We start from the raw sequence: 115343 nt of genomic DNA, 5'->3' as shown, positions 1-115343 counted from the left end.
GGACCCGGCGCTGGACGACGGCGCCGTGGCCGACCAGCTCGTCGTCGGCCCATGCCAGTGCGTGCACCCCGCCGAGCGTGTGGTCCCAGTCCGCGTCGTCGAAGTCGCCGTGGAACGCGTCGTCGAGCAGCGCCCGTGCCGTGACGAGGGTCCGCGACGGCACGTGGGCGGTGTGCAGCAGCTCGACGGTGACCATCCCGGGATCCTCCCAGCCCGACCCTCGACCTCAGGTGGAGGTGGAGCCCGGGGGCCGGCGCTGTGCGCTGGTCCTCACTCCCCCCGGCCGGAACCGCACATCCACGCACACCCGGGCCGCTGACCTCGGCTCAGTGGGCGGCCTCGTTCCAGGTCCGACCGAAGCCGACCGAGACCTCCAGCGGCACCGACAGCTGCGCGGCACCGGCCATCTCCCGGCGCACCAGCGTCTCCAGCGCCTCCCGCTCCCCCGGCGCGACCTCGAGCACGAGTTCGTCGTGGACCTGCAGCAGCATCCGGGAGCGGAGCCCCTCGTCGGCGATCGCCTTCTCCACGCGCAGCATGGCCACCTTGATGATGTCGGCCGCCGAACCCTGGATGGGGGCGTTGAGCGCCATCCGCTCGGCCATCTGCCGGCGCTGCCCGTTGTCGCTGGTCAGGTCGGGCAGGTAGCGCCGGCGACCCAGCGTGGTCTCGGTGTAGCCGGTCTGGCGGGCGTCCTCCACGACACCGTCCAGGTACTCGCGGATGCCGCCGAAGCGCTCGAAGTAGGCGTGCATCTGCTCGCGCGCCTCCTCGGTGGAGATGCGCAGCTGGGAGGCCAGCCCGTACGCCGACAGCCCGTAGGCCAGGCCGTAGCTCATGGCCTTGATCCGGCGGCGCATCTCCGGGTCGACGTCCTCGATCGGGATGTCGAACGCCCGCGACGCGACGAAGGAGTGCAGGTCCTCCCCCGACGTGAAGGCCTCGATGAGCCCCGCGTCGCCGGAGAGGTGCGCCATGATGCGCATCTCGATCTGGCTGTAGTCCGCGGTCATCAGCGACTCGTAGCCGGGGCCGACGATGAACGCCTGCCGGATCCGGCGGCCCTCCGCAGAGCGGATCGGGATGTTCTGCAGGTTCGGGTCGATCGAGGACAGCCGGCCGGTGGCGGCGATCGTCTGCTGGAACGTCGTGTGGATCCGCCCGGCGTCGTCGACCATGGGGATCAGGCCGTCGATGACGGTGCGCAGCCGGGTCACGTCGCGGTGCCGCAGCAGGTGTTCGAGGAAGGGGTGGCCGGTTGCGCCGAGCAGGTTGGTCAGCGCCTCGGCGTCGGTCGTGTAGCCCGACTTGATCTTCTTGGTCTTCGGCAGGCCCAGCTCGTCGAAGAGCACCGCCTGCAGCTGCTTGGGCGAGCCGAGGTTGACCTCGCGGCCGATCACCGCGTAGGCCTCGGCGGCCGCGGCGGCCACCTCGTCGGCGAACTCCCGCTGCAGCTCGCGCAGGAAGTCCAGGTCCGCGGCGATGCCGCGCTGCTCCATGCGGGCCAGCACGAAGGTCAGCGGCAGTTCGAGCTCGTCGAGCAGCGAGTCACCCCCGCGCTGACCGAGCAGGGAGTCCAGCGCGTCGGAGAGGTCGTTGACCGCGACGGCCTTGAGGACGTCGGCGTGCGCGGCCTCGCGGGCGAGGTCCTCCTCCGACGGGCCCATCCCGTCGAGGGTCAGCTGGGGCTCCTCGGCGGCAGAGTCCTTCAGCTCGCGGCGCAGGTACCGGACGGCGAGGTCGCCCAGGTCGAACGACCGCTGACCGGGCAGAGCCAGGTAGGCGGCCAGCGCGGTGTCGCTGACCACGCCGGCGAGGTCCCAGCCGCGTGCCCAGATCGCCAGCAGCGGGCCCTTGACCTCGTGCACGACCTTGTGCGCGTCCGGGTCGGCCAGCCAGTCGGCCAGCGCCTGCTCGTCGGTGGCGTCGAGGTCGGGGCCCAGGTCGACGAAGGTGGCGTGGTCGTCACCGCCGGCGAGGGCGATGCCGGTCAGCTCACCGGTGCCCCGGCCCCAGGTGCCCCGGAAGATGATGCCGGTGCGGCTGGTGCGTGCGTGCTGGTCGAGCCAGGCGCCCAGTCCGCCGGCGGGCACCTCGTCCTCGGTGACGTCGAAGCCGCCCTCGGCCTCCGGCTCCGCGCTGGTGAGCGTGGCGAACAGCCGGTCGCGCAGCACCCGGAACTGCAGGTTGTCGAAGAGGGTGTGCACCTCGTTGCGGTCCCAGGCGCGGACGGCGAGGTCGCCCGGGCCCACCTCCAGCGGGACGGCGCGGTCGAGCTCGGTCAGCCGCCGGTTCTGCAGCACCGAGGACAGGTGCTCGCGCAGCTTGTCGCCGACCTTGCCCTTCACCGTGTCGACCTGGTCGACCAGCGCGTCGAGCGAGCCGTACTCGCGGACCCACTTGGCCGCGGTCTTCTCCCCCACGCTCGGGATGCTCGGCAGGTTGTCGCTGGGGTCGCCCCGCAGCGCGGCGAAGTCGGGGTACTGCGCGGGCGACAGCCCGTACTTGGCCTCGACCTCCTCCGGGGTGAACCGGGTGAGGTCCGAGACGCCCTTGCGGGGGTACAGCACGGTGACGTGCTCGTTGACCAGCTGCAGGGCGTCGCGGTCGCCGGTGCAGATGAGCACGTCCATGCCCTGCTCGACGGCCTGCACGGTGAGGGTGGCGATCACGTCGTCGGCCTCGTAGCCCTCGGCGGTGATGACCGGGATGTGCAGCGCGGCCAGCACCTCCTGGATGAGGCTGACCTGGCCGCGGAAGTCGGTCGGGCTCTCGCTGCGGTTGGCCTTGTACTCCGCGTAGATTTCGCTGCGGAAGGTCTTGCGCCCCACGTCGAAGGCGACCGCCACGTGCGTCGGCTGCTCGTCGCGGAGCACGTTGATCAGCATCGAGGTGAAGCCGTACACCGCGTTGGTCGGCTGCCCCGTCGTCGTCGAGAAGTTCTCGACCGGCAGGGCGAAGAAGGCGCGGTAGGCCAGCGAGTGCCCGTCGAGCAGCAGCAGCCGCGGGCGCGCCTCCTCAGCGGAGGGGACGGCGGAGCTGGACGCGGGGGCGGAGACCGGAGCGGACATCGCCGCCGATCCTAGGTGCGCGCACCGACGACGCCCGGGCACACCGAGCCACCGCCGGCCGTCGCGCGAGCGATGGCTACGGTGCCGAGGTGACCGTGGACCGCCCCGCCTGGCTCGACGCCGGGCAGATGAGCCCGCTGGACGACAAGCTCGGCATCCGCATCACCGACTTCGACCCCGACCACGTGGTCGCGACCATGCCGGTCGAGGGCAACCAGCAGCCGTTCGGCCTGCTCCACGGCGGCGCCACCTGCTCGCTGGTGGAGACGGTCGGCTCCTGGGCCGCGGCGCTGGGCGCGGGCCCGGGCCGGCAGGCGGTCGGGGTGGAGCTCAACGTCAGCTACCTGCGCGCGGCCACCGAGGGGGTCGTCACCGCCGTCGCCACGCCGGTCCGCCGCGGCCGGACGCTGGCCACCTTCACCATCGAGGTCACCGACGAGCAGGGCCGCGTGACCGCCAGCGCCCGGCTCACCTGCATGCTGCTGGCGGCGTGAGCTCAGCCCTCGGCGACGTCCGGCAGCGGCACCAGCCGGGCCTGCGGACGACGGCGGACCGGGGACGGCGCGGTACCGCGACGGTGCCCCCGCCGCGCTGCCGGGCCGCCAGCGTCCGCGCGAGGGTCTCCCGCGGCACGATCCGCCGGGTGGTCAGCGGCGCGGACCCCATCCGCGCGGAGGAGCACTGCCGCTCGGCCTCGTGCCCGCCGACCGCACCGACGACGTGCGCAGCCCCGACCTCCGAGGCGTACGCCACGGCGGCCGCGCCGCGGCGGTGGCCGCGGTGGACGACGAGGTCGTCGACGGTCACCTGCGGGACGCCGAGCACCACCGACAGCGGGTCGACGCCGAGGACGGCCGGGCCCACGGCGGGCTCGCCGCCGTCGGGCGCGTTCGGGCCGGGCAGCACGGCCGGCCCGACCCGGTGCGCCGGGTCGGCGAGCACCCGGCGGAAGCCGGCGGCGGCCGCGGCCCCGGGGGTCTGACCGGTCAGCACCCCTCGGCGTGGACCTCGACGCGGTGCCGGCGCACCAGGGTCAGGGCGGCGGGACGCGGCGCGCGTCGTGACGCGGGACCGGGAACCGGCACGGGGCTCCCTGGACGGTGGCCAGAACCTGCCCCGTCGACCGGCGTGATCACGACGGCGAGCCGCCCGTGGCGGGTGCGGCGTGTCGCGGACAGGTAACAGCTTGCCGCGAGGGCAGCAGGCGGAAACACAGCTGGGTTACCGTCCCCCCTCATGCGCAGAGCCAGGGAGGCTGAGTGACCCACCCGGCAGGCCGTGCCGTACGGCACGGCCGACGACCACGACCCGACGGAGTCCGGTCCGGCAGCGGCCGGCGGGCCCGCACCGGCAGGAGGCGCGGACTCGTCGTCCGTCTCCTGCTCGTCGCCGCCTTCGCGCTCGGCCTGGCCGCCTTCGTGCCGGGCGTCGCCCAGGCCGAGGGTGAGCAGGTGCTGGGCACGCTGCAGACCAGCCGCAGCGGTCCGATCGAGGGCGTCGAGGTCGTCGTCACCACCGCCGACGGCGCCGAGGTCGGCACCACCGAGACCGACGAGGACGGCCGCTGGGCCGTCGACGTCCCCGGGCCCGGCCAGTACACGGTGACCCTCGATGCCGACGCCCTGCCCGACGACGTGGTGCTCACCGGCGAGGACAGCCGGACGGTCACCGTCGACGCCGGCCGGCGGCAGCCGGTCCAGTTCGGCCTGGACGACGGCAGCGGCGGCGGTGGGGGCGGCAGTGTGGAGGCCATCCAGCTGCTGGTCGACGGCCTGCGCTTCGGCCTGCTCATCGCCATGTGCGCCGTCGGCCTCTCGCTCATCTTCGGCACGACGGGGCTGACCAACTTCGCCCACGGCGAGCTGGTCACCATCGGGGCGATCATCGCCTGGTACATCAACGTCAGCCTCGGCGTCCCGATCATCGTGGCGGCGCTGCTGGCGATGATCGGCGGTGCGGCGGTGGGCGCGCTCAACGAGCTCGGGCTGTGGCGGCCGCTGCGCCGCCGCGGCACCGGCCTGATCGCCGCGCTCGTCGTCTCGATCGGTCTGTCGCTGCTGCTGCGCTACCTGATCCAGATCGTCTACGGCGGCTTCTCCAACCCCTACGCGGGCCTGGGGACGTCGCGGGCGGTCGACTACGGCCTGTTCCGGCTGACCAACCAGTCGCTGATCTCGATCGTCATCTCGGTCATCGTCCTGGTGCTGATCGCGCTGATGCTGCAGCGCACCAAGATCGGGAAGGCGATGCGGGCGGTCGCGGACAACCGCGACCTCGCGGCGTCCTCGGGCATCAACGTCAACCGGGTCATCCTCGTCGTCTGGATGATGGGCGGCGCGCTGGCCGCCCTGGGCGGTGTCCTGCTGGGCCTGTCCGACCAGGTGCGGTGGGACATGGGCTTCCAGCTGCTGCTGCTCATGTTCGCCGGCGTCACCCTCGGGGGGCTCGGCACCGCGTACGGGGCGCTGATCGGCAGTCTGATCGTCGGGGTCTTCGTGCAGATGTCGACCCTGGTGATCCCCAACGACGTCAAGTACGTCGGCGGCCTGCTGCTCCTCATCGTCATCCTCGTCATCCGGCCCCAGGGGATCCTGGGCAGCCGCGCACGGATCGGCTGAGCCATGGGCGAACTCCTCAACGCACTCGCCGTCGCCGGGAAGTCGGCGCTCGGCTTCCAGGCGGTGTTCTTCGCGCTGCTCGCCATCGGCCTGAACATCCACTTCGGCTACGCCGGCCTGCTGAACTTCGGCCAGATCGGCTTCGCGCTGCTCGGGGGCTTCGGCATCGCGATCTCCGTCAGCCAGTGGGGCCTGGACTTCTGGGTCGGCGTCGTCGTCGGCCTGGTCGCCGCCGTCGTCCTGGCCCTGCTGCTCGGCCTGCCGACCCTGCGGCTGCGGGCGGACTACCTGGCGATCGCGACGATCGCCGCAGCCGAGGGCCTGAGACTGCTCTTCCGGTCGGTCTCGGCCACGCCGGTGACCGGCGGGACCCGCGGCCTGTCGGCGTTCAACGGCGACTTCATCGGGCTCGCGCCGTGGGACACCGGCCGGCAGTACCCGATCCTCGGCACCCGCTGGAGCGGCGGCGAGCTGTGGGTCACCACCGTCGGGTGGGTCCTGGTGGCCCTGCTCAGCGTGCTGGTCTGGCTGCTGATGCGCAGCCCGTGGGGCCGGGTGCTCAAGGCCATCCGTGAGGACGAGGACGCCGTACGGGCGCTGGGCAAGAACGTGTACCTGTACAAGATGCAGGCCCTCGTCCTCGGTGGCGTGATCGGCGCCCTCGGGGGGATGGTGTACGTCGTGGCGACCGGGGCGGCGAACCCCGACCAGTTCCAGAACGCGAACACGTTCCTCGCCTACGCCGTACTGATCCTCGGCGGGGCGGCCCGCGTGCTGGGGCCGGTCGTGGGCGCGATCATCCTGCTGTTCGTGGTGCAGTTCGCCGACACCGGCCTGCGGGCGCTGATCGACAACGGCGTGATCCCGAGTGAACTGCTGTCGGCCACCGACGTCGCCCAGATCCGCTTCGTCCTGGTCGGTCTCGGCCTCATGCTGTTGTTGATCTTCCGGCCGCAGGGCATCTTCGGCGACCGGCGAGAGGTGATGCTCGATGCGCGCTGACGACGAACCCACCGGGGCCACGGCGGCCTCCCTCGGCGGCGGGCCCGCCGGCGCCGGCGCCCGGCGGCTGGCCGCCGCGGCGCTGCGCGACGTCCCCTGGGAGGTCGGGGTCGCCAAACCCGACCCGGCGATCGTCGTCGACGGGGTGACCCGCACCTTCGGCGGCCTGACCGCGGTGTCGGTCGACCACCTGGAGGTCCAGCGGGGCGGCATCACCGGTCTGATCGGGCCCAACGGTGCCGGCAAGACCACCCTGTTCAACCTGCTGACCGGCTTCGACCAGCCCAACAGCGGCACGTGGGCCTTCGACGGCCGGTCACTGAGCAAGCTCCCGCCGCACCAGGTGGCCCGGCTCGGCGTCGTCCGCACGTTCCAGCTGACCAAGGCGCTGTCCCGGCTCACCGTGCTGCAGAACATGCTGCTCGGCGCCCAGGGGCAGAAGGGCGAGAGCTTCCTGCGCGCGCTGGTCCCCGGGACCTGGCGCGCCCAGGAGCAGCAGAACACCGAGAAGGCGATGGAGCTGCTGCGGCGCTTCAAGCTCGACACCAAGAAGGACGACTTCGCCGGCACGCTGTCGGGCGGTCAGCGCAAGCTGCTGGAGATGGCGCGGGCGCTGATGAGCGACCCGAAGGTGGTCATGCTCGACGAGCCCATGGCCGGGGTGAACCCGGCCCTGACCCAGAGCCTGCTCGGCCACGTCAAGGACCTCCGCGAGGAGGGCATGACGGTGATCTTCGTCGAGCACGACATGGACGTCGTCCGGGACATCAGCGACTGGGTCGTCGTCATGGCGGCCGGCCGGGTGATCGCCGAGGGCCCGCCGGAGTCGATCAGCCAGAACCAGGCCGTCGTCGACGCCTACCTGGGCGCGCACCACGACGCGCCGCTCACCGTCGAGGAGGAGGACCGCGTGCTCGCCGAGGCGGGGGCGGCCATCGCCCGCGAGGAGAACGCCGACGGGGAGCTCCTGCAGTCGGACACCACCGGCCAGGAGAGGACCGAGCGATGAGCGACCCGCTGTTCGAGGTGGACGAGTCCGGAGAGGACCTCACCCGCGCCGAGCAGGCCGCGTCGTCAGCGGCGACGCTGTCCCCCGCCGAGGAGGCGGCCACCCGCGGGGAGCACCTGCGCCTCGCCGAGGGTGCGCTGGTGCGGGCCGACGACCTGGTCGCCGGTTACGTGCCGGGCGTCAACATCCTCCGCGGCTGCGACTTCTACCTGCAGGACGGCGAACTCGTCGGCATCATCGGCCCCAACGGGGCCGGCAAGTCGACGCTGCTCAAGACGATGTTCGGGCTCATCCCGGTGCGGTCGGGGAAGGTCACCCTCCGCGGCGAGGACATCACCTCGGCGCCGGCCCACCGGTTGGTGTCCCTGGGCGTCGGCTACGTCCCGCAGAACAACAACGTGTTCCCCTCGCTGACCATCGAGGAGAACATGCAGATGGGCGCCTACCTGCGGCCGAAGGTCTTCCGCGAGCGCTTCGACTACGTGGCCGACCTGTTCCCGCTGCTCGGGGAACGGCGCAAGATCAAGGCCGGGTCGCTGTCGGGCGGTGAGCGGCAGATGGTGGCCATGGGCCGGGCACTCATGATGGAGCCGTCCGTCCTGCTGCTCGACGAGCCGTCGGCCGGCCTGTCCCCCGCCTACCAGGACGAGGTGTTCATCCGCTGCCGGCGGATCAACGCGACCGGTGTCTCGATCATCATGGTCGAGCAGAACGCCCGCCGGTGCCTGCAGATCTGCGACCGCGGCTACGTCCTCGACCAGGGCCGCAACGCCTACACCGACACCGGCGAGTCGCTGATGAACGACCCCAAGGTCATCGAGCTCTACCTGGGGACGCTGGCCAAGGCGCACTGAGAGAGGACCCCTCTGCCCCCGACCGCTCGCGGGCTCGGGGCGGGCCCCTGCAGCGGGGCCGTTCCAGTGCCTCACCAGGCGCCGGTCCCCGATCAGGGGGCCGGCGCCGCCGTGCTGGGTAGGCAGCGGTCATGAACTGGACCTGGGAGCTGCGGTCCCGCGACGGCGGGATGAACGGCCTGGAGTTCGCCCGCTGCACGACGGCGAGCGGCTTCTCCCGCGTGCTGGTGCACGCCGCCCCCGCCCAGCTGCACCTGGAGGTGCGGGCGGACGACGGCACGCTGGTGCTGCGCGACGACGCCGACCGGGACGGCGACTACTCACCCGTCACCCTGCTCGAGCTCGACGGCGCGCAGGTCCGCCGTCGCGAGGTCTGGCCCGGGCCGGAGCTGTTCGGGTTGCCGGTCCTGCTGCCCGGCGGCGAGGTCGGCGTCCTCACCGCCTGGGAGCACGCGCCCGACCACAGCTGGTGGCGCTGGTCGGTGGAGTTCTCCAACCACCGGGGCCGGCCCGCCGACTGGGCGCCCGAGGGCCAGCACCTGCAGCGCTGACCCCGTGGACGACGACGGCCCGGCACCCCCTGAGGGGTACCGGGCCGCTGCCCGAGGGCTTTCGTCAGCGCTGTGTCGTCACAGCGCCCCGACGCTCACCGCTGCGGGCCGATGCCGTTCTCGTTGAGCCCCTGGATGATCCGCGAGGACTCCTCGAACCCGATGACGACGATGCCGTCGGGGTTCAGGTCCACCATCTGCTGGACCTCGGAGTCGAAGTTCGCGGCGTTGGGGTCGTAGGTGATGTTCACGACCTGGTCCTCGCTGAGGCCACCGGCGAGCAGGTTCTCCACGGTGTTCTGGGCGAGGCCGGTGCCGTACGGGTCGTTGCGGGCCAGGATGCCGACGGTGTTGTTGCCGTCGGCGGCGATCAGGTCGGCCAGTGCGCGGGCCTGCAGGACGTCCGGCGGAGCGGTCCGGAAGTACAGCCCGTTGTCGTTGTAGGTCGTGAACTGGTCCGACGTGTTGGCCGGGCTGATCTGCATGACGCCGGCACCGGTGATCCGGTCGATGACGTTCAGGCTCACGCCCGAGGACGCCGCCCCGACGATCGCGTTCACGCCGGCCTGCAGCAGGCGGTCGACGGTCTGGGTGGCGGTGTCGGTCGTCGCGTCACCGGAGTCACCCTCCTCCAGCCGCACGTCCTGGCCGAGGATGCCGCCGGCGGCGTTGATCTCCTGGACCGCCAGCCGGGCGGCGGCGACCTCGGGGGGGCCGAGGAACGCGAGGTCACCGGTCAGCGGCAGCAGCGTGCCGATGACCAGCTGCTCACCGGTGGTGCCGGGGGCGGCCGGAGCCGGCCCCTCGTCGGTGGTGGCGTTGGCCTCGTCCCCGGCGAGGACGAACTCGGTCTTCGAGTCGTCGATCTTGTTGTCCTCGCCGAAGGCCTGGATGCCGAAGCTGGCCGCGGCCGGCTCACCGGCGTCGACGAACGCCAGCGGGCCACTGATGCCGTCGTAGTCCGGGTTGCCCCCGCTGTTGACGATGTCGATGCAGGCCTGGAACGAGTCGCACTTCTCGCCGCCGGTGGTGACACCGTTGACGTAGGCCTTGAAGACGTTGGCGTCGTTGGTGCCCGCCATCTGCGCGGCCAGGGCCGTGAGGACGACGGCGTCGTAGGTCTCGGCGGCGTAGTTGAACGTGTTGCCGAGATCGGGGTCGATCTGCAGGAGCCTGTCCTTGAAGTCCCCGGACAGCTCGGTGAGCGGCAGGGTGCCCTTCATGCCGGCGAGGGCGCCCTGCTCCTCGAAGTCCTCCCCGAGGGTGGAGCCGATGTTGCCGTCGGTGCCGTAGATGTTGACCTGCTTCTCGCCACCACCACCGCCACCGCCCTCGCCGCTGGCGGTGCCCTCCTCTTCCCCCCCGCCGCACGCGGTCAGGACGAGCAGGGCCGCGGCCGAGACGGCGGCAGTGCGCGCGAGGATCCCTGTGCGCATCAAACAACTCCCACTGTGGTGTCAGTCGTGCACCCGGCCCGCCAGGTGGGCGACCGGTCAGTGGGGGGAAGGTAGCTGCCGGATCCGGGCGTGGAGCAGGGGTCGCCCGGACCGTGACCAGGTCGTGACCTGCCGGCTCCCGGCCCGTCACACAGGGTGTCGGGCGCGCGACCGGGGTCACACCGCAGGCGTCAGCTGCCCGTCGTCGGGTCTGCAGCGGCCTGCGGCTGCAGGATGCGCTGGGCGAGCGCCTTCATCGACGTGCGCTCGTTCATCGCCGTCCGCTGGATCCACCGGAACGCCTCGGCCTCGGTCATCCCCTGGTCGGCCATCAGCTTGCCCTTGGCCTGCTCGACCACCTTGCGGGTCTCCAGGCGCTCCTCGAGCGTGCGCACCTCGCCGTCCAGGGCGGTCATCTCGGCGAAGCGGCCGCGGGCCACCTCGATGGCCGGCACCAGGTCGTTCTTGGAGAACGGCTTGACCAGGTAGGCCATCGCGCCGGCGTCGCGGGCCCGCTCGACCAGCTCCCGCTGGCTGAAGGCGGTCAGCACGATGACCGGGGCGATGCGCGCCGAGGCGATCTGCTCGGCCGCCGACAGCCCGTCGAGCACCGGCATCTGGATGTCGAGGACCACGAGGTCCGGCCGCAGCTCCGTGGCCCGGTCGACGGCCTGCTGCCCGTCGCCGACCTCGGCGACGACGGTGTACCCCTCCTCCTCGAGCATCTCCTTGAGATCGAGGCGGATGAGCGCCTCGTCTTCCGCGATGAGGACCCGGATCGGCTCGCTGCTCACGCGCCGGAGCCTAGCGATGCGGGACGGAACACGACGGGCCGTTAGGCTGCTCCTCGGTCGCCGGCCGGTACGCCCCCGTACCCCAATCGGCAGAGGGAGCGGATTCAAAACCCGCACAGTGTGCGTTCGAGTCGCACCGGGGGCACGCACGACGTCGTCGTCCTCCGGACGACACCGCCACCACGTGCCGTTCCCCGGCTGTCCGGGACGCACTCACGGGGGCGTCCGCTCGCGTCCACGAGGCGGCCCTACGGTGGGTGCCGTGAGCGAGCCCGAGCCGACACCGTCCGCCCCGCACATGACCCCGGAGCAGTTCCGTCGGCACGGCCACGCGGTCGTCGACTGGATCGCCGACTACTGGGCGCGGGTCGGCTCGCTGCCCGTGCGCTCCCCCGCCACCCCCGGCGACGTGCGCGCCGCGCTGCCCGACGCCCCGCCCGAGCAGGGTGAGCCGTTCGACGCCGTCCTGGCCGACCTCGACCGCGTCGTCGTCCCCGGGCTCACCCACTGGCAGCACCCCGGCTTCTTCGGCTACTTCCCGGCCAACACGTCCGGGCCCTCGGTGCTCGGCGACCTGGTGTCGGCGGGCCTGGGCGTGCAGGGCATGTCGTGGGTCACCAGCCCGGCGGCCACCGAGCTCGAGCAGCACGTCCTCGACTGGTTCGCCGGCCTGCTGGGCCTGCCGGAGACCTTCCTGTCCACCGGTCCCGGCGGCGGTGTCGTCCAGGACTCCAGCTCCGGCGCCAACCTCGTCGCCCTGCTCGCGGCCCTGCACCGGGCCAGCGGCGGCGGGACGGTACGCGGGGGCGTCCGGCCCGACGAGTACACCGTCTACGTCTCCGCGGAGACGCACTCCTCGATGGAGAAGGCCGTGCGGATCGCCGGCCTCGGCAGCGACGCCGTCCGCATCGTCGAGGTGGACGGCGACCTGGCGATGCGCCCGCAGTCGCTGAGGACGCGCCTGGAACGGGACGTCGCCCGGGGCTACCGGCCGGTGCTGGTCTGCGCCACCGTGGGGACGACGTCGACGACGGCGGTCGACCCCCTCGCCGAGCTGGGCCCGATCTGCCGCGACGCCGGGGTGTGGCTGCACGTGGACGCCGCCTACGCGGGCGTGAGCGCCGTCGCCCCCGAGCTCCGGGCGCTGCAGACCGGCGTCGAGTGGGCCGACAGCTACACCACCGACGCGCACAAGTGGCTGCTCACCGGCTTCGACGCGACGCTGTTCTGGGTGGCCGACCAGGCCGCGCTCACCGGCGCGCTGGCGATCCTGCCGGAGTACCTGCGCAACGCCGCCACCGACGCCGGCGCGGTCGTCGACTACCGCGACTGGCAGGTCGAGCTCGGCCGCCGCTTCCGCGCGCTCAAGCTGTGGTTCGTGCTGCGCTGGTACGGCGCCGAGGGCCTGCGGGCGCACATCCGGTCCGGTGTCGCGCTGGCGCAGGAGCTGGCCGGCTGGGCGGAGGCCGACGACCGGTTCGACGTCGTCACCCCGCACCCGTTGTCGCTGGTGTGCCTGCGCCCGCGCTGGGCCGAGGGGGTGGACGCCGACGTCGCCACCATGACGCTGCTGGAGCGGCTCAACGACGGCGGCGAGGTCTTCCTGACCCACACGACCGTCGGCGGCCAGGTGGTGCTGCGGGTGGCGATCGGCGCGCCGGCGACGACGCGGGCGCACGTCGAGCGGGCCTGGGCGCTGCTGCGCGAGGGTCACGACTGGCTGGCCGCCGACTTCGCCGAGTCCGCGGCGGAGCGGGCCCGCGAGGAGGCCGAGCGCCGCGCCGCCGAGGAGCGGGCACGGGAGGAGCGGGCGCGGGAGGAGGCCGCCCGCGCCACGGCCCGCCAGCCGGTCGAGACGCCGGCCACCCAGGACGAGACGGCGGCCCAGGCGCACGCGCAGGAGGACCTGACGCCGCCGGAGACCGCACCGCCGGCCGAGGCCGACCACCCGGAGGCCGACGGCGTCGTGCCCGCCCACGGCGGGACCGACGCCGGCGCCCGGGGCACCGGCTCCTGAGTCAGCTGCGCAGCGACCGGATGAGGCCCTGCTGCGTGACCGTGGCCACGTGGGTGCCGTCGGCCGCCCAGATCTGGCCGAAGCACAGCGCTCGCCCGCCGGAGGCCGCCGGGCTGTCGGTCTCGTAGAGGAACCACTCGTCGGCGCGCACCGGCGCGTGGAACCACACCGCGTGGTCGAGGCTGGCGCCGACGTACTCCCCGCCCCAGCCGCCGCCGGTGCGGGCCAGCCCGGCCGAGAGCAGGGTCAGGTCGCTGACGAAGGTCAGCGCCGAGCGGTGCACGCTGCCGTCCTCGGGCAGCCGGCCGGCGACCCGCATCCACGCGCAGGTGCGGGTGTCCGGCGGCGACTTCGGCGTCCGGTCGAAGGGGTCCTCGAGCAGCCGCTGCTCCACGGCCTGGCTGATGGCGAGCGCGGCGGCGGCGCGCTCCCCGTGGGGCGCGACCACCTCGGGGAGGCTGGGCAGGGTCTCGGGGGCCGGCACCTCGGGCATCGGCAGCGCGTGCTCGACGACGGGGGTCTCCGGTACCGAGGCGTCGGCGGTCAGGGCGAAGATCGCGACGTCCTCGCCCCGGCGCCGCTGCCAGGCGATGACCCGCCGGGTGCTGAACGTGCGCCCGTCCCGGATCCGCTCGACGGCGTAGCGGATCTCCTCGTGCGGGTCACCGGGCCGCAGGAAGTACGAGTGCAGCGAGTGCACGGCGCGCTCCCCCGGCAGCGTCCGCGACGCGGCCATGAGGGCCTGCCCGGCCACCTGCCCGCCGAAGATGCGCTGCAGCGGCGTCCGCGGCGTCTGGCCGACGTACAGGTCGGTGTCGCGCTCCTCGAGGTCGAGGACGGCCATCAGCGAGGCGGCCTGGCTGCCGCCGTCCACCTGCGTCACGAGTCGGTGCCCACCTCGTGGACCCGGATGAGGTTGGTCGACCCGGGGGTGTTCGGCGGGCTGCCGGCCACGACGACGACCCGGTCGCCCTCCTTGAGCCGGCCGATGGACAGAAGCGAGAAGTCCACCTGGCGGACCATGTCGTCGGTGTGCTGCACCTCGGGGACCAGGAAGGTCTCCACGCCCCAGGACAGCGCCAGCTGGCTGCGCACCCGCCCGTCGACGGTGAACGCCAGCAGCGGCATCCGGGGGTGCAGCGCGGCCAGCCGCCGGGCGCTGCCACCGGTCTGGGTGAAGGTCGCCAGGGCCTTGACGTCGAGGGACTCCGCGATGTCCCGCGCGGCCCGGACGATGGCGCCGGACCGGGACCGCGACCGCCGCACCAGCTCGGGGACGCGCACGGCGTCGCTCTCGACGGCGTCGATGATCCGCTCCATCGTCCGCACCGCGGCGATCGGGTAGCGCCCCACCGAGGTCTCCCCCGACAGCATGACCGCGTCCGCGCCGTCCAGGACGGCGTTGGCCACGTCGGAGGCCTCCGCGCGCGTGGGCCGCGAGTTGGTGATCATCGACTCGAGCATCTGCGTGGCCACGATGACCGGCTTGTTGCGCTCGCGGGCGGCCTGGACGGCCCGCTTCTGCACCAGCGGCACCTGCTCCAGCGCCAGCTCCACGCCCAGGTCGCCGCGGGCGACCATGATGCCGTCGAACGCCTCGACGATCGCCTCGAGGTTCTCCACCGCCTCGGGCTTCTCCAGCTTGGCGATCACGGGGACGGAGACGTCCTCCTGCCGCATGACGTCGCGCACCAGCTCCACGTCGCGCGGCGAGCGCACGAAGGACAGCGCGACGAAGTCGACGCCCATGTGCAGGGCGAAGCGGAGGTCCTCCTCGTCCTTGTCCGACATCGCCGGCACGCTCACCGCGACGCCCGGCAGCGACAGGCCCTTGTTGTTGGACACCTCGCCGCCCTCGACGACCAGGCACCACACGTCGGACCCGTCGACCTCGACGACCGACAGCGCCAGCTTGCCGTCGTCGACCAGCAGCCGGTCGCCGACCCGGGCGTCGGCCGCGAGGCCCTTGTAGGTGGTGGAGACCCGCTCGGCGGTGCCCTCGACGTCGTCGACGGTGATGCAGACCCGGCTGCCGGTCTCCCAGTGGACCGGACCGTCGGCGAAGGTGCCGAGGCGGATCTTCGGCCCCTGCAGGTCGGCGAGGACGGCGACGGCGTGACCGGTGCGGTCGGAGGCCTCGCGGACCATCCGGTAGTTCTTCTCGTGGTCGGTGTGCGCTCCGTGGCTGAAGTTCAGCCGGGCGACGTCCATCCCCGACTCGACGAGGGCGGTGACCTGCTCCTGGGAACCGGTCGCCGGCCCGAGGGTGCAGACGATCTTGGCGCGACGCGACATGGGTCAGACGCTAGTGGGGTGGCCCGTCCCGCGCGGGGAGGGCTCCCTGTGAGGCTCGTCCACGCACGACGAGGGCCGGGTCCCGCGCGGTGCGGGACCCGGCCCCGTCGGCCCCGTCCGGAGGCTCACCCCGGGCGTGCGAGGGGACGGAGCCCCTACCGCAGCGCCACCGCGGTGGGGGTCACCGGACGCGGCAGCATCGTCGAACCGGTCAGCCAGGCGTCGACGCCGCCCGCGGCCGCCCGGCCCTCGGCGATCGCCCACACGATGAGCGACTGGCCGCGGCCCATGTCGCCGGCGACGAAGACGCCGGGGACGGTCGACATGAACTCACCGTCGCGGGCGACGTTGCCGCGCTGGTCGACCTCCACGCCCAGCGCCTCCACCAGGCCGGTGCGCTGGGCACCGGTGAAGCCCATGGCGAGGAACACCAGGTCGGCGGGCAGCTCGCGCTCGGTGCCCTCCACCTTCTGGAACCGGCCGTCGACCCGCTCCACGTCGTGGATGAGCAGCGCGCGCACGTTGCCCTCGTCGTCGCCGACGAAACGCTCGGTGTTGACGCTGTAGAGCCGCTCGCCGCCCTCCTCGTGGGCGCTGGAGACGCGCATGACCATCGGGTAGGTCGGCCACGGGTTGGTCTCGGCCCGGCGGTCCGGCGGCGCCGGCATGATCTCCAGCTGGGTGACCGAGAGCGCCCCCTGCCGGTGGGCGGTGCCCAGGCAGTCGGCGCCGGTGTCACCGCCGCCGATGATCACGACGTGCTTGCCGTGGGCGTTGATCGGCGGCTCGTCGAGCTCGCCGAGCGCCTGCCGGTTGCCGAAGGGCAGGTACTCCATCGCCAGGTGGATGCCACGCAGCTCCCGCCCCGGCGCGGGCAGGTCGCGGCCCATGGTGGCGCCACCGGCCAGGACGACGGCGTCGAAGTCCGCGCGCAGCTGCTCGACGGTCGGATCGCCGTCCCGGCCGCTGCCCACCTCGACCCCGGTGACGAACCGGGTGCCCTCGGCCCGCATCTGGTCCAGCCGCCGGTCGAGCACGGCCTTCTCCATCTTGAACTCGGGGATGCCGTAGCGCAGCAGCCCCCCGACGCGGTCGGCCCGCTCGAAGACGGTGACGTCGTGACCCGCGCGGGTCAGCTGCTGGGCGGCGGCCAGCCCGGCCGGCCCGGAGCCGATGACGGCGACCTTCTTGCCGGTGTGCTCCTGCGGGGGGACCGGCTTGACCAGGTCGCGCTGGAACGCCTGGTCGATGATCTCCCACTCGATCTGCTTGATCGTGACCGGCGACTCCTGCAGGTTCAGCACGCAGGAGCCCTCGCACGGCGCCGGGCACAGCTTCCCGGTGAACTCCGGGAAGTTGTTGGTGGCGTGCAGCCGCTCGATCGCCTCGGTCCAGTCGTCGCGGCGGGCGAGGTCGTTCCACTCCGGGATCAGGTTGCCCAGCGGGCAGCCGTGGTGGCAGAACGGGATGCCGCAGTCCATGCACCGGGCGGCCTGCTGGCGCACCGCGGCGACGGGGAAGACGGCGTCCTCCCCGTTCTGCCGGGAGAGGTAGACGTCCTTCCAGTCCAGGATCCGCACGTCGACCGGGCGCCGCGGTGGCAGCGCCCGCTCGTGCTTGAGGAAACCGGTCGAGTCAGCCACGTGCGGCCTCCATCACAGCTCGATCCACATCCGTTCCTGCGGCCTCGGCAGCCCGCCGGGCCTCCAGCGCCCGCCGGTAGTCGCGCGGCATGATCACGCTGAACCGCTCGGACCAGCGGCCCCAGTCGGCCAGCAGCGCGGCGGCCACCGGCGACGCGGTGTCCGCGGCATAGCGCACCAGCACGTCGCGCAGCCACTGCGCGGACTCCCCGTCCAGCGGGTCGACGTCCACCATCTCGGTGTTGACCCGGTGCCGGGCCAGGTCGAGCACGTAGCCGATGCCGCCGGACATGCCGGCCGCGATGTTGCGGCCGGTCGGGCCGAGGATCACCGCGGCTCCGCCGGTCATGTACTCCAGCGCGTGGTCGCCCACGCCCTCGACGACGGCCAGCGCGCCGGAGTTGCGCACGCAGAACCGCTCGCCGACCCGACCGCGGAGGAAGACCTCGCCCCCGGTGGCGCCGTAGGCGATGACGTTGCCGGCGAGGACGTTGTCCTCGGCGGCGAAGCCGGCCTCGCGCGCCGGGCGGACGACGATCCGCCCGCCGGACAGGCCCTTGCCGACGTAGTCGTTGGCGTCGCCGAACAGCCGCATCGTGACGCCCCGCGGCAGGAAGGCCCCGAAGGACTGGCCGGCCGACCCGGTGAAGGTCAGGTCGATCGTGCCGTCGGGCAGCCCCTCACCGCCGAAGCGCCGGGTGACCATCGAGCCCAGCATCGTGCCGACGGTGCGGTTGACGTTGCGCACCGGCAGCTCGAGGCTCACCGGTCGCGCGTCGAGCAGCGCGCCCTCGCACAGCTGGATCAGCGTCTGGTCCAGCGCGACGTCCAGGCCGTGGTCCTGCTCGCGGACCCGGTGCCGGGCAGCGCCCTCGGGCAGCTCCGGCACGGCGAGCATGCGGGACAGGTCCAGCCCGGCGGCCTTCCAGTGGTCGACCGCCTTGCGGGTGTCGAGCAGCTCGGCGTGGCCGATCGCCTCGTCCAGCGAGCGGAAGCCCAGCTCGGCGAGGTACTGGCGCACCTGCTCGGCGAGGAACTCGAAGAACGTGACGACGAACTCCGGCCGCCCGGTGAACCGCTTGCGCAGCTCGGGGTTCTGCGTGGCGACGCCGACCGGGCAGGTGTCCAGGTGGCAGACGCGCATCATCACGCAGCCGGAGACGACCAGCGGAGCGGTGGCGAAGCCGTACTCCTCGGCGCCCAGCAGCGCGGCGATGAGCACGTCGCGACCGGTCTTCATCTGCCCGTCGGCCTGGACGACGATGCGGTCGCGCAGGCCGTTGGCCAGCAGCGTCTGCTGCGTCTCGGCCAGGCCCAGCTCCCACGGCGAGCCGGCGTGCTTGAGCGAGGTCAGGGGTGCTGCGCCCGTCCCGCCGTCGTGCCCGGAGATGAGGACGACGTCGGCGTGCGCCTTGCTCACACCGGCCGCGACCGTCCCGACCCCGACCTCGCTGACCAGCTTGACGTGGACCCGCGCCTCGTTGTTGGCGTTCTTCAGGTCGTGGATCAGCTGCTTGAGGTCCTCGATCGAGTAGATGTCGTGGTGCGGCGGCGGGCTGATCAGGCCGACGCCCGGCGTCGAGTGCCGGGTGCGGGCCACCCACGGGTACACCTTCGCGCCGGGCAGCTGGCCGCCCTCGCCGGGCTTGGCGCCCTGCGCCATCTTGATCTGGATGTCGTCGGCGTTGACCAGGTACTCGCTGGTGACGCCGAACCGGCCGCTGGCCACCTGCTTGATCGCCGAGCGGCGCAGGTCACCGTTCGGGTCGGGCTGGAAGCGGTCGGGGTCCTCGCCGCCCTCACCGGTGTTCGACTTGCCGCCGATCCGGTTCATGGCGATCGCGAGGGTCTCGTGCGCCTCCTGCGAGATGGAGCCGTAGCTCATCGCGCCGGTCTGGAAGCGCTTGACGATCTCGCTGGCCGGCTCGACCTCCTCCAGCGGCACGGGCGGGCGCACGCCGGTCCTGATCGTGAACAGGCCGCGCAGGGTGGCGGCCTCCTCGGACAGCTTGTCGACGGTGTCGGTGTAGCGCTGGAACACCTCGTACTGCCGCGAGCGGGTGGCGTGCTGGAGCAGGAACACCGTCTCGGGGTTGAACAGGTGCACCTCGCCCTCGCGGCGCCACTGGTACTCGCCGCCGGTCTCCAGCCGCCGGTGCGCGCGCTCGGTGGGGTTCTCCGGGTAGGCGCGGCGGTGGCGCATGGCCACCTCCTCGGCGAGGACGTCGATGCCGACGCCGCCGAGCGGGCAGGAGGTGCCGGTGAAGTACTCGTCGACGACCTCGTCCGAGAGACCGACCGCCTCGAAGATCTGGGCCATCGTGTACGAGCCGACGGTGCTGATGCCCATCTTGCTCATGACCTTCAGGACGCCCTTGCCCAGCGCCTTGACCACGTTGCGGACCGCCTGCGCCGGCTGGATGCCGGTGAGGACGCCGTCGCGGATGAGGTCCTCGATGGACTCGAAGGCCAGGTACGGGTTGACCGCGGCGGCGCCGTAGCCGAGCAGCAGCGCGACGTGGTGCACCTCGCGGCAGTCGCCGGACTCGACGACCAGGCCGACCTCCATGCGGGTCTTCTGCCGCACGAGGTGGTGGTGGACCGCGGCCGTCATCAGCAGCGACGGGATGGGCGCGCGGTTCTCGTCGCAGTCCCGGTCGGAGAGCACGATGATCCGGGCGCCGGCGGAGATCGCCTTGCTGACCTTGGTGCGCAGCTGCTCGACCGCCTCGGCCAGCGCCGGCCCGCCGCCGTTGACGTCGAAGTGGCCGGTGATCCGGACGGCGGCGTAACCCGGCAGGTCACCGTCGTCGTCGATGTGCAGGATCTTGGCCAGCTCGTCGTTGTCGATGACCGGGTAGGGCAGGAAGAGCTGCCGGCAGGACGCCGGGGTGGCGTGCAGCAGGTTCTGCTCGGGGCCGAAGGTGCGCCCCAGGCTGGTCACCAGCTCCTCGCGGATGGCGTCCAGCGGCGGGTTGGTCACCTGGGCGAACAGCTGCCCGAAGTAGTCGTAGAGCAGCCGCGAGCGGTCCGACAGCGCCGCGACCGGGGTGTCGGTGCCCATCGAGCCGATCGGCTCGGCGCCGGAGGACGCCATCGGGGTGAGCAGGACGCGCAGGTCCTCCTCGGTATAGCCGAACAGCTGCTGCCGGCGGACGACGGACTCGTGGCTGGGCCGGGCGCGACGGCGCTCGGGCAGCTGCGGCAGGTGCACCAGGCCGGCGTGCAGCCAGTCCTCGTACGGGTGCTCGGCCGCCAGGGCGCCCTTGACCTCCTCGTCGGAGACGATCTTCCCGGCCGCGGTGTCGACGAGGAACATCCGGCCCGGCTGCAGCCGGCCCTTCGCGACCACCTCGGAGTCGGGGATGTCCAGGACGCCGACCTCGCTGGCCAGCACGACGAGGTCGTCCTTGGTGTGCCACCAGCGGCCCGGGCGCAGCCCGTTGCGGTCGAGGACGGCACCGATGAGCGTGCCGTCGGTGAAGGCGACCGCGGCGGGCCCGTCCCAGGGCTCCATGATCGAGGAGTGGAACCGGTAGAAGGCCCGGCGGGCCGGGTCCATCTCGTCGTGGTTCTCCCACGCCTCCGGGATCATCATGAGCACCGCGTGCGGCAGCGAGCGGCCGGACAGGTGCAGCAGCTCGAGCACCTCGTCGAAGGTGGCCGAGTCGCTGAAGTCGCTGGCGGTGACGGGGAAGATCCGCTCGAGGCCGAGCTCGGACGCGGGGCCGGCCGGGCCGTCGAACAGCTCGGTCTGGAGCTTCGCCTCGCGGGCGCGCATCCGGTTCCGGTTGCCCTTGATGGTGTTGATCTCGCCGTTGTGCGCGATCACCCGGAACGGGTGGGCCAGCGGCCAGCTCGGGAAGGTGTTGGTCGAGAACCGGCTGTGCACCAGCGCGATCGCCGACGCGTAGCGCTCGTCGCGGAGGTCGGGGAAGAACGCGGGCAGCTGGTCGGTGGTCAGCATGCCCTTGTAGGTGATGGTGCGCGAGGACAGCGAGGCGATGTAGAGGGAGCTGCCGGCCTCGGTCGCGGCCCGCTCGGCCCGCTTGCGCAGCACGAACGCGCGCCGCTCCAGCCGGGTCACGCCGTTGACGGCCTTGGCGCCGCCGAACGCGGCCGCGTCGGCGCGGGCACCGATGGTCTCGGCGACGAACACCTGGGCGAAGTGCGGCATGACCGCGCGGGCGGTCGGGCCGACGTCGGCGCCGTCCGGGTCGACCGGCAGCTCGCGCCAGCCGAGGACGGTCAGGCCCTCCTCGGCGGCCAGGCGGGCGACGTCCTCGACGCGCGCGGCGCGCTCGGCCTCGTCGACCGGCAGGAAGGCGATGCCGACGGCGTACTCGCCCAGCGGCGGGAGGTCGAAGTCGACCTCGGCGCGCAGCAGCGCGTCGGGGACCTGCGTGAGGATGCCGGCGCCGTCGCCGGAGTTCGGCTCGGAGCCGGCCGCACCGCGGTGGTCGAGGTTGTGCAGGGCGGTGAGCCCGGCGGCCACGATCCCCCGGGAGGCACGCCCCTGCACGTCGGCGACGAAGGCGACGCCACAGGCGTCCTTGTCGTTGGCCGGGTCGTACAGGCCGGACGCGGCCGGGACGGCCGAGAACGGCACGGCGGTACCGCCGGAGGCGGAAGGCGCGGCGGGGGCGGTGGACTCGAACATGTCACTCCCGTCGTCGGCACGCCGCCCGGTCGCCGTCGACGGTGACGGGAGCGGGGCGGGGGGCGGGGGGCCCGGCCGGTGGTCATCGGTCAGAGGAACGGGGCACTGCGGCTGATACCGGTGACGCGGGCGGTCCGTGGACCCCCCGGGACGGCCCGGCTGGCGAGCTCCGGGGGTGGTGCCCCGGTGCCGTCGTCCGCGGGGCGGCGCTGGCCCGGTTCCGACTCGTGCGACCCCGCCAGGATCACTGTGGGGTCTTGGCAGAAGGGTACACAGCCGTAACCCGGATCTCGTACGGATGAACCCCGGGGACGGCGCGTCGTCCTCAGGTACCGGTATGTCGCCGGTCGCCGTCGCCACCTGGGTCTTCGCCGTCGCGGGACTCCGTGGCCGCCGGAGCGGCGGCCGGGGTGGCGGCCGGAGCGGAGTCCGCGCGGGGGCGACGGGCCGGCGCGGTGTCACCAGCGTCACGTCCGCGGGTGATCACCTCGCGGGGCCGGCCGCGCTGCCAGACCAGGTGGGCCACCGCGAGCAGACCCACGACGACGGCGGTGAAGACGTTGAGCCGGATGCCGGCGAAGGTCTCCGCAGGGTCGACGCGCAGCAGCTCGATCCACAGCCGGCCGGCGCAGTAGAGGGCCACGTAGAGCGCGAACGCCCGCCCGTGGCTGAGCCGGAAGCGCCGGTCGGCCCACACCACGACCGCCGCCGCGGCCAGGTTCCACAGCAGCTCGTAGAGGAAGGTCGGGTGGAAGGTGCCGAGCACCACCGGCTGACCATCGGGGCCGACGACGGCCTGGGTGCCGGTCCAGTCGTGGACGGTCAGCGCCCAGGGCAGGTCGGTGGCGCGGCCGTAGAGCTCGTTGTTGAACCAGTTGCCCAGCCGGCCGATGGCCTGGGCGACGAGCAGCCCCGGGGCCAGGGCGTCGGCGAAGGCCGGCAGCGGGATGCCGCGGCGGCGGCAGGCGATCCAGGCGCCGACCCCGCCCAGGGCGATCGCGCCCCAGATGCCGAGGCCGCCCTCCCAGATGGCGAAGGCCCGCAGCGGGTCGCCGCCCTCGCCGAAGTAGGGCCGGGGGCTGCTGACGACGTGGTACAGCCGGCCGCCGACGATGCCGAACGGCACCGCCCAGACGGCGATGTCCAGGACGTCGCCCTTCGCCCCGCCCCGGGCGACCCAGCGTCGCTCGGTGATCACGACCGCCGCGACGATGCCGGCGATGATGCACAGCGCGTAGGCCCGGATGGGCAGCGGGCCCAGTTCCCAGACGCCCTGCGTGGGGCTGGGGATCGCGGCCAGGACGCTCACGGCACGGACACCGGACGGCGCACGCCCGCGGCGAGGTCCTCCGAGAGCCGGCGCACGCCCTCGGCGCCCCGGCCCTCGAGCAGCTCCCGCACGTAGGCCGACCCGACGATGACACCGTCGGCGAAGCCGGCGACCTCGGCGGCCTGGTCGCCGTTCGAGACGCCCAGGCCCACGCACACCGGCAGCTCGGTGACCTCCCGGGTGCGGGCGACCAGCCGTTCCGCGGCGTCGCCGACGGTGGCCCGGGTGCCGGTGACGCCCATGGTGGAGGCGGCGTAGACGAAGCCCCGGCAGGCCGCGACGGTGGCGGCCAGGCGCGCGTCGGTGGACGACGGCGCGACCAGGAACACGCGGTCGAGGTCGTGCGCCTCCGACGCGGCCAGCCACTCCCCGGCCTCGTCGGGGATGAGGTCGGGGGTGATGGCCCCCGCTCCCCCGGCGGCGGCCAGGTCGGCGGCGAACCGCTCGACCCCGTAGCGCTCGATCGGGTTCCAGTAGCTCATCACCACCGGCACCGCACCGGTCGCGGCGACCGCCTCGACGGCGCGCAGCACGTCGCGCATGCCGACGCCGGCGCGCACGGCCGGGTCGACGGCCTGCTGGATCACCGGGCCGTCCATGCCGGGGTCGCTGTAGGGGACGCCGACCTCGACGACGTCGGCCCCGCCCTCGACCGCCGCGACCATGGCGGCGATCGAGGTGTCGACGTCCGGGTACCCGACCGGCAGGTAGGCGACCAGCGCCGAGCGGCCCTCCGTCCTGGCCCCGGCGATGCTGTCCTGCAGGCGACTCACGCCGACTCCCCCGCGTCCTGCCCGGCGACCGCGTCGCCGGAGGTGACCGCGCCCTCGGTGGGCTGCTGGTCGGTGTCCATGCCGGCGCCGGGCTCGACGTGCTCGCGGTCGCCGAGGCCGAACCAGCGCGACGCCGTCTCGACGTCCTTGTCCCCGCGGCCGGAGAGGTTGACCAGCAGCAGCGGAGGCTCGTCGCCCCGCCCACCAGCGCCCCGCGACGCCAGCTCCTGGCCCAGCTTCACGGCGCCGGCGAGGGCGTGCGCCGACTCGATCGCCGGGATGATGCCCTCGGTGCGGCACAGCAGCGCGAAGGCCTCCATGGCCTCGGCGTCGGTGACCGCCCGGTACTCCGCCCGGCCGATGTCGTGCAGGTGGGAGTGCTCCGGGCCCACGCCCGGGTAGTCCAGGCCGGCGCTGATCGAGTGCGACTCGACGGTCTGACCGTTGTCGTCCTGCAGCAGGTAGGAGCGGGCGCCGTGCAGCACGCCCGGCGTCCCGCCGGTGATGGTGGCCGCGTGCCGGCCGGTGTCCACGCCGTCCCCGCCGGCCTCCAGGCCGACCAGCCGGACACCCTCGTCCGGGACGAAGGCGGTGAAGATCCCGATGGCGTTGGAGCCGCCGCCCACGCAGGCCAGGACGGCGTCGGGCAGCCGGCCGAGCCGCTCGAGCAGCTGCGCGCGCGCCTCGTCGCCGATGACCCGCTGGAAGTCGCGGACCATCTCCGGGAACGGGTGCGGGCCGGCCACGGTGCCGAACACGTAGTTCGTCGTCTCGACGTTGGTGACCCAGTCGCGGAACGCCTCGTTGATGGCGTCCTTGAGGGTGCGCGAGCCGGTGGTCACCGGGACGACCTCGGCGCCGAGCAGCCGCATCCGGGCGACGTTGAGCGCCTGGCGGCGGGTGTCCTCCTCGCCCATGTAGATCGTGCAGGACAGCCCCATGAGCGCCGCCGCGGTGGCGGTCGCGACGCCGTGCTGGCCGGCCCCGGTCTCGGCGATGACCCGCTGCTTGCCGATCCGCCTGGTCAGCAGTGCCTGGCCCAGCACGTTGTTGATCTTGTGCGAGCCGGTGTGGTTGAGGTCCTCGCGCTTGAGCCAGATGCGCGCCCCGCCGGCGTGCTCGGCGAACCGCGGCACCTCGGTGATGGGGCTCGGCCGGCCGGTGTAGTCGCGCTGCAGCGCGGCGAACTCCTCGATGAAGGCCGGGTCGACGCGCATCGCGCGGTAGGCCTCGGTCAGCTCGTCGAGCGCGGCGATCAGCGCCTCCGGCACGAACCGGCCACCGAAGACCCCGAAGTGGCCGGTGGCGTCGGGCCAGCTGGGGTGCGCCGGCTCGAGTCGCGCTTCCGGTGGGGAGACGGCGCTCGTGGTCATGACCCCAGTGTCCCGCGTCCGGGCGCCGGGGTGGTGGGGTGGGTCGGCAACACGCTGGTGGAGGGGTCAGCGCACCGGGCAGGCCGGGCTCCGGCCGCTGTCGCGCGGTTGCCCGCGTCCTCGCGCTGCTGCTGCAGCGCCGATGCGGAGGCGACCGCGCGGGAGTCGGCCCCCCTGCAGCGGCCCGCCGCGGGCCCAGTCCGGAGGCTCGTCCCGAGCTCGCGAGGGATGCGGAGGACGGGGTCCTCCCACGGTGGGGGCGGAAGGGTCCTTCAGCGGGGGGTGTGCGGAGTGGCGGGGTGCGCGCCGGCCGTGACCAGGTCGGCGACCGCCTGGCGGGCGTCGCCGGCGGTCACCAGGCCCTCGCCCACGAGGACGGCGTCGGCGCCGGCCGCCGCGTAGGAGATGAGGTCGTGCGGACCGCGGACGCCGGACTCGGCGACCTTCACGACCTCCGACGGCAGCCCCGGCGCGATCCGCTCGAAGGTGGAGCGGTCGACGTGCAGCGTGGTCAGGTCGCGGGCGTTGACGCCGATCACCGCGGCGCCGGCGGACAGCGCGCGGTCGGCCTCGGCCTCGGTGTGCACCTCGACCAGCGCGGTCATGCCGAGCGACTCGACCCGCTCCAGCAGGCCGACGAGCGCGTTCTGCTCCAGCGCGGCGACGATCAGCAGGACGACGTCGGCCCCGTGGGCGCGCGCCTCGTGCACCTGGTAGCTGGTGACCACGAAGTCCTTGCACAGCACCGGGACGTCGACGGCCGCTCGGACGGCGGCGAGGTCGGCCTGGCCACCCCCGAAGCGGCGCCGTTCGGTGAGCACGCTGATCACCCGGGCGCCGCCGTCGGCGTACTGCCGGGCCAGCACCGCGGGGTCGGGGATGTCGGCGAGCGCACCCTTCGAGGGGCTCTGCCGCTTCACCTCGGCGATGACGCCGACGCCCGGCGCGCGCAGCGCCGCGAGGGCGTCGAGGGGCGGGCGGGCGTCCCGCGCGGCGGCCTTGACCTCCGCCAGCGGAGTGGTCGCCTCGCGTGCCGCCAGGTCCTCACGGACGCCGGCGACGATCTCGTCGAGCACGGACACGAGTCCTCCCCGCTGCTGCTCGTCAACCGCCCACCGGGCCAGGAGACCACCCACCGGGCGCGGCCCGGGCCGGGCCTCGATCCGTGGACCCACTCTAGAGGCGGCGGATCGCCGAGCCGCCCGCGGGGGCGCACGCACTCCCCGCACGGGGGTGTGGACCAGGTGGCCCCGGGTACTCAGCGGTGTTCCGCCGTCCCCTCGGTGGGGTCCTCGCCGCGGTCGAGCGCCCGCCAGGCGTCGAGCGCGCGGTCCTCGTCGGTCTGCCGGCGGGCGCGGGCGGGGGCCGCGGGGGCTGTGGCGGCCGCACGCTCGTACCGGCGTCCCATGCCCGGCCAGGTGCGGCCGCGGAGCACGGTGAGCAGGCCCGCCGCCACGGCGAGCAGCCCCGCGACGAGGGCGAGCACCGGCCAGGCGGCGGACACCGCGGTCGTGACCGTGCTGCCCGGCGTCCCGCTGCCGAGCACGCCCGCCGCCGCGGCGTCCCCGCCGGTCGCCAGGGTCCGCAGACCCGACCAGCCGAGCGCTCCCCCGGCGACGGCGGCCAGCAGCCCCACCAGCACCCGCCCGGCACCGCGGACGGCGACCAGCGCGACCGCGGCCGCCAGCAGCACCAGCCCTCCGGCCGGGACCAGCGGCGCGAGCGCCGAGCCGGTCAGCTGCTCGGTGACCGGCGGCAGGGGCTCCGGGCGCGCCACGGTCGCGGTGAGCCAGGTCTGCCCGCCGGTGGACAGCGCCAGTCCCCCGGCCGCGGCCAGGCCGACGACGGCCGCGGCCATCTCGCGGCGGTCGCTCACGGGAGCTCCCGCATCCCCTCCGCCGTCGCGATCGCCGAGAGCACCGCGCGCGCCTTGTGCCGGGTCTCGGCCTCCTCGGTGGCCGGGTCGCTGTCGGCGACGACGCCCGCGCCGGCCTGCACGTAGGCGCGGCCCTGGTGCAGCACCGCCGTCCGGATGGCGATGGCCATGTCCAGGTCGCCGCTGGCGTCGACGTAGCCGACGGTGCCGGCGTAGAGCGCCCGCCGGGTGGGCTCCAGCGACTCGATGATCGCCATCGCGCTCGGCTTGGGCGCCCCGGAGACGGTGCCGGCCGGGAAGGTCGCGTCGAAGACGTCGAGGGCGTCCCACTGCGGGGCGACCTCGCCGGCCACGGTCGACACCAGGTGCATCACGTGGCTGTAGTGCTCGATGCGCATGAAGTCGGGCACCTCGACCGTGCCGGGCACGCAGACCCGGCCCAGGTCGTTGCGGGCCAGGTCGACCAGCATCACGTGCTCGGCGCGCTCCTTGGGGTCGGCCAGCAGGCCCTCGGCCAGCCGCGCGTCCTCCTCGGGGGTCGCGCCCCGCGGGCGGGTGCCGGCCGGCGGGTGGACGACGGCCGAGCTGCCGGTCACGGTGACCAGCGCCTCCGGCGAGGAGCCGACGACGTCGAACGGCGACTCCCGCCCGGCGAAGCGCAGCAGGTACATGTACGGCGAGGGGTTGGTCGCCCGCAGCACCCGGTAGAGGTCCAGGGCCTCCACCTCGGTGGGCACCTCGAAGCGCTGCGAGAGCACCACCTGGAAGGCGTCGCCGGCCCGGATGTGCTCCCGCACGCGCTCCACGCCGTCCTCGAAGACGCCGGGCGCCATGTTGCTCCGCACCGGCGGCGGCGCGGTCGTCGTGAAGGTGGCCACGCCAGGGGGTGCGGCCTTGGCCAGGTCGGCGGCCATCGCGTCGAGCCGGGTCACCGCGTCGTCGTAGCCCTCCGAGCCCTGCCCCTCTTCCCCGCCCCGAGCCGCCCCCGCGAACGCGTTGGCGATCAGCAGCACCGTGCCGTCGTGGTGGTCGAGCACCGCGAGGTCGGTGACCAGCATGAGCGCGAGCTCGGGCATGCCGAGGTCGTCGACGGCGGTGACCGGCAGCCGCTCCAGCCGCCGGACGACGTCGTAGCCGAGGTAGCCGACCAGGCCGCCGGTGAGCCGGGGCAGGTCGGCACGGCGCGGCGAGCGCAGCCGGCGGGCCAGCGTGCGCACGGCGGCCAGCGGGTCCGCGGGCAGGTCGTCGGTGAGGCCGGGCAGCTCCTCCCCCAGCCACAGCGCGGCGCCGTCCCGCTCCGTCAGCACCCCGGCGCTGCGCACGCCGACGAAGCTGTACCGGCTCCACTGCTTGCCCTGCTCGGCGGACTCCAGGAGCACCGTGCCCGGCCGGTTGCCGGCGAGCTTGCGGTAGATGCCGACCGCGGTCTCGCCGTCGGCGAGCAGCCGGCGGGTGACCGGGACCATCGGCTGGTCGAGGGCCGCGAACTCCTCCCGGGACGGGGAGGTCTCACCGAGCCGCACGGGTGACCTCCAGGTCGCGGTGGAAGCAGGAGCGCTCGCCGGTGTGGCAGGCCGGGCCCTCCTGGTCGACGAGCACCAGCAGCGCGTCGCCGTCGCAGTCCAGCCGGACGTCGCGGACCCACTGGCGGTGCCCGGAGGTCTCCCCCTTCACCCAGTACTCCCGCCGGCTGCGGGACCAGTAGGTGGCCCGGCCGGTGGTCAGGGTGCGGCGCAGCGCCTCGTCGTCCATCCAGGCGACCATGAGCACCTCACCGGTGTCGTGCTGCTGGACGACGGCGGCGACCAGCCCGGCGGGGTCGCGGCGCAGCGCTGCTGCGACCGCGGGGTCCAGTGCGGACTCGGCGGCGGGGACGGCGGACATGCACCCGATCGTCCCACCCGCCGCCGACCGGCCGGTTCACCGGTGCGGCGTCGTCCCCCCGTCGGGGCTGCTCCCGAACCAGGCGCGCGCGGGCCGGCCCACCGCGAGCCCCAGGGCGACCGCCGGCGCGGCGGCGAAGCCGAGGACGAGGGCGGCCAGCACGCCGGCGCCCTGGTCGAGCACGGGGAGCAGCCGCGCCGCCCAGTAGGCGGCCAGCGCCAACTGCAGGGCGAAGGCGGCGACCAGCGTCCAGCGGGCGACGGGGCGGCGGCTGGCGAGCCCCAGGACCCCCGCGGTCAGCAGCAGGACGACCGAGGCCAGCTGCACGAGGGAGAGCACGCCCGCCTCGGCGGCCAGGGCCGCGCCGTCGGCCGGGAACCCGGGCTCGCCGGCCGCCATCGAGAACACCGTGCCGAGCAGCTGGAGGTAGGCGGTCGCGAGGGCCACGGCCGCGGCCTGGACGAAGGCGAGCACCGCGGCCGCGACCACCTGTCCGGGCCGCTGCGGCCGGGCGGGGGCCGGCGGCCACGGCTGCGGCCAGGGCTGCGGCCACGGGACCGCCTGGGGAGCGGCCGGGGCCCAGTACGGCATCGTCGTCGGCGGGGGCCCGGCGTAGGGGGCACCGGGCTCGGTCTCCGTCGCCGGGTCCGACCACGGGCTCGGGTGCGACGAGGTCACAGCGCGGCCGCGAGCGCCCGGCCGGCGACCCGGCCGCTGAACAGGCAGCCGCCGAGGAAGGTGCCCTCCAGCGAGCGGTAGCCGTGCATGCCGCCCCCGCCGAAGCCCGCCACCTCGCCCGCGGCGTAGAGGCCCGGGAAGACCGCGCCGCCGGGCTGCAGCACGCGGCCGGAGAGGTCGGTCTCCAGCCCGCCGAGGGTCTTGCGGGTGATGAGGTTGAGCCGGACGGCGACCAGCGGGCCGGCCTCGGGGTCGAGCAGCCGGTGCGGTGGCGCCACGCGGATGAGCTTGTCGCCGAGGTAGCTGCGCGCGCCGCGGATCGCGGTCAGCTGCAGGTCCTTGGTGAAGGGGTGGGCGACCTCGCGGTCGCGGGCGACGACCTCGCGCTCGACGTCGGCCAGCCGCAGCTCGGGCGTGCCGCCGGTGACCCGGTTCATCCCGGCCACGAGCTCGGGCAGGGTGCGGGCGACGACGAAGTCCTCCCCCCTGTCGAGGAAGGCCTGGACCGGGGCGGCGACGCCGGCGCGGGCCCGGTTGAGCAGCAGCTTGACGTCCCTGCCCGTGAGGTCGGGGTTCTGCTCGGAGCCCGACAGGGCGAACTCCTTCTCCACGATCTTGTGCGTGGCGACGAACCAGGTGTGCTCGTGGCCGGTCTGCCCGATGTGGGCCAGCGTGCCGAGGGTGTCGAAGCCCGGGAACAGCGGCACCGGCAGCCGCTTGCCGGTCGCGTCCAGCCACAGCGACGAGGGCCCCGGCAGGATCCGGATGCCGTGTCGCTCCCAGACCGGCGAGTGGTTGGCGATGCCCTCGGTGTAGTGCCACATCCGGTCGCGGTTGATCAGGTTCGCGCCGGCGGCCTCGGTGGCCTGCAGCATCCGCCCGTCGACGTGCGCCGGGACGCCGGAGAGGAGTCGCCGCGGCGCGGGGCCGAGGCGGGCCGGCCAGCTCTGCCGGACCAGGTCGTGGTTGCCGCCGATACCGCCGGAGGTGACGACGACGGCCTGCGCCGAGACCTCGAACTCCCCGGCCGCGTTGCGGCTGCTCGCCTTCCCGCGGGCGACGTCGCTGGGCTCGAGCACGGTGCCGCGGACACCGGTGACCACGCCACCGCTGACGACGAGCTCGTCGACGCGGTGCCGGAAGAGCAGCTGCAGCACCCCGCGGTCGGCGGCGGCCCGGACCCGGCGGGCGAAGGGCTCGACGATCCCCGGGCCGGTGCCCCAGACGATGTGGAAGCGCGGCACGGAGTTGCCGTGGCCGGTCGCGGTGTACCCGCCGCGCTCGGCCCAGCCGACCACCGGGAAGAACCCGATGCCCTGCCGGCGCAGCCACGCGCGCTTCTCTCCCGCGGCGAACTGCAGGTAGGCCTCGGCCCACCGGCGCGGCCAGTGGTCCTCCTCGCGGTCGAAGGAGGCGGTGCCGAACCAGTCCTGCCGGGCCAGCTCGAGCGAGTCGCGCACCCGCAGCCGCCGCTGCTCGGGCGAGTCGACGAGGAACAGCCCGCCGAAGGACCACCAGGCCTGGCCGCCCAGGGACTGCTCGGGCTCCTGGTCGAGCAGCACCACCCGCGTGCCCGCATCGGCCAGCTCCGCGGCGGCGACCAGCCCGGCCAGCCCCGCACCCACCACGACGACGTCGGTGTCGATCACGCGTCTCCTCGCTGACGCTCGTCGCCGACGTGATCGGCGATGCCGTGTCCATCCGTGACCTCGCGAGCTCGGTCACGTGTCTCCTCGCTGACGCTCGTCGCCGACGTGATCGGCGATGCCGTGTCCATCCGTGACCTCGCGAGCTCGGTCACGTGTCTCCTCGCTGACGCTCCTCGCCGACGTGATCGGCGATGCCGTGTCCATCCGTGACCTCGCGAGCTCGGTCACGTGTCTCCTCGCTGACGCTCCTCGCCGACGTGATCGGCGATGCCGTGTCCATCCGTGACCTCGCGAGCTCGGTCACGTTCTGCACGCTAGCCGGTGCGCTGCGTCCGGCGGCCTCGCTCCGGGGCCCGCGTCGCCCCGGCGCGGCCCGTCCACTCCCGGACCGGGCGACGGACGGCGAGCACCAGGCAGCCCAGCGGCCCGACGAGCAGCAGCAGCGTCTGGACGACCACCGCCCCCAGGCCCAGGGCGCCGAACAGGACGGCGGTGCCCAGCAGGCAGAGCACCAGGACGACGCTGGCGGCGGCCAGCAGCACCCACGCCCGCGCCCGCCCGAGGACGACGAGCACCGCGCCGGCCAGGGCGAGCACGGCCAGCACCGCGGGGACGGCGACGAACCACGGCGTCCCGAGCTCCGGGTCGCGGAGCAGCCAGGCCAGCCCCAGGTACTCGGCGGCGACCAGGACGCCGAAGACGGCGGCGAACGGGGCGAGGACCGGCCGTCCGGCCGGCCTCGGCGGGGGGTGCTGCCGGCGGGGCGCCGCCCGCGGCGAGCGACGCGCCGCCGCCCGGCTGCGGGAGGACGACGACGCCATGGTCGGCAGCGTAGGTCGGCCGCCGGTGCGCCGGCCGGACGCCGGTCAGCGGGTGCGTCGCGGCCGTCCGGCCACCCAGCGGCGCACCCGCGGGGTGACCGCCAGGACCGCGGCGAGCACCGGGGCCACCAGGAGCAGCAGCGGCAGGCCCGGGTTCCCGGCGTCCTCGGTGCCGGTGGCCGCCCAGACGACCGCACCGGCCAGCACCGCGACCGGGACGACGGCCAGGACCAGGAGCAGCCAGCTGCGGCGGGCCAGCAGCCAGGCCGCGCCGAGGACCTGGACCAGTGGCGCGGCGAGCAGCAGGTAGGTCCAGGGGTCGGGTCCGGCGTCGGCGGAGAGCCCGCCGAGCGCCACGGCGACGACGGCGAGGAAGAGCGTGGGCAGCGCGCCGACGAGGCCGAGGACGCCGGCGGTCAGCGCGAGCGGCGGCATGCGCGCGTCCGGCGGCGGGAGGTCGGCTGCCGGACGGCCCCGGTCGCGAGGTGTGGCCACGCTGCGCAGGCTAGGCCCCCGCCCGCCCACCGTCCGCATCCCGACGCCTTCTCGCCGGTGCACCGCCGGCGGGACGACCGCACGATGCGACAGGCGGTGACCACACGCTGTCCCGACACACACCGGTGCTGTTCCGTAACCTCGTCAGGCGCAACGGGCCGTTGACAGATGCGGGGCGCGCCTTGAACGGTTGCCGCCTCCATTTACCAATCCGTGACCAATCCGCCGGACTCATCGCGGAGAGCGCGATGAGGACGCTGTCAGGCAGGGCCGGGCGGCCACGTCGACCACCCCCACGACGTCCGTCCGCCGGCATCGGCCCGCTCCTCACCCCGGAGCGCACGGCCTGCGGACAGCGGCCTCACGCGTGGGGCGACTCCCCTGCCGGACCCCCACGACCCACGCCTCGGACCCACGCCCGCTCCGCAGCCGTGGACCCACGGACACGCGAAGGGCGAATCGAGCAACGCCCGCATCCCGAGACAGAGGAACCAGGACGATGACCGACACCACGACGCCCCCGATCCGCTCCGACGCCCGCTCCGTGGGCTCCGCCCAGCCGACGGACCCACCCACCGCTCTCGCCACCGTCCCGCCTGGCCTCGCCGACGAGGGACCGCACGTCCGCGGTGAGCTGCCCGGACCCCGGTCGGCTGAGCTGCTCGCCCGCCAGGAGCAGCGCGAGTCCCGCGCTCGCACCTACCCCCGGCACCTCCCGATCGCGATCGCCGAGGCGGCCGGCAGCCACGTCCGCGATCTCGACGGCAACGTGTACATCGACTTCCTCGCGGGAGCAGGCGTGCTCTCCCTGGGCCACAACCACCCGGACCTGGTGCAGGCCGTCGTCGAGCAGCTCGGCCGGCACGTCCACGGACTGGACCTCCCCACGCCGGCGAAGGACGCCTTCACCGACGCCCAGCTGCAGATGCTCCCGGACTCCATGCGTGACCGGATGCGCGTCCACTTCTGCGGCCCCACCGGGGCCAACGCCGTGGACGCGGCCCTCAAGCTGTGCAAGACCGCGACCGGACGGGGCGACGTCATCTCCTTCCAGGGCGGGTTCCACGGCAGCAGCCACGCGGCCATGGCGGTCACCGGCCTGGTCGAGCAGAAGAGCCCGGTCCGCAACGGTGTCCCGGGGATCCACTTCTTCCCGTTCTCCTACTGCGGCCGCTGCCCCGTGCAGCTCACCCCCGACACGTGCACCACCAACTGCGTGGCGTACCTCGAGCGCGCGCTGACGGACAGCAACGGGGGGATCCCCCTCCCGGCCGCCGTCATCCTCGAGCTGGTCCAGGGCGAGGGCGGCGTCATCCCGGCGACGGTGGACTTCGCCCGGCGGGTCCGGGAACTCACCCGCGCCCTGGACATCCCCCTCGTCGTGGACGAGGTCCAGACCGGGTGTGGCCGGACAGGGACCTGGTACGCCTTCGAGCAGTACGGGATCGAGCCCGACGTCATCGTGACGTCCAAGGGACTCAGCGGCATCGGGCAGCCGGTCGCGCTCATCATCTACGACCGGCGGCTCGACACGTGGGCCCCGGGTGCCCACACCGGCACGTTCCGTGGCAACCAGCTGGCCTTCGCCGCAGGTGCCGAGATGGTCCGGGTCGTGCGCCGCGACGGCGTCCTGCAGAACGTGCGCGAGCGCGGTCTGCAGATCGACCGGCTGCTGGCCCCGCTCCAGGACCTCCCCCACGTCCGGGAGATCCGGGGCGTCGGCCTGATGTGGGGCGTCGAGCTCGCCGATCCCGTGACCGGCCACCCCGCGGGGCAGCTCGCCCGGGACGTCCAGCACCGCGCGCTGCGGCGTGGGCTGATCCTCGAGTGCGGCGGGCGGGACGACTGCGTGGTCCGCATGCTGCCCCCGCTGAACGTCACGGCGGAGACCGTCGACCTGGCGTGCGAGATCCTCGCGACCAGCCTGCGCGAGGCGATCGACGACCTGCCGACCGCGTCTCGCGAGGGCGGTCGTGCTCTCGGCGATGGCGCGCGGATCCCGTCGCCCCGCACCCAGCCGCCGCATCGGTGATGGGAGGGGCGTCGACCGGGGTCGGGCGTCACCGGGCCCCGGAGGTCGGGCGTCACCGGGCCGCGGGGGTCGGGCGTTCCCAGGCCCCAGGGGGCGGACGGCACCGGGCTCCCGAGCCGGGGGACTCCTCGCAGACCGCGGTGGCGCAGCAGGTCGGCGGGCAGGGGTCAGCACGGGACCAGGCGGTCCTGGTCGGCGAGCTCGGCCGGGCCGGGCACCGGTGGCGGCCCGGGGAACGGCTGGAGCAGGTCTTCGAGCGGCGGGTCGACGCGCTCGCTGCGGCGGGCCGGTCCGACCAGCTGGCCGTCGACGCCGGTGACCAGCGGCTCACCTACGCCGAGCTCGACGTCCGGGCCAACCGTCTGGCCCACCTCCTGCGCCGGCGGGGGGTGGCGCCGGGTTCCCGCGTCGCCCTCCTCTGCGACGAACCCGTGGCCACCTACACCGCCCTGCTCGCCGTCCTGAAGGCGGGCGCGGCGTACGTCCCCCTGGACCTGGCCTTCCCCGCTAACCGGATCTCCTACATCGTCGAGGACGCCGGTGTGGGGCTCGTCGTGACGACGGCCGGTGCCCGTGGCCGACTCGACGGCCTCCCCGTGCCGGTCCTGTGTCTCGACGAGGACGCCGCTGCTCTCGCCGCCGAGGACGACCGACGCCCCGCGCCGATCGGGACGGGGCCGGACGCCCCCCAGCAGGACGACGGGCTGTGCTACGTCGTGTACACGTCGGGGACGACCGGGCGGCCCAAGGGCGTGATGATCGACCACTCGGCGATCTGCCACTTCGTGGGCGTGGCCGCGGAGGTCTACGGGGTCCGTCCGGACGACCGGGTGTACCAGGGCCTGACGATCGCCTTCGACTTCTCCGTCGAGGAGATCTGGGTGGCCTGGGCGGTCGGCGCGACCCTGGTGCCCCGTCCGCCGGGGGGCAGCCTCCTGGGGGCCGACCTGCACGAGTTCCTCACCGATCGCCGGGTCACCGCCCTGTGCTGCGTGCCCACGTTGCTCGCGACCCTCGACGACGACCTCCCGGCGGTGCGCTTCCTGCTGGTCTCCGGTGAGGCCTGCCCGCGGGACCTGGTCGTGCGCTGGCACCGTCCCGGCCGCCGCTTCCTCAACACCTACGGGCCCACCGAGACGACGGTCACGGCCACCCTCTCGGTCGTCGACCCCGACCGGCCGGTCACCCTCGGCAGCCCTCTGCCCGGGTACTCCGTGACGGTCCTCGACCCCGACGGGGAGGCAGCGCTGCCGCCGGGTCGACTGGGCGAGATCGCCATCGCCGGCATCGGCCTGGCGACGGGTTACCTCAACCGGCCCGACCTCACCGAGCGGGCGTTCGTCCCCGACCGCGTGGGGCTGCCGGACAACCCGTCCGGTCGCCTGTACCGGACCGGCGACCTGGGCTGCATCGTCGACGGCGAGGTGGAGTACCACGGCCGGATCGACACCCAGGTCAAGATCCGCGGCTACCGCATCGAGCTGACCGAGATCGAGTCGGTCCTGCTGCAGCTGCCCGGCGTGGCGCAGGCCGTGGTGTCCACCCACGAGCCGGCGCCGGGAGCGGTCGAGCTCGTCGGCTACTACGCGCTGCGCAGCGGGGCGGCGGCGCTGGACGTCGGCGCTGCCTACACCCACCTGCGCGGGCGGTTGCCGATGTACATGGTCCCCGCGTACCTGGAGGAGCTCCCGGTCATCCCGATGACCACGAGCGACAAGGCCGACCGGAAGGCGCTGCCACCACCCCGCGGGCCCCGTCAGCTGGCCGACCAGGGGCCGTACACGGCACCGGAGACCCCGCTCGAGGAGGCCCTCGCGGACGCCGTGGGCTCGGTCCTCGGGCTGTCGGAGGTGTCGGTGACCAGCAACCTGTTCGACGACCTCGGTGCCGACTCGCTCCTCCTGGCGCGGATCTGCGCGAGGATCCGTGAAGGCGGCGACCTGCCGACGGTGTCCAACAGGGACCTGTACCAGAACCCGACCGTGCGGGAGCTCGCCGCTGTCCTGGCCGGGCGCGAGGTCGTCACGGCGCCGGTGGCGACCGACCCGTCGGCCCCGCCGCCCCGGGGCCATCAGCACCTCGTCTGTGGCGCGCTGCAGCTGCTGGCCGTTCTCATCTGGTCGTGGCTGGTCGGGCTGGTCCTGGCCGAAGGCACGCAGTGGATCTCCGCGGCCAGCGGGTTCCTACCGACCTACCGGCGGGCGGTGGTGTGGGGCGGCGCCACGTTCCTCGCCGCCTGTGCCCTGCCCATCGCCGCCAAGTGGCTGATCGTCGGGCGCTGGCGGGTCGAGCGGTTCCCGGTGTGGAGCCTGCGGTACTTCCGCTTCTGGGTCGTCAAGACACTCGTCCGGAGCTGTCCACTGGCCCTCTACCGCGGCTCTCCGCTGCTGGCGCTGTACCTGCGGGCCCTCGGCGCTCGTGTGGGCCCCGGCGCCCTGGTGCTGACCAGCCACCTGCCCGTCTGCACCGACCTGCTGACCGTCGGGCCGGGAGCGGTCGTGCGAAAGGACTCCTTCCTCAGCTGCTACCGAGTGGTGGGTGGCTACCTCGAGACCGGGCCGACGTCGATCGGCCGGGAGGCAGTCGTCAGCGAGGAGACCGTCGTCGACGTGGGCACCGTCATCGGAGACGGAGCAGAGCTGGGCCACGCCTCGTCGCTGCACGCCGGTCAGGTGATCCCCGCCGGGCAGCGCTGGATCGGGTCGCCTGCTGAGCCCACCAGCCGGCCGCCGGATCGTCCCCCGGCGATGCGGGTCGGCCGGGGTCGCCGGCTCTGCTACGGAGCCCTGCAGGTGCTGCTCGCCGTGCTGGTGTGGACCCCGGCGGTCTTCATGCTCGCCCAGGTGTTCCTGCCGCACTCCGACGACCCCACCCCGCTGTCCTTGACCGACCCACGCCACTACCTCTGGCAGATCTCGCTCACCAGCGCCTTCTTCTGGGGCGCCGTCGTGCTGGGGCTGGTCAGCACGATCGCCCTCACTCGGCTGCTGTCCTGGGCTCTGCCTGCGGGCGGCGTCTTCCCGCTGTACGGCTGGCGGTGGGCGGTCCAGCACTCCGTGGCCCGTCTGAGCAGCCGGCGCTTCTTCATGTACCTGTTCGGCGACAGTTCGGCCATCGTGCACTGGTTGCGCGCCATGGGCTGGGACCTCTCCCGGGTCGAGCAGACCGGCTCGAACTTCGGGATGGACGTCAAGCACGAGGTGCCGGGGCTCAGCGCCGTCGGTTCGGGAACGATGGTTTCCGACGGGCTGTCGATGATGAACGCCGACTTCTCGGCCACCTCGTTCCGGGTGCGGCGGGTGGCGGTGGGTGCCCACAACTTCGTGGGCAACCACGTCGTGTACCCGCCGGAGGGGCGGGCGGGCGATGACTGCCTGCTGGCGACCAAGGTGCACGTCCCGCTCGACGGACCGGTCCGAACGGGCGTCGGGCTGCTGGGTTCCCCGCCCTTCGAGATCCCGCGTTCGGTGGAGCGGGACCGTGCCGTCGAGTTCCACCGAGACCCCGCCCGGCGCCGGGCAGCCCTCCGCCTCAAGAACCGGCACAACGCGGTGACGGCGGCCCTGTTCCTGGTCGTCCGCTGGCTGCACGCGGTGGGCCTCGTCCTGATCCTCACCGCGACGGTCCGGGAACCGGGGCTGGTCGGCGCGACCGTCGCTGGAGCCGGCGTCGCCGGGATGCTCGTCTTCACGACCGTCTATCCGGCACTCGTCGACCGGTGCCTGCCGCGGCCCAGACCCATGCAGTGCTCGATCTACGATCCCCGGTTCTGGCGCCACGAGCGGTACTGGAAGGTGCCGGAGCAGATGTACACCCTGACTCTCAACGGCACCCCGTTCAAGGGCCTCCTGTGGCGGGCCCTCGGCGTCCGGATCGGCCGGCGTGTCTTCGACGACGGGTGCTGGGTGGTCGAGCGGAGTCTGGTCAGCATCGGCGACGACTGCTGCCTCGGCGAGCACAGTGTCATCCAGAGCCACTCACTGGAAGAGGGCGCGTTCAAGTCCGACCACATCCGGATCGCAGCGCGCAGCACCGTGGGCATCGGGGGTTTCGTCCACTACGGCGTGACGATGGACGAGGGGGCCGTGCTCCTGCCGGACTCCTTCCTGATGAAGGGCGAGAGCGTCGGGCGGGCCGAACGGTGGGGTGGCAACCCCGCACGTGACATGTCGAACGTCGGACGGTCGGCCGCCCCGGCCAGGCTCAGCGCTCCACCCGAGCGGCCGCCACCGCCTCGCTCCGAGCGTCCGGCGGGGCCGATCGAGACGGTCGAAGACGGGGCCGCCTCGAACCGACCCACCGGCTGGCCGGTCGTGACCGGAGGGCCGTCCGGCGAGCAGTGACCGGATCGTCGACCGGCCGGACCCGGGTCGGGAGGCGGTACGCGGCGCATCCCGGCTCCAGGCCGGCGCATGTCAGGGAGGACGGGCATGACGGCCGAGCGGACGGCCGGGAGGCTCCCTGCTCCCGACGGCCGAGGGCACCGGACGGGGCAGCCGTCCCCTGCCGGGACAGGAACCGGCACGGCCCCTCACGGTCGGGGCGACGCGGAGTCCGAGGGCGTCGCTCCGACATCGTCGGATCAGCAACCGGGGATCCTGCTGGACCCGCGGTGGGGCCTGTCCGATGTCGTCCTGGAACGGCGGCTCCGGGCCACGGCCACCGGCGCGGGCGCCGGCGAGCACCTCCTGGCACTGCAGCGGATCGCCGACGCCAACGGGGGCAACCGCGCCTGCCCCGGCCCCGGGTACGAGGCGAGCGTCCGCCACGTGACCGAGACCCTCTCCGCGGCGGGCTACGACGTCAGCACCCCCGCGTACCCGCTGCCGAAGCGGCGGCGTCGTCGGGACGGCGAGACCTGCTGCCGCAACGTCATCGCCCAGACCCGGACGGGGGACGGGCGACGGGTCGTCGTGCTCGGGGCGCACCTGGACTCGGTGAGGAGGGGGCCCGGGATCAACGACAACGGCTCCGGGGTCGCCGCGCTGCTGGAGATCGCCACCCGGCTGGGCGGGTCACCGCCGGTCCGCAACGCGGTCCGCTTCGCCTTCTGGGGTTCGGAGGAGGACGACCTGGTGGGGTCGACGCACTACGTCGACACGCTGTCCCGCGCGGAACGCGACGACATCCTGCTGTACGTCAACCTCGACATGCTGGCGTCACCGAACCCCGGGTACTTCGTGCTGGGAGGCGAGGGGAGATCCCGTGCCGAGCACGGCCCGCCCGGCTCGGCCCAGGTGGTGTGCCTCCTGGTGGAGCAGCTCGCCGCGACGGGGATCGTCGCCAGGACCGTCCCCCTGGACCGCGAGTCGGACTACGTCCCGTTCGTCGACGCCGGCATCCCGTCCGCCGGCGTCTGGACCGGGGACCGGGAGACCAAGACCCGCAAGCAGGCGCAGCGCTGGGGTGGGCGCGCCGGCCGTCCGTTCGACCCGCACTACCACACCGAGCGGGACCGGCTCGACACGCTCGACCGCGCCGCCCTGGACCACTTCACCCGCGCGGTGGCGGGGGCGGTCGGCCGCGCCGCCGTCTCGCTCCACACCCGTCCGGGCGCGTAGGCCCTGGTCCCGGACCGGTCCGGGGGGCCGGCGGATCCCCCGTTCCTCAGCCGGCCGGCTGGGGCTCACCCGCCGAGGAGCGGCGCCAGGAGGCGTGCAGCCGCGCGTAGGGACCCTCGGCGTCCACCAGCTCGGCGTGCGAGCCGCGCTGGACCACGCGGCCGGCGTCGACGACGAGCACCTCGTCGGCCCGCTCGGCGGTCGAGAGCCGGTGGGCGATGGTGAGCGTCGTCCGGCCGTCGGTGAGCCGGTCGAGCGCGTGCGTCAGCCGGCGCTCGGTGGCCGGGTCGACGGCGCTGGTGGCCTCGTCGAGCACCAGCAGGTCGGGGTCGGCGGCGTAGGCGCGGGCCACGGCGACCAGCTGCCGCTCCCCCGCCGACAACGACTCCCCGCGCTGGCCGACCCGCGTGGCCACGCCGTCGGCCAGCCCGGCCACCCAGTCGCCCAGCCCGAGCTCCTCGAAGGCGGCGCGCACGTCGTCGTCGGAGAGCCCCGGCCGGCCGTAGCGCACGTTGTCGGCGACGGTCGCGTCGAACAGGAAGCCGTCCTGCGGCACCATCACCACCCGCTGGCGCAGCGAGGCGAAGGCGACCCGGTCCAGCGGAACCCACCCGGCGTCGTCGTCGCCGAGCAGCACGCGGCCGCAGGAGGGGTCCATCAGCCGGGTGACCAGCTTGGCGAACGTCGTCTTGCCCGAGCCCGTCTCACCGACGATGGCGACGCGGCGGCGCGGCGCGATCTCCAGGTCGACGTCCCGGAGCGCCGGACGCGCGTCCGGCGCGTAGCGGAAGGTCACGTGCTCGAAGCGCACGCCCAGCGGCGTGTGCGGCAGCTGCCGCGCGGTGGCCGGGTCGGCGACCGCCGGGTCGCGGACGTCGGGCTCGGTCTCCAGCACGTCGAGCACCCGGCGGAACCCGGCGACGGCGTTCTGCGCCTCGTTGAGCACCTCGCTGGCGGTCTGCACCGGGGAGACGAAGAGCGTGACGAGGAAGAGGAACGCGACCAGGGTGCCGGGGGTGATGTCGCCGTCCAGGCCGAGCAGGACGCCGACGACGACCACCGCGACGTTGGCGACGGCGGCCACGAACTCGCCGCTGACGAAGACCGACGCGGTGACCCGCTGCGCCCGCACCTGGGCCCGGTAGTGCCGGTCGATGGCGCGGTCGAGGCGGGCGGCGGTGCGCTCGCGGATGCCGTAGGCCCGCACCGTCGAGGCACCGACGACCGACTCCGACACCGCGGCCAGCACGTCGCCGACCCGCTCGCGCACCACGCCGTGGACGACGGCCAGCCGCGCGGCGAAGAAGCGCACCGCGATCGCGAGCGGCACGAAGCACAGCAGCACGACGAGGGTCAGCTGCCACGAGTAGACGGCCATGACGACGGTGGCCACGAGCAGCTGGCCGAGGCTGACCACGCCGAGGACGCCGCCCCACTGCATGAACGTGGACAGCTGGTCGACGTCGCTGGTGACCCGGGAGACCAGGGAGCCGCGGCGCTGGGTCTGCTGGTGCAGCACCGAGAGGTCGTGCACGTGCCGGAACGCCCGAACGCGCAGCCCGGCCAGCGCGGTCTCCGTCGTCCGGAACAGCCGGACGTTCATCCGGTAGACCGCGACGACGGTCAGCACCACGACGGCGGCGCAGAGCAGCACGACGTTCCGGACCAGGTCGAGGTCCGGGCCGCCGGGGCCGGCCAGGCCGCGGTCGATGACCTGCTGGACGGCGATCGGCACGACCACCCGCCCGGCGGTGGCGACCAGGGCGAGGGCGAAGGTGGCCGGCAGGCCGCGGCGGAACTCCGGCATCATCCGCAGGCCGCGGCGCAGGGTGGCGAGGGCCCCCTCCTCGCGGTGCTCGGCGATGGCGCTCACGAGTCCTCCTCGCTGGCGCTCGTCGACCGGGTCCGCGTCGCTGCTCTGCCCATCGGTGAGCTCGCGAGCTCGTTCACGCGGCCACCTCCGTCTGCGCGTACGCCCGCACCAGCGCCGCGTAGCCGGGCACCTCGGCCAGCAGCTGCTCGTGGCTGCCTCGCGCGAGCACCCGGCCGCCCTCGAGCCAGACGACCTCGTCGGCCAGCGCGATGGTGGCCTGCCGGTAGGCGACCACGACGACGGTCGAGGGCCGCTCCGCGTCGCGCAGGGCGTCGAGGATGCGCGCCTCGACGGCGGGGTCGACGGCGCTGGTCGCGTCGTCGAGCACCAGCAGCCGCGGCCGGCGCACCACCGCGCGGGCCAGCGCGATCCGCTGCCGCTGGCCGCCCGACAGGGTCGCGCCGCGCTCGCCGACGCGGGTGTCCAGACCCTCGGGCAGCCGGCGGACGACGTCGTCGACGGCGGCGACCCGCAGCGCCGCCCACACCTCGTCGTCGGGGACGTCGGCGCCGAGGGTGACGTTGCCGCGCACCGTGTCGTCGAAGAGGAAGGTGCCCTGCGGGACGAACGCCGCCTGGGCGCTGACCTCGCCCTCGCGCAGCGCGCGCAGGTCGACCCCGTCGAGCAGCACCTCGCCGGAACCGGGGTCGACCAGGCGGACCAGCAGCCCGGCCAGGGTCGACTTGCCCGAGCCGGTCGGCCCGACGACGGCCACCGTGCTGCCCGGCGCCACGTCGAAGGTGACGCCCGACAGCGTGGGGCGGGTCGCCCCCTCGAAGCCGTAGTCGACCCCGCGCACGCCCAGCCCCGCGCCGCCGGTGCCGGCCACGGCGTCCTCGGTGCCGTGCGTCGTCTCGCCGGTCGCGTCGAGGACCGGCGTCACCCGGTCGAAGCCGGCCAGGGCGCGCGGCAGGTCGGCCAGCACCCAGCCGATGGCGCGGATCGGCAGCGCCAGCAACGTGAACAGGTAGGCGATGGAGACCAGGGCGCCGGGGTCGGTGACGCCGTCGGCGACGCGGCCGGCGCCGATGAGCAGCACGGCGAGGGTGCCGAGGTTGGGCAGCGCCTCCATCAGCGGGTCGAACAGCCCGCGCACCCGGCCGACGGCGACCAGCCCGTCGCGCAGCTCCTCGGCGCGCTCGGTGAACCGGCGGGTCTCGACGTCCTCCCGGCCGAGGGTCTTCACGACCAGGGCGGCGTCGAAGCTCTCGTGGGCGATCTCGCTGACCTCGGCGCGCAGCTGCTGGGCGCGCCGCATCCGCGGGCTCATCTCCTGCGAGTAGACGGCGTTGACCACGAACACCAGCGGGAAGACCACCAGGCCGACCAGCGCCAGCCAGGGGTCGGTGGCGACCAGCGCGGCCACGGTGATGCCGATCATCACGACCGCGCCGCACGCGAAGGGCAGCGGCGCGACGAAGAACCAGGACGCCTCGACGTCGGAGTTGGCGTTGGACAGCAGCTGCCCCGTCGGATGGCGCTGGTGCCAGGACAGCGGCAGCCGCAGGTACTGGCCGGTCACCCGGCGGCGGTACTCGGCCTGCAGCCGGTAGCCCATGACGCCGGCGAACAGCCGCCGTCCGAGGATGCCCAGGATCTTCAGGACGGCGACGCCGAGGATGGCGGCCGCGGCCAGGGTGAGCGCGCCGGCCGAGGTGACGCCGTCGTCCAGGGCCGGGAGGACGACGCGGTCGGTGACCTCGCCGAGCACGTAGGCGCTGGCGACGGTCATCCCGCCGTAGAGGCTGCTGGCGAGGAAGGCCAGCGTGAACATCCCCGGCTGCTCGACGATCGCGCGCCCGACGTGGCGCATCCCTCGCCGCACGACGGCGTCTCGGCGGCGGGGCACAGGTCTCCTCGGTGGTGGTGCGGGGCGGCGTCCCGACTGTACGGAGACGCGCTGAGTGACCGCGCGCCGTTTTCCGGGGCCGCTCCGTCGGTAACCCCGCCCGGTGACCTCCTCTTCCCGGCCGCTGGCCGCGCGCGAGCGGGCGGCGCTCGCCGACCTCCTCGAGGAGCTGGGACCCGACGCGCCCACCCGCTGCGAGGGCTGGACGACGGCCCATCTGGCCGCCCACCTCGTCACCCGGGACCGCCGTCCGGACACCGCACCCGGCTTCGCCCTGGAGACGACGCCGATCGGGGGGCCGTTCGCCGCCTGGTCCCACCGCGTGGAGGACCGCCTGCGCGCCGGCACCCGCTACGCCGACCTGGTGGCCCGCGTGCGCTCCGGGCCGCCGCGGTGGCTGCCGGCGTCCTGGCCACCGGTGGCCGCGGTGGTCGACACCGCGGAGTACGCCATCCACCACGAGGACGTCCGCCGGGCCCGGCCGGGCTGGTCCCCCCGCGAGCTCCCCCGGGGAGACCAGGACCGGCTCTGGGGCAACGTCGTCCTCTTCGGCCGGGTCGCCGCCGGCCAGGTGCCCGGGGCGCTGGTGCTGCGGCGCAGCGACGCGCCCGGAGTGGAGCGGCGCTACGGCAGCGGCCCGCCGGAGACGGTCGTGGAGGGCGAGCCGCTGGAGCTGCTGCTGTGGGCCAGCGGGCGCCGGGACGTCGCCCGCGTCGACGTCAATTGAGAGAGGCCCCTGCCCCGCCGCATCGCGGGCTTCCGCGGGACTCCACCGGAGGCCAGCCCGGAGCGTCGGGTGGCAGAGCCGGCCCGGTCACCGCAGCGGGTGGTCGGTCTCCCGGCGGACGGGGACGCCGGCGTCGCCGAGGACGGCCTTGACGTCGCCGATGCGCAGCTTGCCGAAGTGGAAGACGGTCGCGGCGAGCACCGCGTCGGCGCCGGCCTCGACCGCGGGCGGGAAGTGCGCGGTCTCGCCCGCGCCGCCGCTGGCGATGACCGGCACGGTGACCTCGCGGCGCACCGCGCGGATGAGCTCGAGGTCGAAGCCGGCCTCGGTGCCGTCGGCGTCCATCGAGTTGAGCAGCACCTCGCCGACGCCCAGTTCGGCGGCCTGCACGACCCACTCGACGGCGTCCCGGCCGGTGCCGCGCCGCCCGCCGTGCGTGGTGATCTCGAAGCCGGAGTCGGTGACCGCGCCGTCGCGGGTCCGGCGGGCGTCGAGGGAGAGCACGAGCACCTGGTTGCCGAAGCGGTCGCTGATCTCGCTGATCAGCTCCGGCCGGGCGACGGCGGCGGTGTTGACGGCGACCTTGTCCGCGCCGGCGCGCAGCAGCCGGTCGACGTCGGTCACCGAGCGCACCCCGCCGCCGACGGTGAGCGGGATGAACACGCTCTCCGCGGTCCGGCGGACGACGTCGTAGGTGGTCTCGCGGTCGCCGGAGCTGGCGGTGATGTCGAGGAAGGTGAGCTCGTCGGCGCCCTCGGCGTCGTAGACCCGGGCCATCTCCACCGGGTCGCCGGCGTCGCGCAGGTCGACGAAGTTGACCCCCTTGACCACCCGGCCGGCGTCGACGTCCAGGCACGGGATGACGCGGACCGCGAGGCTCACGACGACCTCACCGCGTCGGCCTCGACCTCGACGAGCATGTCCGGGTGCAGGAGGGAGGCGACGCCGATCATCGCCGTGGCCGGCCGGACGGCGCCGAACACCTCGCCGTGCACGCGGCCCACCTCCTCCCAGCGGGAGGTGTCGGTGACGTACATCCGGGTGCGCACGACGTCGGCGGGGCTGAAACCGGCGGAGGTGAGCGCGTCGACGAGCACGCCGAACGCGACGCGGGCCTGCGCGGCCACGTCGCCGGGGTGCACGACGGCGCCGTCGACGGTGGCGGTGCAGCCGCTCACCCAGGCCTGGTCCCCGACCGCGACCACGCGGCTGTAGCCGACGACGTCCTCCCACGGCCCACCGGAGCCGATCCGCTGCACTGTCATGACGATGCCTCCCGGGTGACGGCCAGCGCCTCGGGCAGCGTGAAGGCGCCGGCGTACAGCGCCTTGCCCACGATGGCGCCCTCGACGCCGACGGCGGTGAGGCCGGCCAGCGCCCGGATGTCGTGGAGCGAGCTCACGCCACCGGAGGCGACCACCGGGCGGTCGGTGGCCGCGCAGACCTCGCGGAGCAGGTCGAGGTTCGGGCCGCGCAGCGTGCCGTCCTTGGTGATGTCGGTGACCACGTAGCGCGCGCACCCCTCGGCGTCGAGGCGGGCGAGGGTCTCGTAGAGCTCGCCGCCCTCGCGGGTCCAGCCGCGGGCGGCCAGCCGGGTGCCGCGGACGTCGAGGCCCACGGCGATGCGGTCACCGTGCTCGGCGATGGCGCGGGCGCACCACTCGGGCGACTCCAGCGCGGCGGTGCCGAGGTTGACCCGGCGGCAGCCGGTGGCCAGGGCCGCGGTCAGCGACTCGTCGTCCCGGATGCCCCCGGAGAGCTCGACGTCGACGTCCAGCTCGCCGACCACGCGGGCCAGGAGCTCGCGGTTGCTCCCCCGACCGAAGGCGGCGTCGAGGTCGACCAGGTGCACCCACTCCGCGCCGTCCCGCTGCCACTGCAGCGCGGCCTCCAGCGGGTCGCCGTAGGAGGTCTCGCTGCCGGCCTCCCCCTGCACGAGGCGGACGGCCTGGCCGTCGGCGACGTCGACGGCGGGGAGCAGCTGGAGCTTCGGCACGCTCTCCAGCCTAGGGACCCCGTGCCGGTGGCCCGCATCACCGGCACCGGCGGCCCGGTGGCAGCCCGGCCGCCGTCGATCGCCGTACCGCGGCCGCGGCACCCGGGTCCCGGCGGGGTGACAGGGTGGCGCGGTGGAGTTCGCTGACGTCGTCCGCCGGCGGCGCATGGTGCGTGACTACGACCCCGACCGGCCGGTGCCACCCGCTGTGCGCGAGCGGCTGCTCGAGCACGCGCTGCGCGCGCCGTCGGCCGGCTTCACCCAGGGCTGGGCGTTCCTGGTGCTGGAGGACGCCGCGGACCGCGAGCTGTTCTGGTCGGTGACCACCACCGCCGGCGCCCCGGACGGGTGGCTGACCCGGATGCGGCGCGCGCCGCTGCTGGTGGTGCCCCTGTCGTCGAAGGCCGCCTACCTCGAGCGCTACGCCGAGCCGGACAAGGGCTGGACCGACCGTGACGAGGCCCGCTGGCCGGTCCCCTACTGGGACGTCGACGCCGGCATGGCCGCGCTGCTGGTGCTGCTGACCGCCGTCGACGAGGGGCTGGGCGCGTGCTTCTTCGGCGTCCCGGCCGAGCGCGTGGACGCGCTGCGGACGGCGTTCGGCGTCCCGGACACCCACCGGCCGGTCGGCGTGGTGTCGGTCGGCTACCCGGGCGCGGAGGACCGCCGGTCGCCGTCCCTGCGGCGCGGCCGGCGCGGCGTCGACGAGGTCGTGCACCGCGGGCGCTGGTGAGCGCCCTGGTTGACTGCCCGGCGTGAGCGACTCCCGCGCCGTCCTGGTCACCGGTGGTTCCCGCGGCATCGGCCGCGCGATCGCGCACGCCTTCGCCGCCGCGGGCGACCGCGTCGCGGTGCACTGGGGCGCCTCGCGGGAGCGCGCCGAGGCGGTGCTCGCCGAGCTGCCCGGGAACGGGCACGTGCTGGTGCAGGCCGACCTCGGCGACGCCGACGCGGTGGGCCGCATGGTCGACGAGGCCGCTGCGGCACTGGGCGGGCTGCACGTGCTGGTCAACAACGCCGGGGTCTTCACCGCCCACCCGCCGCTGTCGGTCTCCTACGAGGAGTGGCAGGCGGCCTGGTCCCGGACGCTGGCGGTCAACCTGCTCGGCGCGGCCAACGCCACCTTCCGCGCCGTGCCGCACCTGGTCGCCGCCGGTGGGGGTGCGGTCGTCAACGTCTCCAGCCGCGGCGCGTTCCGCGGTGAGCCGGACACCCCCGCCTACGGCGCGTCGAAGGCCGGGCTCAACGCCTTCGGCCAGTCGATGGCGATCGCGCTGGCCCCGCACGGCATCTCGGTGGGCACCGTGGCCCCGGGCTTCGTGCAGACCGAGATGGCCCGCGAGGTGCTCGACGGACCGGGCGGGGACGCCGTCCGCGCCCAGTCGCCCTACGGCCGGGTGGCCCGCCCGGAGGAGGTCGCCTCGGCGGTGCTGTGGCTGGCGTCCCCGGGGGCGCGGTTCAGCACCGGGACGATCATCGACGTCAACGGGGCCTCCTACCTGCGCAGCTGACGCACACTCGGCCCATGGCCCTGCTCCTGCCCCGCCGCGCGGGCCGGCGCACCAACGTGGGCCTGCTGGCGTTGCTCGTGCTCGCCGGCGGCACCGGCGTGCTGGCCTTCGCCGTCGGGGCGCCCGGCCCGGCGCGGCTGGTGGTCGCGGTGCACGGGGCGGCCGGGCTCGGGTTGCTGCTGCTCGTCCCGTGGAAGGCCCTCGTGGTGCGGCGGGCGTGGCAGCGCCGTCCCGCCGGCAGCGGTGGCGTCTCGCTCGGGGTGGCGACCCTGCTGACGCTGGTCACCGGCGTCCTCCACGCGGGAGGGGGAACCGGGCCGTGGTCCTGGTCGGCCGGCGTTCCGGTGCTGCACGTCCACGTCGTTCTCGGCGTGGCCACCGGCGCCCTGCTCGTCGTCCACGCCTGGGGACGACGGCAGCGACCGCGGGCCACCGATCTCGGCCGGCGCAGCCTGCTGCGGGCCGGTGCGCTGGGCGCCGGCGCGGGAGCGCTGTGGGGCGCCGGCGAGGGGCTGCTGCGACTGACCGGCGCACCGGGCGCCCAGCGCCGGGCCACGGGTTCCTTCCATCGTGGCACCGACGACCCGGCGGCCATGCCCGTCACCCAGTGGATCTCCGACGTGGTGCCGGACTCGCCCGCTGCCGTGCTCGTGCTGGCCGCTGCCGGTCGGCGGGTGCGGGTGCCGGTCGCCGACCTCGACCGGGGGGACGTCGTCCGTGCGGCGCTCGACTGCACCGGCGGCTGGTACGCCGTCCAGGACTGGCGCGGCGTCCGACTGGACCGGCTGCTCGCCTCGCTGGACCGGGAGCTCCCGGACGGCGGCAGCGTCGACGTCGTCTCGGTCACCGGGTTCCGGCGCCGGCTGCCGCTGTCCGAGGCGCGCGGGCTGCTGCTGGCCACCCACGCCGCGGGCCGGCCGCTGTCGCCGGGACACGGCGCACCGGTGCGGCTCGTCGCCCCGGGACGGCGGGGCTTCTGGTGGGTGAAGTGGGTGGCGCGGGTGGAGGTCGTCGACGCGCCGTGGTGGCTGCAGTCGCCGTTCCCGCTGCAGTGAGTCAGCTCAGGGTCTGCAGCCAGTTGGTGAGCAGCTGGGCGCCGGCGTCCCCGGACTTCTCCGGGTGGAACTGGGTGGCCGACAGCGCACCGTTCTCCACCCCGGCGACGAACCGGTCGCCGTGCTCGGCCCAGCTGACCAGCGGAGCGGCCAGCGGGGACGGCACCCCCTCGGTGCCCAGCGGGAAGGAGCGCACCCCGTACGAGTGCACGAAGTAGAAGCGCTGGTCCTCGAGCCCGTCGAACAGCACCGTCTTCTCCGGTGCCTGCACGGTGTTCCAGCCCATGTGCGGCAGCACCGGCGCCTGCAGCTGCTCGACCACGCCGGGCCACTCGCCGCAGCCCTGGGCGTCGTGGCCGTGCTCGACGCCCCGCTCGAAGAGCACCTGCATGCCCACGCACACGCCCAGCACCGGCCGGCCGCCGGCCAGGCGGCGGCCGATCACACGCGGCCCGTCGACGGCCTTGAGACCCGCCATGCACGCCGCGAAGGCGCCGACCCCGGGGACGACCAGGCCGTCGGCCTCGAGGGCGGCGTGCGGGTCGGCGGTCACCGTGACGTCGGCACCGACGCGGGTCAGTGCGCGTTCGGCCGAGCGGAGGTTGCCCGAGCCGTAGTCCAGGACGACGACCTTCTTCACGGTTGCCACGGTACGTGGGAGCAGCCGCGCGCCCGGCGGGATTCCCGCAGGTGGGGTGGCGGACGTCGCACGCGTGGGTCCGGGAGGGTGGCTCGATGGAGCGCTACGAGCACCACCCACTGTCTCCCGCGGGAGAGGTCGACCAGTGGGATGATCTCGCGGCCGGGCTCCGTCACAACCGGGCCGGTAAGCGCCGGGCCTTCCGCATGCTGCTCGCCCTCGCCGTCGTCCCACTCCTCGCCACTCCGGTCGTCCTGCGCGCGTGAGCAGGACGACGGGTGTGGGCGGGCCTTCCCCGGCCACCCCGTCACTGTCGACGCGGCGGCCCGACCGCCGCCACGTCGTCGATGGCACGTCCACACCGCGGACGCCGTGCGGGCGGCGTCAGCGCCTGCGTCAGGGGCTGCGGTCGATCCGTGGACGAGCCGCCGACCTGCGGATTCGTGTCGCTCACCCCTCCCCAGCTCGGGACAGACGCTGGTCCAGCGGGCCCGCCTTGGCCTCGTACACCTGCCGCGGCGCGGGGCTCCGCGGGTTGGGGAGCGGGACGAGCCCGAACAGGTCGTCGTAGCCGTACCCGCACCCCGGGCCGGCCCTCGTGCAGGGTCTCGGCCCACGCGTGTCAGGGACGGGGAGCACGGGGGTCCTTCGCCAGTCCCCCGCGCCCAGCGCCGGGGCGCGCTCGAGGACCGCGGCCACGGTCGGGTCGGCCGGGACGACGTCGAGGAACCGGCCCTCGGCGCTCACACCAGCCGCAGGACGCCCGACGCCGTGGCGAGCACCGCGGCGATCAGCAGCACGACGGCGAAGGCGACCTGCGGGCCCGTCCGCCCCTTCGTGTCGTGGTCGGCCTTCCAGATGCTCCACGCGCCGCCGAGCAGGAAGCCGCCGAGGACGATCAGCAGGACCGCGAAGGTCATCCCTGCTACAGAGCGCCCTTGGTGGAGGGGACGTCGTGAACCCGCGGGTCGATGGCGACCGCGGCCCGCAGCGCCCGAGCCAGCGCCTTGAACTGGCCCTCGACGATGTGGTGGGCGTCGCGGCCGGCGTAGAGAACTCGCACGTGCAGGCTGATCCGCGCGTTGAACGCGAAGGACTCGAGCACGTGCTTGGTGAGCGACGTCGGGTAGTCCGGCCCGATCATCGGCGTCATGTCGTCCGGCTCGGAGTGCACGAAGTACGGCCGGCCGGAGAGGTCGACGGCGGCCTGCGCCAGCACCTCGTCCATCGGGATCGTCGCGTCGCCGTAGCGGGTGATGCCCTTCTTGTCCCCCAGCGCCTGCGCGAAGGCCTGACCGAGGGCGATGGCGACGTCCTCCACGGTGTGGTGGGCGTCGATGTGCAGGTCGCCGTCGGCCTGCACGGTGAGGTCGATGCCGCTGTGCTTGGACAGCGAGGTCAGCATGTGGTCGTAGAAGCCGACGCCGGTGCTGATCGAGCTGGTGCCGGTGCCGTCGAGGTCCAGCTCGACGACGAGCTTGGTCTCGCTGGTCTCGCGCTCGACGCGCGCAGTGCGGCTCACTTCTCCTCCTCGCTGGCGCTCGTCGGCGGCGTTCGCCGGCTCGCGGTGTCCACGCGTGAGCTCGCAGGCTCGCTCACGGGGACGAGTCTCCCAGGTGCAGGTCGGCGACCACCTCACCCAGGGTGGTGCGCCACGTCTGCCGGCCGGCGCCCATCACGCGGCACCCTGCTCGCGGACGACCTCACCCAGCGCGGTGAGGAAGGCATCGGTCTCCTCGGTGGTCCCGGCCGTGACCCGCAGCCAGCCGGGCAGGCCGACGTCCCGGACGAGGACGTCGTGCTCGAGCAGCGCGCGCCACACGGCGGGGGCGTCGGCGAAGTGCCCGAACAGGACGAAGTTGGCGTCGCTCGGGACGCTCGTCAGCCCCAGGCCCGGCAGCGCGGCGACGATCCGGTCCCGTTCGGCCCGGACCGCGTCGACGGTCGCCAGCAGCGCGTCGGTGTGCGCCAGCGCCGTCCGCGCGGCCGCCTGCGTCAGCGACGACAGGTGGTACGGCAGCCGGACCAGCTGCAGCGCGTCGACGACGGCGGGGTCGGCGGCCAGGTAGCCCAGTCGCAGGCCCGCCATGCCGAACGCCTTGCTCATCGTGCGGCTGACCAGCAGCCGCGGCCGGCCGGGCAGCAGGGTGAGCGCCGACCGGGTGCCGGTGCGGGCGAACTCGGCGTAGGCCTCATCGACGACGACCACGCCGTCGGTGGCGTCGTAGATCGTCGCGATCGTCTCGAGCGCGACCGCGGTGCCGGTCGGGTTGTTCGGACTGGTCACGAAGACGACGTCGGGGCGGACCTCGCGCACCTGCGCCGCGGCCTGCGCGGCGTCGATGCTGAAGTCCTCCCGGCGGTGCCCGTCGACCCAGGTGGTGCCGGTGCCGGCCGAGATGATCGGGTGCATCGAGTAGGACGGCGTGAAGCCCAGCGCCGTCCGCCCTGCCCCACCGAAGGCCTGCAGGACCTGCTGCAGCACCTCGTTGGAGCCGTTGGCCGCCCAGACCTGGGCCGGCTCGACCGTCTCCCCGCTGGTGCGGCTGAGGTAGGCGGCCAGGTCGCGGCGCAGCTCGAGCGCGTCGCGGTCGGGGTAGCGGTTGAGCTCCAGCGCCGCGTGCCCCAGCGCCTCGCCCAGGTCGGCCAGCAGCTCCGGCGGCAGCGGGTGCGGGTTCTCGTTGGTGTTGAGCCGGTACTTCACCTGCAGCTGCGGGGCGCCGTAGGGCGTGCGGCCACGCAGCTCCGGCCGCAGCGGGAGCTCGTCGAGGGAGGTCACGCGCCCTCCTCGCCGGTGCTCGTCAGGCGCATGCCCGTGGGTGCCGTGCTGCTGCGTGACCTCGCGAGCTCGGTCACGGCTTCTGCCGGGCCCGGACGGCGGCGGCGTGCGCGGGCAGGTCCTCGGCGCCGGCCAGGGCGTCGATGTGGCCGGCGACGTCGGCGAGGGCCCGCTCGTCGTACTCGACCAGGTGGATGCCGCGCAGGAACGACTGCACCGACAGGCCGCTGGAGTGGCGCGCGCACCCGCCGGTGGGCAGCACGTGGTTGGAGCCGGCGATGTAGTCGCCCAGCGAGACCGGCGACCAGGCGCCGACGAACACCGCCCCGGCGTTGCGCACCCGCATCGCCACCTCGCGGGCGTCCCGGGTCTGGATCTCCAGGTGCTCGGCGGCGTAGGCGTCGACCACGCGCAGACCGGCGTCGACGTCGTCCACCAGCACGATGCCGGACTGGCTGCCCTGCAGCGCGGTGGTGATCCGGTCGGAGTGCTTGGTCGAGGCGACCTGCCCGGGCACCAGGTCGAGGACGGCGTCGGCGAGCGCCTCACTGTCGGTGACCAGCACCGCGCCGGCCAGCGGGTCGTGCTCGGCCTGGCTGATCAGGTCGGCCGCGACGTGCACCGGGTCGGCGGTCTCGTCGGCGAGGATCGCCACCTCGGTCGGGCCGGCCTCGGAGTCGATGCCGATGAGCCCGCGCAGCAGCCGCTTGGCCGCCGTCACGTAGACGTTGCCGGGCCCGGTGACCATGTCGACCGGCTCGCAGGAGCCGGCGCCGTAGCCGAAGACGGCGATCGCCTGCGCCCCGCCGACGGCGTAGACCTCGGTGACGCCGAGCAGCGCGCACGCGGCCAGCACGCCGGGGTCGGGCAGGCCGCCGTGGTCGCGCTGCGGCGGGGAGGCGACCGCGATCGACTCCACCCCGGCGATCTGCGCGGGGACGACGTTCATCACGACGCTGGACAGCAGCGGCGCCAGCCCGCCGGGCACGTAGAGGCCGACGCGGCGCACCGGCAGCCAGCGCTCGGTGACCGTGCCGCCGGGGACGACGTCGGTGGTCACGTCGGTGCGGCGCTGGTCGGCGTGCACCGTCCGGACGCGGGCGATGGCCTCCTCGAGGGCGGTCCGGACGGCCGGGTCGATGCCGGCGAGCGCGGCGTCGATCGCCTCCTGCGGAACGGCGAAGTCCTCGAGGTCGACGCCGTCGAGCCGGGCGGTGATCTCGCGGACGGCCTGGGCGCCGCGCACCCGCACGTCCTCGCACAGCGGCCGGACCGTGGCCAGCACCGAGTCGATGTCGGTGGCGGCGCGGGGCAGCAGGCCGGCGAGCTCACGCACCCCCGGCAGGGCGGATCCACGCAGGTCGATGCGGGCGAGCACGGGCGGACCTCCGGTGCGGGGACGGAACACCCCAGGGTAGCCGCCGGCGGTGGGCGCCCCGGCGTGCTGCCCCGTTCGGCGACCGGGCCCACCCGTAGGCTCGCCAGCCGTGGACGTCATCCCGCTCTTCCCGCTGGGGACGCCGCTGTTCCCCGGGGTGGTCCTGCCGCTGCAGGTCTTCGAGCCGCGCTACCGGCGGCTGGTGCACGACCTGATGGAGCGCCCGGAGGGCAGCACCCGCTGTTTCGGCGTGGTGGCCATCCGGCAGGGCTGGGAGGTCGAGGACGTCGCCCCGGCCGAGGCCCTCTACGACGTCGGCTGCACCGCGCGGCTGCAGACCGTGCGGCCACAGCCGGACGGCGGGTTCCGCATCATCACGATCGGCGGCGACCGCTTCCGGCTGCTCGACCTCGTCGTCGGCGAGGAGCCGCCCTACCTGCAGGCCGAGGTCGAGTGGCTGGCCGAGGAGGAGGCCGCCGAGGAGGCCGCCGGCGACCAGGAGGGCCTGGCCGCGCCCGGCGGGTGGCCGGCCGACCCGCAGCACGAGGACCTGGTGTCGGAGGTGGCGCGCGGCTCGATGGAGGTGCTGGTGCGCGGGGTGGGCGACCTGTTCGGCCGCTACGTCACCGCCGTGGCCACCCTGACCGGGGACGTCGACGGTGAGGAGGCCGACACCTCCGATCTCCTCGAGGCCGTCTCGGGCGAACCGCGGGCGCTGTCCTACCTGGTGGCCTCGGCGGCACTGCTGACCACCGAGGACCGGCAGGAGCTGCTGGCCGAGTCCGCCACCCGCCGGCGGCTGCAGACCGAGTCCCGGCTGCTGCGCCGCGAGCTGACCCTGCTGGAGACGATCGGCGCGGTGCCCGCGCCGCTGCAGAGCTTCACCGGTCCGCGCAGCGTCAACTGAGCGGACCCCGTCCCCCTCTCACCGTAGGAGGCCCCCGTCCTGCCCCCCTCGGCGCAGGACCCCCGGAGGGACCCCGTCCTCCCCGCCCTCCGCGAGCTCAGGACGGTGCCCTGGACGGGGCCGTCCGACCCGCTCGCAGGCTCGCGGCGAGCCTCGGGGCGGGGCCTACGCGGGACGGGGCCGGGAGGGGTGGCCGTCCGGGCGTCACCTAGGAGTGCAGGGCGTCCTCGGCGGCCGTGGTCTCGGGCGCCGGGCGGCCGGCGTGCGGGGCGGCCGGTACCGGATCGGGCCGGTCCAGGTCCTCGGAGGCGGTGACCAGCGCGGAGACCACGTAGCCCAGGACGGCGAGGAACGGCGCCACCGCCAGCGCCGCGGGCGAGCCGAGCCGCAACGGCGTGGTCACGCGGGTGCCCACGGCGGCGAGCTCGGCCGGCGAGGGACCGGCGCCGAGCAGCTCGCCGAGCCGCCAGGCGGCGAGCGACGCCAGCGCCGTGCCGAGGGCGAGGGCGAGCACGGTGGCGACCCCGCGCCGGCGTCGCAGGCGCCAGGCGGCCAGCCCGGCCACCAGCCCGAGGCCGGCCAGCACGAGGGTGAAGACGCCGTCGTCGGCGAAGGGCAGCTCGGCCGACGGGTGCCCGACGGGGACCGGGCCGTCCGCGGTGACCTCGAAGGTCGCCCGCGGCGCCAGCGCCCACCAGAGCAGCCCGGCAGCCACCCCCGCCAGGAGCAGCACACCGACCAGCACGAGTGCACCGCGCAGATCGGCGCGCAGCTCGGCCCGGCCGGGCCACCGGGCACCGGCTCCCCAGCGGGCAGGGGGGACGGGGGGCGGCCCGGCCGGAGCGGCTGCGGAGGTGCTGTCCACGACCCCAGTCAACCCCGCGGGGCCGGGCGTCTCATCCCCGGCGGCCGGGTGCCCGCCCCACGCGCCGCCCCGGCCCCGTCCCGGGCAGGCCCGTGCAGAGGCTCGCCGCGAGCCCGCGAGCGGGTCGGACGGCCCCGTCCAGGGCACCGTCCTGAGCTCGCGGAGGGCGAGGAGGACGGGGTCCCTCCGGGGTCCTGCTCCGGAGGGCGGGGAGGGCGGGGTCTTCCGAGGGCCCTCCTCCGAGGCGTGGGGAGAGGGTCGTCCCACTCACAGCAGGGCGACGCTGGTCGGGCCCAGCAGCGCCTTGATGTCACCCATCAGCGCCGTGCTGGGCCGCACCCGCAGGCCCTGGTCGAGCCGCAGCACGGTCTCCCGGCCGCCGTTGAGCAACTTGAGGTGGACCTCGGTCGTGCCCGGGTGGCTGCCCAGGACCTCACGCAGCCGCTCGACGACCGGCGGGGTGCAGCGGGCCGCCGCCATCGAGACCAGCACCGGGCCGCGAGCACCCTCGGTGAGCTCGGGGATGGTCACCTCGGAGCCGAACAGCGAGGGCTGGTCGTCGCGGCGGCTGATCCGGCCCTTGACCACGACGATCTGGTCGCGGACGACCTTCTCCGAGACCTCCGCCCACGTCTTCGGGAAGAACAGCACCTCGATTCCGGACTCGAGGTCCTCCAGGGTCGCGATGGCCCACGGCGCGCCCTGCTTGTTGGTGCGCGGGGCGACCGAGGTGAGGATGCCGGCGATGGTCACGTTCGCGCCGTCCTCGACGCCGCCGGCGTTGATCTCGGCGATCGGCGTGTCCGCGTTGGCCGCCAGCACGTGCTCCACGCCGTGCAGCGGGTGGTCGGAGACGTAGAGGCCGAGCATGTCGCGCTCGAAGACCAGTCGCTCGGACTTCGACCAGTCCGCCGTGGGGACCGCGATGTCCAGCGCCCCGCTGAACGGGTCGTCGCCGCCCTCGTCCCCGAAGCTGCCGAAGAGGTCGAACTGCCCCTCGGCCTCCTTGCGCTTGAGCGCCATCGCCGAGTCGACGGCCTGGGCGTGGACGGCGACGATGCCCTGCCGGGAGTGCCCCAGGGAGTCGAAGGCCCCGGCCTTGGCCAGGGACTCGATGACCTTCTTGTTGCAGGCGACCGTGTCGATCTTGCGCATGAAGTCCGCGAAGTCCTTGAAGGCGCCCTTCTCCTCGCGGGCCCGGCGGATCGAGTCGACGACGTTGTGCCCGACGTTGCGCACCGACGCGAGACCGAAGCGGATGTCGGTGCCGACGGCGGTGAAGTCCCAGGACGACTCGTTGACGTCCGGCGGGAGCACCTTGATGCCCATCCGCCGGCACTCCGCCAGGTAGATCGGCCGGCGGTCCTTGTCGTCGCCGACGCTGGTGAGCAACCCGGCCATGTACTCGGCCGGGTAGTTGGCCTTCAGGTAGGCGGTCCAGTAGGACACCAGGCCGTAGGCGGCCGAGTGGGCCTTGTTGAACGCGTAGTCGGCGAACGGGACGAGGATGTCCCACAGCGTCTTGATCGCGGCGTCGGAGTAGCCGCGCTCCTTCATGCCGGCCTCGAAGCCGACGAACTCCGCGTCGAGGACCGACTTCTTCTTCTTGCCCATCGCGCGGCGCAGCAGGTCGGCCTTGCCGAGGGAGTACCCGGCGACCTTCTGCGCGATCGCCATGACCTGCTCCTGGTAGACGATCAGGCCGTAGGTCGTGCCGAGGATGTCCTCCAGCGGCTCGGCCAGCTCCGGGTGGATCGGCGTGATCTCCTGCTGGCCGTTCTTGCGCAGCGCGTAGTTGGTGTGCGAGTTCGCACCCATCGGGCCGGGCCGGTAGAGCGCGCCGACGGCGGAGATGTCCTCGAAGTTGTCCGGCCGCATGAGGCGCAGCAGCGAGCGCATCGGCCCGCCGTCGAACTGGAAGACACCGAGGGTGTCACCGCGCGAGAGCAGCGCGTAGGTGGCCGGGTCGGTGAGGTCCTTGCTGATCTCGTCGAGGTCGATCGGCTCCTTGCCGTTGGCGACGATGTTGCGCAGCGCGTCGTCGATGACCGTGAGGTTGCGCAGGCCCAGGAAGTCCATCTTCAGCAGGCCGAGCGTCTCGCAGGTCGGGTAGTCGAACTGCGTGATGATCGCGCCGTCGGCCTCGCGCCGCATGATCGGGATCGAGTCGATCAGCGGGTACCGGCCGATGATGACCCCGGCGGCGTGCACGCCCCACTGGCGCTTCAGCCCCTCGAGCTTGCGCGCCTGGTCGACGACCTCGGCCGCGCCGGGGTCGGACTCGTAGCGGGCGCGGAACTCCGCGGCCTCCTTGTACCGCGGGTGCGCCGGGTCGAAGATCCCCGACAGCGGGATGTCCTTGCCCATGACGGCCGGGGGCATCAGCTTGGTCAGCTCGTCGCCGACCGAGAACGGCCGGTCGAGCACGCGGGCGGCGTCCTTGATCGCGGCCTTGGCCTTGATGGTGCCGTAGGTGACGATCTGGCTGACCCGCTCCTCGCCGTACTTCTGCGAGACGTACTGGATGACCTCGCCGCGGCGGCGGTCGTCGAAGTCGATGTCGACGTCGGGCATGGAGACGCGCTCGGGGTTGAGGAACCGCTCGAAGATCAGCCCGTGCGCCAGGGGGTCGAGGTCGGTGATGCCCATGGCGTAGGCGGCCAGCGAGCCCGCCGCCGAGCCACGGCCGGGGCCGACGCGGATGCCGTTGTCCTTGGCCCAGTTGATGAAGTCGGCGACCACGAGGAAGTACCCCGGGAAGCCCATCTGGGTGATGATCCCGACCTCGTAGTCGGCCTGCTTGCGCACGTGGTCGGGGATGCCGTTCGGCCAGCGCTTGTGCAGGCCGCGCTCGACCTCCTTGACGAACCAGGAGGTCTCGTCCTCCCCCGGTGGCAGCGGGAACCGGGGCATCAGGTCCGCGCCCTCGGTGAAGCCGACCTCGCACTGCTCGGCGACCAGCAGCGTGTTGTCGCAGGCCGAGGCGAGCTCGTCGGTGAACAGCGCACGCATCTCCGCGGCGCTCTTCAGGTAGTAGCCGTCACCGTTGAACTTGAAGCGGTTGGTCTCGTTGAGCCGCGACCCGGTCTGGATGCACAGCAGGGCGTCGTGGGCCTCGGCGTCCTCCTTGTGCGTGTAGTGCAGGTCGTTGGTCGCCAGCAGCGGGATGCCCAGCTCGCCGGCGATCTGCATCAGCTGCGGGCGGGTCTTCTTCTCGATGGCCAGCCCGTGGTCCATCAGCTCGGCGTAGAAGTTCTCCTTGCCGAAGATGTCCTGGAAGTCGGCGGCGGCCTGGCGGGCGCGGTCGTACTTGCCGGCGCGCAGCCACATGTTCACCTCGCCCGACGGGCAGCCGGTGGTGGCGATGAGGCCCTTGCCGTACTGCTCGAGCAGGTCGCGGTCGAAGCGCGGCTTGCGGTACTGCCCCTCGAGGCTGGCCATCGAGGAGATGCGGAAGAGGTTGTGCATCCCCTCGGTGGTGCGCGCCAGCAGCGTCATGTGCGTGTAGGCGGCCTTGCCGCGCGAGGAGCCGCCCTCGCCGTCCTCGTCGATGAGGTTGTCGCCGAAGTCGAACGGCGCGCGGTCGAAGCGCGAGCCGGGCGTGTAGTAGCCCTCCATGCCGATGATCGGCTTCACGCCGGCGGCCTTGGCCTGCTTGTAGAAGTCGTAGGCGCCGAAGACGTTGCCGTGGTCGGTCATCGCCAGCGCGGGCATCCCCTGCTCGGCGGCGGCCTTGGTGACCTCCGGGAGCTTGGCTGCGCCGTCGAGCATCGAGTACTCGGTGTGTACGTGGAGGTGCACGAACGAGTCGGACGACGGGGTGCTCACGGGCGTTGGTGCTCCTCACGGGTCGTGCGTGCCCGGCCGTCGGGGATCCGGCGGGCGACCGGCGGGGAAGACCGGCGGTGCTGTGGTCCGGGGGCGGGCCGGGGGGTGACCCGATCCTCGCACCACGGAGGTCTACTCCGGGGGACCGACAGGAAGGTGTCTCGCCACAGGCGGACCGATCGGTCACACGAGCGGGCGCCGCATCGTGACGTGGGCGATGCCCGCCTCCTCGTACACGCCCCCGACGGCGGTGTAGCCGGCCCGCTCGTAGAAGCCCCGGGCCGGCAGCTGGGCGTGCAGCTCCACCTCCGTCAGGCCCAGCGCGACGGCCTGCCGGTGCAGCTCGGCGAGGACGGCGGCGCCGTACCCGCGCCCGCGGGCCGCGGCGTCGACCGCCATCCGGCCGATCACCGCGCGCCCGTCGCGGACCAGCAGCCGCCCGGTGGCCACCACGCGCCCCGCGTCGTCCTCGGCCAGGGCGTGCACCGCGGTGGCGTCGTGCGCGTCCTGCTCGATCTCGGCCGGCACGCCCTGCTCCTCGACGAAGACGCGGGTGCGCAGGGCGGCCACCTGCGGCCAGTCCGCGGCCGTGGCCCGTCGGGCGGTCACGCCGGCCGCCGGACGACGTCGGGCAGCGCGGACGTGGGCACCAGCAGGAAGCGCAGGTCGATCAGCGCGTGCAGGACGACGGGCAGCAGCAGCGACCCGGTGCCCAGGTAGAGGCCGGCCATGACCCCGCCCAGGACGCCGGTGGTCACGATGCCCGCCACCCCCTGGTAGGCGTGCGCCAGCCCGAACGCCAGCGCGCCGATCGCGACCAGCGCCGGCGTCGGCAGACCGCCGCCGACCGCGGCGACCACGGCGAGCAGGAACCCGCGGTAGAGCCACTCCTCGCAGACGCCGGCGGTGACCCCGACCAGCGTGAACAGCCGCCGCTCCGCCGTCGTCCGGGGCAGCAGCGCCAGGGTGGCGTGGACGGCCGGCTCGGCGTGCCGCCCCTCCCCCGGCCGGCGCAGCTCGGCCGCCGCCCGCGCCAGCCCGCCGGAGCGCAGCGCCCGCGTCGAGACGACGACGAAGCCGAGGACCAGCACGGTGGCGGCGACGGCGACGGGGCCCGGCCACGACCGCGGCCAGCGCAGGCCCACGGCCGCGGCGTCCACGTCGGGCGCGGACAGCCACACGACGAGGGCGAGCGCCGCCAGCCCCCACTCGAGCACCAGCAGCCGGCCGTAGAAGGCCCGCCGGGCGCCGTCGTCGGTGCGCAGCCGGCCCTCGAAACGGCGGTGCAGCACGTGGCCGACGAACGGCTCGCCGACCACCAGGTAGCCCGCGACGGCGACCGCGGACAGCGCGGCCGGGCCCCAGTCGGCCAGCGAGCCCGGCAGCCCGGCCGTGGTCACGGTCGAGCTCGCAGGCTCGCTCGCACCGGCGTCAGGACTCGGCGCGCAGGATGTCGAGCGCGCCGGCCAGGTCGGGCGGGAAGGGGCTGGTGAACTCCATCCAGTGACCGTCGGCCGGGTGCGGGATGCCCAGCCGGGCAGCGTGCAGCCACTGCCGGGAGACGCCCAGCCGGGCGGCCAGCGTCGGGTCGGCGCCGTACATGGTGTCGCCGACGCAGGGGTGGCGCAGCGCCGCGAAGTGCACCCGGATCTGGTGGGTGCGGCCGGTCTCCAGCCGGATGTCGACCAGGCTGGCGGCCGGGAAGGCCTCGACCACCTCGTAGTGGGTCACCGACGGGCGCCCGCCCTGGACGACGGCGAACTTCCAGTCGTGCCTGGGGTGCCGGTCGATCGGGGCGTCGATGGTGCCGCGCGAGGGGTCCGGGTGGCCCTGGACGAGGGCGGCGTAGCCCTTCTCGACGGTGCGCTGCTTGAACGCGGCCTTGAGCGCGGTGTAGGCCCGCTCGCTCTTGGCCACGACCATCAGCCCGGTCGTCCCGGCGTCGAGCCGGTGGACGACGCCCTGCCGCTCGGCGGCACCCGAGGTGGAGATGCGGTACCCGGCGGCGGCCAGTCCGCCGACGACGGTGGGCCCCTCCCAGCCGGGGCTGGGGTGCGCGGCGACGCCGACGGGCTTGTCGACCACCACGATGTCGTCGTCGTCGTGGACGACGGTCAGCCCGGCGACCGGCTCGGGCAGGGCCGGCTCGCCCGGCGGCGGGGGCAGCTCGACCTCCAGCCAGCTACCGCCGCTGACCCGGTCGCCCTTGTCGCGGACCCGCCCGTCGAGGACGACCGCGCCCGCGTCGGCGAGGTCCGCGGCCGCGCCGCGGGAGAGGCCGAACAGCCGGGACAGCGCCTGGTCGACGCGCTGGCCCTCGAGCCCGTCGGGCACCGGGAGCGCTCGGTGCTGGCCCGCGGGGTTCGTCACGGGGTCCATTCTGACCGTCGCGGCGGGAGGGCCGGTGCAGCACCGCCAGCACGCGGCGCGTGCACCCGCGCGCCGCCCCTTCAGCCGCGCGCCGCGGCGTCGTCGCCGGTGCCCCCGCCGCTGCCGCGGGTGCCGTCGAACTCGATGCCGCGCAGCGCGAGGACCACCCCCAGCACACCCCCGCAGACGATCGCGGAGTCGGCGACGTTGAACACGGGGTAGACCTCGCCGTCGGGCGCGAACACCGAGATGAAGTCGACGACCCCGCCGCGCAGGAAGCCCGGCTCGCGGAAGACGCGGTCGACGAGGTTGCCGACCGCCCCGCCGAGCACCAGGCCGAGCGCGACGGCCCAGCCGGTGGAGAACAGCCGGCGCGCCGTGCGCACGATCACCACCGCGACGACGACCGCGACGAGCGTGAAGACGACGGTGAAGCCCTCGGCGAAGGAGAACGCGGCGCCGGTGTTGCGGGTGTGCGTCAGGTACAGCGCCCCGCCGAGCAGCCGGATGTCGGCCCCGCGCTCGATCGTGGCGACGACGAGCAGCTTGGTGACCAGGTCCAGGGCGAGCACCGCCAGCGCGAGCACGAGGAGCAGCCGGGTGCGGGGACGCCGCCCCGGGGTGCCGGTCGCCGCGACGGCGCCGTCCCGGGGGTCGCTCGGATCGGACAGGAGGGCTCCTCGGTCGATGGCCTGGCGGGGCCGGCGCGGCCGGTGGGCGCCGTCCCGACCGACCATAGCCGCGGGGGTGGAGCCTCCCTGCCGCGCACCCCGCCGGGCCGCAACTCGGAGGCGGTGTGATCCATCTCATGACGGTGTGCGACACATCTCACCACGTGGGGTGACACGTTGAGGAGCGAGCTGGCCGATGTTGGGAGAGCAGCATTTCTCCCCGAGCAGGGAAGGCCCCCGTGTCCACCGATCTCGCCCCGGCCACCGACCCCGACGTAGTGCTCGTGGGCGGTGGCGTCATGAGCGCGACCCTCGCGTCGCTGCTCGGCATCGTCGCCCCGGACTGGAGCGTCACCGTCTTCGAGTCCGGACCGGCGGTCGCCGGCGAGAGCTCCGGCCCCTGGAACAACGCGGGCACCGGACACGCGGCGCTGTGCGAGCTCAACTACACGCCCGCCGGCAAGGACGGCTCGGTCGACGTCTCCAAGGCCGTGACGATCAACGAGCAGTTCCAGGTCTCGCGGCAGTTCTGGTCGCACCTGGTCCGCTCGGGGCTGACCGGCGCACCCAAGGACTTCATCACCCCCGTCCCGCACGTCAGCTTCGTGACCGGCGAGGCCGGCCGCGCCTACATGCGCACGCGCCACGGGGCGATGTCCGCGCAGCCGGTGTTCGAGGGTCTGGAGTACACCGACGACCCCGGCGTCATGGCCGAGTGGCTGCCGCTGATGATGGCCGGGCGCCCCACCGACCAGGTGGTCGCCGCCACCCGCTCGGCCGCGGGCACCGACGTCGACTTCGGGTCGCTGACCCGGCTGCTGTTCGGCGCCGCCGAGGAGCGCGGCGTGCACGTGCACGTCAACCAGCGGGTCACCGACGTCGAGCGGCGGGACGACGGCCGCTGGACCGTGACCGTGCGCGACACCGTCAGCGGTGAGGAGCGCACGGTCCGCACCCGGTTCCTGTTCGTCGGGGCCGGCGGTGGTGCGCTGCCGCTGCTGCAGAAGGCCGCCATCCCCGAGATCCGCGGCTTCGGCGGCTTCCCGGTCAGCGGCATGTTCCTGCGGACCCGCTCCCCCGAGCTGGTCGCGGCGCACCAGGCGAAGGCCTACGGCCAGGCCGCCGTCGGCGCTCCGCCCATGTCGGTGCCGCACCTGGACCTGCGCCTCATCGACGGCGACCACTCCCTGCTGTTCGGGCCCTACGCCGGCTTCTCCCCGAAGTTCCTCAAGGCCGGATCGATGTTCGACCTGCCACTGAGCGTCAAGCCGAACAACCTGAGCTCGATGCTGGGCGTCGCCCGCACCGAGATGGCGCTGACCCGTTACCTGATCGGCGAGCTGCTCCAGACCCGCAGCGCCCGGCACGAGACGCTCACCGCGTTCGTGCCGCTGGCCCAGCAGCAGGACTGGGAGATGATCACCGCCGGCCAGCGGGTGCAGGTCATCAAGCGCGACCCCGCGACCGGCCGCGGCGTCCTGCAGTTCGGCACCGAGCTCGTCGTCGGCGGCGAGGGGACGATCGCCGGTCTGCTCGGCGCCTCCCCCGGTGCCTCGACCGCCGTCTCGGCGATGCTCACCGTGCTGGAGCGCTGCTTCCCCGACCGGATCGCCGCCTGGCGCCCGAAGCTGCAGGAGGCCATCCCCTCCTACGGCCGCCGGCTCAACGAGGACCCGACCCTCCTGGCCGAGGTCCGCGCCCAGACGATGCAGACCCTGGAGCTCAACGGCTGAGTGATCTGTCGGCCTACCGGCCGACACCGCGACCAGGTGCCGTCCCCGGAAGGCGCTGAGCCGCTGCCCGTGTCCCGGCCGGGGACCCTCCGGGCCCCGCGCCCGGTCCACCCCGGCCAGGTGCCGTCCCCGGCAGGCGCTGAGCCGCTCGCCTCTGCCTCGGGATCCCGCGGTGGCGCCGTCCGGGGCAGGGGGTCTTTCAGTCGGCCTCGGACGCGGCGCCGGTCTCGCCGCGCCAGGTGGCCAGCCGGCCGGCCCGGCTGACCGCGCGCAGCCGCCGCTCGGCCTCCGCCCGCGAGCCCCGCGTGGACACCAGCAGCGCCTGGTCGCCGCGCATGAGCCGGGTCGTCGGGCCGGGCACGAACGACCGGCCGTCCCGCACGATGAGCACCACCGCCGCGTCCTCCGGCAGTCGCAGCTCCGGCAGGTAGACGCCGTGCAGCCGCGAGCCCTCCGGCACGGTCAGCTGCATCAGCTCCGCGTCCAGCTCCTCCAGCGGGGCCGCCTCGACCTGCACGTCGCGGGGCGTGACCGGGGTGGCGATCCGCAGGCGCCGCGCGAGCCACGGCAGCGACCAGCCCTGGACGATCGTGAAGACGACGACCAGCACGAAGACCGTGTCGAAGACGGTCCTCGCCCCGGGGACCTGCATGGTCAGCGGGATGATGGCCGCGACGATCGGCACCGCCCCGCGCAGGCCGGCCCAGGAGATGAACACCTGCTGCGCCCACGGGAACCGGAACCACACCAGGCTGGCCACCACCGACAGCGGCCGGGCGAGCAGCAGCAGCGCGCCACCCACCACGAGCGCCGGCCCCACGGCGTCGGACAACCGGCCCGGCGACACGAGGAGACCCAGCAGGACGAACAGGCCGATCTGCGCCAGCGAGGCCATGCCCTCGGCGAACCCGATGCTCGCCGCCCGGTGCGGCAGCGCGGCGTTGCCCAGCACCAGGCCGCAGAGGTAGACCGCGACGAACCCGGAGGTGTGCGCCAGCGACGCCGACGAGTACGCGAGCACGCAGAGCGCCAGCGTCGCCAGCGGGTAGAAGCCGGCCACGGGGAGCGCCACCCGGCGCAGCAGTGCGGCGCCCCCGAAGCCGATGCCGACCCCGATGACGGCGCCTCCGGCCAGCTCGGCGGCCACCTCCAGGCCGACCAGCCACCACGGCAGCGTCGAGGCACCGGTGAGCGACTCGGCCAGCACGGTCACGAGCAGGATGACCGGAGCGTCGTTGAGACCGCTCTCGGCCTCCAGGGAGGCGGCCAGCCGCCGCGGGAGGGGCAGCCGCCGCAGGGTCGCGAAGACCGCGGCGGCGTCGGTGGAGCTGATGACCGCGGCCAGCAGGAGCGCGAAGCCCCAGGCGTAGCCGAGGACCAGCACGCCGACGGCCGCGGTCACCACCACGCTGACCGCGACGCCGACCGTGGACAGCGCGACCCCGGGCCCGATGGCCCGACGGACGTCGCCCCACCGCGTCGTGAGGCCGCCCTCCGCCAGGATGACGACGAGGGCGGCGTACGCCAGCGTGTGGGTGAGGCGGTAGTCCTCGAACTGGACGCCGAGGCCGCTCTCCCCGATGGCCACGCCGAGGGCCAGGTAGAGCAGCAGGCTGGGCAGTCCCAGCCGATCCGCCAGGCGGAGCGCGACGGCCGCCACGAGGACGACGACCGCACCCGCGGCGAGCGCGACGGTGACCGTCGAGTTCACCGCGTGCCCCTGTCCACCTCCGCAGTCTCCCGTACCCCGAGGCCAGTGCCGTCCTGCGACCCGGCGGCCCGGACGGCGGCCGCGGGAACCGGGTCGCGCGGGGTGGGAGAATCACGGCGTGAGCTCACCCGGCCCCTTCCGCGCGCTGCCCCCTCAGGTCGACCTGCCCGCCCTGGAGCAGGAGATCCTGGGTCGCTGGGAGGCCGACAAGGTCTTCGCCCGCACGCTGGAGGCCTCCGCCGACCGGCCGCAGTGGAACGTCTACGAGGGACCGCCGACCGCCAACGGCCGCCCCGGCACGCACCACATCGAGGCGCGCGCGTTCAAGGACGTCTTCCCCCGCTTCAAGACCATGCAGGGCTGGCACGTGCCCCGCCGCGCCGGCTGGGACTGCCACGGCCTGCCGGTCGAGATCGCCGTCGAGCAGGAGCTCGGCTTCGCCGGCAAGCCCGACATCGAGCGCTACGGCATCGCCGAGTTCAACGCCCGCTGCCGGGAGTCCGTCGAGCGGCACGTCGCGGACTTCTCCGACCTCACCCGGCGGATGGGTTTCTGGGTCGACTTCTCCACGGCCTACTGGACGATGGACCCCCACTACATCGAGAGCGTGTGGTGGTCGCTCAAGCAGGTGTTCGAGAAGGGCCTGCTGGTCGAGGACCACCGGGTCGCGCCGTACTGCCCGCGCTGCGGCACCGGGCTGTCCGACCACGAGGTGGCCCAGGGCTACGAGTCGATCACCGACCCCTCGGTCTACGTGCGGCTGCCGGTCACCGACGGCGAGTGGGCCGGCCGGGCCGACCTGCTGGTCTGGACGACGACGCCGTGGACGCTGCCCAGCAACACCGCGGTGGCGGTCAACCCCGACGTCCCCTACGTCGTCGCCCGGCGCGGGGACGACACCCTCGTCGTCGCCGAGCCGCTGCTCGCGTCGGTGTTCGGCGGGACCGACGACGTCGAGGTGCTCGCCCGCACGACCGGCCGCGACTGGGAGCGGGTGCACTACCAGCGTCCCTTCACGCTGGTCGACTTCCCCGAGGGGGAGGACGCGCACTTCGTCGTCCTGGCCAACTACGTCACCACCGACGACGGCACCGGGCTGGTGCACCAGTCGCCCGCGTTCGGCGCCGACGACCTCGCCGTCTGCCGGTCCTACGGCCTGCCGGTGGTCAACCCGATCGACGCGACCGGGCACTTCCTGGCCGACGTCCCCCTGGTGGGCGGGCACTTCTTCAAGGCCGCCGACCCCGCGCTGGTCGAGGACCTGCAGGCCCGCGGGGTGCTGTGGCGCGAGCAGCGCTACGAGCACACCTACCCGCACTGCTGGCGCTGCCACACGCCGCTCATGTACTACGCGCAGCCGTCCTGGTACATCCGCACCAGCGCGGTCAAGGACCAGCTGCTCGCCGAGAACGAGAAGACGCACTGGCACCCCGAGCACATCCAGTGGGGCCGCTACGGCGACTGGCTCCGCAACAACGTCGACTGGGCGCTGTCGCGCGACCGGTACTGGGGCACCCCGCTCCCGGTCTGGCGCAACGACGCCGACCCGCAGCGCATGGTCGTCGTCGGGTCGCTGGCCGAGCTCTCGGAGCTGACCGGCCGCGACCTGTCCGACCTCGACCCGCACCGGCCGTTCATCGACGAGGTGACCTTCACGCGGCCCGGCGAGGAAGGCACCTACCGGCGGGTGCCGCAGGTCATCGACGCCTGGTACGACTCCGGCTCCATGCCCTTCGCCCAGTGGGGCGCGCCGTACCGCAACCAGGCGGAGTTCGAGGCCGCCTACCCGGCGCAGTTCATCTGCGAGGCCATCGACCAGACCCGCGGCTGGTTCTACTCGCTGATGGCCGTCGGCACGCTCGTCTTCGACCGGAGCTCGTACGAGAACGTGCTGTGCCTGGGCCACATCCTGGCCGAGGACGGCCGGAAGATGAGCAAGCACCTGGGCAACATCCTCGAGCCCATCCCGCTGATGGACCGGCACGGCGCCGACGCCGTCCGCTGGTTCATGCTGGCCGGCGGCTCGCCGTGGTCGGCCCGCCGGGTCGGGCACGAGACGCTGTCCGAGGTGGTCCGCAAGGTGCTGCTCACCTACTGGAACACCGCCAGCTTCTTCACCCTGTACGCGGAGACCAACGGCTGGGACCCGGTGGGTGGGCGGGGGGACGGCACGGCCTCGAGCCCCACCCCGGCGCGGGCCGAGCGGCCGCTGCTGGACCGCTGGGCGCTGGCGCAGCTGGCGCAGGTCACCGAGGGCGTCACCGCCGCGCTCGAGGACTTCGACACCCAGGGCGCCGGGCGGCTGCTCGCGCAGTTCGTCGACGACCTGTCCAACTGGTACGTGCGCCGCTCGCGGCGGCGGTTCTGGGACGGCGACCCCGCGGCGCTGGCCACGCTGCACGAGGTGCTCGACGTGCTGACCCGGCTGATGGCGCCGTTCACGCCGTTCGTCACCGAGGAGGTGTGGTCCCGGGCGGTCGCTCCGGGGCTGACGGACGCGGTCGACAGCGTGCACCTGGCCTCCTGGCCGCAGGTGGACGAGGACGCCCGGGACGCCGCGCTCGTCGAGCAGGTGGCGCTGGTGCGCCGGCTGGTCGAGCTGGGCCGCTCGGCGCGCACCTCGGCCAGGGTGCGCACCCGCCAGCCGCTGGCCCGCGCCGTCGTCGCGGCGCCGGGCTGGGCGGAGCTGCCGCGGGACCTGGTGGCCGAGGTCGCCGACGAGCTCAACGTGACCGAGCTGATGGACCTCTCCGCGGTCGGCGGCGACCTGGTCGACGTGAGCGTCAAGGTCGACTTCCGCGCGGTCGGCCGCCGGCTGGGCAAGCAGGTGCAGGCGGTGGCCAAGGCGGTCGCCGCCGCCGACGCGCCGGCCCTGGTGGCCGCCTACCGCGCCGGGACGGCGTCGGTCGAGGTCGACGGGGCACCCGTCCCGCTGCAGGACGGCGACCTGGTCGTCACCGAGACGCCGCGCGAGGGCTGGACCGTCGCCAGCGGCGGCGGGCTGACCGTCGCGGTGGACCTGGAGCTGACGCCGGAGCTGGAGCGGGCCGGTCTGGTCCGCGAGGCCGTGCGGCTGGTGCAGGAGGCCCGCAAGAGCGGCGGGCTGGCCGTCAGCGACCGCATCGAGCTGTGGTGGACGGCGGACGGCTCGATGGCCCAGGCGCTCACCGAGCACGGCGAGCAGGTGGCCGACGAGGTGCTCGCCGTCCGCGTGCACGCGCAGCAGCCCGGGGACGGCGAGGGCGTCGAGGGCCCTGCCGGCTCGCGGTTCTGGGTGGCCCGCGCAGGCGCTTGAGCGGAGCGCCGGACCCCTCCGGGTCGGGGTCCCGCCGCCGAGAGCCCGGTGACGTACTGGAACGGCTCCCTGCAGGGTCCCGCCGCGGCCGTCCCGGGTCCCGCCCCGAGCTCGCGAGGGGTGGGGAGGACGGGGTCCTCCTTCAGTTGTCGCGGGCTGCCCGGCGGCGGGAGCGCTCGGTGTCGGCCAGGTGCCGCACCGGGCGGCAGGTGGCGCAGGGTGTGAAGCCGTCGGTGCGCGCCTCGACCATGGGCAGGCCGATCCCCTCGCGGCCCTCGAGGGACGGGCAGCCGGGCAGGTGGTAGCGCGGGTGCTCGTCGACGACCAGGACCTCGTCGTCGAGGTCCACCACGAGCAGCAGGTCGGTGACCTCGACGTCCTCCTCGCCGGGCTCCCCCGTCGCCGGGTCCGCGGGTGCCTCACGCGGCTCGTGGGCGCCGCGACGCGCCGGCGCGCCGTCCGCGGGGTGGCCGTTGCCGGTGGGCACCGCCGGGAACGCGGACGCCGGCTCGACCGGTGACTCCCCAGCCGGCGCCTCGTCGCTGAGCGGCTCCGGCTCCGGCGCACGCTCGGCCTCCGTCACCCGGACCGCCGTCGCGCCGGCCGGAGGGAGCGGCGCCTCCGGCGTCCGCTCCACCGGCTCGGCGGCCGGGGCGCGCTCCTCGGGCGGCACCGCCGGTTGCCGCGCCGTGCGGCGCACCTCGGGTGCCCGGGAACCGGCCGCGTCCGCCGGTGCAGGGGCCTGCGACGTGCGGCGGTCGAGGTCGTCGGCCTCCCGTGCGGTGCGCACCCGGGCCACGACGAGCAGGGCAGCGGCGAGCCCGCACGCCGCCACGCAGGCCCAGTAGAGCGCCGTCGTGCCGGTGAGGATGCCGCCGACGAAGAGGCCCAGGCCCAGCAGGACCAGCAGACCCGCAGCCAAGACCACGCGCCGACTGTAGCCGGGACCACAGCCGCGGGCCGCCACGGACCCGGGATGAGACGGACCCGGGATGAGACGGACCCGGGATGAGACGGACCCGGGATGAGACGGACCCGGGACGAGACGGACCCGGGACGAGACGGACCCGGGATGAGACGGACCCGGGACGAGACAGGGCCCCCGGACGGTGTCCGGGGGCCCTGTCTCGTCTGTCGGCGGCCCCACCCCGAGCCCTCGCGCAGCGGGGGGCCGGGGTGGCCCCGCCCTGAGCTCGCGAAGGATGGTGAGGACGGGGTCCTCTCTCAGGCGCTGGCGTGCTGGTTCTGCCGGCTGGTGGAGGCCGGCTCCGCCGAACCGCGGCTGTCGAGGTCGCGCAGGTGCGACTCGAGGTAGGAGCGCAGCCGGGTGCGGTACTCGCGCTCGAAGGTGCGCAGCTCCTCGATCTTGCGTTCCAGGCTGCTGCGCTTCTCCTCCAGCGAGCCCATGACCTCGTTGTGCCGGCGCTCGGCGTCCGCGTCGAGCGCGGCGGCCTTGGCGCGGGCCTCGCGCTCCATCGTGTCGGCGCGGGTGCGGGCGTCGTTGACCATCGAGTCGGCGCGCATCTTGGCCTCGCTGACCATCTGCTCGCTCTTGGCCCGGGCGTCGCTGACCATGCGCTCACTGTTGGTCCTGGCCGCGACCACCATCTGGTCGGCCTGGGCCTTGGCCTCGTTGACGTACTTGTCGGCGGTCTCCGTGGCCAGGGCCAGCATGCGCGACGCGCGGGCGCTGTCGTCCTCGCGGACCGGCGGGGGCGGCGGCGCGGCGGCGGGCGCCGGGGCCGGCGGCTCGGGCGCCTCGACGGCGCGCGGGGTGCGCCCGGTCGCGGAGCCCGAGCGCAGTTCGTTGTTCTCCTCGATCAGCCGCGCCAGCTCGGCCTCCACGACGTCGAGGAAGGCGTCGACCTCGTCCTCGTCGTAGCCCCGCTTGCCGATGGGGGGCTTCTTGAAGACGACGTTGTGCACGTCGGCAGGCGTGAGTGGCATCGACTTCACCTCGGGTCGGACAACGGGAACAGGGACGACGTCGGACGAGCGGCGGACGGCTCCGACCGGCCTCCGGGGCCACCGCCCCGGTCAGGGGCAACGGTCACGCGGCGCCGAGCGCGAGGCTGTCCACGATGCCACGCAGGATGTACACGGCGATCAGGAGAACCATAAACGCGAGGTCCAGGCGGATCGACCCCAGGTTGAGGGGCGGGATCACCTTCCGGATCGCCTTGAGCGGTGGGTCGGTGGTCGCGTAGACGACCTCGAGACCCGCCGCCACCAGCCCGGACGGACGCCAGCTGCGCGCCAGCACCATCACCCAGTCGACGACGAACCGTGCGAAGAGCAGCACGAGGAAGACGAGCAGGACCGACGAGAGGATGTTCCAGAAGAGAGCCACGGTCCTCGCTCGTCCAAGGGCACCCGGGGGTGCCGGTCCGGTCCTGCCACCAGTCTCAGGACTCGGCGGCGAAACCACCCTCGCGGATCCGCGCCTTGTCCTCGGCCGTCACGTCGACGTCCCGCGGGCTGAGCAGGAACACCTTGTTCGTGACGCGCTCGATGCTACCGCGCAGCCCGAACGACAGACCCGCAGCGAAGTCGACGAGCCGCTTGGCGTCGGCGTCGTCCATCTCGGTGAGGTTCATGATCACCGGCTTGCCGTCGCGGAAGCTCTCGCCGATCTGGCGGGCCTCGTTGTACGTGCGCGGGTGCAGCGTGGTGATCCGGTAGGGCTGCGGCGCCGGAGCGGGCGCGGGCGCGGGGGCCGGCTCGGGCGCGGCGGCGACCTGCTCACGGACGGCGAGGCCCGCGGCACCCACCGGGCCGGACACCGGGGTCGCCGGGCCGGGGATCGACGCGGAACCGGCGCCGGCCAGCCCGCCGACGCGAGAGGCGGTGGCGCCGCCCGGGCCGGGCGCGAGACCCAGGTTGCGGTTGGCGGCGGGACGCCGCGGCAGCGCGAGCGGCTCGGGGTCCGGCGCCGGCGGCAGGTCGGCGTCGAGGTCGACGTAGTGGCGGTCGTCGGCCCGGAAGTCGCCGTCGCGGTAGTCGGGCTCGTAGCGGTCCCCGACGTCGTAGCGGTCGTCGTAACCGTTGTCGGCGGCGTAGCCGTCCTCGGCGGCGTACCGGGAGTACCGGCGGTCCTCGAGGCGGTCGTAGTGGTCGGCGTCCGCCTGGCGGGTGTCGTACCGGCCGTAGGCCCGGGCGTCGTCGTCCTCCACGAGTCCGAGGTAGATGCCCATCTTCCGCATGGCTCCGGCCATCAGCCCTGCCCTTCTCCGTACGCGCGCGTGGCCACCCGGGCTGCTGGGACCCGTGTGACTGGTGTGACTAGTCCTCCGGGGAGGGTAGGGGCCGCGTCCCGAACAGCGCGGTTCCGACACGCACGAGGGTGCTGCCGGCCGCGACCGCCTCCTCGAGGTCCGCGCTCATCCCGGCGGAGAGGTGGCGCGCCTCCGGGTGGTCGGCCCGGACCCGCTCGGCGAGCGCGGCCAGCCGCGCGAAGGCCGGGCCCGGCTCGGCACTCCGGGGGGCGACCGCCATGAGGCCGCGCAGGACGAGGCCCTCCTCGGTGGCGACGGCGTCGCTCAGCGCGGGGACGTCGGCGGGGTCGGCCCCGCCGCGGGCGGCCAGCTCCCCCTCGGGCCCGCCGAGGTCGACCTGGATGAACACCTCGACCGGTCGACCGGTCTCCACGCCGACCCGCGCGAGCGTGCGGGCCAGCGAGACCCGGTCGACCGAGTGCACGACGGCGCCCAGGCGGGCGACCGCCGCGGCCTTGTTGCGCTGCAGCTGGCCGACGAAGTGCCAGCGCAGCGGCAGGTCGGCGAGCTCGGCGGCCTTGCCGGTGAGCTCCTGGGCGCGGTTCTCCCCGAAGTCGGCCTGGCCGAGGGCGGCCAGCTCGCGGACGGCGGCCGCGGGCCAGGTCTTGCTCACCGCCACCAGCCCCACCTCGGCGGGGTCCCGGCCCGCGGCACGCGCCGCGGCGGCGATGCGGTCGCGGACGGCCTGCAGGCGGTCGGCCGGAGAGGTCACGGCCGGATCCTCCCCCGCGCCGTGCAGGTCCGCGTGCTCGGTGACGTGCTGGAACGGCCCGCCTGCACGGTCCCGCCGCGACAGCGGGGGCCGGGGCGGGAGGGTCCGCTCAGCTGATCCAGACGACCCCGGCCTGGCGGCCGGTGACGCCGTCGCGGCGGTGGGAGAAGAGGAAGCGGTCCTCGACGGTGCACCGGGGGTCGTGCACGACCTGCCCGACGCCGGCACCGCGCAGCACCTCGGCCAGCCCGGCCCGCAGGTCCAGCCCCGGCGTCCCCCTGCGGGTGCGCACCGCCGCGGCGGGCGCCACCCGGGCCACCTCGACCTGCATCGCCCGCGGCACCTCGTAGCAGGCGCCGCAGACGGCGGGCCCGAGCAGCGCGGTCACGTCGGCGGGGCGGCTGCCCAGCTCCGCCATGGCGGCCAGCGCGGCGGGGACCACGCCGCCACGCACGCCCTCGCGCCCGGCGTGCACCGCGGCCACGACGCCGGCGGTGGCGTCGGCGAGGAGGACCGGGACGCAGTCGGCGACCAGCGCGCACAGCACCAGCCCCGGCGTGCGGGTGACGACGGCGTCGGTGCCCTCCAGCGGACCCTCGACCGGACCGTCGACGACGGCGACCCGCGTGCCGTGCACCTGGTCCATCCACACCAGCCGGTCGGCGGGGACGCCCAGCTCGCGGGCCAGCCGCTCGCGGTTGGCGGCGACGGCGACGACGTCGTCGCCGACGTGCGAGCCGAGGTTGAAGGAGTCGTACGGGGGGACGGACCGGCCGCCTCGCCGGTCGGTGACGACCCGTCGGGGTCGCACCGCCGACGAGGCGGCCGGGGCGGAGCTCACGGTGCGGTCCCGGTGCAGGGGCCCGCCACGAGCTCGCGAGTGGTGGGGGGCACGGGGGTCCCCCTACTGGCGGAGGAACTCCGGGATGTCGAGCTCCTCCTCGAAGTCCTCGTTGGACAGCGGACGACGGCCCGCGGCGGGGTTCGGGTTCGCACCCGGGACGGGCGGCAGCGGCGGCACGGTGATCCCGCCGCCGGTGGTCGGCCGGCCGGGCATCTGGGACGTCGACGGCGGGTTGGACTGCACCTGCTGCGGCTGCGCCGAGCCGACCAGCCGCTCCCCCGTCGGGACGCCGGCGACCGGCTGCGGCTGCACCACCGGCATCCGCGGGGAGGTCGGCGCGGCCACCGGGGCAGCGGCCGGCACCGAGGCCATCCCGGCGTCCTTGCGGCCCTGCGGCTTGCCGCCGTCGAAGCCGGCGGCGATGACGGTGACCCGCACCTCGTCGCCGAGGGCGTCGTCGATCACCGCGCCGAAGATGATGTTGGCGTCGGCGTGCGCGGCGTCGGAGACCAGCGAGGCGGCCTCGTTGATCTCGAACAGGCCGAGGTCCGAGCCACCGGAGATGGACAGCAGCACGCCGTGGGCACCCTCCATCGAGGCCTCCAGCAGCGGGCTGGCGATGGCCTGCTCGGCGGCCAGCAGTGCCCGGTTGTCCCCGCGCGCGCTGCCGATGCCCATGAGCGCCGACCCGGCGCCGGACATGACCGACTTGACGTCGGCGAAGTCCAGGTTGATGAGGCCGGGCGTGGTGATCAGGTCGGTGATGCCCTGGACACCGGAGAGCAGCACCTGGTCGGCGGTCCGGAAGGCGTCCATGACGCTGACGTTCCGGTCACCGAGCTGCAGCAGCCGGTCGTTGGGGATGACGATGAGCGTGTCGCACTCGTTGCGCAGCTCCTCGATGCCCGACTCGGCCTGCACGGCCCGCCGCTTGCCCTCGAAGGAGAACGGGCGGGTGACCACGCCGATGGTCAGCGCGCCGAGCTTGCGGGCGATCGAGGCGACGACCGGCGCGCCACCGGTGCCGGTGCCGCCGCCCTCGCCGGCGGTCACGAAGACCATGTCGGCGCCCTTGAGCACCTCCTCGATCTCCTCGCGGTGGTCCTCGGCGGCCTGGCGGCCGACGTCGGGCTGCGCGCCCGCGCCGAGCCCGCGGGTGAGCTCACGGCCGACGTCGAGCTTGACGTCGGCGTCGCTCATCAACAGCGCCTGCGCGTCGGTGTTGATGGCGATGAACTCGACCCCCTTGAGGCCGACCTCGATCATGCGGTTGACCGCGTTCACCCCGCCGCCGCCGATGCCGACGACCTTGATGACCGCGAGGTAGTTGTGCGGAGGTGTCATGTGGGGCTCCCGACCTCGACCCTCATCCTCAAGTAAAGCCTTATAGTTATGTCAACTGGGTCGACGCGCACGAAGTTAGGTGGGCGTTCACGGGCCCTACAAGCACCCTCCCGGGCCCGGCGTGTCGAACACGCGTGTCCCCACCGATCTCGGACGACTCGCTGGTCACACCTGCACCACAGTGGGTGACGACCCGCCTGGCCGACGTCTCAGGTCCAGGTCGAGGGCCGGGACATGCCCGGCGCCGGGAACTCGGGAAGTGATCTGCGGTGTCGGGCGTGTCGTGTCGCCGCGCGTGTCGGAGTGGGTTCCTGACGGACACGCCGAGACACCGGACGACGACCCAGCGCAGTCCCCGCTACTGCCGCGGGACGCGTCCCATCAGGAAGAACTCCTCGTTCGGCGGGATCGCCGCCCAGTGCGCCAGCCGGTTGGACAGCGCGAACAACGACACGATCGCCCCGACGTCCCACACGTCGTCCTCGGTCAGGCCCTGGCCGCGCAGCCGGTCGAGGTCGGCAGCGGTGACCGCCGCCGGGTCCACCGCCAGGCGCACGGCGACCTCGAGCACCGCGTGCAGGCGCTCCGACACCGGCGCCTTGCGCCAGTCGACGGCGACCTGGTCGGCCAGGTACGGGTCGCGGGCGCGGATCCGGGCGATCGCCCCGTGGGCGACCACGCAGTACAGGCAGCCGTTGGCCGCGCTGGTGGCGACCACGACGAGTTCCCGGTCGGCCGTGGACAGCCCCGGCGTGTCCTTGTCCATGAGCGCGTCGTGCAGCGCGAAGAAGGCGGCCGCCTCGTCCGGGCGCCAGGCCAGGGCGGCGAAGACGTTGGGCAGGAAGCCCGCGCGCTCCTCGACGTCGGCGTAGCGCTCGCGCAGCTGCTCGGGCAGCTCCTCGCGCGGGGGGACGGGGAAGCGGCTGATCGGCCCGGTGCTCACCCAGCCACCCTGCCCCGCCACGCCCGCCGCGGCCACCCACCGGGACCCGGCCCCGTCCCGGGCACCGACCCGAGCCTCGCGGCCCCGTCCCGAGGCTCGCCGCGAGCTCGCGAGCGGTGAGGAGGACGGGGTCCTCCTGTCATCGGAGGACGACCGCCGCCGGCGTGCTGACGTCGATGGTCCCGGCCGGCTCGAGCCTCCCGGCCTCCAGCTGCCCCAGCAGCGCGATCAGCGCGTCGGCCTTGTCGCGGGCCCGTTCCTCGCTCCCCCAGAGCACGGTGGTGCCGTCCTCGAGGGTGAACGTGACGTCCTCCGCGCTGGTCGCCCGGGCCTCGGCCAGGTCGACGCGGACGCCCCGCGGCAGCGCGACCAGGGCCGACAGCGCCGCTCGGGTGGCGCGGTCCTCGGGGCCGGGGTCGGCGACGTCGAGGGGCACCACGCCGACCGGCGGATAGCCGGTGACCGTGTCGAAGAGGACCCCGTCGGGGTCGACCAGCGTGCGCGTGCCGGCCTCCTCCACCACCGCGACCGGCACCCGCTCCACCACGGTGACGACGACGCTGCGCGGCCAGCCGCGGGTCACCTCGACGTCGGCCACCTGCGGCAGGCGGGCGACGCGGGCCTCGGCGGCGTCGACGTCGACGCGCAGCAGCGGCGTCCCCTCGTCGATGCCGGCGACGTCGACGACCTCGGCGGTGGTCAGCGTGCCGGCGCCGTCCACCCGCACGGTGGAGACGGCCAGCACGGGACTCCCCCACAGCAGCCACGCCAGCAGGCCGAGCACCGCGACGAGCACGCCGCCGCGGACGAGCAGCCGTCGCCGGCGGGCCGCCGGGTGGCGACTCGACGGGCGGCGGGCGACCGGACGGCGGCGGGGACGCGCCTCGGTGCCGGCCCGGGAGGACCCCCCGCCGCGCGCGCGGTCGTTGGTGGTCGTCCCCGAGCGGCTCACCGCGCAGGACCCCCCGGGCCGCCACCTTCCGGCGCGAACCGGGCTCGCAGCGCCTCGAGCACCTCCGGGCCGACCATCGAGACGTTGCCCGCGCCCATGGTGATCACCAGGTCGCCGGGCCGTGCCCGTTCGGCCAGTGCCGGGGCGGCCGCCGACCAGGACGGCTCGAAGTGCACCTGCCCGGCCGGCAGCGCCACGGCGTCGGCCACCATCGCGCCGGTGACGCCGGGGACCGGGTCCTCGCGGGCGCCGTAGACGTCCATGACCACGACCTCGTCGGCCAGGCCGAGCGCCGTGCCGAACGCGGCGGCGAACTCCCGGGTGCGGCTGTACAGGTGCGGCTGGAAGGCCACGACCACCCGGCCGGTGCCGGCGACCGCCCGCGCCGCGCGCAGCTGGGCCTCCACCTCGGTCGGGTGGTGGGCGTAGTCGTCGTAGACCCGCACCCCGCCGACGCTGCCCTTGAGCTCGAAGCGCCGGTGCACGCCGCCGAAGCGGCCGAGCCCGGTGATCAGGCCCTCGGCGGGCAGGCCCAGCTCGAGCCCGGCCAGCAGTGCGGCGGCGCTGTTGCGGGCCATGTGCTCGCCGGGCACCCGGATGGACACCCGGCCGAGCACCTCGCCGTCGAGGACGGCGGTCCAGTCGGTCGTCTCCGGCCCGACCTCGACGTCGACCAGCCGCAGGTCGCTGTCCTCGGCCGTGCCGTAGGTGCGCACCCGCGCCGGGGTGGGCACGGTGCGCAGCCGGGCCGCGCCGGGGTCGTCGGCGCACAGCACGAGGAAGCCGGCCGGGTCGATGGTCTGCAGGAAGCGGTCGAAGGCCGCTTCCACCGCGGCGAGGTCCCCGTAGTTGTCCAGGTGGTCGGCCTCGACGTTGGTGACGATCGCACCGTGCGGGGCCAGCAGCAGGAACGAGCGGTCGCTCTCGTCGGCCTCGGCGACGAAGACGTCGCCCTCGCCGGCGTGCGCGTTGCTGCCCGACTCGTTGAGGTCCCCGCCGATGGCGAAGGAGGGGTCCGCACCGCAGGCCTGCACCGCGACGGTGAGCATCGAGGTCGTCGAGGTCTTCCCGTGCGTGCCGGCCACCGCGACGCTGCGCTTGCCGGCCATCACCGCGGCCAGCGCCACCGCGCGGGGCAGCACCCGCAGGCCCCGCTCGCGGGCGGCGGCCAGCTCGGGGTTGTCGTCGCGGATCGCGGTGGAGACGACGACGGTGTCGGCGTCCCCGAGGTGGGTCGGGTCGTGGCCGAGCTCCACCCGGGCGCCCAGGGCCCGCAGCGCCAGCAGGGTCGGGGTGTCGCGGCGGTCGCTGCCGGAGACCGGGACGCCGCGGGCCAGCAGGATCCGGGCGATGCCGCTCATCCCGGCCCCGCCGATGCCGATGAAGTGCACCGCGCCGAGCTCCTCGAGGCTCGGCACCGGGTCGGCCCACGCGGCCACCGCAGCGGCGCTCATCGCCCCGCCACCTCCAGCACGATGTCGGCCAGGCGTTCGTCGGCGTCCCGGGCGCCGGCGGCCGCGGCGTGCGCGGCGTACCGGGCCAGCGAGGCCGGGTCGGTGACCATCGGGATGACGTGCTCCTCGATCCAGGACGGTGACAGGTCGACGTCGTCCACCAGCAGTCCTCCCCCCGCCTCGACGACGGGCAGCGCGTTGAGCCGCTGCTCCCCGTTGCCGATCGGCAGCGGCACGAACACCGCGGGGAGCCCGACCGCGGACAGCTCGGCCACCGTCACCGCGCCGGACCGGCACAGTGCCAGGTCGGCGGCGGCGTAGGCGAGGTCCATGCGCTCGAGGTAGTCGACGACGACGTAGGGGGCGTGCCCGGGCGCGCGCGGCGGCACGGTCACGTCGGTGTTCTTGGGCCCGCGGGCGTGCAGCACCTGCACCCCGGCGGCGGTGAGCGCGTCGGCGGCGCCCACGGCGGCGCGGTTGAGCGAGGCGGCGCCCTGCGACCCGCCGAAGACCAGCAGCGTGGGCCGGTCGGGGTCCAGGCCGAAGGCGGCGCGGGCCTCCGCGCGGCGGGCCGGGCGGTCCAGCGTGCTGATCGCCGTCCGCAGCGGCATGCCGACGTGCTCGGCACCGCGCAGCGGCGTCCCGGGCGCGGTGACCGCGACCCGCGCGGCGACCCGCGCGCCGACCCGGTTGGCCAGGCCCGGCAGCGCGTTCTGCTCGTGCACGACGACGGGCACCCGCTCCCGGCGGGCGGCCAGGTAGGCCGGCAGCGCCACGTAGCCGCCGAAGCCGACGACGACGTCCGCGGACAGCTCGCGCAGCAGGGCCCGCGCCTCGGACACCGAGCGGACCACGCGGCCGGGCACCCGCAGCAGGTCGACGGTGGGCTTGCGCGGCAGCGGCACCGGCGGGATGAGCCGCAGGTCGTAGCCGCGGGCGGGGACCAGCCGGGACTCCATCCCCCGGGCGGTGCCCAGGCAGGTGATCCGCAACCCGCCCTGCACCGCGCCGCGGCGCAGCAGCGCGTCGGCGAGGGCGAGCATCGGCTCGATGTGTCCGCCGGTCCCGCCGCCCGCGAGGACGACGCTGACGCCCCCCCTGCTCCCCGGTTCGCTCCCGCGGGCCGTTCCGCTCCTCGCTCGTTCCCCGCTGATGGGCCTCCGCCCCTGTCCGCTCACCGCGGCCGCCGCGAGGACTCGGTGGCGCGGGCCCGGGGCGGCGGCTGCCGGCGCGCCTCGGGTACCCGGCCGCGGGCCTCCGTCGTCCGCCGCTCGCGGGCGGGCCCGCGCTCGCGCGGGGCGCGCTCCCCCGGCGGGACCGGGACGACGCGGGCGACGGTGCGTGCGCCGGGGACGGCGGTGCGGCGGGCGGGACGCCCGGACGCGCGGTCCTCGGCCGGCCGCTCGGGACGGCGGGCGCGGCGCGGGCGCACCGCGTCGACGGCCGGCTCGGGCACCGGCAGCAGCCAGCGGGACAGCCAGCCGCGCTCGGCCCCGCGCAGGTGCTCGACCGCCTCGGGCTCGGAGCGGGCGAAGCGGATGAGCAGGCCCACGATGAACAGGGTGAGCACCAGCGAGGTGCCGCCGGCGGAGACCAGCGGCAGCGTCAGGCCGGTGACCGGCAGCAGACCCACCACGTAGCCCATGTTGAGCGCCGCCTGGCCGACCAACCACACGGTGATCGCCACGCAGGCCAGCTGCACGAAGCGGTCGCCCGTGCGCCGGGCGATCCGGAAGCCGGCCCAGGCCAGCACGCCGTAGAGGGTGACCACGACCAGGCAGCCGAGGAAGCCGAGCTCCTCGCCGATGATCGCGAAGATGTAGTCGGACTCGGCCTCGGGCAGCAGGTTCCACTTCATCGCGCTGTTGCCCAGCCCCACGCCCCACAGCCCGCCGGTCGCCAGCGCGTAGAAGCCGCGGATGGCCTGGAAACCGGTGTCGGACGGGTCGGCGAACGGGTCGAGGAACGAGGTGACCCGCTCCATGCGGTACGGGGCGACGGCGACCATGAGGGCCACGGCCGCGACCCCGGCGGCGAAGAACGCGGCGAACCAGCGGCGCGGCAGGCCGCCGGCCCACAGCAGGCCGACCAGCACCAGGCCGAGGCTGACGACCCCTCCGAAGTCCGGCTCGAGGATGAGCAGGAGCGACAGGACGGTGAACACCGGCAGCAGCGGGACCAGCAGCGTCCGGACGGTGAGGAAGCGGTCGCGCATCGCCAGGATGTGCGCACCCCACAGCGCGAACACCAGCTTGGCCAGCTCCGAGGGCTGGAAGTTGGTGAAGCCCAGGTCGATCCAGGCCCGGGAGCCGTTGAGCTGCATGCCGATGCCGGGGACGAGCACGGCGACCAGCAGCACCGCCGCGACCAGCAGGGCGATCGGCGCCCAGCGGCGCACCAGCCCGACCGGCAGCCGCACCGCCACCAGCAGCGCGCCCAGGCCGATGAGGGCGAAGACGACCTGGTCGACGCCGGGCCGCCAGGCGGGCTGGTCGTTGAGCGCGGCCTCGATCGCGGAGGCGGAGAAGACCATGACCAGGCCGATGGCCAGGAGCATGCCGGCCGCGCCGACGACCAGCTGGAAGCTGGTCATGGGGCCGTCGAGCCAGGGCGGCGGCGCGAACCGGCGGACCGGCGTCCTGCGCCCGGTCCCCCCGGTCCGGCGCCGTCCGGGAACGGTCGGGACGCCGGAGGACTCCATCCGGTCATCGTGACCGCTGGCGCGGGTCTCCCGGCGCACCGTGGGGGCGTGTCGCAGTGGTGAGGTGCTGGAACGGCCGTCCTTCAGCAGAAGGACCCCCTGCCCCCGACACTCGCGAGCTCGCGCCGGGACCCTGCAGGGGGCCGACGCGGCGTGGGGGGAGGGTGGTCCTGCTTCACAGGCCCGCGATGGCCAGCCAGTCGGCGTAGAACAGGCCCAGCCCGAACGCGACCGACATCCCGGTCACCAGCCAGAACCGGACGATCACCGTGTTCTCGGTCCAGCCGGCCAGCTCAAAGTGGTGGTGCAGCGGGGCCATCCGGAACACCCGGCGGCGGGTGGCGCGGAAGAAGGCCACCTGGATGACCACCGAGAGCGTGACCGCGACGAACAGCCCGCCGAGCACGACGAGCAGCAGCTCGGTGCGGGTCACCACGGCCAGGCCGGCCAGCAGCCCGCCGAGCGCGAGCGAGCCGGTGTCGCCCATGAAGATCCGGGCCGGGCTGGTGTTCCACCACAGGAAGCCCAGGCAGGCGCCGAGCCCGGCGGCGGCGACCAGGGTGACGTCGAGCGGGTCGCGCACGATGTAGCAGCCCTCCATCAGCTCGCTGGTGCAGTCGTGGGTGAACTGCCAGAACGAGATGATCGTGTAGGCGCCGCAGACCATCGCCGAGCAGCCGGCGGCGAGCCCGTCGAGACCGTCGGTCAGGTTCACCGCGTTGGAGAACCCGGCGATGAACAGGTAGGCCAGGACCACGAAGCCGATCGACCCGAGGAACAGCGGGTCGATGTCGCGGACGTAGGAGACGAACTCCGAGGCCGGGGTGATGCCGGCCTCGTCCGGGAAGTTCAGCGCCAGGACGGCGAAGGCCACGCCGACCACCAGCTGACCGACGAGCTTGGCGGTCTTGTTCAGCCCGAGGCTGCGCCGGAAGCGGATCTTCAGGTAGTCGTCGAGGAACCCGACGGTGCCCAGGCCCACCATCAGGAGGAGCACGAGCAGCCCGCTGGCCGACGGCCCGCGGCCGGGCTGGTCGATCAGGAACAGGTGGGCGATGAAGTAGCCCCCGACGGTGGCCCCGACGATGACGGTGCCGCCCATGGTGGGCGTGCCCTTCTTCGCCAGGTGGCTCTCGGGCCCGTCGTCGCGGATCTCCTGGCCGAAGCCCTTGCGGCGGAACAGGTGGACGGCGACCGGCGTGGCCAGGATCGAGATGATCAGCCCGAACGCGGCCGCGATCAGGATCGACCTCACGTGCCTGCCCCGGTGTCGAGCAGGTCGGCCGCGAGCACCTCGAGCCCGTAGGACCGGCTGGCCTTCACCAGCACGACGTCACCGGGCACCAGCACCTCCGTGAGCAGTTCCCGGGCGGCCGCCCGGTCGGGCACGCGCACGGCGCCCCTCTCCGTGTCGCAGTCCTCGCGAGCACCCGCGGCGAGCGCTCCGTCGGCTATCCCCACCGCATCCGGGCCGACGGCCACGACGAGGTCCACCCCGGCGGCCACGGCGTCCCGACCCAGCCGCTCGTGCTCCTCGGCGGCGCCGGGGCCGAGTTCGGCCATCGCCCCGAGCACGGCGACCCGGCGCCGCGCGGGCAGCCCGGCCAGCGCGGACAGCGCGGCGCGCATCGACTCGGGGTTGGCGTTGTAGGCGTCGTTGACCACGGTCACGCCGTCGTCCCGGCGGGTGACCTCCATCCGCCAGCGGCTGCGCGGCACGGCGGCCGACAGCGCGCCGGCGACGTCCTCCGGTGTCATCCCGGCGGCCAGCGCGGCGCCGGCGGCCGACAGGGCGTTGGCGACCTGGTGGGCGCCGACGACCTGCAGCCGCACCGCCGCGCGGACACCGCCGGTGACCAGCGTGAAGCCGGCCCGGCCGGCCTCGTCGAGGACGACGTCCTCCGCGCGGACGTCGGCGTCCGGCGACCGGCCGGTGGTGACGACGCGGGCCCGGGTCCGCGGCGCCATGCCGATCACCCGCGGGTCGTCGGCGTTGAGGACGGCGGTGCCCTCGGCCGGCAGCGCCTCGACCAGCTCGCCCTTGGCGACGGCGATCCCGTCGGCCGAGCCGAACTCGCCCAGGTGCGCCGAGCCGACGTTGAGGACGACGCCGACGTCGGGGCGGGCCACCCGGCACAGGCGGGCGATGTGACCCCGCCCGCGCGACCCCATCTCCAGCACGAGGAAGCGGGTGTCCTCGTCGGCGTCGAGCACGGTGAGGGGCAGGCCGATGTCGTTGTTGTACGAGCCCGGCGGGCTGACCGTGGGGCCCGCGGTGGCCAGCACCTGGCCGAGCAGGTCCTTGGTGCTGGTCTTGCCGGAGGAGCCGGTGATCCCCAGGGTGGTCAGCCCCCCGTCGGCCAGCCTCGTGTGCACCGCGGCGGCCAGCCGGCCGAGCGCGGCGACCGGCTCGTCGACGACCACGCAGGGCAGCGCGTCGTCGGGGCGGGTGCTCAGCGCGGCGACCGCGCCGGCGGCCGCGGCGGCACCGAGGAAGTCGTGCCCGTCGACCCGCTCCCCCGGCACGGCGACGAACAGGTCGCCGGGCGCCACGGCGCGGGAGTCGACGGTGACGCCGGTGACGGTGCCGTCGCCGCGGGTCAGCCGGCCACCGACCGCCTCGGCCACCTCGGCCAGGGTCATCTGGATCACGCTGGGGGCTCCACTCCGGCCGGCGCGCACCGCGCCAGGGCCTCGCGCAGCACGGCGCGGTCGTCGAACGGGTGCAGGGTGCCGGCCACCTCCTGGCCGGTCTCGTGGCCCTTGCCGGCCACGAGGACGGCGTCGCCGGGCCGGGCGCGGGCGACGGCGGCGGCGATGGCGGCGCGGCGGTCGCCGATCTCCAGCACGTCGCCGCGCCGGTCCGCGGGGACGCCGGCCAGCATCGCCGCGCGGATGGCGGCGGGGTCCTCGGATCGGGGGTTGTCGTCGGTGACGACCAGCAGGTCGCTGGCGCGGGCCGCGGCCTCCCCCATCGCCGCCCGCTTGCCCGGGTCGCGGTCGCCGCCGCAGCCCAGCACGGTGATCACCCGGCCCGGGGTCGAGGCGCGCAGCGCGGCGAGCGCCGTGGCGACGGCGTCGGGGGTGTGCGCGTAGTCGACGACGGCGACGAACGGCTGGCCGGCGTCCACCGGCTCCATCCGGCCGGGCACCACCGTCCCGGCCAGCCCGGTCAGCGCCGTCTCGACCGGGACGCCGACCGCGTCGAGCAGCGCCACGGCGAGCACGGCGTTGGCGACGTTGAACCGGCCGGGCAGCCGCACCCGGGCCGGCCAGGAGCGCCCGTCCGGCCCGGTCAGCGTGAACGCCGTCCCGCCGGTGGGGGCGGGGACGAGGTCGGTCGCCGTCCAGTCGGCGTCGGCGCGCTCGATCGAGACGGTGACCGCGCGGCCGCCGAGCATGTCGGCCAGCCGCCGCCCGTGCGCGTCGTCGACGTCCACCACCTCGACGGCGGCGCGGCCGTCGAAGAGGCGGGCCTTGGCCTGGAAGTAGTCCTCGAGGTCGGTGTGGAAGTCCAGGTGGTCGCGGCCGAGGTTGGTGAACCCGGCCGCGGCGAACGGGATGCCGCCGACCCGGCCGAGCACCAGGGCGTGGCTGGAGACCTCCATGACCACCGTCTGCACGCCGGAGTCGACCATCCGGGCCAGCAGCGCGTGCAGGGCGGGGGCCTCCGGCGTCGTCCGCACGCTGGGCAGGGTGGTGACCGTCGGCGTCCCGTCCGGGGCCGAGCCGCGGGTGCGGGTCTCCACGGTGCCCACCAGGCCGGTGCCGCGGCCGGCGGCGACCAGGCCCGCCTCGACCAGGTAGCTGGTCGTGGTCTTGCCGTTGGTGCCGGTGATCCCGATGACCTGCAGTCGCCGGGCCGGCTCCCCGTAGACGCGGGACGCGACCGCACCGAGCAACCCGCGGGGGTCGTCGACGACGCACACCGGCAGGCCGGTGGCGGCGGCCTCGTCGCGGCCGGTGGGGTCGGTGAGGACGGCGACCGCGCCGCGCGCCGCGGCGTCGGCGGCGTACCGCGCTCCGTGGGTGCGGGCGCCGGGCAGGGCGGCGTAGAGGTCCCCGGGGCCGACCTCCGCCGACGCCAGCGTCACGCCGGTGACCGAGGTGCCGGGGTCGCCCTGGACGGGCGGGCCGAGCAGGTCGGCGAGGTCGGCGAGGGTCAGCGCGTCGGTCCCCGTCGACCGGGGCGTCGTCTCCCTCCCGCTCTCGCTCACGGGACTCCAATCTACCGGCGGGCCGCTCGCGGCCCGCCGCCCACACGCGGAGGGCGCTCCACCGCCGAGCCCGGTGACGTGGTGGCCGCCCCCTGCGGTGTCCCGCGCCGGCCCGGTCCAGGGGTTCGCCGCGAAGCCGGTGACGAACGGGAACGGCCCCCTGCAGGGCCCCGCCGGGAGCCTGCGAGCGGTGGGGGGCAGGGGTCCTTCTACTCCGGGCCGGTCAGCACGAAGTCGGGGCGGGGCGTCCCCGACGGCACGATGCCGTCGGCGGTCAGCGCCTGGCGCATGACGTCGGCGAAGACCGGGGCGGCCACCTGGCCGCCCTCCTCGTTGCTGGTGGGCCGCTCGAGGTCGACGGCGACGACGTACTGCGGGTCGTCGGCCGGGGCGAAGCCGACGAACGTCGTCACGTAGCCGCCGCCGGCGTAGCAGTTGCACGTGGGGTTGGCCCGCTGCGCGGTGCCGGTCTTGCCGGCCACCCGGAAGCCCTCGACCTGCGCCAGCGGGGCGGTGCCGCCGGGCCCGACGACGGCCTCGAGCATGTGGGTGACACCGTCCGCGGTGGCCTCGCTGAGCACCCGCGTGCTCTGCGGCGCCGGGGTCGGCTCGCCACCCACGGCGGAGACGATGCGCGGCGGGATGCGCACCCCGCCGTTGGCGATCGCCTGGTAGACCGAGGCCATCTGCAGCGTGGTCACCGAGACGCCCTGCCCGATCGGCACGTTGGCCGAGCGGCTCTCGGTCCAGTCCGCGGAGTCCTGGAGGATGCCGGCGCTCTCGCCGGGCAGCTCGATGCCGGTGGTGCTGCCCAGGCCGAAGGCCCTCAGGTACTCCTCGAGCTTCTCGTCGCCCACCTCGCGGGCCAGCATGATCGTGCCGACGTTGCTGGACTTGGCCAGGATGCCGGTGACCGTCCAGTCGATCGGCTGGTGGTCGTGGGCGTCGCGCACGATCCTGTCCCCGGCCCGGATGTGCCCGTCGACGCTGAGCACCGTGTCCGGCGTGGCCTTCCCCTCCTCCAGGGCCGCCGCGAGCGTGACCGCCTTGAGCACCGAGCCGGGCTCGAAGACGCTGGAGACGAGCGGGTTGCCCAGCAGCTCCGGATCGGTCCGCGAGTAGTTGCCGGGGTCGTAGCCCGGGCAGGACCCCATCGCGGCGACCTGACCGGTGTGCACGTCGAGGACGACGGCCGAGGCGCGGGCGGTGGCGCCGTCCTGGCAGGCCTCCTGCAGCCGCTGCTCGGTGACGAACTGCAGGTCGGAGTCGATGGTCAGCTCGACGGTCCGGCCGTCGACGGCGGGCGTGGACTCGTCGATGCCCGAGGGGATCGGGTGCCCGCCGCTGCCGACCTCGACCCGCCGCTCCCCCGGCGTGCCGGCGAGCTGCTCGTCGAGGGTCTGCTCGACGCCGGCCAGCCCCTGGCCGTCGCGGCCGGTGAACCCGACGACCTGCCCGGCGACCGACCCGGCGGGGTAGCGGCGCACCGGGTCGTCCTCGGAGAAGATCCCGGCCAGCCCGAGCTCGTCGACGGCGTCGACGGTCTCCGGCGGTACCTGCGAGGCCAGGACGACGTAGCGGCCGTCCTCGGAGAGCAGGTCGGTGAGCTCGGAGACCGGGACGTCGAGCAGCGTGGTCAACGCCAGGGCCGTGCGCTCCGGGTCGGCCACCAGGGTCGGGTCGGCGGTGACGCGGAACGCCTCGGCGGTGTAGGCCAGCGGGTTGCCGTCGCGGTCGACGACCGAGCCGCGCAGGGGGGCGATGTCCTGGACGCGGATGCGGTCCTGGGTGGCCGCCAGGGCGTACTGGCCGCTGTCGACGCCCTGCAGCAGCCACAGCTTGCCGGTGATGACCAGCAGCGGGACGACGACGAGGACGAACCCGACGCTGTAGCGGCGGCGGCTGGTCCGCAGCACCCCGGGCACCCGACGGCTGCCGGGGGCACGGCGGGAGGTGAACGCGCCGGTCGCACCGCCGCGCAGCGGGGCACGGTCGGCGGGACGCCGGCGGGGGGCGGGCGGGCGCGGTGGGGTCGGCACGGTCAGTCCCCACCCCCGGCCACCGGCGGTGCGGGCAGCTTCGGGACCTCGCTGGGCTCCGGGTCCTCGGCCGGCACCGCCTCGCCGCGCAGGGTGACGCTGCCGTCCTCCCCGACGACCAGGTAGGCGGCCGGGCCGGCGGGCACCATGCCGGCCTCGCGCGCCGCGCGCGCCAGCTCGGCGGGCGTGCCGCCGGCGATCACCTGCTGCTCCAGGCGCTGCACCTCCTGGGCGCGGTCCTCGTTGGCGGCGGCGAGCTGGGTGGCCTTGAGCGAGTTGACCGCGATGGCGGTGTTGAGGAACAGCAGTCCCAGCGTCGTGGCCACCAGCAGGGTGACGACGAGCAGCACGAAGGACGCACGGTGGGCGCCGACCGCGCTGCGCAGCCGGGACGCCGGCGAGCCGGAGGTGCTCCGGGGCGCCGGGCCGGGCGCCTGGGTCGGGCGGGCGGCGGTGCGGCTGCGCAGCGAGCCGGTGCGCACGGGGGCGGTGTGGGTGCCGGCGGGGCGCGCGGGCGCCGGGGCGGCGGTCCGCGCGGTGCGCGAGTCGGCAGCCGGCCGCTCGCCGGTCGCCGGCCGCTCCGAGACAGCCGGCCGCTCGCCGGTGGCTCGGGGGGCCGGGCGGACGGCGGTGAGCGGGGGCGGGGTCCGGCGGCCGGGGCGGTCCCCGGACGGGTTCCCCGCCGCGCGGGCGGTGGCGCTCATGCGGCCTCCTCACCGTCGCTGGTCGGCCGCGTCCGCGGCCCGTGCGTCGTCCTCCTCGTCGGGCACGACGTGCCTGCCGCCGCGGCGCTCACGCGGCCCGCCGGATGCGCTCGGCGGCCCGCACGCGGGCCGATGCGGCCCGCGGGTTGGCCGCGACCTCCGCCTCGGAGGGCGCCTCGCCGCCGCGGGTCAGCAGCCGCAGCGTCGGGCCCAGCTCGGGGAGGGGTACCGGCAGGCCGGGCGGCGTGCGGTCCACCGCACCGGCGGCGAGGGTCTGCTTGACGATGCGGTCCTCGAGGGAGTGGAAGGTGATCACGGCGATGCGGCCGCCGACGGCGAGCGCCTCGAGTGCGGCCGGCAGCGCCCGCTCGAGCACGCCGAGCTCGTCGTTCACCTCGATGCGCAGCGCCTGGAAGGTCCGCTTGGCCGGGTGGCCGCCGGTGCGGCGGGTGGCGGCGGGGATCGAGTCGCGCACCAGGTGCGCCAGCCGCTCGGTGTGCGTGAACGGCGCGCGCTCGCGCTCGCGGGCGATGGCCTGCGCGATGCGGGTGGCGAAGCGCTCCTCGCCGTAGACGCGCAGCACCCGGGCCAGGGCGGCGGCGGGATAGGTGTTGACGACGTCGGCGGCGGTGCGCGGCGCCGACGGGTCCATCCGCATGTCCAGCGGCGCGTCGGCGGCGTAGCTGAAGCCGCGGTCCGGGCGGTCGAGCTGCAGCGAGGAGACCCCGAGGTCGAACAGGACCGCCTGGACCTCGGTCAGGCCGAGCCGGTCGAGGACCTCGGGCAGCTCGTCGAAGACGGCCGGGACGACGGTGGCCCGGTCGGCGACGCCGGCGTCGGTGAGCCGGCGGGCGGCCTCGGCGCGGGCGTCGGGGTCGCGGTCGAGGCCCACCAGCCGCAGCCCGGGGTGGGCGCGCAGCAGGGCCAGCGAGTGCCCGGCCAGGCCGAGGGTGGCGTCCACGAGGACGGCGCCGTCGGCGGCGCAGGCCGGGGCCAGCAGGTCGGTGACCCGGTCGAGCAGCACGGGCACGTGCACCGGGGACGCGCCCTGCCCTCCCGGTGCCGGCTCCGTGCTGCTCATCGTCGGCGGCTCCTGAACGGGGTCGGGGCGCCCTCGGGGGCGCGGGGGCCCGTCCATGGTGGGGCTGGTCGGCGGTCGGCGGGCGGAGCGCGGCGGCGTTTCGGCGGGGTCGGGGCGCGCTCCTGGGGCGGGTGGGGCGCGGTGGGGACCGTGTGACCGCCCGGCCGTCCCGTGGGGTGCCGTGGGGTCCCGGCCCGGGGGACGCGCCCGGCCCGCCCCCCGCGGGGTCCGCCTGGCGCCGGGGAAGTACGTCAGGTGGAGCCCCGCGGGGACGGGCGGGCCCGCGCCGGTGGGGACCGGCGGCGCGCCCGGTGGGCGGTGCGTCTCCTCCGGCGCCGTGTGGGTCCGAGCCGCGGGGAAGGTGGCTCGGGCCTGCCCGGTCGAGCCGCGGGGAAGTCGGCTCGGTCGGGGGGTGGGGCCCGGAGGGGTCGGAGGGGCGGGACGTCGGCTCAGGAGAGGGTGGGCATCCCCTCGCTCTCCATGTCGGCGTAGATGGCCTCCTGCTCGGCCACGTAGGCCTCCCAGGTGGCGGCGTCCCAGATCTCGAAGCGGGTGTCGACACCGACGACGACCACGTCGCGGTCGAGGCCGGCGTACTCGCGCAGGTTGGCGGGGATGGTGATGCGGCCGGTCTTGTCCGGCTCGACCTCGACCATCGACCCGAAGCTCATGCGCGCGCGCATGCGGGCGGCGGCGGTGTCGGAGGGCGCCATCGCGGCGGCCGCGGCGCTCTGCTCGGCGACCCGGGCCATGGTGAGGCCGTAGATGCAGCGCTCCTGGCCCTTCTTGATCACCATGCCGTCGGCCACCTGCTCGCGGAAGCGGACGGGGAGTGCGAGCCGGCCCTTCTCGTCGAGGCGCAACGGGTAGCTGCCGACGAACACCGGATCACCTCCCCCATCGGTCCTCCTCGCACTCCGGGGCGCCCCCGGGACGGGCCGTACCTCCCCACCGAGCCACACAGTAACCCACTCCGCCCCACCGGACACCACTCGACACCATGTCGTGATCGACCCTCCCCACCGCCGCTCTCGCAGGTCAGCGGCCCGGACGCGGGCCCCGGCCGCGAGGTGGGGCGCGGTGGGGTGCCGTCCCCCCGCGCCCCACCAGCGGAGCCCTCCGGGAGAGCCCGGCGCGGGGTCCGGTGGGGAGCCGGAACGGGCCGGGTGGGCGTGTGCGACGCCACGCCCGGGAGGCGTCCCGGCACGTAACGTTGATGACGTGACCGAGCTCGCGAGGTCACGCACGGGCAGGGCACCGCCGGACACGCGGCCGACGAGCGCCGGCGAGGAGACCCCGTGACCGAGCTCGCGAGGTCGCGCACGGACACAGCACCGTCGGACACGCAGCCGACGAGCGCCAGCGAGGAGGTTGCGTGACCGAGGTGACCCCGACGACCGCGGACACAGCGGTCCCGGTCGACGTCGCGGCGGAGGGCGCCCGCATCGCGGCGAACATGGCGCGGGTCGTCCACGGCAAGCCCGACGTCGTCCACCTCTCACTGGTCGTGCTGCTGGCCGAGGGGCACCTGCTGGTCGAGGACGTGCCCGGCGTCGGGAAGACCACGCTGGCCAAGGCGCTGGCCGCCTCGGTGGACGCGAGCGTGCGGCGCATCCAGTTCACGCCCGACCTGCTGCCCAGCGACGTCACCGGGGTGTCGGTCTACGACCAGGAGACGCGCGAGTTCGAGTTCAAGCCGGGGGCGGTGTTCGCCAACATCGTGGTGGCCGACGAGATCAACCGGGCCTCCCCCAAGACCCAGTCGGCGCTGCTGGAGTGCATGGCCGAGCGGCAGGTCACGGTGGACGGCGTCAGCTACGAGCTGGCCCGGCCCTTCCTCGTCATGGCCACGCAGAACCCGATCGAGATGGAGGGCACCTATCCCCTCCCGGAGGCCCAGCGCGACCGGTTCACCGCCCGGGTCTCCATGGGCTACCCCGACCGCGAGGCCGAGCTGGCGATGCTCGACGACCTGGTGACCACCGACCCGCTCACCACGCTGACCCCGGCCACCGACGCGGCGGGGGTCCGTGCGCTGGTCGCCGCCGTCGGCCGGCTGCACGTCTCCGAGGCCGTGCGCCGCTACGTCGTCGCGCTGGTCGAGGCCACCCGCCGCTCCCCCGACCTGCGGCTCGGCGCCTCGCCGCGCGCGGGCCTGCAGCTGCTGCGGACCGCCCGCGCCACCGCGGCGCTGGCCGGCCGCGACCACGTGCTGCCCGACGACGTGCAGGGCATGGCCGTGCCGGTGCTGGCGCACCGCCTGCTGCTCACCCCCGACGCCGCCGCCTCGCGTCGCACCGCCGAGCAGGTGGTGGCCGACCTGCTGAGGACCGTGCCCGTCCCCCGCGGACGCTGAGGTGGCCGGCCCGGTCGCCACCGCGCTGGCGAGCCTCACGCTGCGCGGCCGCTGCCTGGTCGCCGCCGGGCTCACCCTGCTGCTGCTCGGCGTGCTGCTGGGTGAGCAGCCGCTGGTGCAGGTGGCGGTCTTCGTGCTGGCGCTGCCGCTGCTGTCGGCCGTGGCCGTCGCCCGGCACCGCTTCCGGGTGGCCTCCCGCCGCACCGTCACCCCCGCCCGGCTGCCCCGCGGGCGGGACGCCGAGGTGCAGCTGGAGCTCAGCAACGCCGGCCGCGGCACCGGCGGGCTGTGGCTGCTCGCCGAGACCCTGCCGCGGGAGCTGGGGCCGACCCCGCAGTTCGTCGTCGACCGGCTGCCCGGCGGACGCTCCACGACGCTGCACTACCGCGTGCACGGCGGACGACGCGGCCGCTACCGGCTCGGACCGCTGAAGCTGCGGCTCGTGGACCCCTTCGGCCTGGTGCTGCGCAGCGTCGTGGGCACCGACAGCGCCGCGCTCGTCGTGGTCCCGCGGGTGGTGCCGCTGGGCCCCGGCGGCCCGGGGGGCGGGCACGGCGCCGGCGGCTCGGGGGCGCGCCGCTCGCTCGCCGTCCACGGCGAGGACGACGTGAGCACCCGGCCCTACCGGCAGGGCGACGACCTGCGGAAGGTGCACTGGCGGGCCACCGCACGCACCGGGGAGCTCATGGTGCGGCTGGAGGAACGGCCGTGGCGCGCGCAGGCGACCCTGCTGCTCGACACCCGGGCCCGCGCCCACCTGGTCGCCCGGCCCCTGCCCGCCGACCGCCGGGCTGCCCCTCCCGGCCCGGACACGCCTCCGGCGGACAGCTTCGAGTGGCTCGTCGAGGCGGCGGCCAGCATCGGCACCGAGCTGCTCGCGCGCGGCGCCACGCTGCGGGTGGTCACCGAGGGCGCCGAGCTGACCGGCGCCGACTCCGGCGCGGGGCTGGGCGGCGAGGAGCTGCTGGACCGGCTCGCGGGGGTGGTGCCGTCCCGGCTGGCCGGCCTGGACCCCGGCCTGGCGCTGCTCACCCGTGCGGCCGGCGAGGGCCCGGTCGTCGCGCTGCTCGGCGCGATCGGCCCGGACGAGGCCGCCGAGCTGGTGCGGGTGCGCTCGGGCCCGGCCACCGACCTCGCCGTCCTCACCGACGTCGGCAGCTGGGCCGAGGTCGAGGCCGCCCGCCGCCGGCGGCCGGTCGGCGCGGGGGCGCGCGCGGAGCTGACCCGCCAGCAGGAGGCGGCGGCGGACCTGCTGCGTGCCGGCGGCTGGCAGGTGGCCGTCGCGGGCGCCGGCGACACGGTCGCCGACGTGTGGGCCCAGGTGGCCCGGCCCGGCGTCCTGCAGGTCGGCGTCCGATGAGCGGCGACACCGCGCGCGACCTGCTGCGCGACGCCGGGACGACGCTGGCCGCCGCGGTCGCCACCGCCCTCGGCGCCCTCGCCCTGGTGCCGGTCTTCGCCGACGCCGACTGGCGGCCGCCCGTGCTCGCGGCGGTCGTCGCGGTCGCCGCGGGCGGCCTGCTGCTGCGGGTGGCCGGTGCCGCGCTGGCCGACCGGCTGACCCCCGACGGCGCGGCCCCCGGCTGGTGCACCGCGCTGGTCGCCCTCGCCGTCCCGTTCGGCCAGCTGGTCGTGCTGGCCTGCGTCCTCACCGCGCTGTTCGCCCCGGACCAGGCGTGGGGCGGCTGGCTGCCCACCGGCGGCAGCCTCGGCGACCTCGGCACGGTCATGGCCGAGGGCACGGTGGAGATGGCCGAGCAGGCCACGCCCGCCCTGCCGCTGACCGGGCTGGTCGCGCTCACCACGCTGCTGGCCGGCCTGGTCGCGGTCGCCGTGGACCTGGTCGCCGTCGGTGCGCGGCAGCCGGCGCTGGCCGGGCTGGGGCTGCTGGTCCTGTTCTGCGTGCCGGTGAGCACGGTGACCGGGTCGATCGGTGTGCTGCCGGTGGCCGCACCGGCCGCGGGGCTGACGCTGCTGCTCTTCGCCGACCAGCACCGGCGGCTGGGCCGGCGCTCGCCGGGGGGACGGCGCCCGCTGCTGGGGGCCGGGACGCTGACCGCCGTCCGGACCGGGGCGGCGGCCGTGGTGCTGGGCCTGGTGGTCGGCGCCGTCGTCCCCACGCTGAGCGAGGGCAGCTTCTCGGGCGGCTTCGGCCCCGGTGGAGGCGGCGGCTCGACGGGGACCGCCCTCGACCCGGCCGCGGCCCTGCAGGGCCAGCTGACCCGCGACGAGCCGGTCGACCTGCTGCGGCTCAACGCCTCGGTGCCCGACCCCGGGTACCTGCGGGTCGTCGCGCTGGAGGTCTACGACGCCGCGGAGGGCTGGACGGTCGGCAACCTCGACGGCGAGACCGACGTCGCCGATGAGGCCGAGCTCGCCGCCCTCCCCGGACGGCGCGGGGGCCGGCCGGTCGACGCGCTGGTCACCGCCCTGGGCCACCAGGACCGCTTCCTCCCGGTGCTGTACGCGCCGGTGTCGGTCGACGTGGCCGAACCCGACCGCTGGCGCTTCGACCCGGGCACCGGCACGGTGTTCGGCCGCGACGTGTCGACCGCCGGGCAGACCTGGTCGGTCGCGGCGATCGAGCCGCGCCCCACCGCCGAGGAGCTCGCCGAGGCCCGCCCGCTGCCGCCGGGGCTGCCGCTGGTGCAGCGCTACACCGCCCTGCCCGACCTCGACCCGGGCGTCGACGAGCTGGTCGCCACGCTGACCGCCGGGGCGCAGACCCCCCAGGAGCGGGTGCGGGCCGTCTACGAGCACTTCACCGACCCGGCCAACGGCTACGAGTACTCGCTGTCCACCGCGCCGGGCACCAGCGGCGACGACCTGGCCGACTTCCTGCGGCTGCGGCAGGGCTACTGCGAGCAGTACGCCGGGGCGATGGCGGCGCTGGTCCGGGCGGCCGGCGTCCCGGCGCGGGTGGTGCTCGGCTACACCCCCGGGACGGTGCAGCCCGACGGCAGCCGGCTGATCACCAGCGACGACGCGCACGCCTGGGTCGAGGTCTACTTCGACGACCTGGGCTGGGTCCCCTACGACCCGACCCCGATCGACACCGACCGCGCCGTCGAGCTGCCGTGGGCGCCGCGGCCGCAGGACCTGGAGGTCGACCCGCGCACCGACCCGACTGCCGCGCCCCTGCCCGCCCCCACGGTCCCGACGCCGCAGGCGCAGCCGACCCCGCAGGGCGTGCCGGTGCCGCAGGCCACGCCGCAGCAGGCCGACTCGTGGGTGCCGGCCGCCCTGCGCACCGCGGGCGTCGTCCTCGCCGTCCTGGCGCTGGCGGCGGTGCCGGCCGGGCTGCGGGTGCTGCAGCGCCGCCGCCGGCTGGCCACCGGCAGTCCGGCGGCGCTGTGGGACGAGCTCGCCGCCACCGCGCTGGACCTCGGCCGGACCGCCGACCCGGCCCGGACGCCGCGGCAGGTGGCCGAGGCCCTGGCCGAGGCGGCCGAGCCCGGCGGCGGCGCGCACCGGCCGGGCCGGCGCGCGGTCGCGGGGGCCGGGGTCGCCGCGGCGGTCGCCCGGCTGGCCCGGGCCGAGGAGGCGGCCAGCTACGCCCGCCCCGGCAGCGTCCCCGCCGTCGGCCCGGAGCTGCGCGCCGACCTGGCCACCGCCCGCCGCGGGCTGCTGGTCGCGGCGCCGCGGGGTGCCCGGCTGCGCGCGCTGCTCTGGCCGCCGTCACTGCTGGCGGGGCTGCGCGCGGCCCTGCCCCGGCTCCGGTGGGGCGGCCGGACGGCGCTGCGCGGCTGAAGGACCCCGTCCAGAGGCTCACCGTGCGCAGGGTCACGGTGAGCCTCTGGACGGGGCCTGGCCCTGCGGGGGCCGATTCAGGCCGGCCGGTCGACCTGCAGGCGCAGCAGCCGCTCGGTCAGCTCGGTCAGCGGCACGGTGAGGGTGAACCGGCCGCCCTCGGACTGCAGCCCCGCCTCGTGGACGCCGGCGGCCACCCACTCGGGGATCGCCTCGAGCAACGCCTCGACGCCGAGGAACACCGGCCCCTCGCCGGGCTCGGCGTCGGACATCGACTCCTCCTCGGCCCGGTCCGCCGCGGTCCACAGCGGGACGACGTCGTGCCCGTCGCCATCGGTCCAGGGGGCCACGCCGTCCTCGTCGCCCCAGGCCCACAGGCCACCGCCGGCAGCGAGGTCGTCCCACACGGCGGTCGTGTCAGGGTCGGTCACGGTGCCTCCTGCGGGGGTCGGGCCGGGAAAGACGACAGCCGCCGTCCGGGAGGGACGGCGGCTGTCGTACGGGGCTGCGGGCTACTGGTCGTAGCGGCGGCGGAAGCGCTCCTCGAGCCGGTTCTTCAGCGGCTGCCGGCGGACCTTGCCGGCGCGACCGCGACCACCCCGGCCGGAGGCCGCACCGCCGGCCGGTGCCCCGGGACCGACCTCGACGCCGCCGGTGGCCGAACGGTAGTTCAGGACGGCGAGGGCGAGCCCGCCGAAGGCGACCAAGAAGCCGAGGGCACCCAGCGGCACCGACGGGATCACCGCACCGCCGATGAGCGCGGCCATGCCCACCACGAACAGCAGGACGCCCAGCTGCAGCTTGCGACGGGCCTTGCCGCGGCGGTCACCGGAGCGGACCGACGAGGCGAACTTGGGATCGTCATCGACGAGGGCGCGCTCGATCTGCTCCAGCAGTCGCTGCTCGTGCTCGGAGAGCGGCACGTCGACCTCCACGTGGGCCAAAGCCAAGACCCGACGGCGGTGCCCGCCGTCGGTGACACCGAGGATACGAGCCCTCCGCGGGGTGCGAAAGGCGGGCCGCGCCGGGCTCGCCGTGATCACCCCGGCGGGTGGCCCGCGGTGTCTGCGGGGAGACGAACGGGGCGACGCCGGAGTTCCCGCCACCCGGTCGGGTGCGACCTCGTCGGGCGTGCCCCGACGCCGCGTCCGGCTCACCGGGTGCGCTGTCCGTCGCGGTGCAGCAGCGTCGCCGGGCGGACCGCGCCGGCGCCGAACCGGCGGGCGGCGCGGTCGGCGGCCAGCTCGGCCTCCCGGCGGCCGTGCTCCCGGGCGCCCAGCTCGAGCTGGCGCGGCGTCTCCCCGGCCGGCACCAGGCGCTCGGCGCGCACACCGACCAGCCGGATGCGGGCCCGGTCCAGGCCGAGGGCGTCGAAGAGGGCACGGGCGGTGTCGTAGAGCTCCTGCCCGACGTCGGTGGGGACGTCGAGGGTGCGGCTGCGGGTGATCGTGGCGAAGTCGGCGAAGCGGACCTTGATCGTCACCGTGCGGGCCAGCCAGCCGGCCGAGCGCAGCCGGCCCGCCGTCCGCTCGGCCAGCCGCAGCAGCTCCCGGTGGATGACGGCGGGGTCGTCGACGTCCGTGCCGAAGGTCTCCTCGTGCCCGGTCGACCGCTCCGGCTCGTCGGGCACCACCCGCCGCGGGTCGCGCCCCCAGGACAGCTCGTGCAGGTGTGCGCCGGCCGCCGGGCCCACCGCCCGCTGCAGCGTGCGCACCGGCACGTGCGCGAGGTCGCCGACGGTGCGCAGCCCCAGCCGCAGCAGCACCTCCTCGGTCCTGGCACCCACCCCCCACAGGGCGCCGACCGGCAGCGGGTGCAGGAACCCCATGACCTCGGCCGGCCGGACGACCAGCAGCCCGTCGGGCTTGGCGGCGGTGGAGGCGAGCTTGGCGACGAACTTGGTGCCGGCCACGCCGACCGAGCAGGTGATGCCCTGCTCGTCGAAGACGCGGGCGCGCAGGTACTCGCCGATCTCGGCGGCGTCGCCCAGCCGCCGCCCGGCGCCGGACACGTCGAGGAAGGCCTCGTCCAGGCTCAGCGGCTCCACCAGCGGGGTGATCGAGCGGAACAGCGCCATGACCGAGCGGGACACCTCGGCGTAGAGCGCCATGTCCCCCGGCAGCACCGTCGCCGTCGGGCACAGCCGCAGCGCGCGGGACGTCGGCATCGCCGCGTGCACCCCGTAGCGGCGCGCCTCGTAGGTCGCCGAGGTGACCACCCCGCGGTTGCCCGCGCCGCCGACGATCACCGGCGTCCCGGCCAGCTCCGGCCGGCGGCGCACCTCGACGCTGGCGAAGAACGCGTCCATGTCGACGTGCAGCACGGTGCAGCCCGCAGCACGGGACGACGACCCCGACGACACCCGACCCCTCCCCGTTGCTCGAACGCGTGTTCGACCGACGGGAGGACGCTAACGCCCACGCCACCCCGGGGGCACCTCGACGCGGCGTCGTGACCCGGACGTTGCCGACGGCCCGTCACCGCTGGTCGAGGCGGGTGTGTGAGAGCAGGATGCGGGAGGTACAGCACCCCGGAGGGTCGCCGGCCGGCGGCCCGGACCCGACGTGATGGGAGACCCATGGCTCTCGACGACGACGACATGACCAGCACCGAGGGCCACGGCCCGGCCGACGGCGGCGCGGCGGGTGGCGGTTCCGACGGCGGCGCGGACGGCGGCGCCGACAGCGGCGCGGGCCACGGCCCGGCCGACGGCGGCGCCGTCGGTGGCGGTTCGGACGGCGGTGCCGATGGTGGTGCCGACGGCGGCGCGGACGGTGGTGCCGATGGTGGTGCCGACGGCGGCGCGGACGGTGGTGCCGACGGCGGCGCGGACGGTGGTGCGGACGGTGGTGCCGACGGCGGCGCGGACGGTTCCGCCTGACCGAGGACCCCACCGCGCAGGGCCGGCCGGTCGACCGGCCGGCCCTGCGTCGGTGCACCGCCCTCGACCCGCGGGTCTTCGCCGAGGAGCACTGGGCCCGCAGGCCGCTGCTGACCCGTGCCGAGGAGACCGGCGGCTCCTTCGACGACCTGCTCGACCTCGCCGCGGTCGACGAGCTGCTGTCCCGCCGCGGGCTGCGCACCCCGTTCCTGCGGATCGCCAAGGACGGCGCGGTCGTCGACACCAAGCGCTTCACGACCTCCGGGGGCGCCGGCGCGGAGGTCGCCGACCAGGTCTCCTCCGACGCGGTGCTGCGGCTGTTCGCCGACGGCAGCACCGTCGTCCTGCAGGGGCTGCACCGGCTCTGGCCGCCGCTGATCGAGTTCGCCGACCAGCTGGCCGCCGACCTCGGCCACCCCACCCAGGTCAACGCCTACGTCACCCCGCCGTCCTCGCGCGGGTTCTCCCCGCACTACGACGTCCACGACGTGTTCGTCCTGCAGGTGGCCGGCGAGAAGCACTGGCGCATCCACGAGCCGGTGCTGACCGACCCGCTGCGCACCCAGCCGTGGAACGACCGGGCCGCCGCGGTGGCCGCCGCCGCCGAGCGCGAGCCGGTGATCGACGCGGTGCTGCGCCCCGGTGACGCCCTCTACCTGCCCCGCGGCTACCTGCACTCGGCGACCGCGCTGGGCGCGATCAGCGCGCACCTGACCGTCGGGATCCACTCGGTGACCCGCTGGGCGGCCGCGGAGAGCGCGCTCGACCTGGTCCGCGTGCTCGCCGCCGAGGACCCCGAGCTGCGCCGCTCGCTGCCGCTGGGCGTGGACCTCGCCGACCCCGCCGCGGTGGCCGACGACGTCGCGACGGTCGTGACCGCGCTGAAGGGCTGGCTCGACCGCGTCGACCCCGCCGAGGTCGCCGACCGGCTGCGGGCCCGCACCTGGTCGCAGGTCCGCCCGGAGCCGGTGGCCCCGCTGGCCCAGGCGACCGCGGCCGCCGCCCTCTCCCCCGACACCGTGCTGCGGCTGCGCCGCCGGCTGCGCTGCCAGCTGCGCGAGGCCGGCGACGGCCGGGTGACGCTGGTCGCCGGACGGCGCTCCCTCGAGCTGCCCGCCGAGACCCGGCCGGCCGTGGCCGAGCTGCTGGCCGCGGGCGAGCTGAAGGTCGCCGACCTGCCGGGGCTCGACGCCGCCGACCAGGTCACCCTGGCCCGCCGGTTGGTGACCGAGTCCATCGCCACCGTGCCCGGTGCGACCGCGGAGCACCATGGGGGGCGTGAGCACGCGCCCGGGAACGGATCGTGAGCCGGGCGGACCCCGGCCCGTGACCGAGCTCGCGAGGTCACGCACGTGCACGGCACCGCCGGTCCCGGCTGCGGCGAGCGCCGGCGAGGTGACGCCGTGACCGCTCCGGCCGACTTCTGCCAGGTCGCGGCAGCGCCCGGACTGCCCGCGGGACGGCTCGACCCCGACCGCTGCTCGGTGCAGGCGCTGGTCCGCGGCGACTCCGGCGTCGCCACCGCCTCGCCGGCGCAGCGCTGGCTGCTGGTCGAGCAGCCGGGGCCGTGGGGCGTCGACGCGCTCACCCAGTCCCGGTTCGACCCCGCCGTCGCGCCGCGGCTGGCGCACCGGGCGCGGGTCGAGGGCGTGCGCGTGCTGTTGGTCCGCCGTCCCGGCGACCGGCTCACCGACTCGCAGCGCCGCTGGGCCTACGTCGACGGCCGGCCCGGCGCCGAGGGTGTGTGGTGGTCGGTGCGCGACAGCGACGCCGACCTGGTCGACGTGCCGTGGGACGGGTCGGTCGGCGAGCGGGCCGACCGGCCGCTCTACCTGGTGTGCGCGCACGGCGGGCACGACGCCTGCTGCGCGCTGCGCGGGCGGCCGCTGGCCCGGACGATGCCCGCTGACGACGTCTGGGAGTGCAGCCACCTCGGCGGCTGCCGGTTCGCCAGCAACGTGCTCGTGCTGCCGCACGGCTTCTACTACGGCCAGGTGCCCGGGGACGGCGCCGAGCTGGTCGAGGCGCACGCCGGTGGCCGGGTCGCGCTGCCCTGGCTGCGCGGCCGCTCCGGGCTGCCCGCGCCGGTGCAGGCGGCTCAGCAGACCGTCCGGGCAGAGCTGTCGCTGCTCGGGGTCGACGACCTGCAGCCGCGCGACGTGCGTCGGCTGACCCCGGCGGGGGTCGAGGTCGAGCGGTGGGTGGTCACGCTCGCCGGCCCGGACGGCGACGTCGTGACCGAGGTGGAGAGCCGGCCGTCGGGGGAGTCCGCGCCGCTCACCTGCCGGGCGCTGCACCCCGCGCACGGCCGCACCTGGCACGTGCGGCTGCTCTCCGGCATCTGAGCCCGGGACTCAGGCCGCGACACCGACCGGGGCCGGCCCGACCAACCCGTGCGCGTGCAACGTGTCGTACACCGCGGTCGCCAGGTCGCCGATCCGGTCCTCGTCGGGTGAGCTGTTCAGGCCCATGGCGACGATCAGCCCGGACTCCGGGAAGTACGCGTGCAGGAAGCGGAAACCGAGGGTCTGCCCCTCGTAGGACCAGGAGGTGCCCAGGGCGTCGGTCAGCTGGGCGACCCCCAGGCCGAAGCCCCTCGGGTCCTCGGGGCTCGTCGCCTCGATGGGCTCGCCCGTCGTCGTCGACACCAGGCTCAGCAGCTCGGCCATCTGCTGCGGCGGCAGCAGCCACCCGTCGTACAGCAGGCGTGCCCACAGGGTCATGTCCGCCGTCGTGCTCACGACGCCACCGGCGCCGCGGGCCCAGGACAGGCTGTACCGGCTGACGTCCTGCCCGACCAGTGCGGCCAGCTCGGGCTCGGTGGTCCGGCTGAAGTAGCCGGCCGGCTGGCGGTCGGCGATCCCCGGCGGGTAGCGGTGCGAGCGGTAGTACGTGTCCCTGAGGCCCAGCGGGCCGAGGAGCCGGGCGGAGAGCTGGGCGGCGTACCCGGTCCCGGTCACCCGCTCGACGACCAGCTCGGCGAGGACGTAGTTGGTGTTCGAGTAGCTGTACCCGGAGGTCGCGGGCAGGGCGGCCGCGTAGCCGAGCAGCTCCTCCCGGGAGAACTCCCGGAGCGGGTCGGCGGCGTAGTCGGCCAGGAACTCCGGGGCGTCGTCGTAGGTGGGGATGCCGCTGGTCATGCTCAGCAGGTGCCGGAGGGAGACGTCGGCCCACTGCGGGTACTGCGGCAGCCACCGGCCGACGGGGTCGTCGATCGAGAGGCGGCCCTCCGCCTCCAGCTGCAGCAGCAGCACGGAGGTCATCGCCTGGGTGTTGCTGCCGACCTGCCAGAGGGCGTCCGGCGACACCGGCACGGACCCGCCGAACGCCGTGGTCCCGGCGCTGACGTCCACCGTCTCCGGCCGGTCCCGGAGGCTGACGCCCACCGCGGCGGCCGAGACGTGCTCCGCCGCACCCCGCTCCTGCAGGTACTGCTCGAGGTCCGCCCGCAGGTCGGCTGCCAGGGCGGGGGTGGGGGCGCCCGGACCCGCTGCGGCGGCGGGGGCCACGAGGCCGGCCGTCACGGCCAGCACCGCGAGGACCGCGAGGACGAGTCCGGCTCGTCGGGGGCTGGGGTGTGCGCGTCGAGCGGTCATCGGGGGCTCCGCCGTGCGGGGGAACGTCCAGCGGCGGTCGCCGGACGCCGGGCACTGTCGTCCGACCCGCCGGTGCCGTCAACGGCCGCCGGTGCGCCGTGCTCAGGCCAGAGCGCGGCCTCGCGCGGCGAGCAGCGGGATGGCCAGCTCCGTCGCGGTGAGTGAGCCGTGGTAGCCGACCAGCCGGCTCGGGCCGGGTTCCCGCTCCGTGGCGGTCAGTGCCCAGGTGCCGCGGGCGAGCGCCACGACGTCGCCGATCCGCCCGGCCAGGTCGTCGTCCACCGGGCCGAAGACGCCGCTGGCGATGGCCTCGTCGCGGCCCGCGACCCAGGCGCGGTCCCCGAGGACCTCCTGCCACCGCGCCAGCAGGTCGGCCTCGGCGCCGGGGACGGCGTGCAGGTAGCGGGCCCGCGGCTCACCGGCGAGCAGCCGGACGCCCTCGGTGAGCTCGGGGGTGGCGTCGAGGTCGAGCCGGGTGCCCGGCGGGACGTCGAGCATCCCGTGGTCGGCGGTGACCAGCAGCGCGGCGTCGTCCGGCAGGTCGTCGACGACCTGCTCGACGAGCCGGTCGACGAGGGCCAGCTGGGCGCGCCAGCTGGCCGAGTCGACGCCGCGGACGTGACCGGTGAGGTCCAGCTCGGCGGTGTAGCCGTAGACGAGGGTGCGCGGCGCGGCGGCCAGCGACTCCAGCAGGACGGCGGCCAGATCGCCGGCGCCCACGGTGCCGGTGTAGCGCGCACCGCGGTAGGCGACGTTCGACAGCCCCGACCCGCGGAACGCGTAGGGCGCCACGGCGCTGACCTCGACCCCCGCCTCGGCGGCCTGCTCGAAGACGCTGCGCCGCGACATCCAGACGGCGGGGTCGGGGTCGTCGGTCCACTGGACGTGGTTGAGCGTGCGCTCCTCCCCCGGCACCGCCGTGACGAAGCCGAGGACGCCGTGGCTGCCCGGTGGCAGGCCGGTGCCCAGGGTGGTGAGGCTGACGGGGGTGGTGCTGGGGCATGGCGCGGAGAGGTCGCCGGCGGGGGTGGCGAGCCCGGCCAGGCTGGGCGCGACGTCCGCGTGGGCGCGGACCAGGTCGGCGCCGAGCCCGTCGACCAGCAGGACGGCGACCCGGCGGGCGCCGGCCAGCGCCGTGGTGAGGCCGAGCGGGTCGGGCGGCAGGTCACCGCGCTCCACGGGGACGCCGAGCGCGGTGGCGGCGCTGGGGAGGACGTCGGCGAGGGTGGCCGTGCCGTAGTCGGGCCGGGCCAGGTCGGGCGGGAGTCCGTCGACGGGGAGGCTCACGGGCGGGTCGCGAGCAGGTGCAGCCCGGCGGCGACGTCGCGGTAGGGCGAGCTGCCGGCCAGCGCCAGCTCCAGTCGGCGGACCGCCTCGGGCTCGGCGCCGGAGGCGACGTCGAGCAGGTCGGCGACGACCGAGACGCCGCGCCAGCTGCCCGGCTGCAGCCCGGCGGCCTCCACCAGGGCGAGCAGGTCGTCGGGGGCGAACCGGCGGCGGGCCGGACGACGGGCGCGCCGCGGGGCGGGGTCGCGGTCCTCGAGCAGGGCCAGCGCCTCGACCGGGTGGCCGGCGATCGCCCGGGCCAGCACGGCGCCGGCCCGGTTGGCCGAGGCGACGCTGGCGGTGCCGCCGGGGCGCAGGGCGCGGGCGAGCTCGCGCAGCGTGGTGGCGGGGTCGTCGACCACCTCGAGCACCGAGTGGCACAGCGCCAGGTCGTAGCCGCCGTCGGGTCCGGTGGACACGACCTCGTGCAGCCGGTCGCCGTCGCCCTGGACGCCGTGCACCCGCGACGCGACGCCGGCGGTCTCGGCCCGCCGGTTCAGCGTGGCGAGGGCGTCGGCGCTGGGGTCGACCACGGTGACGTCGTGGCCCATCTGGGCCAGCCGGACGGCGGAGTTGCCGCTGCCGCCGCCGACGTCGAGGACCCGCAGGGGGTGGCCTGCCCCGACGAGCGGGTCGAGGGCGGCCCAGACGGCGGCCGCGCGTGCGGGCAGCTGGTCCGCGGCGGACGAGGCGGGGGCAGACGGCGGCACCCGTCGGAGCCTAGCGGCGGTCGGTCCCGGCCACCGGTCCGCTCGCGGGGGTGCGTCCGGCGGCGGCGACGGCGGTGTGCGCTCGCGGCGCATCCCGGGCCGGGAACGCGCCGTCCGCGCACGTCACCGCCGCGCGACCGCGTCCTCCCTCACGCGGAGACCCCGTCGGCCGCCCGCCGGATCTCCTCGACGTCGATGCGGCGCATCTGCAGCATCGCCTCGGTGGCCCGCCGGGCTCGTCCGGGGTCGGGGTCGTTGAGCAGGGTGGTGAGCTCGGTCGGCACGACCTGCCAGGAGACGCCGAAGCGGTCCTTGAGCCAGCCGCACATGCTCTCCTCGCCGCCGTCGGTCAGGCGGTCCCAGTAGTGGTCGACCTCCTCCTGGTCGGCGCACATGATCTGGAAGGAGATGGCCTCGGTGAACGGGAACTGGGGGCCGCCGTTGAGGCCGACGTACTCCTGGCCGTCGAGGGTGAAGGAGACGGTCATCGCGGTGCCCTCGGGCATCGGCATGTCGGGGCCGTAGCGGGTGACCTCGCCGATCGATGAGTTCGGGAAGATCGAGGTGTAGTGGGCGGCGGCGTCCTCGGCCGCGCCGTCGAACCACAGGCACGGGATCTGCTTGGGCATGGGGGGTCCTCTCGGGGTGGGCAGGACGGTCGACTCCGGCGTCGAGGAGTAGACCGCCGTCCCACCCCCAGGTCATCGGTCGCCGGCGCGCGAGTTCGGCCGCGCGGACCCCGACCGCTGCACCCCGGCCGCCCGTGCGCCGGCCGGTGGCGGGCCACCGGGGTACAGCAGTGCGGCCCGCCGCGACCCGCCCGAGCCTGGCTGGCCCCGCTGCAGGATCCCGCCGTGAGCTCGCGGGTGGTGGGGGCAGCGGCGGCCCCGACCGGGTCCCGCCCCGAGCCTGCGAGGGTGGGGAGGACGGGGTCGCTCCTCAGTGGCCGGAGCTGCCCGGGCTGGAGTGCCACAGCTTGCGCGGCGGCGACGACGTCCCCCGGCGGGTGGCGTCGCGGCGGGCCACGGTCATGACGTCCTCCCCCGCCGGCTTGATGTCGGCGTAGGGCGACATCCGGAAGCCCGTGGGGTGCACCAGCACCGGTTTGACCACCACCGGCCGCGACCCGCGCGAGGCCGCCGCGCCGGCGATCGACTGCTCGGTGTACTCCCCCGCGGCGGCCATCTGCTCGGCCACCGCCTCCAGCCCGCCGGTCTCCCAGGCCTCGTGCAGCGCCGGCAGCTCCCACGCGCCGGTGGCCCGCAGCGAGACCCCCCGCGGGCCGGTACGGCGCAGCACCCCGCGGACCACCAGCAGCCACGAGTGGAAGACCGTCGAGGCGTAGGGACCCTGGGCGTCCTCGAAGAAGGTCGAGTCGGTGCAGCCGGTGCCGTCGTCGAGGGTCACGAAGACCACCCGGCGGCCGGAGCGGATCGGCGGTGTCTGGGTGGCCACCTTGACCCCGGCGACCAGCACCTCGGCGCCACTGCGGCTGGAGAGCAGCTCGCCGGCCGGCACCGCGCCGATCGCGGCGAGGAACGGCCGGTAAAAGTCGACGACGTGCCGGCTGGCGTCCAGGCCGAGCACCTCCAGCTCGGCGCGCACCAGCTCGGCGTCGGTGAACTCCGGCAGCCCGCTGCCCTCGGCCCAGCCGAGCCCCGGCTCCTCCGCCTCCTCGCCGGGCAGCTCGGTGCCCGTGTCGAGGCCCATGAGGTCGAGGCTGAGCTGCCCGGTCGTGGTGGCCCTCGCGCCGCTGCGGCTCCACCGGTCCAGCTCGCCGATCTGCAGCAGCAGGTCGCGGCGGGTGACCTGCCGGCGGCTGCGGGTGGGTCGGCCGGCCTCGCGGTCGCGGACCCCGAAGCCGTAGAGGGAGTCGAAGCCGCCGGCCAGCACCAGCCGCTCCACCACCGGCCGGGACACCGACGCCCGGTGCCAGAAGTCGGTGAGCGAGCGGTAGGGCTGCCCGGCGACGACCCGCTCCACCTCGTCGGCGGAGATGCCCTTCACGTCGGCCAGGGACAGCCGGATGCCGTAGCGGGACGGGTCGGGCATCGCCGCGGGCATCCACTCCGGCCGCGTCCAGCCCGGACCCTCCACCTCAGGTCCATCTCCAGGGTCGGCGGCGGACCCGAGCCGCTCGACCCGGTAGGTGCCAGCCGAGGCGTTGACGTCCAGGCCCAGCACCCGGACGCCGAAGTTGCGGGCGTCGTCGAGGATCAGCCGCTTCGGGTACATGCCCGGGTCGTGGGTGAGCACCCCGGCGAGGAAGGCCGCCGGGTGGTGGGTCTTCAGCCACGCCGACTGGTAGGTGGGCAGCGCGAACGCCGCGGCGTGGGCCTTGCAGAAGCCGAAGGAGCCGAAGGCGACCAGCACCTCCCACACCTGCTCGACCACCTCCACCGGATAGCGCTCCAGTGCCTCGGGCACGAACCAGGCCCGCACCTCGGGGTGCAGCTCCCGGTCCCCCAGCGCCCGGCGCGCCTCGTCGGCCTGGGCCAGGTCGCAGCCGGTCATCTGCGCCACGATCTGCAGCACCTGCTCGTGGAAGACGACCACCCCGGCGGTCTGCTCGAGGAACGGCGCGAGGTCGGGGTGCGGGTAGACCGGGTCCTGCCAGCCGTTCCGGGCCAGCAGGAACGGCGTGACCATGTCGCTCTTCACCGGGCCGGGCCGGAACAGCGAGATGTCGATGACGATGTCCTCGAACGTCTCCGGCCCGAACTTGCCGACCAGCTCCCGCTGCCCCGGCGACTCGATCTGGAACATGCCGAGCGTCCGGGTCGAGCGGACCAGCTCGAACGTCGTCGGGTCGTCACGCGGGATCGCGTCGATGTCGACGGTCTCGCCGTCGACCCGGGCCACCTCGTCGAGGGCGTGCGCGATCGCCGACTGCATCCGGATGCCGAGCAGGTCGAGCTTGAGCAGCCCGAGCTCCTCGACGTCGTCCTTGTCGAACTGGCTCATCGGGTAGCCCAGGTAGCTGTTCTCCACCGGGGTGCGGTCGAGCAGCGTGGCGTCGGAGAGCAGCACGCCGCACGGGTGCAGCGCGATGTGCCGCGGCAGCCCGTCGAGCCGGGCGACCAGGTCGAAGAGCAGGTCGAGGTCGCCGGTGCCGCCGCCGCGCCGCGAGCCCAGCCGGCTGGCCCGCAGCTCCGGGAGGTCCTTGAGCGCGGCGTGCACCTGGTTGGCCCGGATGTGCGGGAAGGCCTTGGCGACCGCGTCCACCTCGGCCGGCGGCAGGCCGAGCGCGGCGCCGACGTCGCGGATGGCGTGCCGCACCCGGTAGGTGTCCATCATCGAGATGCAGCTGACCCGGTGGGCGCCGAAGCGGTCGATGACCGCGTCGTACACCTCCATCCGGCGGGCGGACTCCACGTCGATGTCGACGTCGGGCAGCTGGTGGCGCAGCGGGGAGAGGAAGCGCTCCATCAGCAGGCCGTAGCGGATCGGGTCGACGTCGGAGATGCCCAGCAGGTGGGTGACCAGGCTGCCGGCGCCCGACCCCCGCGCCGCCGCCCGGACCCTCAGGCTCCTGATGAGGTCGACCACGTCGGCGACGGTGAGGAAGTAGGACGGGTAGCCGAGGGCGTCGATGACCGCCAGCTCGTCGTCCAGCCGCCGGACCACCTCCGCCGTCGGGGGCATCCCCCGCCGGCCCAGCCCGGCCTCGCAGCGGGCGCGCAGCACGGCCGAGGGGCCCATCCCCTGCTCGGCCGGGGTGGTGACCACGTCGAGCTCGGGGTAGCGCACGGTGCCGAGGCCGAGATCGGCACGGACGTCGACCGTGCACTGCTCGGCCAGCCGGGCGGTGCGCTCCAGCAGCCGCAGCGCCGCGTCGCGGTCGGGGCCGACGAGGTCCTCGGCGACCTCGGCCATCTCCTTGCCCGACTTCAGGTAGCCCTCGGCGGTGCGCCGGTCGACGTGCCGGGTGTCCAGCGGGACCAGCCGGCGCGCCGCGTCCAGGACGTCGGCGGTGGGCGCGTCGAGGGCGTCGACGTAGCGGACCGCGTTGGTCAGCACCGCCGGCACCCCCTCCGCGGCGGCGAAGCGCAGCAGCGCCTGCGCCCGGGAGCGGTCACCCCGGCCGCGGTGGTGCACGACCTCGAGCACCAGCGAGCCGGGACCGAACACCGCGCGCCAGGCGGCCAGCCGGGCGGAGGCCACGTCGGCCCGCCCGGCGGCCAGCGCCCGGCCCACCGGGGAGTCCGGGCCCAGCAGGGCCACCAGCCCGGGCGCGTGCTCGGCGGCCAGCGCGAGTGAGCTCACCGGCTCCCCGCGCGTGCCACGCAGGTGGGTGGCGCTGGTCAGCCGGCACAGCGACCGCCACCCCGCGCCGTCCCGGGCCAGGAAGGTGACCCGCGGCAGCCGCGGGTCGACGCTCGACCCGCCGCGGGCCGGCGAGCGGCGTCCGGCGCGGCCGCGTGCGTCGTCCGGCGCCCCCGGCCGGCGAGCTCGCGCCCGCTGCGCCGAGTGCACACCGCCGACCACGGGGGCCAGGGCCGGCGGGACGGCCGAGTCCACCGAGGGCGTCACGGCCAGGTCCACCCCGAACAGCGGCCGCACGTCGGCCGCCCGGCAGGCCAGCGCGAACTTCACCGCGCCGTAGAGCCCGTCGCGGTCGGTGAGCGCCAGGGCCCGCATGCCGTGCTCGGCCGCCCGCTCGACCAGGTCGACCGGGTGGTTGGCCCCGTACTGCATGGAGTAGCCCGAGGCGACGTGGAGGTGGACGAAGGGGTCGGGCCTCACCTCCCGTTCCGGTGCTCGGACCCGCCGACCACCCGGGGACGCGCGCGCCGGGGCGACTCCGGTGACGGCGTGCTGCCCAGGGCGTTCTCCACGACGGCGAGGAAGGCACGCACGTCGCGGACCAGATCGTCGGCCTCGCGGTCGGTGACGGCGTGGGACAGCCCGGCCTCGGCGGCGGCCCGCTTGGCCGCGCCGGCGGCGAAGAAGGTGGCCCACTCCCCCAGCTCGGGCGCCACCTGGCCGAGCAGCACCCAGGCGCTGCGCGGGCGGCGCCGTCCGGACTCCGGCCGGGTGCGGGCGGCCAGCACCGCGGCCGCGGCGCGCAGCGCGCCCAGGTGGGCGGTGGCGTAGCGCTGCCGGGCGTCGGCGCTCGCCGCCGCCTCGGCCAGCGCCCGGGAGGCCTGGTCGAGCAGCTGGCGGGCGGCCGGGGGCAGCGGCGGGGGCAGGGGCAGCTGGTCGGCCATGACGCGGACGGCCCCCATCAGTCGTGCACCCGCACGAGCGACCAGCGGTTGTCCGCCGACTCCCAGCTGAGGTCGAAGACGCCGGCGAAGCTCATCCGCGACCGGCCGGCCCGGACCGCCTCCACCCGCCACACCTCGCGGCTGGCGACCAGCTCGGCGGAGGCGCCACCGGCTCCCGCGGCACCGCGCTGCCACCACGGGGCGGTCTCCACCCACGAGTCGAGCAGCTCGCCGACGACGTAACGCGACTGCCCGCGCCAGAACTGCGCCGGCCCGAGCGGCCCGCGCTCGACCTGCACCTCCTCGCCGACCCGCTCGCCGACCCCGCTCAGCACCCGGCTCATGACAGACTCCCCACCCGCTCCGCCGCCCCACCGGCCCCGGCCCGCCGCACCGGGCGGGGAAGGACCCGGGTGCGGCGGGGGGCCGTCGTGGTTCGAACGCCTGTTCGAACCACGACGAGTACACCCTGCCGGCACCGACGACGTCAAGCGGGGCGCGCGGCCGGGTGCGCCGGCCGCACGGGGAGCCCGGGCCCGCAGCAGACCGCCCCGGCCGATGGCAGGATCGACGCATGAGCCGACCCGAGCACCCCCGGGTGGCCGCCATCTCCGCCCTCCTGGCCGAGGCCGGCGCGACCGGGCAGGTGCTCGAGCTGACCGGCAGCGCCCGCACCGCTGCCGAGGCGGCCGGAGAGCTCGGCGTCCCGGTCGGGGCCATCGCCAACAGCCTGCTGTTCGACGTCGACGGCGCGCCGCTGCTGGTCCTCACCAGCGGCGCCCACCGGGTCGACGTCACGAAGGTCGCCGGGCTGCTCGGCGTCCGCGACGTGCGCCCGGCGTCGGCCGACTCCGTGCGCCGGCACACCGGCCAGCCGATCGGCGGTGTCGCCCCGATCGGCCACCCGGAGCCGATCGGCACGCTGGTCGACATCGAGCTGGCCCGGCACGACCGGGTCTGGGCCGCCGCCGGACACCCGCACGCGGTCTTCCCGACCAGCTACGAGGAGCTGCTGCGGCTCACCGGCGGGACCGCCGCCGAGATCGGGGACGGCCCGGTGGCGCTGCCCGAGGAGGTGTCCTCGTGACCGGGACGACGCCCGCGGCGCGGGTCACCGAGCTGCCCACCGGCTGGCTGCGCGACCACATGCACGAGGCGCTGGCCATCTACGGCGAGGCGATGGGCTACAGCCCCTCGGTGGTCGCCGGGCGGTACGGCTACGCCATCCAGCACACCGAGCGCCCCGGGTTCCGCGCGGTCGGCGCCTTCGTGGAGACCCCCGACGGGGAGGTCCTCGTCGGGTTCGGCTACGGCTACCTGGTCGCGCCCGGCCAGTGGTGGCACGACCAGGTGCGCGCCGCGCTCGACCGGCGGACGGCGAAGCGCTGGCTGCCCGGCGCCTTCGAGGTCTGCGAGCTGCACGTGCACCCCGCCCACCAGAGCCGCGGCCTGGGCCGCCAGCTGCTGCACGCCCTGGTGGCCGGCCTCCCCTACCCGGCGGCGCTGCTGTCGACCCCGGACAACGACACCAAGGCCTTCCGGCTGTACCACGCCGACGGCTTCGTCGACCTGGCCCGCAACCACCGCTTCCCCGGTGACTCGCGCCCCTTCGCCATCCTCGGCGCCCGCCTGCCGCTGCCGCCCCCGGCACCGCGGTCCGACCGCACGTGAGCGAGCTCGCGAGCTCACGCAGGGGCGCAGCAGGGCTGCCACGGCCGACGAGCGCCGGCGAGGGGGCCGTGGACGTCGATGCTCCCGTCGACGCCGTCGTCGTCGGCGCCGGGCACAACGGGCTGGTCGCCGCCTGCTACCTGGCCCGCGCCGGGCTGCGGGTGGAGGTCCTCGAGCGCGACGAGGTGCTCGGCGGCGCGGTCTCGACCGTGGAGCGCTGGCCGGGCGTGCGGGTCGACCGCGGCTCCAGCGCGCACGTGATCGTCCGGCAGAGCGGCATCGTCGAGGAGCTCGACCTCGCGGCGCACGGCCTGCGCTACGTCGACTGCGACCCGTGGGGCTTCGCGCCCGCCCCGTCCCCCGGCGACCCCGGCCCCGACGGCCGGCCGCTGGTGTTCTCCGTCGACCTGGACGCCACCTGCGCCTCGATCGCCGACGCCTGCGGGCCCGAGGACGCCGCCGCCTACCGGCGCTTCGTCGAGGTGTGGGCCCCGCGCAGCCGCGCCGTCGTCGGCTCCTTCGCGCGGCGGCCGACGGTGGGCGGGCTGGCCCGCTCCTTCTGGCCGCTCGGCGCCCCGGCCGACGGCCGGCCGCGGACCCCCGGCGGCGACCTCGCCGTCGACTTCCTCGGCTCCGGCGACGCGCTGCTCGACCGGTGGTTCACCAGCGAGCGGCTCAAGGCGGCCCTGGCCTGGTTCGGCGCGCAGTCCGGCCCGCCGGTGTCGGAACCGGGCACCGCGGCGATGGTCGCCTGGGCGACGCTGCTGCACGACGTCCCGCCCGGCCACCCGGTGGGCGGCTCCGGCGGGCTCACCCAGGCGCTGCGCCGCCGGCTCGAGGCCGACGGCGGGCACGTCGCCCTGGGGGACGCCGCGACCCGGCTGCTGGTCGAGGACGGCCGGGTGACCGGCGTCGAGACGGCGTCGGGACGGCGGGTCGCGGCCCCGGTCGTCGTCGCCGCCTGCCACGTGCTGGCCACCCGCGACCTGGCCGGGGAGCACGCCCCGCCGGCGCTGGCCGGCGCCGCCCCGCCGGTGGGCAACGGCTTCGGCCTGGTGGTGCGGGCGCTGACCGACGCCCCGCCGTCCTACCCGGGGGCCGACCCGGCGGTGGCGCTGGGCGGGCTGCAGCTGCTGTGCACCGACCGCGCGCAGCTGGCCGCCGCCCACGGCGACTGGCTGGCCGGCCGGCTGCCCCGCGAGCCGGTGCCGCTGGCGATGTGCTTCTCGGCCACCGACGACACGCTCGCACCGCCCGGGCAGCACGTGGTCACCGTGTGGGGCCAGTGGTACCCCTACGCGCTGGCCGACGGCGGGGACTGGGACGCCCTCGCCGAGGCCGAGGCGGTGCGGCTGGTCGCCGCCGTCGACCGCTTCGCGCCCGGCTTCGCCGCCTCGGTGCAGCGGACGTACGTGCAGACCCCGCTGCTGCTCGAACGGGAACTGTCGCTGCTGCGTGGCAACGTCATGCACGTGGAGATGGGGCTGGCCAGCATGTTCGCCTTCCGGCCGACGCCGGCCCTGTCCGGCTACAGGGTGCCCGGCCTGGCCGGCCTCTACCTCGCGGGCGCCTCCACCCACCCCGGCGGCGGGGTGTCGGGCAACTCCGGGCGGACGGCGGCCCGCGTCGTCCTCGGCGACCGGAGCGTGCCCGTCCGCGCGCGCGAGGCCCTCCGGCGCGGGCTGGCCCGGGTGCGCCGGTGAGCGGTCTGCTCGCCGCGCGGCCGGGCAACCGGCCGGCCGCGCTCCCGTGGGCACCGGCGGTGCTGCTGGTGCTCACCGCGATCGCGTATCCGCTGACCGACGACGGCGGCGCGGTCCGCGGCGCGGTCACCTGGCTGATCGTGCTGCTCGGCTCGACGGTGTCCGTGGTGCACGCGACGGTCAGCCGGGGAGCCCGCACCGGGGCCGGGGTCCTGCTGGTCACCGCGGCCACCGCCGTGGTGTTCGAGGCGGTCGGCCTGGCCACCGGGTTCCCGTACGGCGAGTACACCTACAGCGACGACCTCGGGCCCACGCTGCTCGGCGTCCCGTTCCTCGTGCCGCTGGCCTGGCTGATGATGGCCTGGCCGAGCTGGCTGCTGGCCCGCCGGCTCAGCCGTGACGTGCGGGCCGGCCGTCGGCGCCCGGTCCGCGTGGCGGTGGCCGCGGCGGTGTTCGCGGGGTGGGACGTCGTCCTCGACCCGCAGATGGTGCAGGCCGGCTACTGGACCTGGGCGCACCCGCGGCCGGGGCTGCCGGGCATCGACACGGTGCCGCTGACCAACCTGGCCGGCTGGTTGCTCGCCGGGCTGGTCCTCATGGCGCTGCTCGACCTGCTGGTCACCCGCACCGCCCTCGAGCCGCCACGCACCGGCGACGGCGCCCCGCTGCTGGTGCTCGGCTGGATGACCCTCGGCGGCGCGCTGGCGCACGCCGGCTGGCTGGGGCTGCCCGGGTCCGCGGTGTGGGGGGTGCTGCTCGCCGTCCCGGTGCTGCTGGCGCTGGCGCTCCAGGCCCGCCGGACCCGGTGAGCGAGCTCGCGACCGCGTCCATGGGGACAGCAGCGTCCGCGAACGCGGCCGCCGAGTACCGCGAGGAGGACCCGTGAGCGACCGGCTGCTGCGGGTCCTCTCCGGCGCGGCGGTCGCCGGGGCGCTGCACGCGGCGGTCAACGTGGCGCTGCTGCGCCGTCCCCCGACGGGGCCGCCGCCGGTGCGCCGGCCGGTCACCGTCGTCCTGCCGGTGCGCGACGAGGAGGAGCAGGTCGGCGGCTGCCTGGCCGCGGTGCTGGCCCAGCAGGACGTGCCGGACCTGCGGGTGGTCGTCGTGGACGACGGCTCGACCGACGGCACCGCCGACGTCGTGCGCGCGGTCGCCGACCCGCGGGTGCGCCTGGTGGCCGCGGCCGACCCGCCGCCGGGCTGGCTGGGCAAACCGCACGCCTGCGCCACCGGGGCCGACCTCGCGGCGGACGCGGACGACGGCGTGCTGGTCTTCCTCGACGCGGACGTCCGGCTGTTCCCCGACGCGGTGGCCGGCGCGGTCGCCGTCCTCGACGCGCACCGTCTGGACCTGGTCTCCCCCTGGCCGCGGCCGGTGACCGCGAGCGTGGCCGAGCGCCTGGTGCAGCCGCTGGGCCCGTGGCTGTGGGTCACCACGCTGCCGGTGCGGCTGGCCGAGCGCTCGCCGCGGCCGTCGCTGACCGCGGCCAACGGGCAGTTCCTCGTCGTCCGGCGGGCGGCGTACGCGCGGGCCGGCGGGCACGGCGCGGTGCGCGGCGAGGTGATCGAGGACGTCGCGCTGGCCCGGGCGGTGAAGCGGGCCGGCGGCCGGGCGGTGCCGGTCGACGGGTCACGGCTGGCCGCCTGCCGGATGTACGACGGCTGGCCGGCGCTGCGGGCCGGCTACGCCAAGTCGCTGTGGGCCTCGGTCGGCGGGTCGCCGGGGGCCAGCGTGGCCGTGGCGGCCGGGCTGAGCGCGGTGTGGGTGCTGCCGGCGCTGGCTGCGGTGCGCGGGTCGCGGACCGGTCTGGTGGGCTACGCGGCGGGGGTCGCCGGGCGGGCGGTGTCGGCCGCGGCGACCGGCGGCCGGGTCTGGCCGGACTCGCTGGCGCACCCGCTGTCGATGCTGCTGTTCGACGTGCTGCTGGCCGGGTCGGTGAGGGGGCGGCGGCGGGGCACGCTGTCCTGGCGGGGGCGCGCCCTGTAGGAACACCCGGTGCCGTCGTCAGGGCCTCCGGCGGCCCGAGCACCGTCGGCAGCGCCCCTCGCCGAGGCCGCCGCGGTGTCCCTCGCCTGGCACGTCGTCCTCGTGGCCGCTCGCCGTCGCGGTCGGCTGCGCGACGGCTGTCCGGTGGCTGACCCGCCCGACCGCCCTGGCCTCGCTGCCCGACCGGGGGTGGCCGAGGATGACCGGGTGACCAGCCCCCACGCGCGCGTGCACTTCGACCCGGCGGACATGGACGGCGGCGCCTTCTACCGGGTGCT

98 protein-coding genes and 1 tRNA gene (2 of these 99 cut by a window edge) are annotated in these 115343 nt (G+C 75.2%); 31 read left to right on the top strand and 68 right to left on the bottom strand.

Annotation, left to right across the window (positions count from 1 at the left end; translation table 11 throughout):
• Both ACI79G_RS03300 and polA read right to left on the bottom strand, forming a co-directional pair.
• Positions 1 to 196, bottom strand: partial view of a GNAT family N-acetyltransferase gene (locus ACI79G_RS03300; protein ID WP_456879692.1) — the 5' end (the start) only. It extends 338 nt beyond the left edge of the window; the window shows 196 of its 534 coding nt (coding positions 1-196); it begins with the start codon at positions 194 to 196; its stop codon lies beyond the left edge, outside the window.
• Positions 197 to 326: 130 nt separating this feature from the next.
• A complete protein-coding gene (gene polA / locus ACI79G_RS03295; RefSeq protein WP_456879689.1) occupies positions 327 to 3071 on the bottom strand; it encodes a DNA polymerase I in 2745 nt (914 codons plus the stop codon).
• Positions 3072 to 3160: 89 nt separating this feature from the next.
• On the opposite strand from polA, the gene ACI79G_RS03290 reads away from it, so the two are divergent.
• Entirely contained in the window at positions 3161 to 3565 is a 405-nt protein-coding gene (locus ACI79G_RS03290) for a PaaI family thioesterase (protein ID WP_456879686.1), read from the top strand.
• Here ACI79G_RS03290 and ACI79G_RS03285 read toward each other — a convergent pair.
• Positions 3540 to 4064: a hypothetical protein gene (locus tag ACI79G_RS03285; RefSeq protein ID WP_456879684.1), complete on the bottom strand. Its 525-nt coding sequence runs from the start codon at positions 4062 to 4064 to the stop codon at positions 3540 to 3542. The genes ACI79G_RS03290 and ACI79G_RS03285 overlap by 26 nt on opposite strands.
• Before the next feature lie 266 nt (positions 4065 to 4330).
• On the opposite strand from ACI79G_RS03285, the gene ACI79G_RS03280 reads away from it, so the two are divergent.
• From ACI79G_RS03280 to ACI79G_RS03260, 5 genes are all read left to right on the top strand, one after another.
• Positions 4331 to 5689 carry an ABC transporter permease subunit gene (locus ACI79G_RS03280; RefSeq protein ID WP_456879682.1) on the top strand — a complete coding sequence of 453 codons (1359 nt, stop codon included), beginning with the start codon at positions 4331 to 4333 and terminating at the stop codon, positions 5687 to 5689.
• A gap of 3 nt (positions 5690 to 5692) precedes the next feature.
• A complete protein-coding gene (locus tag ACI79G_RS03275; RefSeq protein ID WP_456879679.1) occupies positions 5693 to 6691 on the top strand; it encodes a branched-chain amino acid ABC transporter permease in 999 nt (332 codons plus the stop codon).
• Complete coding sequence (locus tag ACI79G_RS03270; RefSeq protein ID WP_456879677.1) at positions 6681 to 7700, top strand: ABC transporter ATP-binding protein; 1020 nt, start codon at positions 6681 to 6683, stop codon at positions 7698 to 7700. Before ACI79G_RS03275 ends, ACI79G_RS03270 begins: the two co-directional genes overlap by 11 nt.
• Positions 7697 to 8554 carry an ABC transporter ATP-binding protein gene (locus ACI79G_RS03265; RefSeq protein WP_456879674.1) on the top strand — a complete coding sequence of 286 codons (858 nt, stop codon included), beginning with the start codon at positions 7697 to 7699 and terminating at the stop codon, positions 8552 to 8554. The genes ACI79G_RS03270 and ACI79G_RS03265 overlap by 4 nt, the downstream gene beginning before the upstream one ends.
• 131 nt (positions 8555 to 8685) lie before the next feature.
• A complete protein-coding gene (locus tag ACI79G_RS03260) occupies positions 8686 to 9105 on the top strand; it encodes a DUF7712 family protein (protein WP_456879672.1) in 420 nt (139 codons plus the stop codon).
• A gap of 95 nt (positions 9106 to 9200) precedes the next feature.
• Here ACI79G_RS03260 and ACI79G_RS03255 read toward each other — a convergent pair whose 3' ends face one another.
• Together ACI79G_RS03255 and ACI79G_RS03250 are read right to left on the bottom strand one after the other, a co-directional pair.
• A complete protein-coding gene (locus ACI79G_RS03255) occupies positions 9201 to 10541 on the bottom strand; it encodes an ABC transporter substrate-binding protein (protein ID WP_456879669.1) in 1341 nt (446 codons plus the stop codon).
• Between the two features lie 191 nt (positions 10542 to 10732).
• Positions 10733 to 11335, bottom strand: coding sequence for an ANTAR domain-containing response regulator (locus tag ACI79G_RS03250; RefSeq protein WP_456879667.1), 603 nt, complete (start codon positions 11333 to 11335; stop codon positions 10733 to 10735).
• Between the two features lie 71 nt (positions 11336 to 11406).
• On the opposite strand from ACI79G_RS03250, the gene ACI79G_RS03245 reads away from it, so the two are divergent.
• Together ACI79G_RS03245 and ACI79G_RS03240 are read left to right on the top strand one after the other, a co-directional pair.
• A tRNA-Leu gene (locus ACI79G_RS03245) sits at positions 11407 to 11480 on the top strand.
• 117 nt (positions 11481 to 11597) lie between these two features.
• Positions 11598 to 13352 (top strand): pyridoxal-dependent decarboxylase, encoded by a 1755-nt coding sequence (locus ACI79G_RS03240; RefSeq protein WP_456879666.1) that lies wholly within the window; start codon positions 11598 to 11600, stop codon positions 13350 to 13352.
• A gap of 1 nt (position 13353) precedes the next feature.
• Here ACI79G_RS03240 and ACI79G_RS03235 read toward each other — a convergent pair whose 3' ends face one another.
• The 17 genes from ACI79G_RS03235 to ACI79G_RS03155 all read right to left on the bottom strand — a co-directional run bounded on the left by ACI79G_RS03235 (position 13354) and on the right by ACI79G_RS03155 (position 32829).
• Positions 13354 to 14235, bottom strand: coding sequence for an acyl-CoA thioesterase (locus ACI79G_RS03235; protein ID WP_456879665.1), 882 nt, complete (start codon positions 14233 to 14235; stop codon positions 13354 to 13356).
• Positions 14232 to 15647 carry a pyruvate kinase gene (gene pyk, locus ACI79G_RS03230; RefSeq protein WP_456879663.1) on the bottom strand — a complete coding sequence of 472 codons (1416 nt, stop codon included), beginning with the start codon at positions 15645 to 15647 and terminating at the stop codon, positions 14232 to 14234. The genes ACI79G_RS03235 and pyk overlap by 4 nt, the downstream gene beginning before the upstream one ends.
• Before the next feature lie 155 nt (positions 15648 to 15802).
• A complete protein-coding gene (locus ACI79G_RS03225) occupies positions 15803 to 17290 on the bottom strand; it encodes a glutamate synthase subunit beta (protein ID WP_456879661.1) in 1488 nt (495 codons plus the stop codon).
• The gene (gene gltB / locus ACI79G_RS03220) at positions 17283 to 21950 is read right to left on the bottom strand and encodes a glutamate synthase large subunit (RefSeq protein WP_456879659.1); all 4668 of its coding nucleotides are present in this window, start codon (positions 21948 to 21950) and stop codon (positions 17283 to 17285) included. Before gltB ends, ACI79G_RS03225 begins: the two co-directional genes overlap by 8 nt.
• A 325-nt stretch (positions 21951 to 22275) precedes the next feature.
• Entirely contained in the window at positions 22276 to 23259 is a 984-nt protein-coding gene (lgt, locus tag ACI79G_RS03215; protein WP_456879657.1) for a prolipoprotein diacylglyceryl transferase, read from the bottom strand.
• On the bottom strand, positions 23256 to 24053 hold the full coding sequence (trpA, locus tag ACI79G_RS03210; RefSeq protein WP_456879655.1) for a tryptophan synthase subunit alpha: 798 nt from the start codon (positions 24051 to 24053) through the stop codon (positions 23256 to 23258). The genes lgt and trpA overlap by 4 nt, the downstream gene beginning before the upstream one ends.
• Positions 24050 to 25426: a tryptophan synthase subunit beta gene (trpB, locus tag ACI79G_RS03205; protein ID WP_456879653.1), complete on the bottom strand. Its 1377-nt coding sequence runs from the start codon at positions 25424 to 25426 to the stop codon at positions 24050 to 24052. The genes trpA and trpB overlap by 4 nt, the downstream gene beginning before the upstream one ends.
• A gap of 272 nt (positions 25427 to 25698) precedes the next feature.
• Positions 25699 to 26508 carry an indole-3-glycerol phosphate synthase TrpC gene (gene trpC / locus ACI79G_RS03200; RefSeq protein WP_175479542.1) on the bottom strand — a complete coding sequence of 270 codons (810 nt, stop codon included), beginning with the start codon at positions 26506 to 26508 and terminating at the stop codon, positions 25699 to 25701.
• A gap of 176 nt (positions 26509 to 26684) precedes the next feature.
• On the bottom strand, positions 26685 to 27302 hold the full coding sequence (locus tag ACI79G_RS03195; protein WP_456879647.1) for a Trp biosynthesis-associated membrane protein: 618 nt from the start codon (positions 27300 to 27302) through the stop codon (positions 26685 to 26687).
• Positions 27299 to 28825 (bottom strand): anthranilate synthase component I, encoded by a 1527-nt coding sequence (locus tag ACI79G_RS03190; RefSeq protein ID WP_456879644.1) that lies wholly within the window; start codon positions 28823 to 28825, stop codon positions 27299 to 27301. The genes ACI79G_RS03195 and ACI79G_RS03190 overlap by 4 nt, the downstream gene beginning before the upstream one ends.
• Positions 28812 to 29186: a phosphoribosyl-AMP cyclohydrolase gene (gene hisI, locus ACI79G_RS03185; RefSeq protein ID WP_456879641.1), complete on the bottom strand. Its 375-nt coding sequence runs from the start codon at positions 29184 to 29186 to the stop codon at positions 28812 to 28814. Before hisI ends, ACI79G_RS03190 begins: the two co-directional genes overlap by 14 nt.
• Before the next feature lie 36 nt (positions 29187 to 29222).
• Positions 29223 to 29864: a hypothetical protein gene (locus ACI79G_RS03180; protein ID WP_456879638.1), complete on the bottom strand. Its 642-nt coding sequence runs from the start codon at positions 29862 to 29864 to the stop codon at positions 29223 to 29225.
• Entirely contained in the window at positions 29861 to 31513 is a 1653-nt protein-coding gene (locus tag ACI79G_RS03175) for an FAD-binding dehydrogenase (protein ID WP_456879637.1), read from the bottom strand. The genes ACI79G_RS03180 and ACI79G_RS03175 overlap by 4 nt, the downstream gene beginning before the upstream one ends.
• Positions 31510 to 31665, bottom strand: a complete 156-nt coding sequence (locus ACI79G_RS03170) for a hypothetical protein (protein ID WP_456879636.1) — start codon at positions 31663 to 31665, stop codon at positions 31510 to 31512. Before ACI79G_RS03170 ends, ACI79G_RS03175 begins: the two co-directional genes overlap by 4 nt.
• Positions 31662 to 31817 (bottom strand): hypothetical protein, encoded by a 156-nt coding sequence (locus ACI79G_RS03165; protein WP_456879634.1) that lies wholly within the window; start codon positions 31815 to 31817, stop codon positions 31662 to 31664. The genes ACI79G_RS03170 and ACI79G_RS03165 overlap by 4 nt, the downstream gene beginning before the upstream one ends.
• Before the next feature lie 10 nt (positions 31818 to 31827).
• Positions 31828 to 32334 carry a hypothetical protein gene (locus ACI79G_RS03160; protein WP_456879631.1) on the bottom strand — a complete coding sequence of 169 codons (507 nt, stop codon included), beginning with the start codon at positions 32332 to 32334 and terminating at the stop codon, positions 31828 to 31830.
• A gap of 45 nt (positions 32335 to 32379) precedes the next feature.
• Positions 32380 to 32829: a hypothetical protein gene (locus ACI79G_RS03155; RefSeq protein ID WP_456879629.1), complete on the bottom strand. Its 450-nt coding sequence runs from the start codon at positions 32827 to 32829 to the stop codon at positions 32380 to 32382.
• Positions 32830 to 33328: 499 nt separating this feature from the next.
• On the opposite strand from ACI79G_RS03155, the gene ACI79G_RS03150 reads away from it, so the two are divergent.
• The 3 genes from ACI79G_RS03150 to ACI79G_RS03140 all read left to right on the top strand — a co-directional run bounded on the left by ACI79G_RS03150 (position 33329) and on the right by ACI79G_RS03140 (position 40422).
• Positions 33329 to 34861, top strand: coding sequence for an aspartate aminotransferase family protein (locus tag ACI79G_RS03150; RefSeq protein WP_456879627.1), 1533 nt, complete (start codon positions 33329 to 33331; stop codon positions 34859 to 34861).
• 140 nt (positions 34862 to 35001) lie between these two features.
• A complete protein-coding gene (locus tag ACI79G_RS03145; protein ID WP_456879625.1) occupies positions 35002 to 39204 on the top strand; it encodes a Pls/PosA family non-ribosomal peptide synthetase in 4203 nt (1400 codons plus the stop codon).
• Between the two features lie 426 nt (positions 39205 to 39630).
• Entirely contained in the window at positions 39631 to 40422 is a 792-nt protein-coding gene (locus ACI79G_RS03140) for a M28 family peptidase (RefSeq protein ID WP_456879622.1), read from the top strand.
• A 46-nt stretch (positions 40423 to 40468) separates the two neighbouring features.
• Here the strand turns inward: ACI79G_RS03140 and ACI79G_RS03135 are convergent, their stop codons facing one another.
• Positions 40469 to 42295 carry an ABC transporter ATP-binding protein gene (locus ACI79G_RS03135; RefSeq protein WP_456879618.1) on the bottom strand — a complete coding sequence of 609 codons (1827 nt, stop codon included), beginning with the start codon at positions 42293 to 42295 and terminating at the stop codon, positions 40469 to 40471.
• A gap of 73 nt (positions 42296 to 42368) precedes the next feature.
• Positions 42369 to 44144, bottom strand: coding sequence for an ABC transporter ATP-binding protein (locus ACI79G_RS03130; RefSeq protein ID WP_456879617.1), 1776 nt, complete (start codon positions 44142 to 44144; stop codon positions 42369 to 42371).
• 103 nt (positions 44145 to 44247) lie between these two features.
• Between ACI79G_RS03130 and ACI79G_RS03125 the strand changes: the two genes are divergently transcribed.
• Complete coding sequence (locus ACI79G_RS03125; RefSeq protein WP_456879615.1) at positions 44248 to 44871, top strand: TIGR03085 family metal-binding protein; 624 nt, start codon at positions 44248 to 44250, stop codon at positions 44869 to 44871.
• An 87-nt stretch (positions 44872 to 44958) separates the two neighbouring features.
• Here ACI79G_RS03125 and hisF read toward each other — a convergent pair whose 3' ends face one another.
• Genes hisF through priA form a run of 3 tightly spaced genes read right to left on the bottom strand, consistent with a single transcriptional unit; the run spans position 44959 to position 46867 of the window.
• Entirely contained in the window at positions 44959 to 45753 is a 795-nt protein-coding gene (gene hisF, locus ACI79G_RS03120; RefSeq protein ID WP_456879613.1) for an imidazole glycerol phosphate synthase subunit HisF, read from the bottom strand.
• Complete coding sequence (locus ACI79G_RS03115) at positions 45750 to 46136, bottom strand: RidA family protein (protein WP_456879611.1); 387 nt, start codon at positions 46134 to 46136, stop codon at positions 45750 to 45752. Before ACI79G_RS03115 ends, hisF begins: the two co-directional genes overlap by 4 nt.
• Entirely contained in the window at positions 46133 to 46867 is a 735-nt protein-coding gene (priA, locus tag ACI79G_RS03110; RefSeq protein ID WP_456879607.1) for a bifunctional 1-(5-phosphoribosyl)-5-((5-phosphoribosylamino)methylideneamino)imidazole-4-carboxamide isomerase/phosphoribosylanthranilate isomerase PriA, read from the bottom strand. The genes ACI79G_RS03115 and priA overlap by 4 nt, the downstream gene beginning before the upstream one ends.
• A gap of 133 nt (positions 46868 to 47000) precedes the next feature.
• On the opposite strand from priA, the gene ACI79G_RS03105 reads away from it, so the two are divergent.
• The 3 genes from ACI79G_RS03105 to ACI79G_RS03095 are packed head-to-tail and all read left to right on the top strand — an operon-like array spanning position 47001 to position 49433.
• Positions 47001 to 47600 (top strand): nitroreductase family protein, encoded by a 600-nt coding sequence (locus ACI79G_RS03105; RefSeq protein ID WP_456879605.1) that lies wholly within the window; start codon positions 47001 to 47003, stop codon positions 47598 to 47600.
• A gap of 22 nt (positions 47601 to 47622) precedes the next feature.
• Positions 47623 to 48378, top strand: a complete 756-nt coding sequence (locus tag ACI79G_RS03100; protein ID WP_456879603.1) for an SDR family NAD(P)-dependent oxidoreductase — start codon at positions 47623 to 47625, stop codon at positions 48376 to 48378.
• Positions 48379 to 48392: 14 nt separating this feature from the next.
• Positions 48393 to 49433: a molybdopterin-dependent oxidoreductase gene (locus ACI79G_RS03095; RefSeq protein ID WP_456879601.1), complete on the top strand. Its 1041-nt coding sequence runs from the start codon at positions 48393 to 48395 to the stop codon at positions 49431 to 49433.
• Position 49434: 1 nt separating this feature from the next.
• Here ACI79G_RS03095 and hisH read toward each other — a convergent pair whose 3' ends face one another.
• Positions 49435 to 50073, bottom strand: coding sequence for an imidazole glycerol phosphate synthase subunit HisH (hisH, locus tag ACI79G_RS03090; RefSeq protein ID WP_456879600.1), 639 nt, complete (start codon positions 50071 to 50073; stop codon positions 49435 to 49437).
• Between the two features lie 95 nt (positions 50074 to 50168).
• On the opposite strand from hisH, the gene ACI79G_RS03085 reads away from it, so the two are divergent.
• Positions 50169 to 50339 (top strand): hypothetical protein, encoded by a 171-nt coding sequence (locus tag ACI79G_RS03085; protein WP_456879599.1) that lies wholly within the window; start codon positions 50169 to 50171, stop codon positions 50337 to 50339.
• 477 nt (positions 50340 to 50816) lie between these two features.
• Here the strand turns inward: ACI79G_RS03085 and ACI79G_RS03080 are convergent, their stop codons facing one another.
• The 4 genes from ACI79G_RS03080 to hisD form a co-directional block, all read right to left on the bottom strand.
• Positions 50817 to 50993, bottom strand: a complete 177-nt coding sequence (locus ACI79G_RS03080; protein ID WP_456879597.1) for a hypothetical protein — start codon at positions 50991 to 50993, stop codon at positions 50817 to 50819.
• Between the two features lie 5 nt (positions 50994 to 50998).
• Positions 50999 to 51595 (bottom strand): imidazoleglycerol-phosphate dehydratase HisB, encoded by a 597-nt coding sequence (hisB, locus tag ACI79G_RS03075; protein ID WP_456879596.1) that lies wholly within the window; start codon positions 51593 to 51595, stop codon positions 50999 to 51001.
• 153 nt (positions 51596 to 51748) lie between these two features.
• Positions 51749 to 52852, bottom strand: a complete 1104-nt coding sequence (locus ACI79G_RS03070) for a histidinol-phosphate transaminase (RefSeq protein WP_456879594.1) — start codon at positions 52850 to 52852, stop codon at positions 51749 to 51751.
• Positions 52853 to 52925: 73 nt separating this feature from the next.
• The gene (gene hisD / locus ACI79G_RS03065; protein ID WP_456879592.1) at positions 52926 to 54230 is read right to left on the bottom strand and encodes a histidinol dehydrogenase; all 1305 of its coding nucleotides are present in this window, start codon (positions 54228 to 54230) and stop codon (positions 52926 to 52928) included.
• A gap of 109 nt (positions 54231 to 54339) precedes the next feature.
• Between hisD and ACI79G_RS03060 the strand changes: the two genes are divergently transcribed.
• On the top strand, positions 54340 to 55137 hold the full coding sequence (locus ACI79G_RS03060) for an LON peptidase substrate-binding domain-containing protein (RefSeq protein WP_456879591.1): 798 nt from the start codon (positions 54340 to 54342) through the stop codon (positions 55135 to 55137).
• Between the two features lie 208 nt (positions 55138 to 55345).
• Here the strand turns inward: ACI79G_RS03060 and ACI79G_RS03055 are convergent, their stop codons facing one another.
• The 6 genes from ACI79G_RS03055 to lspA all read right to left on the bottom strand — a co-directional run bounded on the left by ACI79G_RS03055 (position 55346) and on the right by lspA (position 62937).
• A complete protein-coding gene (locus tag ACI79G_RS03055) occupies positions 55346 to 56002 on the bottom strand; it encodes a hypothetical protein (RefSeq protein WP_456879590.1) in 657 nt (218 codons plus the stop codon).
• A gap of 267 nt (positions 56003 to 56269) precedes the next feature.
• Positions 56270 to 59830, bottom strand: a complete 3561-nt coding sequence (dnaE, locus tag ACI79G_RS03050; RefSeq protein WP_456879589.1) for a DNA polymerase III subunit alpha — start codon at positions 59828 to 59830, stop codon at positions 56270 to 56272.
• Between the two features lie 183 nt (positions 59831 to 60013).
• Positions 60014 to 60439: a GNAT family N-acetyltransferase gene (locus ACI79G_RS03045; RefSeq protein ID WP_456879588.1), complete on the bottom strand. Its 426-nt coding sequence runs from the start codon at positions 60437 to 60439 to the stop codon at positions 60014 to 60016.
• Positions 60436 to 61230 (bottom strand): CPBP family intramembrane glutamic endopeptidase, encoded by a 795-nt coding sequence (locus ACI79G_RS03040; protein ID WP_456879587.1) that lies wholly within the window; start codon positions 61228 to 61230, stop codon positions 60436 to 60438. The genes ACI79G_RS03045 and ACI79G_RS03040 overlap by 4 nt, the downstream gene beginning before the upstream one ends.
• Positions 61231 to 61261: 31 nt before the next feature.
• On the bottom strand, positions 61262 to 62209 hold the full coding sequence (locus ACI79G_RS03035) for an RluA family pseudouridine synthase (protein WP_456879586.1): 948 nt from the start codon (positions 62207 to 62209) through the stop codon (positions 61262 to 61264).
• A gap of 71 nt (positions 62210 to 62280) precedes the next feature.
• Positions 62281 to 62937 (bottom strand): signal peptidase II, encoded by a 657-nt coding sequence (lspA, locus tag ACI79G_RS03030; protein ID WP_456879585.1) that lies wholly within the window; start codon positions 62935 to 62937, stop codon positions 62281 to 62283.
• A 173-nt stretch (positions 62938 to 63110) separates the two neighbouring features.
• On the opposite strand from lspA, the gene mqo reads away from it, so the two are divergent.
• Positions 63111 to 64604 (top strand): malate dehydrogenase (quinone), encoded by a 1494-nt coding sequence (mqo, locus tag ACI79G_RS03025; protein WP_456879584.1) that lies wholly within the window; start codon positions 63111 to 63113, stop codon positions 64602 to 64604.
• Positions 64605 to 64803: 199 nt separating this feature from the next.
• Here the strand turns inward: mqo and ACI79G_RS03020 are convergent, their stop codons facing one another.
• Entirely contained in the window at positions 64804 to 66315 is a 1512-nt protein-coding gene (locus ACI79G_RS03020; protein ID WP_456879582.1) for a potassium/proton antiporter, read from the bottom strand.
• A 118-nt stretch (positions 66316 to 66433) separates the two neighbouring features.
• Here ACI79G_RS03020 and ileS point away from each other — a divergent pair, with 118 nt between their 5' ends.
• Entirely contained in the window at positions 66434 to 69610 is a 3177-nt protein-coding gene (gene ileS, locus ACI79G_RS03015; RefSeq protein ID WP_456879581.1) for an isoleucine--tRNA ligase, read from the top strand.
• A 142-nt stretch (positions 69611 to 69752) separates the two neighbouring features.
• On the opposite strand, the gene ACI79G_RS03010 is transcribed toward ileS, so the two are convergent.
• The 19 genes from ACI79G_RS03010 to mraZ all read right to left on the bottom strand — a co-directional run bounded on the left by ACI79G_RS03010 (position 69753) and on the right by mraZ (position 90760).
• On the bottom strand, positions 69753 to 70538 hold the full coding sequence (locus tag ACI79G_RS03010) for a hypothetical protein (protein WP_456879580.1): 786 nt from the start codon (positions 70536 to 70538) through the stop codon (positions 69753 to 69755).
• A 296-nt stretch (positions 70539 to 70834) separates the two neighbouring features.
• Complete coding sequence (locus ACI79G_RS03005; RefSeq protein ID WP_456879579.1) at positions 70835 to 71557, bottom strand: DivIVA domain-containing protein; 723 nt, start codon at positions 71555 to 71557, stop codon at positions 70835 to 70837.
• A 103-nt stretch (positions 71558 to 71660) separates the two neighbouring features.
• On the bottom strand, positions 71661 to 71960 hold the full coding sequence (locus ACI79G_RS03000; protein ID WP_091219293.1) for a YggT family protein: 300 nt from the start codon (positions 71958 to 71960) through the stop codon (positions 71661 to 71663).
• Positions 71961 to 72015: 55 nt separating this feature from the next.
• Positions 72016 to 72825 (bottom strand): cell division protein SepF, encoded by an 810-nt coding sequence (locus tag ACI79G_RS02995; protein WP_456879578.1) that lies wholly within the window; start codon positions 72823 to 72825, stop codon positions 72016 to 72018.
• Between the two features lie 67 nt (positions 72826 to 72892).
• The gene (locus tag ACI79G_RS02990; RefSeq protein WP_456879576.1) at positions 72893 to 73597 is read right to left on the bottom strand and encodes a YggS family pyridoxal phosphate-dependent enzyme; all 705 of its coding nucleotides are present in this window, start codon (positions 73595 to 73597) and stop codon (positions 72893 to 72895) included.
• A gap of 109 nt (positions 73598 to 73706) precedes the next feature.
• Positions 73707 to 74438 (bottom strand): peptidoglycan editing factor PgeF, encoded by a 732-nt coding sequence (pgeF, locus tag ACI79G_RS02985; RefSeq protein WP_456879574.1) that lies wholly within the window; start codon positions 74436 to 74438, stop codon positions 73707 to 73709.
• Between the two features lie 63 nt (positions 74439 to 74501).
• Complete coding sequence (ftsZ, locus tag ACI79G_RS02980) at positions 74502 to 75785, bottom strand: cell division protein FtsZ (RefSeq protein WP_456879573.1); 1284 nt, start codon at positions 75783 to 75785, stop codon at positions 74502 to 74504.
• Between the two features lie 358 nt (positions 75786 to 76143).
• Positions 76144 to 76728, bottom strand: coding sequence for a peroxidase-related enzyme (locus ACI79G_RS02975; RefSeq protein WP_456879571.1), 585 nt, complete (start codon positions 76726 to 76728; stop codon positions 76144 to 76146).
• A gap of 139 nt (positions 76729 to 76867) precedes the next feature.
• Positions 76868 to 77680 carry a cell division protein FtsQ/DivIB gene (locus ACI79G_RS02970; protein WP_456879569.1) on the bottom strand — a complete coding sequence of 271 codons (813 nt, stop codon included), beginning with the start codon at positions 77678 to 77680 and terminating at the stop codon, positions 76868 to 76870.
• Positions 77677 to 79134, bottom strand: coding sequence for a UDP-N-acetylmuramate--L-alanine ligase (gene murC, locus ACI79G_RS02965; protein ID WP_456879567.1), 1458 nt, complete (start codon positions 79132 to 79134; stop codon positions 77677 to 77679). Before murC ends, ACI79G_RS02970 begins: the two co-directional genes overlap by 4 nt.
• Positions 79131 to 80312, bottom strand: a complete 1182-nt coding sequence (gene murG, locus ACI79G_RS02960) for an undecaprenyldiphospho-muramoylpentapeptide beta-N-acetylglucosaminyltransferase (protein WP_456879565.1) — start codon at positions 80310 to 80312, stop codon at positions 79131 to 79133. The genes murC and murG overlap by 4 nt, the downstream gene beginning before the upstream one ends.
• Positions 80309 to 81727 carry a putative lipid II flippase FtsW gene (ftsW, locus tag ACI79G_RS02955; protein ID WP_456879563.1) on the bottom strand — a complete coding sequence of 473 codons (1419 nt, stop codon included), beginning with the start codon at positions 81725 to 81727 and terminating at the stop codon, positions 80309 to 80311. The genes murG and ftsW overlap by 4 nt, the downstream gene beginning before the upstream one ends.
• Before the next feature lie 283 nt (positions 81728 to 82010).
• The gene (gene mraY, locus ACI79G_RS02950; RefSeq protein WP_456879561.1) at positions 82011 to 83090 is read right to left on the bottom strand and encodes a phospho-N-acetylmuramoyl-pentapeptide-transferase; all 1080 of its coding nucleotides are present in this window, start codon (positions 83088 to 83090) and stop codon (positions 82011 to 82013) included.
• Entirely contained in the window at positions 83087 to 84478 is a 1392-nt protein-coding gene (locus tag ACI79G_RS02945) for a UDP-N-acetylmuramoyl-tripeptide--D-alanyl-D-alanine ligase (protein ID WP_456879799.1), read from the bottom strand. Before ACI79G_RS02945 ends, mraY begins: the two co-directional genes overlap by 4 nt.
• A 5-nt stretch (positions 84479 to 84483) precedes the next feature.
• Complete coding sequence (locus tag ACI79G_RS02940) at positions 84484 to 86052, bottom strand: UDP-N-acetylmuramoyl-L-alanyl-D-glutamate--2,6-diaminopimelate ligase (protein WP_456879560.1); 1569 nt, start codon at positions 86050 to 86052, stop codon at positions 84484 to 84486.
• Positions 86053 to 86261: 209 nt separating this feature from the next.
• A complete protein-coding gene (locus ACI79G_RS02935; RefSeq protein ID WP_456879558.1) occupies positions 86262 to 88091 on the bottom strand; it encodes a peptidoglycan D,D-transpeptidase FtsI family protein in 1830 nt (609 codons plus the stop codon).
• A 2-nt stretch (positions 88092 to 88093) separates the two neighbouring features.
• A complete protein-coding gene (locus ACI79G_RS02930) occupies positions 88094 to 88795 on the bottom strand; it encodes a hypothetical protein (RefSeq protein ID WP_456879556.1) in 702 nt (233 codons plus the stop codon).
• An 88-nt stretch (positions 88796 to 88883) separates the two neighbouring features.
• Positions 88884 to 89876 carry a 16S rRNA (cytosine(1402)-N(4))-methyltransferase RsmH gene (gene rsmH, locus ACI79G_RS02925; RefSeq protein WP_456879553.1) on the bottom strand — a complete coding sequence of 331 codons (993 nt, stop codon included), beginning with the start codon at positions 89874 to 89876 and terminating at the stop codon, positions 88884 to 88886.
• Positions 89877 to 90325: 449 nt separating this feature from the next.
• Positions 90326 to 90760, bottom strand: a complete 435-nt coding sequence (gene mraZ, locus ACI79G_RS02920) for a division/cell wall cluster transcriptional repressor MraZ (RefSeq protein ID WP_091219327.1) — start codon at positions 90758 to 90760, stop codon at positions 90326 to 90328.
• 491 nt (positions 90761 to 91251) lie between these two features.
• Between mraZ and ACI79G_RS02915 the strand changes: the two genes are divergently transcribed.
• The 3 genes from ACI79G_RS02915 to ACI79G_RS02905 are packed head-to-tail and all read left to right on the top strand — an operon-like array spanning position 91252 to position 95982.
• Positions 91252 to 92232 (top strand): AAA family ATPase, encoded by a 981-nt coding sequence (locus tag ACI79G_RS02915; protein WP_456879552.1) that lies wholly within the window; start codon positions 91252 to 91254, stop codon positions 92230 to 92232.
• Between the two features lies 1 nt (position 92233).
• Entirely contained in the window at positions 92234 to 93592 is a 1359-nt protein-coding gene (locus ACI79G_RS02910) for a DUF58 domain-containing protein (protein WP_456879551.1), read from the top strand.
• Positions 93589 to 95982, top strand: coding sequence for a transglutaminase family protein (locus ACI79G_RS02905; protein WP_456879548.1), 2394 nt, complete (start codon positions 93589 to 93591; stop codon positions 95980 to 95982). Before ACI79G_RS02910 ends, ACI79G_RS02905 begins: the two co-directional genes overlap by 4 nt.
• A gap of 77 nt (positions 95983 to 96059) precedes the next feature.
• Here the strand turns inward: ACI79G_RS02905 and ACI79G_RS02900 are convergent, their stop codons facing one another.
• From ACI79G_RS02900 to dinB, 3 genes are all read right to left on the bottom strand, one after another.
• Entirely contained in the window at positions 96060 to 96413 is a 354-nt protein-coding gene (locus ACI79G_RS02900; RefSeq protein ID WP_456879546.1) for a hypothetical protein, read from the bottom strand.
• Between the two features lie 81 nt (positions 96414 to 96494).
• Complete coding sequence (locus ACI79G_RS02895; RefSeq protein ID WP_456879544.1) at positions 96495 to 96905, bottom strand: DUF3040 domain-containing protein; 411 nt, start codon at positions 96903 to 96905, stop codon at positions 96495 to 96497.
• A 230-nt stretch (positions 96906 to 97135) separates the two neighbouring features.
• Positions 97136 to 98305, bottom strand: a complete 1170-nt coding sequence (dinB, locus tag ACI79G_RS02890; RefSeq protein WP_456879542.1) for a DNA polymerase IV — start codon at positions 98303 to 98305, stop codon at positions 97136 to 97138.
• 255 nt (positions 98306 to 98560) lie between these two features.
• On the opposite strand from dinB, the gene ACI79G_RS02885 reads away from it, so the two are divergent.
• The 3 genes from ACI79G_RS02885 (at position 98561) to ACI79G_RS02875 (ending at position 101208) form a co-directional block, all read left to right on the top strand.
• Positions 98561 to 98863, top strand: a complete 303-nt coding sequence (locus ACI79G_RS02885) for a BatC protein (RefSeq protein ID WP_091219342.1) — start codon at positions 98561 to 98563, stop codon at positions 98861 to 98863.
• A 308-nt stretch (positions 98864 to 99171) separates the two neighbouring features.
• Positions 99172 to 100170, top strand: coding sequence for a cupin domain-containing protein (locus tag ACI79G_RS02880; RefSeq protein WP_456879540.1), 999 nt, complete (start codon positions 99172 to 99174; stop codon positions 100168 to 100170).
• Between the two features lie 96 nt (positions 100171 to 100266).
• Complete coding sequence (locus ACI79G_RS02875; RefSeq protein ID WP_456879539.1) at positions 100267 to 101208, top strand: sucrase ferredoxin; 942 nt, start codon at positions 100267 to 100269, stop codon at positions 101206 to 101208.
• A gap of 9 nt (positions 101209 to 101217) precedes the next feature.
• Here ACI79G_RS02875 and ACI79G_RS02870 read toward each other — a convergent pair whose 3' ends face one another.
• The 7 genes from ACI79G_RS02870 to ACI79G_RS02840 all read right to left on the bottom strand — a co-directional run bounded on the left by ACI79G_RS02870 (position 101218) and on the right by ACI79G_RS02840 (position 110049).
• Entirely contained in the window at positions 101218 to 102459 is a 1242-nt protein-coding gene (locus ACI79G_RS02870; protein ID WP_456879537.1) for a serine hydrolase domain-containing protein, read from the bottom strand.
• Positions 102460 to 102561: 102 nt separating this feature from the next.
• A complete protein-coding gene (locus tag ACI79G_RS02865; protein ID WP_456879535.1) occupies positions 102562 to 103746 on the bottom strand; it encodes an alkaline phosphatase family protein in 1185 nt (394 codons plus the stop codon).
• On the bottom strand, positions 103743 to 104495 hold the full coding sequence (locus tag ACI79G_RS02860; protein ID WP_456879533.1) for a class I SAM-dependent methyltransferase: 753 nt from the start codon (positions 104493 to 104495) through the stop codon (positions 103743 to 103745). Before ACI79G_RS02860 ends, ACI79G_RS02865 begins: the two co-directional genes overlap by 4 nt.
• A gap of 149 nt (positions 104496 to 104644) precedes the next feature.
• Positions 104645 to 105124, bottom strand: a complete 480-nt coding sequence (locus ACI79G_RS02855; RefSeq protein WP_456879531.1) for a VOC family protein — start codon at positions 105122 to 105124, stop codon at positions 104645 to 104647.
• A gap of 310 nt (positions 105125 to 105434) precedes the next feature.
• On the bottom strand, positions 105435 to 109241 hold the full coding sequence (locus ACI79G_RS02850; RefSeq protein WP_456879529.1) for a DNA polymerase III subunit alpha: 3807 nt from the start codon (positions 109239 to 109241) through the stop codon (positions 105435 to 105437).
• Positions 109238 to 109723, bottom strand: a complete 486-nt coding sequence (locus tag ACI79G_RS02845; protein WP_091219359.1) for an SAV_6107 family HEPN domain-containing protein — start codon at positions 109721 to 109723, stop codon at positions 109238 to 109240. The genes ACI79G_RS02850 and ACI79G_RS02845 overlap by 4 nt, the downstream gene beginning before the upstream one ends.
• Positions 109723 to 110049 (bottom strand): DUF6504 family protein, encoded by a 327-nt coding sequence (locus tag ACI79G_RS02840; protein ID WP_456879527.1) that lies wholly within the window; start codon positions 110047 to 110049, stop codon positions 109723 to 109725. The genes ACI79G_RS02845 and ACI79G_RS02840 overlap by 1 nt, the downstream gene beginning before the upstream one ends.
• A gap of 230 nt (positions 110050 to 110279) precedes the next feature.
• Here ACI79G_RS02840 and ACI79G_RS02835 point away from each other — a divergent pair, with 230 nt between their 5' ends.
• From ACI79G_RS02835 to ACI79G_RS02810, 6 genes are all read left to right on the top strand, one after another.
• On the top strand, positions 110280 to 110792 hold the full coding sequence (locus tag ACI79G_RS02835; RefSeq protein WP_456879525.1) for a YbaK/EbsC family protein: 513 nt from the start codon (positions 110280 to 110282) through the stop codon (positions 110790 to 110792).
• Positions 110789 to 111376, top strand: coding sequence for a GNAT family N-acetyltransferase (locus tag ACI79G_RS02830; RefSeq protein ID WP_091219366.1), 588 nt, complete (start codon positions 110789 to 110791; stop codon positions 111374 to 111376). The genes ACI79G_RS02835 and ACI79G_RS02830 overlap by 4 nt, the downstream gene beginning before the upstream one ends.
• A 68-nt stretch (positions 111377 to 111444) precedes the next feature.
• Positions 111445 to 113079 (top strand): phytoene desaturase family protein, encoded by a 1635-nt coding sequence (locus tag ACI79G_RS02825; protein ID WP_456879523.1) that lies wholly within the window; start codon positions 111445 to 111447, stop codon positions 113077 to 113079.
• Positions 113076 to 113888, top strand: a complete 813-nt coding sequence (locus ACI79G_RS02820) for a carotenoid biosynthesis protein (RefSeq protein ID WP_456879520.1) — start codon at positions 113076 to 113078, stop codon at positions 113886 to 113888. The genes ACI79G_RS02825 and ACI79G_RS02820 overlap by 4 nt, the downstream gene beginning before the upstream one ends.
• A 73-nt stretch (positions 113889 to 113961) precedes the next feature.
• On the top strand, positions 113962 to 115065 hold the full coding sequence (locus ACI79G_RS02815) for a glycosyltransferase (protein WP_456879517.1): 1104 nt from the start codon (positions 113962 to 113964) through the stop codon (positions 115063 to 115065).
• 207 nt (positions 115066 to 115272) lie between these two features.
• Positions 115273 to 115343, top strand: partial view of a flavin reductase family protein gene (locus ACI79G_RS02810; protein ID WP_456879515.1) — the beginning only. The gene runs 580 nt beyond the window's last position; the window shows 71 of its 651 coding nt (coding positions 1-71); it begins with the start codon at positions 115273 to 115275; its stop codon lies off the right edge, out of view.

It is taken from the genome of Geodermatophilus sp. SYSU D00779, from assembly GCF_054050595.1.
Note: the sequence above shows the minus strand (reverse complement) of the source record. Positions and strands in the feature narration are given on the sequence as shown.

Bases quoted from the DNA above. Each gene is read 5' to 3' on its own strand.
- polA (WP_456879689.1), bottom strand. From the start codon at position 3,071: ATGTCCGCTCCGGTCTCCGCCCCCGCGTCCAGCTCCGCCGTCCCCTCC.
- ACI79G_RS03275 (WP_456879679.1), top strand. From the start codon at position 5,693: ATGGGCGAACTCCTCAACGCACTCGCCGTCGCCGGGAAGTCGGCGCTC.
- ACI79G_RS03270 (WP_456879677.1), top strand. From the start codon at position 6,681: ATGCGCGCTGACGACGAACCCACCGGGGCCACGGCGGCCTCCCTCGGC.
- ACI79G_RS03265 (WP_456879674.1), top strand. From the start codon at position 7,697: ATGAGCGACCCGCTGTTCGAGGTGGACGAGTCCGGAGAGGACCTCACC.
- ACI79G_RS03260 (WP_456879672.1), top strand. From the start codon at position 8,686: ATGAACTGGACCTGGGAGCTGCGGTCCCGCGACGGCGGGATGAACGGC.
- ACI79G_RS03255 (WP_456879669.1), bottom strand. From the start codon at position 10,541: ATGCGCACAGGGATCCTCGCGCGCACTGCCGCCGTCTCGGCCGCGGCC.
- pyk (WP_456879663.1), bottom strand. From the start codon at position 15,647: ATGTCGCGTCGCGCCAAGATCGTCTGCACCCTCGGGCCGGCGACCGGT.
- gltB (WP_456879659.1), bottom strand. From the start codon at position 21,950: ATGTTCGAGTCCACCGCCCCCGCCGCGCCTTCCGCCTCCGGCGGTACC.
- trpB (WP_456879653.1), bottom strand. From the start codon at position 25,426: ATGACCACGAGCGCCGTCTCCCCACCGGAAGCGCGACTCGAGCCGGCG.
- hisI (WP_456879641.1), bottom strand. From the start codon at position 29,186: ATGTCCGCCGTCCCCGCCGCCGAGTCCGCACTGGACCCCGCGGTCGCA.
- ACI79G_RS03160 (WP_456879631.1), bottom strand. From the start codon at position 32,334: ATGGCGTCGTCGTCCTCCCGCAGCCGGGCGGCGGCGCGTCGCTCGCCG.
- ACI79G_RS03150 (WP_456879627.1), top strand. From the start codon at position 33,329: ATGACCGACACCACGACGCCCCCGATCCGCTCCGACGCCCGCTCCGTG.
- ACI79G_RS03115 (WP_456879611.1), bottom strand. From the start codon at position 46,136: ATGACAGTGCAGCGGATCGGCTCCGGTGGGCCGTGGGAGGACGTCGTC.
- ACI79G_RS03095 (WP_456879601.1), top strand. From the start codon at position 48,393: ATGGCCCTGCTCCTGCCCCGCCGCGCGGGCCGGCGCACCAACGTGGGC.
- ACI79G_RS03085 (WP_456879599.1), top strand. From the start codon at position 50,169: ATGGAGCGCTACGAGCACCACCCACTGTCTCCCGCGGGAGAGGTCGAC.
- ACI79G_RS03080 (WP_456879597.1), bottom strand. From the start codon at position 50,993: ATGACCTTCGCGGTCCTGCTGATCGTCCTCGGCGGCTTCCTGCTCGGC.
- ACI79G_RS03035 (WP_456879586.1), bottom strand. From the start codon at position 62,209: ATGGACCCCGTGACGAACCCCGCGGGCCAGCACCGAGCGCTCCCGGTG.
- lspA (WP_456879585.1), bottom strand. From the start codon at position 62,937: ATGGTCGGTCGGGACGGCGCCCACCGGCCGCGCCGGCCCCGCCAGGCC.
- ACI79G_RS03005 (WP_456879579.1), bottom strand. From the start codon at position 71,557: ATGCCACTCACGCCTGCCGACGTGCACAACGTCGTCTTCAAGAAGCCC.
- ACI79G_RS02995 (WP_456879578.1), bottom strand. From the start codon at position 72,825: ATGGCCGGAGCCATGCGGAAGATGGGCATCTACCTCGGACTCGTGGAG.
- ftsZ (WP_456879573.1), bottom strand. From the start codon at position 75,785: ATGACACCTCCGCACAACTACCTCGCGGTCATCAAGGTCGTCGGCATC.
- murC (WP_456879567.1), bottom strand. From the start codon at position 79,134: ATGAGCGCCGCTGCGGTGGCCGCGTGGGCCGACCCGGTGCCGAGCCTC.
- ftsW (WP_456879563.1), bottom strand. From the start codon at position 81,727: ATGACCAGCTTCCAGCTGGTCGTCGGCGCGGCCGGCATGCTCCTGGCC.
- ACI79G_RS02945 (WP_456879799.1), bottom strand. From the start codon at position 84,478: ATGACCCTGGCCGAGGTGGCCGAGGCGGTCGGTGGCCGGCTGACCCGC.
- ACI79G_RS02930 (WP_456879556.1), bottom strand. From the start codon at position 88,795: ATGAGCGCCACCGCCCGCGCGGCGGGGAACCCGTCCGGGGACCGCCCC.
- rsmH (WP_456879553.1), bottom strand. From the start codon at position 89,876: ATGAGCAGCACGGAGCCGGCACCGGGAGGGCAGGGCGCGTCCCCGGTG.
- ACI79G_RS02905 (WP_456879548.1), top strand. From the start codon at position 93,589: ATGAGCGGCGACACCGCGCGCGACCTGCTGCGCGACGCCGGGACGACG.
- ACI79G_RS02885 (WP_091219342.1), top strand. From the start codon at position 98,561: ATGGCTCTCGACGACGACGACATGACCAGCACCGAGGGCCACGGCCCG.
- ACI79G_RS02870 (WP_456879537.1), bottom strand. From the start codon at position 102,459: ATGACCGCTCGACGCGCACACCCCAGCCCCCGACGAGCCGGACTCGTC.
- ACI79G_RS02855 (WP_456879531.1), bottom strand. From the start codon at position 105,124: ATGCCCAAGCAGATCCCGTGCCTGTGGTTCGACGGCGCGGCCGAGGAC.
- ACI79G_RS02845 (WP_091219359.1), bottom strand. From the start codon at position 109,723: ATGGGGGCCGTCCGCGTCATGGCCGACCAGCTGCCCCTGCCCCCGCCG.
- ACI79G_RS02840 (WP_456879527.1), bottom strand. From the start codon at position 110,049: ATGAGCCGGGTGCTGAGCGGGGTCGGCGAGCGGGTCGGCGAGGAGGTG.
- ACI79G_RS02835 (WP_456879525.1), top strand. From the start codon at position 110,280: ATGAGCCGACCCGAGCACCCCCGGGTGGCCGCCATCTCCGCCCTCCTG.